At 62.4% G+C, this 115,343-nt stretch carries 80 protein-coding genes, 1 tRNA gene, 3 rRNA genes and 19 pseudogenes (2 of these 103 cut by a window edge); 71 read left to right on the plus strand and 32 right to left on the minus strand.

All coding sequences use genetic code 11. The features are described 5' to 3' along the window. Window positions 1-180, minus strand: the 5' portion of a protein-coding gene (locus H9K75_RS15660; protein ID WP_187723322.1) for a YXWGXW repeat-containing protein. The gene continues 222 nt to the left of window position 1, outside the view; only the first 180 of its 402 coding nucleotides appear in the window; it begins with the start codon at window positions 178-180; the stop codon falls past the left edge of the window. Between the two features lie 177 nt (window positions 181-357). After that, window positions 358-1,101 carry a helix-turn-helix domain-containing protein gene (locus H9K75_RS15665; protein WP_187723323.1) on the minus strand — a complete coding sequence of 248 codons (744 nt, stop codon included), beginning with the start codon at window positions 1,099-1,101 and terminating at the stop codon, window positions 358-360. A gap of 116 nt (window positions 1,102-1,217) precedes the next feature. On the opposite strand from H9K75_RS15665, the gene H9K75_RS15670 reads away from it, so the two are divergent. The 6 genes from H9K75_RS15670 (at window position 1,218) to H9K75_RS15695 (ending at window position 6,090) form a co-directional block, all read left to right on the plus strand. Next, window positions 1,218-1,703 (plus strand): hypothetical protein, encoded by a 486-nt coding sequence (locus H9K75_RS15670; protein ID WP_187723324.1) that lies wholly within the window; start codon window positions 1,218-1,220, stop codon window positions 1,701-1,703. After that, entirely contained in the window at window positions 1,673-2,047 is a 375-nt protein-coding gene (locus H9K75_RS15675) for a hypothetical protein (RefSeq protein WP_187723325.1), read from the plus strand. The genes H9K75_RS15670 and H9K75_RS15675 overlap by 31 nt, the downstream gene beginning before the upstream one ends. Before the next feature lie 28 nt (window positions 2,048-2,075). Then, window positions 2,076-4,022, plus strand: coding sequence for an MFS transporter (locus H9K75_RS15680; RefSeq protein ID WP_187723326.1), 1,947 nt, complete (start codon window positions 2,076-2,078; stop codon window positions 4,020-4,022). Window positions 4,023-4,201: 179 nt separating this feature from the next. Then, entirely contained in the window at window positions 4,202-4,708 is a 507-nt protein-coding gene (locus H9K75_RS15685; RefSeq protein WP_187723327.1) for a YiaA/YiaB family inner membrane protein, read from the plus strand. A 90-nt stretch (window positions 4,709-4,798) separates the two neighbouring features. Then, window positions 4,799-5,257: a hypothetical protein gene (locus H9K75_RS15690; RefSeq protein ID WP_187723328.1), complete on the plus strand. Its 459-nt coding sequence runs from the start codon at window positions 4,799-4,801 to the stop codon at window positions 5,255-5,257. A 17-nt stretch (window positions 5,258-5,274) separates the two neighbouring features. Continuing rightward, window positions 5,275-6,090 carry a DUF2145 domain-containing protein gene (locus H9K75_RS15695; protein ID WP_187723329.1) on the plus strand — a complete coding sequence of 272 codons (816 nt, stop codon included), beginning with the start codon at window positions 5,275-5,277 and terminating at the stop codon, window positions 6,088-6,090. A 6-nt stretch (window positions 6,091-6,096) separates the two neighbouring features. On the opposite strand, the gene H9K75_RS15700 is transcribed toward H9K75_RS15695, so the two are convergent. Together H9K75_RS15700 and tgt are read right to left on the minus strand one after the other, a co-directional pair. Then, window positions 6,097-7,542: a GGDEF domain-containing protein gene (locus H9K75_RS15700; protein WP_187723330.1), complete on the minus strand. Its 1,446-nt coding sequence runs from the start codon at window positions 7,540-7,542 to the stop codon at window positions 6,097-6,099. Between the two features lie 403 nt (window positions 7,543-7,945). Beyond that, window positions 7,946-9,118, minus strand: a complete 1,173-nt coding sequence (gene tgt / locus H9K75_RS15705; RefSeq protein WP_187723331.1) for a tRNA guanosine(34) transglycosylase Tgt — start codon at window positions 9,116-9,118, stop codon at window positions 7,946-7,948. Between the two features lie 99 nt (window positions 9,119-9,217). On the opposite strand from tgt, the gene H9K75_RS15710 reads away from it, so the two are divergent. After that, a complete protein-coding gene (locus tag H9K75_RS15710; protein WP_187723332.1) occupies window positions 9,218-9,697 on the plus strand; it encodes a universal stress protein in 480 nt (159 codons plus the stop codon). Window positions 9,698-9,706: 9 nt separating this feature from the next. On the opposite strand, the gene H9K75_RS15715 is transcribed toward H9K75_RS15710, so the two are convergent. The 4 genes from H9K75_RS15715 to H9K75_RS15730 form a co-directional block, all read right to left on the minus strand. Further along, window positions 9,707-10,102 (minus strand): hypothetical protein, encoded by a 396-nt coding sequence (locus H9K75_RS15715; RefSeq protein WP_187723333.1) that lies wholly within the window; start codon window positions 10,100-10,102, stop codon window positions 9,707-9,709. A 232-nt stretch (window positions 10,103-10,334) separates the two neighbouring features. Beyond that, on the minus strand, window positions 10,335-11,528 hold the full coding sequence (locus H9K75_RS15720; protein WP_187723334.1) for a phospholipase A: 1,194 nt from the start codon (window positions 11,526-11,528) through the stop codon (window positions 10,335-10,337). A 56-nt stretch (window positions 11,529-11,584) separates the two neighbouring features. Next, window positions 11,585-12,022, minus strand: a complete 438-nt coding sequence (locus H9K75_RS15725; protein WP_187723335.1) for a hypothetical protein — start codon at window positions 12,020-12,022, stop codon at window positions 11,585-11,587. 29 nt (window positions 12,023-12,051) lie between these two features. After that, window positions 12,052-14,124: an ATP-dependent helicase gene (locus tag H9K75_RS15730; RefSeq protein ID WP_187723336.1), complete on the minus strand. Its 2,073-nt coding sequence runs from the start codon at window positions 14,122-14,124 to the stop codon at window positions 12,052-12,054. 669 nt (window positions 14,125-14,793) lie between these two features. Here H9K75_RS15730 and H9K75_RS15735 point away from each other — a divergent pair. The 5 genes and pseudogenes from H9K75_RS15735 (at window position 14,794) to H9K75_RS15755 (ending at window position 18,003) form a co-directional block, all read left to right on the plus strand. After that, on the plus strand, window positions 14,794-15,375 hold the full coding sequence (locus H9K75_RS15735; protein WP_187723337.1) for a hypothetical protein: 582 nt from the start codon (window positions 14,794-14,796) through the stop codon (window positions 15,373-15,375). Window positions 15,376-15,381: 6 nt separating this feature from the next. Further along, the gene (locus tag H9K75_RS15740) at window positions 15,382-15,918 is read left to right on the plus strand and encodes a GTPase (RefSeq protein WP_187723338.1); all 537 of its coding nucleotides are present in this window, start codon (window positions 15,382-15,384) and stop codon (window positions 15,916-15,918) included. Beyond that, complete coding sequence (locus H9K75_RS15745; protein ID WP_187723339.1) at window positions 15,918-16,328, plus strand: roadblock/LC7 domain-containing protein; 411 nt, start codon at window positions 15,918-15,920, stop codon at window positions 16,326-16,328. Before H9K75_RS15740 ends, H9K75_RS15745 begins: the two co-directional genes overlap by 1 nt. A 188-nt stretch (window positions 16,329-16,516) precedes the next feature. Further along, window positions 16,517-16,876, plus strand: coding sequence for a hypothetical protein (locus tag H9K75_RS15750; protein WP_187723340.1), 360 nt, complete (start codon window positions 16,517-16,519; stop codon window positions 16,874-16,876). A 171-nt stretch (window positions 16,877-17,047) separates the two neighbouring features. After that, window positions 17,048-18,003, plus strand: a pseudogene (locus H9K75_RS15755) (AEC family transporter). A 502-nt stretch (window positions 18,004-18,505) separates the two neighbouring features. Here H9K75_RS15755 and H9K75_RS15760 read toward each other — a convergent pair. After that, the gene (locus tag H9K75_RS15760) at window positions 18,506-19,648 is read right to left on the minus strand and encodes an asparaginase (protein ID WP_187723341.1); all 1,143 of its coding nucleotides are present in this window, start codon (window positions 19,646-19,648) and stop codon (window positions 18,506-18,508) included. Window positions 19,649-20,057: 409 nt separating this feature from the next. On the opposite strand from H9K75_RS15760, the gene H9K75_RS15765 reads away from it, so the two are divergent. Next, window positions 20,058-21,263, plus strand: a complete 1,206-nt coding sequence (locus H9K75_RS15765) for a M48 family metalloprotease (RefSeq protein ID WP_187723342.1) — start codon at window positions 20,058-20,060, stop codon at window positions 21,261-21,263. A 68-nt stretch (window positions 21,264-21,331) separates the two neighbouring features. Here H9K75_RS15765 and priA read toward each other — a convergent pair whose 3' ends face one another. Next, the gene (gene priA / locus H9K75_RS15770) at window positions 21,332-23,524 is read right to left on the minus strand and encodes a replication restart helicase PriA (protein WP_187723343.1); all 2,193 of its coding nucleotides are present in this window, start codon (window positions 23,522-23,524) and stop codon (window positions 21,332-21,334) included. Window positions 23,525-24,231: 707 nt separating this feature from the next. Next, entirely contained in the window at window positions 24,232-25,362 is a 1,131-nt protein-coding gene (hemE, locus tag H9K75_RS15775) for a uroporphyrinogen decarboxylase (RefSeq protein ID WP_187723344.1), read from the minus strand. A 277-nt stretch (window positions 25,363-25,639) separates the two neighbouring features. Between hemE and H9K75_RS15780 the strand changes: the two genes are divergently transcribed. After that, entirely contained in the window at window positions 25,640-25,822 is a 183-nt protein-coding gene (locus tag H9K75_RS15780; protein WP_187723345.1) for a CsbD family protein, read from the plus strand. 107 nt (window positions 25,823-25,929) lie between these two features. Here the strand turns inward: H9K75_RS15780 and H9K75_RS15785 are convergent, their stop codons facing one another. From H9K75_RS15785 to H9K75_RS15800, 4 genes are all read right to left on the minus strand, one after another. Further along, a complete protein-coding gene (locus H9K75_RS15785; protein ID WP_187723346.1) occupies window positions 25,930-27,105 on the minus strand; it encodes a GGDEF domain-containing protein in 1,176 nt (391 codons plus the stop codon). 114 nt (window positions 27,106-27,219) lie between these two features. Then, on the minus strand, window positions 27,220-28,455 hold the full coding sequence (gene nhaA, locus H9K75_RS15790; protein WP_187723347.1) for a Na+/H+ antiporter NhaA: 1,236 nt from the start codon (window positions 28,453-28,455) through the stop codon (window positions 27,220-27,222). A 223-nt stretch (window positions 28,456-28,678) separates the two neighbouring features. Next, window positions 28,679-29,215, minus strand: coding sequence for a hypothetical protein (locus tag H9K75_RS15795; protein ID WP_187723348.1), 537 nt, complete (start codon window positions 29,213-29,215; stop codon window positions 28,679-28,681). A gap of 203 nt (window positions 29,216-29,418) precedes the next feature. Further along, on the minus strand, window positions 29,419-31,665 hold the full coding sequence (locus tag H9K75_RS15800; protein ID WP_187723349.1) for a protein-disulfide reductase DsbD family protein: 2,247 nt from the start codon (window positions 31,663-31,665) through the stop codon (window positions 29,419-29,421). 326 nt (window positions 31,666-31,991) lie between these two features. Here H9K75_RS15800 and H9K75_RS15805 point away from each other — a divergent pair. Further along, window positions 31,992-32,971, plus strand: a pseudogene (locus tag H9K75_RS15805) (Bug family tripartite tricarboxylate transporter substrate binding protein). Here the strand turns inward: H9K75_RS15805 and H9K75_RS15810 are convergent. Then, window positions 32,958-34,405: pseudogene (locus H9K75_RS15810) on the minus strand (MATE family efflux transporter). The pseudogenes H9K75_RS15805 and H9K75_RS15810 sit on opposite strands and share 14 nt — an antisense overlap. A gap of 141 nt (window positions 34,406-34,546) precedes the next feature. Here H9K75_RS15810 and H9K75_RS15815 point away from each other — a divergent pair. Continuing rightward, window positions 34,547-35,409 (plus strand): annotated as a pseudogene (locus H9K75_RS15815) (creatininase family protein). A 42-nt stretch (window positions 35,410-35,451) separates the two neighbouring features. Continuing rightward, window positions 35,452-35,889: a PaaI family thioesterase gene (locus H9K75_RS15820; RefSeq protein WP_226858261.1), complete on the plus strand. Its 438-nt coding sequence runs from the start codon at window positions 35,452-35,454 to the stop codon at window positions 35,887-35,889. 7 nt (window positions 35,890-35,896) lie between these two features. Here the strand turns inward: H9K75_RS15820 and H9K75_RS15825 are convergent, their stop codons facing one another. The 9 genes and pseudogenes from H9K75_RS15825 to H9K75_RS15860 all read right to left on the minus strand — a co-directional run bounded on the left by H9K75_RS15825 (window position 35,897) and on the right by H9K75_RS15860 (window position 42,038). Then, a complete protein-coding gene (locus tag H9K75_RS15825) occupies window positions 35,897-36,571 on the minus strand; it encodes a histidine phosphatase family protein (protein WP_187723350.1) in 675 nt (224 codons plus the stop codon). Window positions 36,572-36,713: 142 nt separating this feature from the next. After that, complete coding sequence (locus H9K75_RS15830) at window positions 36,714-37,700, minus strand: threonine dehydratase (protein WP_187723351.1); 987 nt, start codon at window positions 37,698-37,700, stop codon at window positions 36,714-36,716. Beyond that, a complete protein-coding gene (locus tag H9K75_RS15835; RefSeq protein ID WP_187723352.1) occupies window positions 37,697-38,410 on the minus strand; it encodes a VOC family protein in 714 nt (237 codons plus the stop codon). Before H9K75_RS15835 ends, H9K75_RS15830 begins: the two co-directional genes overlap by 4 nt. 8 nt (window positions 38,411-38,418) lie before the next feature. Further along, the gene (locus H9K75_RS25585; RefSeq protein ID WP_404826352.1) at window positions 38,419-38,727 is read right to left on the minus strand and encodes a hypothetical protein; all 309 of its coding nucleotides are present in this window, start codon (window positions 38,725-38,727) and stop codon (window positions 38,419-38,421) included. Then, window positions 38,724-39,344 (minus strand): PhzF family phenazine biosynthesis protein, encoded by a 621-nt coding sequence (locus H9K75_RS15840; protein WP_404826353.1) that lies wholly within the window; start codon window positions 39,342-39,344, stop codon window positions 38,724-38,726. Before H9K75_RS15840 ends, H9K75_RS25585 begins: the two co-directional genes overlap by 4 nt. Before the next feature lie 8 nt (window positions 39,345-39,352). Beyond that, window positions 39,353-39,976, minus strand: a complete 624-nt coding sequence (locus tag H9K75_RS15845) for a glutathione S-transferase N-terminal domain-containing protein (RefSeq protein WP_187723353.1) — start codon at window positions 39,974-39,976, stop codon at window positions 39,353-39,355. 121 nt (window positions 39,977-40,097) lie between these two features. After that, window positions 40,098-41,284 (minus strand): annotated as a pseudogene (locus H9K75_RS15850) (aminotransferase-like domain-containing protein). After that, window positions 41,281-41,442: a hypothetical protein gene (locus H9K75_RS15855; protein WP_187723354.1), complete on the minus strand. Its 162-nt coding sequence runs from the start codon at window positions 41,440-41,442 to the stop codon at window positions 41,281-41,283. The pseudogene H9K75_RS15850 and the gene H9K75_RS15855 overlap by 4 nt, the downstream one beginning before the upstream one ends. Continuing rightward, window positions 41,439-42,038, minus strand: a complete 600-nt coding sequence (locus H9K75_RS15860) for a LysE family translocator (protein WP_187723355.1) — start codon at window positions 42,036-42,038, stop codon at window positions 41,439-41,441. Before H9K75_RS15860 ends, H9K75_RS15855 begins: the two co-directional genes overlap by 4 nt. A gap of 149 nt (window positions 42,039-42,187) precedes the next feature. Between H9K75_RS15860 and H9K75_RS15865 the strand changes: the two are divergent. The 8 genes and pseudogenes from H9K75_RS15865 (at window position 42,188) to H9K75_RS15905 (ending at window position 50,346) form a co-directional block, all read left to right on the plus strand. Continuing rightward, window positions 42,188-43,669, plus strand: a pseudogene (locus H9K75_RS15865) (aminotransferase-like domain-containing protein). Between the two features lie 300 nt (window positions 43,670-43,969). Further along, a pseudogene (locus H9K75_RS15870) lies at window positions 43,970-44,409 on the plus strand (hypothetical protein). A gap of 75 nt (window positions 44,410-44,484) precedes the next feature. Continuing rightward, window positions 44,485-44,847, plus strand: coding sequence for a response regulator (locus tag H9K75_RS15875; protein WP_187723356.1), 363 nt, complete (start codon window positions 44,485-44,487; stop codon window positions 44,845-44,847). 42 nt (window positions 44,848-44,889) lie between these two features. Beyond that, a pseudogene (locus H9K75_RS15880) lies at window positions 44,890-47,042 on the plus strand (chemotaxis protein CheA). A gap of 5 nt (window positions 47,043-47,047) precedes the next feature. Next, on the plus strand, window positions 47,048-47,533 hold the full coding sequence (locus H9K75_RS15885; RefSeq protein ID WP_187726067.1) for a chemotaxis protein CheW: 486 nt from the start codon (window positions 47,048-47,050) through the stop codon (window positions 47,531-47,533). A gap of 131 nt (window positions 47,534-47,664) precedes the next feature. After that, window positions 47,665-48,478, plus strand: a pseudogene (locus H9K75_RS24085) (CheR family methyltransferase). Window positions 48,479-48,527: 49 nt separating this feature from the next. After that, window positions 48,528-49,190: pseudogene (gene cheD / locus H9K75_RS15900) on the plus strand (chemoreceptor glutamine deamidase CheD); the annotation flags it as partial. Window positions 49,191-49,214: 24 nt separating this feature from the next. After that, a pseudogene (locus H9K75_RS15905) lies at window positions 49,215-50,346 on the plus strand (protein-glutamate methylesterase/protein-glutamine glutaminase). Window positions 50,347-50,357: 11 nt separating this feature from the next. On the opposite strand, the gene H9K75_RS15910 reads toward H9K75_RS15905, so the two are convergent. Then, a complete protein-coding gene (locus tag H9K75_RS15910) occupies window positions 50,358-52,271 on the minus strand; it encodes an ATP-binding cassette domain-containing protein (protein ID WP_187723357.1) in 1,914 nt (637 codons plus the stop codon). A 715-nt stretch (window positions 52,272-52,986) separates the two neighbouring features. Between H9K75_RS15910 and H9K75_RS15915 the strand changes: the two genes are divergently transcribed. The 13 genes and pseudogenes from H9K75_RS15915 (at window position 52,987) to H9K75_RS15975 (ending at window position 67,939) form a co-directional block, all read left to right on the plus strand. Further along, window positions 52,987-54,516, plus strand: a 16S ribosomal RNA gene (locus H9K75_RS15915). A 96-nt stretch (window positions 54,517-54,612) separates the two neighbouring features. After that, window positions 54,613-54,689 (plus strand) — tRNA-Ile (locus tag H9K75_RS15920). 600 nt (window positions 54,690-55,289) lie between these two features. Beyond that, a 23S ribosomal RNA gene (locus tag H9K75_RS15925) occupies window positions 55,290-58,164 on the plus strand. A 128-nt stretch (window positions 58,165-58,292) separates the two neighbouring features. Continuing rightward, window positions 58,293-58,405, plus strand: a 5S ribosomal RNA gene (gene rrf, locus H9K75_RS15930). The 16S, 23S and 5S rRNA genes sit together here with 1 tRNA gene alongside, the layout of an rRNA operon. A gap of 257 nt (window positions 58,406-58,662) precedes the next feature. Next, entirely contained in the window at window positions 58,663-59,067 is a 405-nt protein-coding gene (locus H9K75_RS15935; protein WP_187723358.1) for a MerR family transcriptional regulator, read from the plus strand. Between the two features lie 162 nt (window positions 59,068-59,229). After that, on the plus strand, window positions 59,230-60,417 hold the full coding sequence (locus H9K75_RS15940; protein WP_187723359.1) for an isovaleryl-CoA dehydrogenase: 1,188 nt from the start codon (window positions 59,230-59,232) through the stop codon (window positions 60,415-60,417). 77 nt (window positions 60,418-60,494) lie between these two features. Next, the gene (gene can / locus H9K75_RS15945; protein ID WP_187723360.1) at window positions 60,495-61,157 is read left to right on the plus strand and encodes a carbonate dehydratase; all 663 of its coding nucleotides are present in this window, start codon (window positions 60,495-60,497) and stop codon (window positions 61,155-61,157) included. Between the two features lie 56 nt (window positions 61,158-61,213). Further along, window positions 61,214-63,015: pseudogene (aceK, locus tag H9K75_RS15950) on the plus strand (bifunctional isocitrate dehydrogenase kinase/phosphatase). Between the two features lie 61 nt (window positions 63,016-63,076). Continuing rightward, complete coding sequence (locus tag H9K75_RS15955; RefSeq protein ID WP_187723361.1) at window positions 63,077-64,270, plus strand: acetyl-CoA C-acyltransferase; 1,194 nt, start codon at window positions 63,077-63,079, stop codon at window positions 64,268-64,270. A gap of 81 nt (window positions 64,271-64,351) precedes the next feature. Continuing rightward, window positions 64,352-65,464, plus strand: a complete 1,113-nt coding sequence (locus tag H9K75_RS15960) for a hypothetical protein (RefSeq protein ID WP_187723362.1) — start codon at window positions 64,352-64,354, stop codon at window positions 65,462-65,464. Continuing rightward, window positions 65,461-66,087 carry a pyridoxamine 5'-phosphate oxidase family protein gene (locus tag H9K75_RS15965; protein ID WP_187723363.1) on the plus strand — a complete coding sequence of 209 codons (627 nt, stop codon included), beginning with the start codon at window positions 65,461-65,463 and terminating at the stop codon, window positions 66,085-66,087. The genes H9K75_RS15960 and H9K75_RS15965 overlap by 4 nt, the downstream gene beginning before the upstream one ends. Before the next feature lie 2 nt (window positions 66,088-66,089). Next, on the plus strand, window positions 66,090-66,761 hold the full coding sequence (locus tag H9K75_RS15970) for an SDR family oxidoreductase (protein ID WP_187723364.1): 672 nt from the start codon (window positions 66,090-66,092) through the stop codon (window positions 66,759-66,761). Window positions 66,762-66,809: 48 nt separating this feature from the next. After that, window positions 66,810-67,939 (plus strand): annotated as a pseudogene (locus tag H9K75_RS15975) (acyl-CoA dehydrogenase family protein). On the opposite strand, the gene H9K75_RS15980 reads toward H9K75_RS15975, so the two are convergent. Continuing rightward, window positions 67,921-68,451 carry a DUF421 domain-containing protein gene (locus tag H9K75_RS15980; RefSeq protein ID WP_187723365.1) on the minus strand — a complete coding sequence of 177 codons (531 nt, stop codon included), beginning with the start codon at window positions 68,449-68,451 and terminating at the stop codon, window positions 67,921-67,923. The pseudogene H9K75_RS15975 and the gene H9K75_RS15980 sit on opposite strands and share 19 nt — an antisense overlap. 186 nt (window positions 68,452-68,637) lie before the next feature. On the opposite strand from H9K75_RS15980, the gene H9K75_RS15985 reads away from it, so the two are divergent. From H9K75_RS15985 to H9K75_RS15995, 3 genes are all read left to right on the plus strand, one after another. Next, window positions 68,638-69,075 (plus strand): YchJ family protein, encoded by a 438-nt coding sequence (locus tag H9K75_RS15985; protein ID WP_226858263.1) that lies wholly within the window; start codon window positions 68,638-68,640, stop codon window positions 69,073-69,075. Window positions 69,076-69,236: 161 nt separating this feature from the next. Further along, window positions 69,237-70,328 (plus strand): hypothetical protein, encoded by a 1,092-nt coding sequence (locus H9K75_RS15990; protein ID WP_187723366.1) that lies wholly within the window; start codon window positions 69,237-69,239, stop codon window positions 70,326-70,328. A gap of 120 nt (window positions 70,329-70,448) precedes the next feature. Further along, the gene (locus tag H9K75_RS15995; RefSeq protein ID WP_187723367.1) at window positions 70,449-71,150 is read left to right on the plus strand and encodes an HAD family hydrolase; all 702 of its coding nucleotides are present in this window, start codon (window positions 70,449-70,451) and stop codon (window positions 71,148-71,150) included. Window positions 71,151-71,157: 7 nt separating this feature from the next. On the opposite strand, the pseudogene H9K75_RS16000 reads toward H9K75_RS15995, so the two are convergent. Further along, window positions 71,158-72,209: pseudogene (locus tag H9K75_RS16000) on the minus strand (AraC family transcriptional regulator). Window positions 72,210-72,349: 140 nt separating this feature from the next. Here H9K75_RS16000 and H9K75_RS16005 point away from each other — a divergent pair. The 15 genes and pseudogenes from H9K75_RS16005 (at window position 72,350) to H9K75_RS16075 (ending at window position 89,601) form a co-directional block, all read left to right on the plus strand. Continuing rightward, window positions 72,350-74,076: pseudogene (locus H9K75_RS16005) on the plus strand (AMP-binding protein). Between the two features lie 19 nt (window positions 74,077-74,095). Then, complete coding sequence (locus H9K75_RS16010; protein WP_187723368.1) at window positions 74,096-75,190, plus strand: dienelactone hydrolase family protein; 1,095 nt, start codon at window positions 74,096-74,098, stop codon at window positions 75,188-75,190. A gap of 54 nt (window positions 75,191-75,244) precedes the next feature. Then, window positions 75,245-76,848 (plus strand): annotated as a pseudogene (locus tag H9K75_RS16015) (carboxyl transferase domain-containing protein). Window positions 76,849-76,893: 45 nt separating this feature from the next. Next, window positions 76,894-77,678, plus strand: a pseudogene (locus tag H9K75_RS16020) (enoyl-CoA hydratase/isomerase family protein). A gap of 29 nt (window positions 77,679-77,707) precedes the next feature. Then, entirely contained in the window at window positions 77,708-78,430 is a 723-nt protein-coding gene (locus tag H9K75_RS16025) for a DUF4126 domain-containing protein (protein ID WP_187723369.1), read from the plus strand. A 2-nt stretch (window positions 78,431-78,432) separates the two neighbouring features. After that, complete coding sequence (locus H9K75_RS16030) at window positions 78,433-80,448, plus strand: acetyl/propionyl/methylcrotonyl-CoA carboxylase subunit alpha (RefSeq protein WP_187723370.1); 2,016 nt, start codon at window positions 78,433-78,435, stop codon at window positions 80,446-80,448. A gap of 127 nt (window positions 80,449-80,575) precedes the next feature. After that, window positions 80,576-81,496 (plus strand): hydroxymethylglutaryl-CoA lyase, encoded by a 921-nt coding sequence (locus H9K75_RS16035; protein ID WP_187723371.1) that lies wholly within the window; start codon window positions 80,576-80,578, stop codon window positions 81,494-81,496. Window positions 81,497-81,503: 7 nt separating this feature from the next. Beyond that, window positions 81,504-82,007 carry a YbaK/EbsC family protein gene (locus tag H9K75_RS16040; protein ID WP_187726069.1) on the plus strand — a complete coding sequence of 168 codons (504 nt, stop codon included), beginning with the start codon at window positions 81,504-81,506 and terminating at the stop codon, window positions 82,005-82,007. Next, complete coding sequence (locus H9K75_RS16045; RefSeq protein ID WP_187723372.1) at window positions 82,004-82,270, plus strand: DUF1289 domain-containing protein; 267 nt, start codon at window positions 82,004-82,006, stop codon at window positions 82,268-82,270. The genes H9K75_RS16040 and H9K75_RS16045 overlap by 4 nt, the downstream gene beginning before the upstream one ends. Further along, entirely contained in the window at window positions 82,267-82,902 is a 636-nt protein-coding gene (locus H9K75_RS16050; protein WP_187723373.1) for a 2-hydroxychromene-2-carboxylate isomerase, read from the plus strand. The genes H9K75_RS16045 and H9K75_RS16050 overlap by 4 nt, the downstream gene beginning before the upstream one ends. Before the next feature lie 67 nt (window positions 82,903-82,969). After that, window positions 82,970-84,391, plus strand: coding sequence for a hypothetical protein (locus tag H9K75_RS16055; RefSeq protein WP_187723374.1), 1,422 nt, complete (start codon window positions 82,970-82,972; stop codon window positions 84,389-84,391). A gap of 247 nt (window positions 84,392-84,638) precedes the next feature. Then, complete coding sequence (locus tag H9K75_RS16060) at window positions 84,639-85,985, plus strand: hypothetical protein (protein WP_187723375.1); 1,347 nt, start codon at window positions 84,639-84,641, stop codon at window positions 85,983-85,985. 362 nt (window positions 85,986-86,347) lie between these two features. Continuing rightward, window positions 86,348-88,042, plus strand: a complete 1,695-nt coding sequence (locus H9K75_RS16065; protein ID WP_187723376.1) for an MFS transporter — start codon at window positions 86,348-86,350, stop codon at window positions 88,040-88,042. Window positions 88,043-88,289: 247 nt separating this feature from the next. Further along, window positions 88,290-89,291: a porin gene (locus H9K75_RS16070; protein ID WP_187723377.1), complete on the plus strand. Its 1,002-nt coding sequence runs from the start codon at window positions 88,290-88,292 to the stop codon at window positions 89,289-89,291. A 166-nt stretch (window positions 89,292-89,457) separates the two neighbouring features. Further along, window positions 89,458-89,601: a hypothetical protein gene (locus H9K75_RS16075; RefSeq protein ID WP_187723378.1), complete on the plus strand. Its 144-nt coding sequence runs from the start codon at window positions 89,458-89,460 to the stop codon at window positions 89,599-89,601. A 206-nt stretch (window positions 89,602-89,807) separates the two neighbouring features. Here the strand turns inward: H9K75_RS16075 and H9K75_RS16080 are convergent. Further along, window positions 89,808-90,925: pseudogene (locus H9K75_RS16080) on the minus strand (ABC transporter substrate-binding protein). A gap of 310 nt (window positions 90,926-91,235) precedes the next feature. Between H9K75_RS16080 and uvrA the strand changes: the two are divergent. From uvrA to H9K75_RS16135, 11 genes and pseudogenes are all read left to right on the plus strand, one after another. After that, window positions 91,236-97,043: an excinuclease ABC subunit UvrA gene (uvrA, locus tag H9K75_RS16085; protein WP_187723379.1), complete on the plus strand. Its 5,808-nt coding sequence runs from the start codon at window positions 91,236-91,238 to the stop codon at window positions 97,041-97,043. 424 nt (window positions 97,044-97,467) lie between these two features. Beyond that, window positions 97,468-98,523, plus strand: a complete 1,056-nt coding sequence (pyrC, locus tag H9K75_RS16090) for a dihydroorotase (RefSeq protein ID WP_187723380.1) — start codon at window positions 97,468-97,470, stop codon at window positions 98,521-98,523. Window positions 98,524-98,576: 53 nt separating this feature from the next. Beyond that, the gene (locus tag H9K75_RS16095; protein ID WP_187723381.1) at window positions 98,577-99,434 is read left to right on the plus strand and encodes an NYN domain-containing protein; all 858 of its coding nucleotides are present in this window, start codon (window positions 98,577-98,579) and stop codon (window positions 99,432-99,434) included. Next, the gene (locus H9K75_RS16100; protein WP_187723382.1) at window positions 99,431-100,252 is read left to right on the plus strand and encodes a DUF3025 domain-containing protein; all 822 of its coding nucleotides are present in this window, start codon (window positions 99,431-99,433) and stop codon (window positions 100,250-100,252) included. The genes H9K75_RS16095 and H9K75_RS16100 overlap by 4 nt, the downstream gene beginning before the upstream one ends. Before the next feature lie 140 nt (window positions 100,253-100,392). Beyond that, window positions 100,393-101,264: pseudogene (gene htpX / locus H9K75_RS16105) on the plus strand (protease HtpX). Window positions 101,265-101,576: 312 nt separating this feature from the next. Continuing rightward, window positions 101,577-102,068, plus strand: a complete 492-nt coding sequence (locus H9K75_RS16110) for a fimbrial protein (RefSeq protein ID WP_226858265.1) — start codon at window positions 101,577-101,579, stop codon at window positions 102,066-102,068. A gap of 57 nt (window positions 102,069-102,125) precedes the next feature. Continuing rightward, window positions 102,126-102,563 (plus strand): fimbrial biogenesis chaperone, encoded by a 438-nt coding sequence (locus tag H9K75_RS16115; protein ID WP_187723384.1) that lies wholly within the window; start codon window positions 102,126-102,128, stop codon window positions 102,561-102,563. Beyond that, window positions 102,560-102,898, plus strand: coding sequence for a fimbrial biogenesis chaperone (locus tag H9K75_RS16120; RefSeq protein WP_187723385.1), 339 nt, complete (start codon window positions 102,560-102,562; stop codon window positions 102,896-102,898). The genes H9K75_RS16115 and H9K75_RS16120 overlap by 4 nt, the downstream gene beginning before the upstream one ends. 67 nt (window positions 102,899-102,965) lie before the next feature. Beyond that, the gene (locus H9K75_RS16125; protein ID WP_187723386.1) at window positions 102,966-105,479 is read left to right on the plus strand and encodes a fimbria/pilus outer membrane usher protein; all 2,514 of its coding nucleotides are present in this window, start codon (window positions 102,966-102,968) and stop codon (window positions 105,477-105,479) included. Window positions 105,480-105,719: 240 nt separating this feature from the next. After that, window positions 105,720-106,547: a fimbrial protein gene (locus H9K75_RS16130; protein ID WP_187723387.1), complete on the plus strand. Its 828-nt coding sequence runs from the start codon at window positions 105,720-105,722 to the stop codon at window positions 106,545-106,547. Between the two features lie 15 nt (window positions 106,548-106,562). After that, the gene (locus H9K75_RS16135; RefSeq protein WP_187723388.1) at window positions 106,563-107,282 is read left to right on the plus strand and encodes a fimbrial biogenesis chaperone; all 720 of its coding nucleotides are present in this window, start codon (window positions 106,563-106,565) and stop codon (window positions 107,280-107,282) included. A gap of 74 nt (window positions 107,283-107,356) precedes the next feature. Here the strand turns inward: H9K75_RS16135 and H9K75_RS16140 are convergent, their stop codons facing one another. Then, complete coding sequence (locus H9K75_RS16140; RefSeq protein WP_187726070.1) at window positions 107,357-107,854, minus strand: queuosine precursor transporter; 498 nt, start codon at window positions 107,852-107,854, stop codon at window positions 107,357-107,359. 315 nt (window positions 107,855-108,169) lie between these two features. On the opposite strand from H9K75_RS16140, the gene H9K75_RS16145 reads away from it, so the two are divergent. From H9K75_RS16145 to H9K75_RS16160, 4 genes are all read left to right on the plus strand, one after another. Then, window positions 108,170-109,402, plus strand: coding sequence for a CaiB/BaiF CoA transferase family protein (locus tag H9K75_RS16145; protein ID WP_187723389.1), 1,233 nt, complete (start codon window positions 108,170-108,172; stop codon window positions 109,400-109,402). A 74-nt stretch (window positions 109,403-109,476) separates the two neighbouring features. After that, entirely contained in the window at window positions 109,477-110,490 is a 1,014-nt protein-coding gene (locus H9K75_RS16150; RefSeq protein WP_187723390.1) for a Bug family tripartite tricarboxylate transporter substrate binding protein, read from the plus strand. An 18-nt stretch (window positions 110,491-110,508) separates the two neighbouring features. After that, window positions 110,509-111,489 (plus strand): NAD(P)H-dependent flavin oxidoreductase, encoded by a 981-nt coding sequence (locus tag H9K75_RS16155; protein ID WP_187723391.1) that lies wholly within the window; start codon window positions 110,509-110,511, stop codon window positions 111,487-111,489. Window positions 111,490-111,512: 23 nt separating this feature from the next. Continuing rightward, window positions 111,513-113,090 carry a class I adenylate-forming enzyme family protein gene (locus H9K75_RS16160; RefSeq protein WP_187723392.1) on the plus strand — a complete coding sequence of 526 codons (1,578 nt, stop codon included), beginning with the start codon at window positions 111,513-111,515 and terminating at the stop codon, window positions 113,088-113,090. Here H9K75_RS16160 and H9K75_RS16165 read toward each other — a convergent pair. After that, complete coding sequence (locus H9K75_RS16165; protein WP_187723393.1) at window positions 113,036-114,811, minus strand: NAD(P)/FAD-dependent oxidoreductase; 1,776 nt, start codon at window positions 114,809-114,811, stop codon at window positions 113,036-113,038. The two genes, H9K75_RS16160 and H9K75_RS16165, sit on opposite strands and share 55 nt — an antisense overlap. A gap of 85 nt (window positions 114,812-114,896) precedes the next feature. Then, window positions 114,897-115,343, minus strand: partial view of a cardiolipin synthase gene (gene cls, locus H9K75_RS16170; protein ID WP_226858267.1) — the end only. It continues 1,038 nt past the right edge of the window; the window shows 447 of its 1,485 coding nt (coding positions 1,039-1,485); its start codon lies beyond the right edge, outside the window — the gene reads right to left on this strand; the stop codon is at window positions 114,897-114,899.

The raw sequence follows: 115,343 nt of genomic DNA on the forward strand, positions 1-115,343 counted from the left end.
ACGCGGCGCAGGCACGCGTTCATAGCGCGGAGGCGGAGGGGCACCGTACTGCACCGGCATGAGGGCAGGATACGGGGTGCCGATCTGCACGTTGATCTGCGGGCCTGCATGCGCTGCATTGGCTGCAAATCCGAATGCTGCAGCGGCGATGCTGGCGGCGATGAGCGGTGTGCGAATCATGTGATGCTCCTTCCAAAAAAGTGGCTTGGTTTGTTTGCCACGATGGAGTGAATCATCTAACGCGCTTGTGAAGTTGGGCGCGCTGTAATTTGAGCGTTTGGCAAAGTATTGTGTTCAAGTGTTTCGCTGCGTGGGCCGGGTCTCCTGGATCGTCAACCGGGTGGCATTTATCTGCGATCACATCGCATTGGTGCGCCGCATCTGTCCGAAGACGGCGAACTCCCAACTGCGCATGCCCAGCACCAGCGTGTAGCCTTCCAGTTCACGCGCGGGCAGCTTCTGATCGGCCAGGTGCTGCTGCGAAAAGTCCTGCGCGAGCCGCTGCATGCGCTCGGTGAACGCCGGTGCGACCGCGCGGCTGATCGAGCCATGCACCAGCAGCATGCCTTCGCCGGGACCGTCGAAGCTCCCGGAAAAATAGTCGAGCACCGCATGCTCGCGAAAGAAATCCATCACCGCGCCGTGCGGACGCCAGCGGAAGGTCTTGGCGAGCTTGAGGCGGTAGCGGTTCAGTGGCCGAAGCTCGATGATGCCGATCCGGTCGAGCTGCGCGAGGTATTTGACGCCCTCGGCCTCGGTCAGGCGGTAGGTGCCCACGATCTGCTCCAGCGTCCACTGGCTGAGCACGCAGATCGCCATGAGCAGCAGTTTCTTGTCGGCAACCACGGCACGTTCCTGCTCGGGCGTGAGTTCCTTGAGAAGCGGCTGGTTGTCGGCAACGCGCCGCGCCAGATCGGCAAAATCGATACGCAGCGCACGGCAGATCGCGTCGATGCGCGTCAGCGGCATGTCGCCCCGGGCCAGCATGCGCTTGACGCTGGACTCGGCCATGTCGAGTTCCTTCGCCAGATCGGCATAGGTCATCTGCGCGGATTTGAGCTCTTTCTTCAGAGCGGTGATGAGGTCGGCGGTGGTGCTCATGGGTATCGATTATCTATACCAGCGGTTTCGCGCCTTCGGGCCGGTGCGAAAAAACGCTGCCCTGGCGTGGCTGAGTTTGCAGACTGCGGGCATCGACATTTTTTGGGAGTCTTCTCATGCTGCACGCCACCCGCACTCCGCCGGCCTCAAGGGCGCCCTGGTATTTCGTCATCGGCGGCATCGCCCTCTGGCTGCTTTTGACGCTGTTCGGGCCGATGCTCGCGCAGTCGCCGAGTTATCACGCGTTTGCCGATCAACGCGCCTGGGGCGGATTGCCGCACGCGATGGATGTACTCAGCAATCTGGGCTTTCTCGCGGGCGGTCTCGCAGGCCTTTGGGCGCTGTATCGAACACGCGACGTGCCGGTGGCCCCGACCGCGCGAGCGATGGCGGCGGTATTTTTCGTGGGGCTGATCGGCTGCTTTGCCGGATCGGCCTATTACCACCTGGCCCCGACGACGCGGCGCTGGTCTGGGACCGCCTCGCCATGTGCGTGCCGTTCGCGGGCATTCTGGGGCTGGCGATCCAGCAGACCTGCGACGACCGGGCCGCGTGGCTGGCCGCCGCGGCAATGCTGGTCGGCGGGGTGGTCTCCACGCTGATCTGGCAGCACGGCGGCAACATGTTGCCATGGGCCGTCGCGCAGGGCAGCGGAATGCTGGCGTTGATCGCGCTGGCATGCCTGCCGGGACGCAGCGGCAGCCTGCACGTCTCGCTGGGCATGGTGATTGGCTTCTATGCGTTGGCGAAGGTCTGCGAACTGGCCGATGCGCAGGTGCTCGCATTGAGTTCGGGCCTGATCTCGGGTCACAGCGCCAAGCACCTGCTTGCAGCCGCCGCCGCGTGGCCCCTGCTGCTCGCGCTGGGAAAACTGCGTGTGAACTCCGCCACAGCCATTGCGCGGAACAAGGGCACAATGCCGGCACGCGACACGCTGCGCTGCTGAACAAAAACACTTGGGAAATAACGAGACCATGGACCAATCGCCCGTTGACGACCGCACTGCCAAGGCCCCGGCGCATGAGCAGCATCCCAATCAGTTCGCGCTGCTCAGGCAACGTCGGTTCGCCCCGTTTTTCTGGACGCAGTTCGCGGGTGCGGCCAACGACAATCTCTTCAAGTTCGCATTCACCGTGATGGTGACCTACCAGCTCAGCGTAAGCTGGATGCCGCCGTCTCTGGCCGGACTGCTGATCGGCGCGTTGTTCATCCTGCCGTTTTTGCTGTTCTCGGCGACCGCCGGGCAGATCACCGACAAGCTCGAGAAGACCCGCATCATTCGCTTCGTGAAGGATTTCGAGATCGTCGTGATGCTGATTGCCGCGGCGGGTTTCATCATGGGCAATGCCGCCATTTTGCTGGCCTGTGTGTTCCTCATGGGGCTGCATTCCACGCTGTTTGGCCCGGTCAAGTTTGCCTACCTGCCGCAGGCGCTCAACGAGCGCGAACTCACCGGCGGCAACGGCATGGTCGAGATGGGAACGTTCGTCGCGATTCTGCTGGGCAATGTGGCGGGTGGCCTGCTCGTGGCCATGCCGCAGATCGGACACACCGCCGTCGCGGTGGCCTGCGTGGGCCTGGCGCTGATCGGACGCCTCGTCGCGCAGTGGATTCCCAAGGCTCCGGCGACCGATCCGGGCCTGGTGGTGAACTGGAATCCCATCACCGAAACCTGGCGCAATCTCAAGCTCGCACACGGCAACATCGTGGTGTTCCGTTCGCTGCTCGGCATCAGCTGGATGTGGTTCTTCGGCGCGGTGTTCCTGAGCCAGTTTCCGAGCTTCGCCAAGGAGGTGCTGCACGGCAACGAGCAGGTCGCGTCTCTGCTGCTGGTCGTGTTCTCGATCGGGATCGGCGTCGGTTCGCTGCTGTGTGAAGTGCTGTCGCGCCGTCAGGTGGAAATCGGTCTGGTGCCGCTGGGCGCCATCGGCATGAGCGTGTTTGCCATCGACCTGTACTTTGCGTCGCGCGGATTGCCGGGTCAGGCATCGCCGCTCAGCGCGGCCGAATTCCTCAACGTGCCCGCGCACTGGCGCGTGATGGGCGACCTGCTGCTGCTGAGCCTGTTCGCGGGCCTGTACAGCGTGCCGATGTATGCGCTGATTCAATTGCGCAGCCAGCCCACGCACCGCGCGCGCATCATCGCGGCCAACAATATTCTCAACGCGCTGTTCATGATCGCCAGCTCGGTGATCGCTGGCGCGCTGCTCGCCGCCAAGTTCACCGTGCCGCAGATCTTTCTGTTCACCGGCATTGCCAACGCCATCGTGGCGTTCTACATCTTCATGCTGGTGCCCGAATACCTGCTGCGCTTTTTCGCCTGGGTGCTCTCGCGCATCGTCTATCGCTTCAAGGTGCGCGGCGACGACAATATCCCGACACAAGGGGCTGCGATTCTGGCCTGCAATCACGTGAGCTTTGTGGACGCCGTGCTGCTCATGGCCGCGAGCCCGAGGCCGATCTATTTCATCATGGATCACCGCATCTTCCGCGTACCCGTGCTCGGGTGGATCTTCAAGCTGGCCAAGGCCATTCCCGTGGCTTCCGCAAAGGACGATCCCGCCACCTACGAGGCGGCCTTCGAACATGCCGCGAAGGTGCTGCGCGAGGGCGATCTGCTCGCGATCTTTCCCGAGGGCGGCATCACGCGCGATGGCGAGTTGCAGGAGTTCAGGGGCGGCATCATGAAGATCATCGAGCGCGCGCGGGCGGAAGGCGTGGATGCGCCCGTCGTACCGATGGCGCTGACCAATCTGTGGGGCTCGTTCTTCAGCCGCATCGAGCAAGGCGGCGCGATGGTGCGTCCGTTCCGCCGTGGCGTGCTCAATCGCGTGGGCCTGAACGTCGGCACGCCGATACCCGCATCGCAGGTGCAACCCGCGATGTTGCGCGAACGCGTGGCGGCCCTGCTCAAGGAGTGAGCGCGCGGGAGCGGCGCGCGGCTGGCTTATCGAGGGCGGACTTCGCGGCTTGGTATCGAATGGCGGTACTAATAGTGGACATCGAAACAACTCGGCATCCATTCGACTACTTTTCGGGGCCGAGGCGGCAACATTCGTTCCGTGTTCAACAACGAGCTTGTTTTTCAGCTCCGACTCACATGTCCTCCTCGTCCAACTTCGTCGTCGTTCAACGTGACACGCGCGCCTGGCAACTTCAGGTGTGGGTCTCCTTCGGCATCGCGGTGTTTCTCTGCGCCACGGGCCTCGCCTGGCTGCCAGGCGAGCGGCTGGAGCAGGTCTTCATGGTGATGGGCTACGTGTTCTGTCTGTCCACCACGTTCGTGCTGGCCAAGTTCACACGGGACAGCCAGAACACGCGTACTGCCGGGGCCGACACGCCGATGTGGCGCATGGTGGTCTGGGGCGGCTTCGCAATCGCCATGGGACTGACGAGCTGGGGTCTGCTTGGCATGAACATCAACCCGACCTACAAGGCGTTCATGGCGGTGAGCTGGCTCTACCTGATCACCACCGCCTTCACGCTCGCCAAGATGCTGCGCGACCGCTACGAAGCCGATCTGTCGGAAGCCCGCCTGCAAGGCCGCCGCGAAGCGCAAATGCACGGCCAGAGCGCAGCGGTCACGGATGACGCCGCGGCCAGGTAAGCGCGGCCTTCCGGATATCCACCCCGTTTTTTGAGATGGCGCGAGGCAGTGCATCGCTCGCTGCCAACGCGAAATAAAAGGAAAAAAATCATGCGTTCGATGATTCGCAAGACCTTGGTTCATTCGGCCCTGGTTGCATGCCTGTTGAGCGGCCTGTCCGCTCAGGCCGATGCACAGAGCGACGCGTCCGTAGCCCTGTCGATGCTGCCCATCGCCTCCGTGGTGGTCGGTGCAGGCGCCAGTGGCGCGGCGGCCGGTGCGGCAGTGGCGATTCCCGCTGCGTTGTCGGTCGGCGGCGCGGTGCTGGTGGTGAAGGCCGTGGAGGCCTCGGCCATCGGCACGGTGTATCTGCTGGAACGTGCATCCGACGGTGCGCAGGCCAGCGTCGAGGTGGTTGGCAAGGGCTCGCGTGCCGTGGTGCACGGCGTGGGAACGGCCGTGGAATGCAGCCTCATTACCGGCGGCGTGGTGCTGTCGGTGGCGGGCGCGGTGATCGCCTTTGTGCCCGACGCGATTGGCACGGCGCTGCTGCACAACGAACGCCTCTAGTCGAAAGGCGGCCCCGCATGCGAAGAAATCCACTACCGCCGTTTCGCCACGCCGCCGTGCTGGCGCTCGCGGCCACCGCGCTGACCATGGCCGCTGGCCCGGCCCACGCAGGCCGCTCGTGCGAGCAAAAGCCGCCTACGGTGCAGACCATCCGAAAGGGCATGGAACTGGCCGGGCAAACCGCCAGGGCGCTCGACGCGACCGGCGCGAAGCTCGTCATGCTGGGGCGGGCCGGGCAGGATCTGAGCAAGTACCAGCTGCGCTATTCGCACCTCGGCTGGGCCTACAAGACGCCCGAAGGCCGCTGGCGCGTAGTGCACAAGCTCAACGAATGCGGCACGGCCGTGGCGCACATCTACAGACAGGGCCTGGGTGAATTCTTTCTGGATGATCTGTGGCGCTATGAGGCGGTCTGGGTCGTCCCGAACCCCGAGGTGCAGGAGCGCATGCTGAGCGTGCTGCAGGATCGCCGCAAGATATTGGCGCTGCACCAGCCCCGATACAACATGGTGAGCTATCCGTGGGCCACCAAATACCAGCAGTCCAACCAGTGGGCGCTTGAAGCGCTGGCGATGGCAATGGAGCCCACGGTCACGACGCGCGAGCAGGCGCAGGCCTGGCTCAGGTTCAAGGGCTACGAACCGAGCGCAATGAAGATTGGCGCCATGACCCGCCTGGGAGGCCGGATGACGTCGGCGAACGTGGCCTTCGATGATCATCCGAACGAAAAGCGCTTTGCCGACCGCATTGAAACGGTGACGGTGGATTCGGTGATGCAGTTCGCGCAACGCGCGCAACTCTCGGGCGCGCAGCAGACCTTGCGGATCGACTAAGGCCGCTCAATACACCGCGTGCGCGCTCATCACCACGCGGTTGCGGCCCGTGCCCTTGGCCTGGTAGAGCGCGTGATCGGCTTCGCGCAGCAGTTGCTCGATCATTGCGTGCCTCGGGGGCGCGTCCTGGTGCACGACGCCGATGCTCACGGTGACGTGCAGCGGCACCTCGTCGTTGAACGTGAAGACGTGCCGGCGCGTGGCGTCGCAGAGCCGCTCGGCGACCTCGCGTGCCTCTTCGCGGCTGACGTTGGGCAGCATCAGCGCGAACTCTTCGCCGCCCATGCGACCGAGCAAGTCGGAAGGTCGCAGGTGCAGCATCACGAGGCGGGTGAATTCGCGCAGCAGTTCGTCTCCTGCAGCATGACCGTGGGTGTCGTTCACGCCCTTGAAATTGTCCAGATCGATCATCAGAACGGCGGCTGAATGCTGTTCAAGGCCGAGCGTCTGGAGCCAGTGCGCACATTGTTCGATGAAGGTGTTGCGGCCCAAAACGCCCGTCAGTGCGTCGTGGCGCGCGGCATGGTGCAGCTTGTGCAGGAGTTCGTTGCGTACCGATTGAAAGCTCGCGACCGCCAGCGGGCCGAGCGACAGCAGCGTGATGCCGACACGCAGCGAAATGGCGTCCACCAGATGGTCGGGCGTGTAGGTGATGAGTCCGAGTGTCGCGGTGTAGGACTTGAGCACGCCGACCGCCAGGCACAGCAGCGATACGGAAAACAGCGAGTAGCGCAGGGCGCACCAGATCAGCGCGGGTACTCCGAACACCAGCGAGCCGGGGCCACCGAGTAGCATGGCCACGGTCTCGCAGGCGATGAGCGCGAGCAACGGAGCGAGGTGCACGAGCTTGAAACGCGCGACGCATTCCTGCAGGCTGAACTGGCGGACCTGCCCGAGCGTGGGTGCGCTCAGCACGATGGGCAGAATCAGCATGCTGCACATGAGGGCGCTGCTGAACCACATGAAGAATGCGCTGAACGAAGTGCCGCCGAACAGGAACGAGGTCGCAGGAAATCCCACGATGGATTCGCCCGCCGCCTGCACGATGCAGCCACACAGCAGGAACAGCGCTGAGCGCGTGCCGCGCAGCAGGACGGTGTTGCGGTCAATGCCGTGAAAGAATTGCCATCCTGCAACCACGCCAGCGAGATTGGCGAAGGAAAGCCAGATCGCGGCGGCTGCGCTGTCGCCCATCAGCAGTGAAGAAAACACGAACGCGCAGGCGCTGGCCACCCATGCCTTGGGATCGCGGGCCAGCCCTGGGCGGCGCATGAACAGGCCGAGCATCAACGCATTGGCGGGCCAGAAGGACGCCAGAAACTCCACGGGGCGGCTGAGCGTTCCGGCAATGCAGGCCAGAAAGATCGTCATGCCCAGCGCCGCTGCGGCGAACGAGTCCGACAGCGCCGAAGGCGCTGGTGCGGGCTCGAGAGGGGCACGTTGGAAATCCATGGCAGATGGAAAAGGCGTTTGGTTAAAAAAAGCGGTGCGTCTGGGTGGACGAGATAGGCGGGAAAAATGCCCGACGTTTCGTAAAAATGAAAAACGTTGACGAACGTAGACGTCGCTATCGTTTGAGATTCTGGATAGCTTACAACAGGTTACGTGAATAGAGCATGTCGCAGTTTGGCGACAGTTGAGCCCCCAAAGCGTGAAAAACGCGTTGGAAATACGCAAATGAGCGGCAATGTGTTTTGCGATGACCGCGGGCCGCGAGGGTGAAAATGACCAAGCCACGCGGCGTCTCGATGCGCGCGTGGCCGGTCTCCCAACGGGCTGCAAGTGCCCGGAGCGTCAACGCCCGCGAGCGCTTGCGCGAAAGCGCGCACCCACGGGCGCTCTGGTTTTCAACGCATCAGACGCCGCGTGCGCGGTCTGACTTGAACCTTGCGCGGAACTGCGTGAACGTGCCGGCATCGAGCGCATCGCGCATTTCCTGCATCAGGTTCAGGTAGTAATGCAAATTGTGAATCGTTGTCAACATCGGGCCGAGCATCTCGCCGCAGCGGTCAAGATGATGCAAATACGCACGGGAGAAGCCGTCGCGACCGCCTTCGTCCCAGCTCACGCCGCTGGTGCCCGCGCACGCATGGCAGGTGCAGGTGGTGTCGATGGGCTGATGGTCGACCTTGTGGCGCGCATTGCGCAGCTTGAGATCGCCGTAGCGCGTGAAGATCGTGCCGTTGCGCGCATTGCGCGTGGGCATCACGCAGTCGAACATGTCGACGCCGTCCGCCACGCCCTGCACCAGATCTTCCGGCGTGCCCACGCCCATCAGGTAGCGCGGCTTGTGCGCGGGCAGCAGGTGGGGCGTGTGGGCCATGATGTCCAGCATCTCGTCCTTGGGTTCGCCCACCGAGACACCGCCTACCGCGTAACCCGGGAAGTCCATCTCGACCAGGCCCTCGAGCGATTCCTGGCGCAGATGCTTGAACATGCCGCCCTGCACGATGCCAAACAACGCGTTGGGATTTTCGAGGCACTCGAATTCGTCTTTGGAGCGCCTCGCCCAGCGGCGGCTCATTTCCATGGACTTGCGCGCCTCGGCCTCGGTGGTCTTGTGGCCATTGGTTTCGTAGGGCGTGCATTCGTCGAGCTGCATGACGATGTCGGAATTCAGGATCGTCTGGATCTGCATGCTCACCTCGGGCGACATGAACAGCTTGTCGCCATTCACGGGGCTTTGAAAGTGCACGCCTTGTTCGGTGATCTTGCGCATCGCCCCGAGGCTCCAGACCTGGAAGCCGCCCGAATCGGTGAGGATGGGCTTGTTCCATTTCTCGAAGTCGTGCAGGCCGCCGAAGCTCTTCATGACGTCCAGGCTCGGGCGCATCCAGAGGTGGAAGGTGTTGCCGAGAATGATCTGCGCGCCCATTTCTTCGAGGCTGCGAGGCATCACGCCCTTGACGGTGCCATATGTGCCGACCGGCATGAAGATGGGGGTTTGCACGACGCCATGGTTGAGCGTGAGTGTGGCTCGGCGGGCGTGGCTTTCGGGATCGGTTTTGAGTAGTTCGAACTGCAGCATGATGGCGCGATTGTCCCAGACTGCGGGGCGGAATCTTTCACGGGTGCATTCGGCGCTCTACACTGTTGATAGCAGGGGTAGACAACGAAAGGAACTCACATGGTAAGAATTCTTGTTGCGGTCGATGGATCCGAACTGGCGCTGGATGCCGTGCGCCACTCGCTGATGCTGATCGGCGAAGGCTTGAACGCGGTCGTCGTGCTCGGCCATGTGCAGGAGGAGGCTTCGTTCCTCGAACTGGCCACGCAGGGCGGTGACGCGATTGCAGAGGCGGCCGTGGAGGCGGGCAAGCATCTGACGCGGCCGGCCGAGAAGCTGGTGCGCGCGGCGAACGTTCCGTATGAAACGGAAATCGTGCTCGGCTCGCCCGCCGCGGCGCTGTGCGATCTGGCCGAGGCTCAGGGTTGTGATTTCATCGTGATGGGCGCACGCGGCCTGGGCGCGATGCGCGCTGCGGTGATCGGCTCGGTCTCGCAGGCGGTGGTGCACCAGAGCAATCTGCCGGTGCTGGTCGTCAAGCACATCGAGCCGCTGGAAGATGAAGACCTGGGTGGAGATCAGGACGCCGAAGCGGCCTGAACAGTCTGTTCAGGCTGCCTTGCGCATGCGCTCTTCGTGAAACTCGCGCCTTTGCAACTTGCCATGCGGCAGGCTGCCGATGCGCTGGAAAACGCGACGGCAGTGGATGCGGTTCCACAGGCATTTGTTGAGTTCGTCAACCGGCCAGGGGCCGCTCACCACCACCAGATTGTTGGCCTCGTCCCAATCACCGGCGGCGCGCAGACGGCGGCGGGTGTGAGCCGCCCATGACTGGATGCGCGTGGGAGCGCCATGTTCGTGGATTTCGCCGGTCTGCCGGTTGAACGCCACTGCGACCGTGTCGGTCCGCAGCTTGTAGCGGCGCTCACCGGTGATCTGGCTCGGTGTTTCGCTCAGGTCGTACAGGAAATAGCTGCCCGCTTTGAGCTGGTACTGCAGGTCCATGGCGGATTCCTCGGTCGTTGAAGAAGAAATGGCGACAGGGGCGCGCTGGTTTGGCGCAACGCTGCGGAGACCACCACGGTCTCCCATCTTTCAACAACGCCAAGGCCAGCGCGAGGGTGCTACGTATTGTGTAGCGCCATGGCCCTGCGCGCAAGGCGCTAAGCGGCGATTTTTGTGACGATATGAATATTCCATGGCGCGCCGCCGGATCGGCGCCGCGCCACGGATTGCGTCAGAAATCGAGCAGGCTGAAACCCACCGAGAACACGGTGCGCTTGAAGTTGTAGTCGATCAGGCTGTCGCCATAGCCGCTGAACAGCGTGGCGTGCATGCGCAGATTGCTCTTGCCGCCGAGCCAGCCCTGGCCGAGCGTGTGCATCCATTCGACCTTGCCCGAGCCCTTGCCATGGCCGTTGAGGGAGCCGCGCGCGGTGACGCCCAGCCAGTTCTTCTGGGTGACGTTCCAGCCCAGGCGCAGTTCCCCGCGGCCGATGTAGTTCTGGATGTTCGGATTGTTGTCGTCTTCGGCGCTCTCTTTGATGCGCTTCCAGAGCCGCGCATCGACGGTGAAGCGATTGGGGAGTTCGAAGCCGGTCATCAGGTAGTAACGGTTCCAGCTGCGCGAGAGCGGGTCGCTCTGGCCGTTGGATTGGTGCGCGAGACCGATGCCGGAATAGCGCCAGCGCCAGCCCATGGGCAGTTCCGCCGTGGTTGGATAGACGTACATGATTTCCGGTTCGTGGTCCGTGTTGCGGAACGGGCGCGAGATGCCGGAGTTGAAGAGCTGCCACGACGACTGTTGCGTGTACCCGACCCACAACGAGTCGCGGTATTTGGAATCGCTGCCGGTGAGCAGTCCCGATGCGAGCTTGGTGCGCACCGAGAGTTGCAGGCGCATTTCCTGCTTGTCGTAGATGTGTTCCGTGGTGGCGTTGTTCACCGGATTGCCGGACTGGGGCAGGTTGTTCATGCTGCTGCCGGTCGAGGCCTGAACGGAGACCGGACGGTAGCCGCGAAAGCTGAACGTGCCGCAGTCCGTGCCTTCTTCAAGCTCCCAGAAGCGCGAGACTTCCGAGAACGAATCATCGCGGCAGCCGCCATTGGGCTGGGGTGCATCGGCAACCAGTTCGGCCGGTGGGCGCAGATTGGCCTGCGCACCCGGATTCGTCGCGCCTGCGGGCGATGTCGTCGCTGCCACGGGCACGCTGGAAACATTCGGTCCGATGGACGGTTCGGCAGGCTGCGACCGCGACCATTGATCAAAACAGGCCAGGCGCGCGGCGTCTTCCGTCTGCGCGGTGCACTGGCGCCAAGCCGATTCCGGTTGAACTGGCGAGGGCGACTGCGCTGCTGCCATTGCAGGGAGCGACGCGCACAGCAGCGCGAAGACGGCAGAGCCGATGGGGTTGTAGGAGAGGGTAGTCATGAATGGTGTGTGGTCGCAGGAGCGCGAGCGCATTGTGCCGCAACCGCATGGAGTAGTCAGCGTTTGCCTGCAATCTTGCGCATGGTGAACCTGGCCGTGCTGTCGTCGCTTCCCGCCCATTCGCCGCGCACCTCTCGGGCACAACTGCCTTCGACCACGGTGCCCGCCCAGTTTCCACTGACGCTCTTGCCGTCGCGCGATTCCTCCATGGTGAGTTCGCCCTTGTTCACATCGCCCACGACGATGGAGCGGTAGGCGGCGCGCGTGATGGTTCCCTTGACCGTGCCGGTCCACTCGGGATGCGGGCCTAGCTCGATGATGACCGGCGCGGGCTCGCCATCGAGCTGGACGGTCCAGCGCCCGAGCAACTCGGGTTGCTCCATCTGGGCGGCGGTGGGGCAGGCCGGGCGCGGGCCGAAGTCGCCGGAGGCGCAGGCCGTCAGCAGCATGGTGAGTCCCGCGAGGGCAATTGTCTTGAGAAAGGCTCGTTGCATATCCGGTTCGGTCTTCGTCCTGTGGGGTGTCAGGGTTTGGAGGATGACGATTCGCTCAGCGCCTTGCGGGCGAATTCGTCGCGCAGTGCGCGCAATTTGGCGCGCGGGTCTTCGCGCGCAGTGGCGGAATCCAGGCCCATCTCGGCGATGAAGCGGCTCGGTTGGGTGACCACCATGTCGCGGCCCTTCTTGCGGCGCTTGGTCCAGCTCACCGCGAGCGTGCGCTGAGCGCGCGTGATGCCCACATACATGAGCCGACGCTCTTCCTGCAGGCGCTCGGCGGTCGCCTCGCTGAGCTTGTGCTGCTTGCCGTCATCGTCGTCGAGCTTGAAGGGCAGCATGCCTTCGGTGACGCCTGCGAGAACGACATGTGGCCATTCGAGCCCCTTGGAGGCGTGCAGCGTGGACAGCACGACCATGTCCTGCTCCTGTTCCCGCTCGCTGATGGTGGACAGCAGCGCGATGTTTCTGGCCACTTCGAGCAGGCTTTTGGTTTCGGTCTGCATCGTGGTGCCGGCGGCGTCGTCAATCGTGCCGCCCGCGCGCTGCACCATCCAGTCGCAGAATTCGAGCACGTTGGTCCAGCGCGCAGCCGCGACGCTTTCGCTGTCTTCGCTGTCGTAGAGATGCTGCTCGTAGCCGATTTCCTTGAGCCATTCCATCATGAAGGCGCGCGATGCCTCCGCGCCCAGCGTCTGGCGCGCGCGGTATTCGAGGTCGTTGATGTAGCGGCCAAATTCGAGCACGCTCTCGTGCGCCTTGCGTGGCAGCACGGCCTCGAGCATGTGGTTGAACAGCGCCGCGAACATGCTGAGCTTGTGCTGCGCCGAAAACTCGCCGAGCCTGCCGAGCGTGGTGTGCCCGATGCCGCGCTTGGGCGTGGTGATGGCGCGCAGAAACGCGGGATCGTCGTCGTTGTTGATCCACAAGCGGAACCACGCACACAGGTCCTTGATTTCCGCGCGATCAAAGAAGCTCGTGCCGCCCGAGACCTTGTAGGGAATATTGGCCTTGCGCAGCGCCTTTTCAATCGGCTTGGCCTGATGGTTCGCGCGGTAGAGCACCGCAAAGTCTTTCCACGCGGGCTGCGGGTTGTGCGACGCGCGCAGGCTCTGGATGCGCGCGACCGTGCGTTCGGCCTCGTGCTCCTCGGTGTCGCAGTCGACGATGCGCACCGGCTCGCCCTCGCCGAGTTCCGAGAACAGCGTCTTCGGAAACAGCTTGGGATTGGGCTGAATCACGTTGTTGGCCGCGCGCAGGATCGCCGAGGTCGAGCGGTAGTTCTGCTCGAGCTTGATGAGCCTGAGTTGCGGATAGTCGATCGGCAGCTTCTTGAGGTTGTCGAGCGTCGCGCCGCGCCAGCCATAGATCGACTGGTCGTCGTCGCCCACGGCGGTGAAGTGCGCGCGCTCGCCCACCAGCATCTTCAACAGTTCGTATTGCGTCGCGTTGGTGTCCTGATACTCATCGACCAGCACATGGCCGAGCAGGCGCTGCCACTTTTCACGCACTTCGGGATGCTGTTTCAAAAGGCGCATCGGCATGCCGATCAGGTCGTCGAAATCCACGCTCTGGTAGGCCGCCAGGCGCTCTTCGTAGCGCTGCATGATGAGCGCGATGCTGCGGTCGTTGTCGTCCTTGGCCATGGCCAGCGCCTTGCGCGCATCCCAGCCGTTGTTCTTCCAGCCGCTGATGGTCCATTGCCATTGGCGGGCGGTCGCCGCATCGGTGGTGCCGCCCGCGCAGTCCTTGAGAATGCCCGTGACGTCGTCCTGGTCGAGGATGCTGAACTGCGGCTTGAGCCCGAGCGCGTGGCCGTCCTCGCGCACCATGCGCACGCCCAGCGCGTGGAACGTGCAAACCAGCACCTCTCTGGCCTGTCTGCCGATCAGACCGGACGCACGCTCGCGCATTTCCGCCGCCGCCTTGTTGGTGAAGGTGATGGCCGCAATGCGCTTGGGCGCCAGACCGTTTTCAATCAACTTCGCGATCTTGTGCGTGATCACGCGCGTCTTTCCCGAACCCGCACCGGCGAGCACGAGGCAGGGGCCTTCCGTGTAATGGACGGCTTGGAGCTGAGCCAGATTGAGTCCAGCGGACATGGTGACGAGCGGTGGTGGGGCTTGGGAGGGAATCCGGCAACGGTTCTGCTGCTGGAACCTGTGAAGGGGCGGCAGGCGGAGCGGTGAATCATAGCGACCAGCGCATGTCCTTGTTGACCAGGCTCCGCGCGCCTTGTCAGAACCGGATCACGGGGCCGTGAGGCGGGCAACGCTACGTAATATTTGCAACGCCTGGAGATCCTCTGAGCGGATGGCCGGTCCCCGACACCGCGCGCAGGCTTGCCGGGACGGGCGCCCCGGGCCTCTGGATTGTTTCGGGAACCCTGCAAATTGTCACCGACTCGCCTTTCGTTGCGATATTTTTTGCAACCAGCGGCGAACAATGCACGTGCGTTCATTTGATCCAGATCAAAGTCAAACAGTCAACAAATGTCATTTTTTGCATGAAAAATGCCGAGATGACATTAGTTGAGATTTATTGGAAGCTCTGTATCAATATAATTTTTAGATAACCACGCGATTCCGAGGTGGAAATAACATGAAACATAGTATTGCAGGGTGGCGCCGGATCTTCTGGCGCCGGTGTATCTGGATCGATTCCTCGCGCTTTTCGGGGTGGCTGCTCGCAAGTCACTGATCGAATGGAAGAGGGCATCCACTGGTGAGGCGCAACTGGCGCTTTTGGATGCCTCTTCGGCAGGAGAAGCCGTGCCCGCGACCACGCCGTGCGTGATCTACGTGGGTCAGACGGCGAGCGTTGCTGAAAAGTCGCGCGCCGGTCGCTGGGTGTCGCATCTACCGGCCGAATTCACAGTTTCCGATCTGATCGATGCGCTGGACCGCGCGGCGGTTTTCCTGATGGACTGGACCGCGCGCCAGAAAATGGCGGCGGCCAAGGTGTCTGCCGTCGTTGACTCGGCCGTGCAGGCGGTGTCCAAAACGGGCGAGCAACTCAATGCGGACGATCAATTCCAGCTCACGAGCTGGGTGTCTCTGGACGCGCCTTACAACACCGGGGCCTGCGTTCGCGCCATGGCGCTGTTGACGCGCGCGCCCATCAACATGAACCAGTTGTGCGGACACAGCGGGCTCGATCCCGAGACGGCGCGTGCGCTCATTACCAGCCTCAATCGCCGCGGCGTGCTGCGGCAGACGGTACATGGCAACAACAAGGCCGCGGTGGTCATGTCCAGCAATCCGGTTCAGGAACAGGTCAATCGCGGTCGTCCTGTCCGCGTGGGTTTGATTCAGCGCCTCACGCGCTGGGTCCGTGTGGGAGGTAAGTCTTAAGTGGCGATGGATTCTCTACCCCGGATCGCTCTCGTCGGAGCGATGGGTATCGGCAAGACGACGGCGCTGCGCTCCCTGTGCGGCGACAAGATGATTTCCTCCGACGTGGTGAACCTGGATCGCGCAAGCAACGCCAAGGAGTTCACGACCGTCGGCACCGAGTTCGGTGAGATCGACCTTGGAGACGGCGAGCGCGTGCAGGTGTGCGGTTGCCCCGGCCAGGAGCGGTTTTCCTTTGTGCGTCAGTGGATTCTGTCGGTTTCCATGGGCATATTCGTGATGGTGGACGTCAACCAGCCTGGCGCGGTGCAGGAAGCCTCGCGCCTCCTGCAGGACGTCGCCGCGCTGGAGCAACCGCCCGTGGTGCTGATTCTCAGCGCCCGTCACGCGGCCGCCTCTGCGGTCGATGCGTTTGCCGCGTCGCTCACGCGCGCCGGGCATGGCGTGGTGCCTGTGCTCCAGGCCGATCCGCGCGAACGTAGTCAAATGCTCGATGCCGTCGGTGTGCTGGCCTCGATGCTGTCTTTGCAGGGCGAGGAATGATGAATAGCAAGGTGTCTTCAGTAGTTCCGCCGCTTGTATCGGCCACCGGACGACAGATTCTCGAGCAGGTTTTCACCCCGTTCCCCGAAATTCAGACCGCGTTGCTCTCGACCCCCGATGGTTTCGTGGTTGCATCGCATGGCGTGCTGCCCAACACGGATGGCTCGCAGATGGCTGCCATGGCAGGTTCCATGATGGCCATGGCGCGTGCCGTGGGCGCGGAAATCGGTCACAGCGGAAGCCGTCGACTGACGTTTGAAACAGACGATGGCACAGCCATCTTCCAACACGTCAACGGCGACTTTCCCTGCATTCTGTGCGTGGTTGTCAGGAAGGAAGCCGTTCTCGGACGTGCGCTCTGGGCTGTGGCCGAAGCCAATTCACAGATGTCCGCGCGTTTACGTGTTTGACATGAATCAAAAAGTATGCAAACGTACGTCACTCGAATCATTTGTGAGCATTTCGTTTGAATTTGTGACTGATTGAATGAGTTTGAGCGTCCCGCGCGGGGAATGAGGGCTGGGCTCACCGCGCATGATTCTTTCATTTCCTGCGATATCCACGCATCCAACACCTGAATACCAAAGAGGTAAAACACATGGCAAGCATTCAAGAATCCCTTTCCCAACTGATGGCCATCGACGGCGCAATGTGCGCTGCTGTCGTGGACAGCGGCAGCGGCATGTTGCTGGGCAGCATCGGCTCCGGCGTTGACCTGGAACTGGCGGCTGCGGGCAACACCGAAGTGGTCCGTGCCAAGCTCAAGACGATGAAGTCGCTGAACCTGAATGATCGTATCGACGACATTTTGATCACGCTCGGCAAGGCCTATCACATCATTCGTCCTCTGCAAAAGCACGACGGCCTGTTCGTCTATCTGGTACTGGACAAGGCCAAGGCCAATCTGGCGCTGGCACGCCGCAAGACCCAGGACGTGGAGCAGAACCTGGCCGTCTGATCTGGCGCGATGTCGCCGCCGCCGATGACGATCTCGAATAGGTGATCGATCATGTGCGCCGAGCGCACGAGTCGGCATTTTGTGAACCCGCGCAATGCGGGTTTTCTTTTTTCGTTCGTTCGTTCGCTCCTTCTTGCCTGGAGATTGATTGCGAAGACAATCCACCGCATCGTGCTCTCGGTCTTCTCCATTACCTTTCCGTTCTTCGCCCTGGTGCTGTGCGGCTTTCTGGCCACGCGGACCCAGGTGCTTGCGCTGTCCGCCATCAGCGGACTGAACACCTTCGTGTTGTACTTTGCGCTGCCGTGCATGCTGTACCGCTTTGGCGCGCAGACGCCGATTTCGCAACTGCTCGACCCTGCCGTGGCCGGTGTCTATCTGCTGTGCGCGCTCATCATGGTGGCCGTGACCGTGGCGTTGACGCGGCGCGGCGGACGCATCGGCTGGAATGACGCCGCCTTCGGCGCGCTGGTGACCGCCTTTCCCAATACCGGTTTCATGGGCGTTCCGCTGCTCGTGGCCTTGCTGGGAGAGCAAAGCGCCGGCCCGGTGATCCTGACGATGGCGATCGACATGATCATCACCACGTCGCTGTGCATCGCGATCTCGCGCCTGGACGTGGCGGGCGTGCACGGCGTGTCGACCGCGCTGCGCAACTCGATGCGCGGCATGCTCACCAATCCCATGCCATGGTCGATCGTGCTCGGCGGTGTGGCGTCCGCCTCGGGTTGGACGCTTCCTGCGCCCGTCGACAAGACTTTGGCGATGCTGGCCGCAGCCGCTTCCCCGGTGGCGCTGTTCACCATCGGCGCCGTGCTTGCCCGGTCGCAAATGAACGAGCACGAATATGTGCCGCCCGGCCAGTACGTGCCTCTGGCGCTCGCCAAGCTGCTGATCCATCCACTGCTCGTGTGGTGCGTGGCGAAAGCGGCCATCGCCATGGGAGCCCAGATCTCGCCGTTCACGCTTACCGTACTGGTGCTGTTGGCGGCGCTGCCGAGCGCCAGCAATGTCGCGTTGCTGGTGGAGCGGTTTGGGGCGCATGGGGGAGGATTGCGCGGATTATTCTGGTTTCGACGGGGTTGGCGTTTGTGACGTTTTCTGTTGCGGTGGGGGTGATGGTTTGAGAGAGGGGCTCTTTCTTTTTTTTGGTTGTTTGCTGTGGCGTGTTTTCCCGAGGCCGGGACTGCCCCCGGCGGGGCAATCACTTTTTGGTGCGCCCAAAAAGTAATCAAAAATGCGCTTGGAAGTCACGCGGTGAAACTCATTTCGCGCTGGCGCGCTGCATTCGGACATCACCGCGAGTCAGTGGAATACGGGGAGGTGCGCTCGGCACATCGCTATGCTCGTGCCTACTGCATCTCGCGAAGTCGCGAGATGCTCACGAGCGCAGCGACGTGCCGAATGCTCCTCTTCAAACTGACTTGCGGCGGTTGTCCGAGCGAAGCGCGCAAGCGCGTAGCGAGTTCTGCCGCAGGTATTAAAAGCGCTTTTTGGTGCCTTTTGCGCGCCAGCAAAAGGTACTGCCCCGCCGGGGCAGTACCGGCCCCGGGAAAAACCACCCCAGCAATCGCATAAACAGCCCAACTTCACCCCAGGGAAACGAGGCGGATGAAGGGGGCCAACGCTTCAATACTCCCAGAACATCCGCTGAAGCTGCTTCGTATCCGTCCCTTTGGTCAAAGCCAGCATCGTCAGGATTCGAGCCTTCTCAGGCCGCATGTCATGCGCCACCACCCAGTCGTACTTGTCGTCAGGCTGCTCCGCGTTGCGCAGCACGAAGCCATACGGCACGCGCGAAGAGCGCACGATCAGCACGCCCTTGCCGCGCGCGTCCTGCAGCGGCTTGACCATGCGGTCTGCGACCGAGCCGTTGCCCGTGCCGGCGTGCACGATGGCCTTAGCGCCGGCATCGACCAGCGCGTTGACCGCCGTGGGTTGCACGTTGCCGTAGGCATAGACGATGTCCACCTGCGGCAGCTTGTCGATGCCGTCGATGTCGAATTCGGACTGCGTGGTATGGCGCTTGGCGGGTGCGCGGAACCAGTAGTTCTTGCCTTCAACGACCATGCCGAGCGGGCCCCATTGGCTGGTGAAAGCGCCGGTCTTGATGTTGATGTCCTTGTTCACGTCGCGCGCGGTCTGGATTTCATCATTCATCGTGACGAACACGCCCTTGCCCCGGGAGTCCTTGGCCCCGGCGACGCTCACGGCGTTGATCAGATTCAGCGCACCATCGGCGGACAATGCGGTGCCTGGGCGCATGGAGCCGACGACGACGATGGGCTTGTCGGTCTTGACGGTCAGGCTCAGGAAATAGGCGGTTTCGGCAAGCGTGTCCGTGCCGTGCGTGATGACGATGCCATCCACGTCCGATTGCTTGGCGAGTGCCGACACGCGCTTGGCGAGCGTGAGCAGGTTGTCGTTGGTGAAGCTCTCGGAGGCGATCTGGAAGACCTGTTCGCCCTTGACGTTGGCGACGTTGGCAAGCTCGGGCAATCCGGCCAGCAGTTTGTCGACCGGCACCTTGGCGGCGGTATAGGTAGCGCTGTTCGTGGCCGAGGCACCGGCTCCGGCGATGGTACCGCCGGTTGCCAGCACGACCACATTGGGCTTGGCCGCGGCAGAGGCCTTTGCTGCGGCGGCAGCAGCGGCGGACGATGACGCGTCCTGCGCGAAGCTGATCGTGGGCAGGGCGGTGAAGCCGCTCAGAACGGTGACGGCCAGCGCGGTGGCGGCGACGGATTTGCGAAACGCTTGGATAACAACCATGTTTGCTCCAGATAAAGAAAGAACGGTCGAGGCGCTGATCGATGGAGCGATTGATTGATTGGTCCATTCATTCGTTCATCGAGCGAGCCTTGTGGGCTGCGCGCCGCGAGCATCGCACGATGCGCTACGCGGTGATGTCAACGCATCAGGGCATACCCTGACTGAAGTGGCGTTCGTTGAACGGGCATGCACGAGTTGCCGGGGTGAAGACCCCGTGCGGCGTAGGTGGTGTGGTGGCAAAACGTCATTGCGGCATCTGTGAAATCTATGAAATACATCATTTCATTAGGAGCGCATGGAGGCCGAGTGGGTGATTGTTATTTGCTATCAAATCCATATTGAGTTGTCACACAGCCCTGAGCAGAATGGTGGACATCTTGGTGAAAACGACGAAACGAGAGGGAGCGTCATGGACAAGCTGGTTTATCCACGCGAGAAAACTTTGGGAACGATCACGCTGGTGCTGGGCATCATCGTCTGGATTCTGTTGATTTTGGGCACGCTCGGCGTGGCGTTGATCTACGTGCTGTTTGCCTTCATCGGCTATCTGTTCGCGCAGTCCGCGTTGATCGCCTGGCTGCGCGGCACCGGCGTGCGGCTGTCGGACCAGCAATTGCCGGAGTTGTACAGCCAGTACCTGGGCTGCTGCGAAAAGCTCGGTATCAAGGAGCCGCCCGAGGCTTATCTGCTGCAGGGCGACGGCATGATGAACGCCTTTGCGACCCGCTTTCTCGGCCGCGAATTCGTGATCGTGCTCTCGGATACCGTGGATGCGATGAACGATCTGCCCGACGGCGTGAATTTCTACTTTGGTCATGAACTGGGCCACATCAAGCAGGGGCATCTGACCGGCCACATCTGGCGCGCGCCGGTGCTGTGGCTGCCACTGCTCGGCGCCGCCTATTCGCGCGCCAAGGAGTACACCTGCGACATGCATGGCCGCGCCTGTTGCGCCACTTCCGACGTGGCCGCGCGGGCGTTGATCGTGCTGGCTGCGGGCTCGGACAAGTGGCGTCTGGTGAACCTTGCGGACTATGCACGCCAGACCATGACGAACCGTGGTTTCTTCCCGGACCTGCATGAGCTGATCAGCGGCTATCCATGGCTCACCAAGCGCGTGGCGCGCGTGCTCAACCCGGACATCAAGATGCCGGGTCGCAACCCGTTCTCGTATCTGTTCGCGCTCTTCATTCCCTACGCCGGACGCTTCGGCGGCGGCGCAGGTGGGCTCGTCCTTTTGATGATGATCATCGCGATCATCGGCATGCTTGCGGCGGCTGCACTGCCCGCGTATCAGGAATACCAGGGCCGTGCCGAACTGACCAGCGAATGGGCCAACTCGACCGCCGCCCGCACGGCGCTGGGCGAGTATTACGTCAGCAAGGAAGAAGTCCCTGATTCGCTGGAGGACGCAGGCATCTCCGCCGCGCAGGCAGCGGGCTTTGAATACGACGCAACGCGCATGAGCCTGACCAAGCAGACCAAGCTCGGCAACTTCGTGCTCGTGCCATCCGAACTCGAAGGCAAGGTTCAGTGGCATTGCTACGGCGAGGGCAAAAGAATCCAGAAGGCCCTGCCCGCAGGCTGCAAGGCGGATGAGGAAGAGGCTGATTAGGGCCTGTTCACACAACGCACGGGGATCGCGTTGTGCAGTCTTGCGCAGCGAGTGCGGAGGATTGCTTGCTAAATGGCCTGCGGGTCCACGTCCACGAGCCAGCGAATCACGGCCTTGTGATTCGCGCGCTCGGCATGCAGCACCGATTGCCACGCCGCGAGAAAGTGCTGAAGCGCGCCACGGTGTGCGCTTTCGATGAGCATCTGCGCGCGCTCCACGTTGGCTACGCGCTGCACGGCCATGGGTACGGGCGGGAACAGGAAGACGTGATCGAGACCGGGCAACTGCGCCTCGCGGGCCCGCTCGCTCACGGCGGTCAGAAAGGCCTGCGCGGCTTCCTGCGTCCGGGCGTCGGCGCGCACCAGGGCTTGGTAGGCAAACGGCGGCATGCCGGCGTCGGCGCGTTCCTGTAGTTGCTCGGCTGCGAAACGCGGGTAGTCGTGCCGGCGCAGCGAGGTGTACAGACTGTGCTCGGGATGCCAGGTCTGGATCCACATTTCCGGCGGATTGCCGCCTTGCTCGGCGATGTAGTCGGCATCGCGACCGGCGCGGCCCGCGGCCTGCATGAGCAGCGCGAAGAGGCGTTCGGGTGCACGGAAATCGCTGCTGAACAGGGCTCCGTCGGGCTGCACCGCCGCCACCAGCGTGATGCGCCGAAAATCATGTCCCTTGGCTACCATCTGCGTGCCCACCAGCACATCGATTTCGCCGCTGTGCACGGCGGCGAGCTGTTCCTCGAGCGCGCCCTTGGCTTTGGTGGTGTCGGCATCGATGCGCGCCACGCGTGCGGCTCGCCGCTGCGGTGTGATCACATTGCGCAGCAGCTCGGCCAGTTGCTCTTCGAGTTGCTCGGTGCCGCGTCCCAAGGGCGAGATGTCCACGTTGCCGCAACTCGGGCAGGCATGCGGCACGCGCTGCGTGAAGCCACAGTGGTGGCAGCGCAGCGTGCGGTCGATCTTGTGGAACACCTGGTGCGCGCTGCAATGCGGGCAATCGCTTTTCCAGCCGCAGTCCTTGCAATGCAGTACCGGCGCGAAGCCGCGTCGGTTGAGCAGCACAAGGCATTGTTCGCCGCGCTCGACACGTTCCGTGATCGCCTGCAAAAGTGGCGGCGAAAACACTGCGCCGCGTGGCTGCTGGCCCATGTCGACCAGACGCACGCGGGGCAGCTCCGCAGCGCCGATGCGGCTCGGCATATGCAGGCGCAGATAGCGCCCGCCGTGCGGATCATCGGTGCTTGGCGAACGGCTGGCGTGCCAGCTTTCAAGCGACGGGGTTGCGCTGCCAAGAATCACCTTGGCCTGTTGCTCGCGCCCACGCCACACGGCCAGATCGCGCGCGGAGTAGCGTGCGCCTTCCTGTTGCTTGTAACTTGCGTCATGCTCCTCGTCGACAACGATCAGCGCGAGCTGCGGCATGCTCGCGAACACCGCCATGCGCGTGCCGAGCACGATGCGCGCCTCGCCCGTGTGAGCGGCCAGCCAGCTCTTGAGCCGCTGCGCGGAGGTCATGCCACTGTGCATGGAGACCACGGCCTCGTCACCGTAGACGGGTGCGAAGCGCTCCAGAAAGCGCGCCTCGAGTTGCGGCGTGAGATTGATTTCCGGCACCATGACCAGCACCTGCGCGCGCGGGTCGGCTTCCAGCGCGCGCTGCACGCTGTGCAGATAGACCTCGGTCTTGCCACTGCCGGTTGCGCCGAAGAGCAGAAACGGGCCGTCCTCGGCCTCGATTTGCAGCGTCGCCCGACGTTGCTCGTCAGACAGCGCAACGGGCGCTGGAGTCGGGTGTATCGCGGCGGACGCAACCCCTGCCATGTCCTTCTTTTTCCTGGTCTTGCGCTGGATACGCCGGGCCATTTGTTCGGGCGTCAGATCCCGCAGTTGCGGCGGCAGCGCGGCCAGCGCCACCTCGCCCAACGCGCGCTGGTAATAGCGTGCGGTGAATGCCGTGAGCCGGCGCCAACTGGCGTCGAGTGGTGCCACGCCCTGTAGTACGCCCGCAATGGAGCGCGGCGTCACCCCTTCGGGCAGATCAGGCACGGCGCCGTCGGGCGGGGCGTCCCAAACCACGCCGAGAACCTCGCGCCGACCCAGCGGCACGCGCACCAGGGTTCCAGGTGCAATGGGCGCATCGCTCAGGTACGACAGCGGCTCCGACACGCTGCTGTGCGCAGGAGTGGACACGGCGACCCAGAGCCAGTGGCTGGCGGGCTTCGTGACGGGAGGGAGCGAGGAATCGTTGACTGACGCGGTGCTCATGGGGCCGTGAAGGCAAAACGGGTTGGGAAGTAGGCGTCGGGTGAGCCGCAAATGTGGCGACCGATCATGCGCTTTTTTCAAGCGCCATTCGCAGAAACCACCGAATTTTCCGCATTGAAAGTCAACTCTGTGGATAACTTTGTTAACTTCTGATCAGCGTTTTTCCGTCGAGTGTGTCAAGGCTCCAATCAACAAAACGCAAAATTTCATGGGTCTGTTGGAAATATTCAAAAAAATCAATGATTTATGCCGCGCTACCGTGATCCTGCCGGTGTGAGCCGCAAGCCGCTTCATCCTGCTTCCCGCTCCTTCCAGCATGTGTACAACTGCGTTGTCAAGAGCAATCGACGCGTGAAAATTGTGGTAGATGGGGCAGATGAATCGGGATTTTGCTTGCGGTTTGAGCGCTAAGTGATTGATTTTCAGCGGGAAACGGCCTGAACTTCAAATGTCTGTGGATAACTTTGTTGATATCGTCCCCCAAGCCCTTGCGGCATATGGCGAACATGGCCGATATCCACTTTTCTGAACTACGCATTCACGGCGGTGGAAATCCGTTTTAAATCAATTACTTAAGAAAAATCTGTTATTTTGAACTTGACCCAAGGCAAGTTTGATGTAACAAAACGTCCGAATGATTTCGCTCTACGCAATTTGTGCATAAGTGGCTGACCGGGAGCACCCAAGCCCCCGTCCACCCACGCACATCAGGCTGCCTTTGACTTTGGCACTTGGCGCATGGCGCGAGAGTGGCCATGCACGGTCTCGACCAGGGCGGCCACATGCTCCGGTGGCGTGAACTGGCTGATGCCGTGGCCCAGATTGAAGATGTGCGTAGGGCCGGTCGTGCTCGCGTCGGTGTGCGGAGCACCAAAACTCTCCAGCACGTGTTTCACCTGCACCGCGATTTTCTCGGGCGGCGCAAACAGCACGTTCGGATCGATATTGCCCTGCAGTGCCTTGCCCGGTCCGCCCACCTCGCCGCCGACGATGGCGCGCGCCTTGCCGAGGTTGGTCGTCCAGTCGAGCCCCAGCACTTCGCAGTCCAGCGGCTTCATGTCTTCGATCCAGATGCCGCCGCCCTTGGTGAACACGATGCGCGGGACGTCGGCGCTATCGGCACCTGTGCGCTTTAGCTGCGCCAGCACGCGCCTGGTGTAGGCCAGGCTGAATTCCTGAAACGCGCCATCGGCCAGCACGCCACCCCAACTGTCGAAAATCATCACGGCCTGCGCACCGGCGTCGATCTGGGCGTTCAGATACGCGGCCACGCTGTCGGCATTGACTTCGAGAATGCGGTGCATCAGGTCCGGGCGCGAGTACATCAGGGACTTGACGAGCCGATAGTCGTCGCTGCCCTTGCCCTCGACCATGTAGCAGGCGAGCGTCCAGGGGCTGCCCGAGAAGCCAATCAGCGGCACTCGGCCGTTGAGCGCATGGCGAATGCTCGTGACGGCATCGAACACGTAGCGCAGCTTGTCCATGTCCGGCACGGCGAGCTGGGCCACGGCGGCTTCGTCGCGCACCACCTTGGCAAAGCGCGGGCCTTCGCCCTCGGCAAACGACAGCCCCAGACCCATGGCGTCGGGTACCGTGAGGATGTCGGAAAACAAAATCGCCGCGTCAAGCGCAAACCGCTCCAGAGGCTGGAGAGTGACTTCGGTCGCGTAGTCCACGTTCGTGGCCAGGACCATGAAGCTGCCCGCCTTGGCGCGCGTCGCCTTGTATTCCGGCAGATAGCGGCCAGCCTGACGCATCAGCCACAAGGGTGTGTATTCGGTGGCCTGACGACGGCAGGCACGCAGAAACTGGTCGTTGGAGAGGGTTGGAAAGCTCATCCCGCGATTGTCGCAGGCTGCGACGGCGTCATAGCCGGAATCTCCCGGCGAGATATGGCTTCACGCAATCCCCGTGCGATGCTTGAACAGGCCCCGGTTGATGACAGTCATGTCGGCGGCGCGCTGACAAGCGGCTTATCTCTTTTCCGATGGATGTTGGGTACTCAATTGGGCAAAGTAATCACAACAACTCGTCGAGTTGCCGGGGCGTTGCGGAGTGTCTTCCGCAAATGCGCACCCAAGCTGTGTTTGTCCAACCATTGCGAGGAGATTGACCATGAAGAAAGAACAAGTGACCGGCCGTCTGGAAGAAGCCAAGGGCGCAGTGAAGGAAGTTGTCGGCAAGGCTGTTGGCAACACCAAGATGCAGGTCGAAGGCAATGTCGAGAAGAACGCAGGCAAGGCCGAAGCGGCCGCCGGCGACCTCGCCAACAAGGTCGAGAAGGTCGTGAAGAAGTAACACCAGAGAGATCAACCTCTCTCAGGCTTCAAGCAAAAGGCCAGCGATTGTTCGCTGGCCTTTTGCTTTTCAATGCACGCGCAGGTCGCAAAGGAATGAGTCGAGCCTTAGGCTGCGACCATTCCTCGGCGATTTCCAGGCGGCGAAGTCGAAATCACCACGCGGTCGCGTCCGCTGTGCTTGGCGTCGTACATGGCCGCGTCGGCGGCTGCGACGAAGGACTCCCAGCTCGCGCCCGTGTGTGGCACGCCGACGTGCACCCCCGCGCTCACGGTGATTTTCAATTTGGCACCCGACGCGAGCGTGAGCTGCGTGGTGCGGATCGCGCGGCACACCCGTTGCGCCATGGCGAGCGCTTTCTGTGCATTGGTGTCGGGCAGCACGATGATGAATTCTTCGCCGCCGTAGCGCGCCACAAAGTCGTTGCCACGTGTCTGCCGTTGCAGGATCTGCGCCACCAGTCGGAGCACCTGGTCGCCCGCGAGGTGGCCGTGCTGGTCGTTGAAGCCCTTGAAATGGTCAATGTCCAGCATCATGACGGATAGCGGTTTTCCTGCGCTGGCGGCGGCATCGAGTGCCCGGGTCAGATCGCTCACCAAGGCGGCGCGATTCGGCAGTTGGGTGAGCGGGTCAATTTGAGCTCTATGCCGTTCAAGTGCAACCTGTCGGTCGCGCAGCATGATCAAAAAACCGGTGGAGGTCACCATCAGCTTGAGAAACAACATGAGGCAGACACTCCACATCGCGAGTAGCGCGCCAACCGGGGCTTCGCTCCCGAAGCCCGGTGACGGCCGATGACTGGAGAACGCGAGTGGCAGTATCGAGACGATCTGCACGCAGGCCGCGCCGGTAACCAATGTCCAACCCACGCCAGGCGTATGGAAACGCATGTGTAGCAGGACGATCAAGGTATAGGCGGTCTGCAACACCGTGATGAGGGTCTGCAGGCGGTTGAACGTGCCGAGGTCTTGCGGCACATACATCACGGCGAGTGCGAGCGACCCCAGCAACGGGGCGAAGACGGTGATGCTATCGCGCGTGACGTCCGTGCTTTGCCGAAAGCGTTGCAGGGCCACGGTGAAGGCGGCCATGGCAGCGCTGATGAAGGTCTTGGACGCAACCTGCAGTTCGACCGTGGCGAGCATGCTCTGCAACGCGAAGAAAAGATAGGCAACGCCGAACAGTGCTGCACTTAAAACCGCTTGCGATATGCCCTGACGCCAGTGCTGTCGACCCAGCATCCACATCACCCAGGACACGGTGAACGCTGCAAGCGCGGTCATGCCGAAGGCGGTGAGAAAGTCTGGCTGAAGTGGCTGCATCGAAACAAAATGTTTTTTGAAGTCTACTGTTTATTTTCAGTTGCTGCCTGGGCCCCGACTGGACGGTCTACCGATTCAGCATCGACGCGCGCCCTTGATGCGCAGACCCCAGATCAATCCGGCGATTGCGGCGCTGGCCGAAGCTGCCAGCACACCGAGCTTGGCGGCGTTCAGCAGCGCTGCGTCGGCAAAGGCCAGCGTGCCGATGAAGATCGACATGGTGAAGCCAATGCCCGACAGCAAACCTGCGAGCAGCATGTGCGACCAGCGCATGTGTGGGGGCAATGCGCAGAGCCTGGATTGCACCGCGAGCCAGCTCATCAGCATCACGCCAGCGGGCTTGCCCAGCAGCAGCGCAGCGGCTATGGCAGCAGTCACGACGGCGCTGCTCGCATCGAGAGCGTTTGACGGAGCGGACTGCAAGGTGACGCCGGCGTTGGCCAGTGCGAACAGCGGCATGATGCCGAACGTCACCCAGGGATGCAGCGAGCAGGCCACGCGATCAACCGGCGCTGCGCTTTCACGACCCTGAAGCATTTGCACGGGAGTGACGAGGCCCAGCACCACGCCTGCCAGCGTGGGGTGCGCGCCGGTCTGCCAGATGCCCCACCACAGCACGGCTCCGGGCAGCACATAGAACCACGCGCGGCGTATGCCGAGCGCCTGCATGCAGAACACCCCGAGCAGGCCGAGTGCGGCGATCAGCAGCATGCTCCACTGCAGTCCACCCGAATAGAACAGCGCGATGATCAGCACGGCAATCAGGTCGTCGATGATCGCGAGCGTGAGCAGGAAGACGCGCAGTGCGGGTGGCATGCCGCGACCGAGCAGTGCGAGCACGCCCACCGCGAACGCGATGTCGGTGGCCGTGGGGATGGCCCAGCCGCGCAGCAGTTCGCCCGCAGGAACGAGCGCGACATAGACCAGCGCGGGTACGGCCACGCCGCCCAATGCCGCCATCATCGGAAGCAGCGCCTGTCGGGGCTCGGCGAGCGCGCCGCTGTGCAGTTCGCGCCGGATCTCCATGCCGACGACGAGAAAGAACACGGTCATGAGTACGTCGTTGACCCAGAAGTGCGCGCTCTGCACAAACTCCCACGCGCCCAGCGAAACGCCGAGCGTGGCGTGCCAGAGTGCATGGTAGGAGTCCTGCGCGGGTGAGTTCGCCCACGCCAGCGCAGCGGCAGCCGCGAGCAACAGCATCACGCCGCCAGCGGCGTCTGAATGGATGAGGCGCGCTATGCGTGCGGTGCAGCGATGGGCAAAGGAAAGCGGCGCGGCAGGCCCGCAGTGAGAAGAGGTCTGTGTCATGTGTCGAGCAGGTTTTTTTGAATGCGCGCACGCGAAGCAATCCGCGCATTCTTCGGTTGCGCTGGCGGCCCGACCAGCACTGCAAAAACCTGCTCCGGCGCGCCTATGCGCCACGAGCACCCGGATGATATTTTAAGTGAAACAGGGCCTTGCCTGTCGCAAAGCCCCTGTTCTCGCTGCCAGGAATCGACGCGAGAATTCGTCGCAGCCGTGATCTTTCAACTCAGGCGCGATTCGCTTCCGAGGGCTTGTCGGAGAGGCTCTGCGCAAGAAAGCCGACGGAAGAAAACGCCACCACGAACACCGCGAACACATAGGCCGCCGTTGCGAGACCAAGGCTGGTGCTGAAGCCCCATTTGAGCGCGCTGCATGCCAGTTCTGCCTGTGGATAGAGCACATCGCAGCGGTACGCTGGCGGCATGTGCACATACCAGGTGACGGCAATGAACATCAGCACCAGCACCACAAAGCCGTTGCGGATGCGATGCGCCGGGGCCTGATGAAGCATGAACAGCAGCATCAGCGGAATGCTCGCGCCCCAGACAAACATCATGAACCAGCTGAGCACCGGCGAGGCCGACAGCAATGGCTGCAGCCATTGCATCTTCGGCATGTTGTCGATGGCGGCAAGCACGTCCCACACGAAGGGCAGTACGAAACCGGCGATCGCCAGGCTTGCCAGAGCAAAGGCCAGCAGCAGATTCCGGCCACGATGCGATGGTTGGCGAATCGGGTTGTGCGATGAAGTCGTTGCAAGCATGGCCCACCTCCTGTGCGCTACAGGGCGGGCAGTGGCCACTCGATTCAGTGAGGCACATCTTGGTGACTCATCCGGAGCTTGACGCGGCCGCTGCGACGCCGAGTGTGGATTGGATGCAGTATCCCCGGACGCCCTCAGTCTAGAGCTTTCATGCGAGCGGCGCTTGTAGGCCAAGCGCCATCCACGGTGGGACTAACCCGCGGTCAGAGCGCCGCCAGCGCCGACTGCACCTCGCTCTTGCTGATCAATTCGGTCAGCACCACGGGCGGTTTGCCGGGCGCGTACAACACATAGACCGGCACGCCGCTGCGGCCCAGTTCGCGCAAGGCGGCGGTGATCTGCGGATCGCGGCGTGTCCAGTCGGCGCGCAGCAGCGCAACGTTTCTGCTTGCGAAATCCTGCATCACGGCGGCATCGGCGAGCGTCGTGGTCTTGTTGTACTGGCAGGTCACGCACCAGGCGGCGGTGAAATCGACGAACACCGGCTGGCCTTGCGCCACGAGCTGCTCGGGCAGGCCGCTCTGCCACGCGCGCCAGGCGTTCGTGCCGACGTTTCCGGATGCGACCACCGAAGACTCGGGCAGCAACTGCGTGACGCGCGGCATCCACATCCAGCCCAGCACCGCCAGCACGATCATCGAGATCGGCGCTACAACCATGCGGCTCTTGCCGTGCAGGGAGAACAGCGCCCAGATCGCCATCGCCAACGCGACGAGCAGCGCGAGCAGGGCGGCCGCACCGTTGATGCCGCTTTGCTGACCGAGCACCCACACCAGCCACACGACCGTCGCGAACATCGGAAAGGCCATGAAGCGGCGCAGCGTGTCCATCCAAGCGCCGGGGCGCGGCATGGCGCGCGCGACGGCGGGAATCCAGCTCGCGAGCAGATAGGGCAGGGCCAGACCCAGGCCCAGTGCCGCAAAGATGGACAGCGCCTGGAACGCGGGCAGCGTCGCCGTCAGACCGAGCGATGCACCCATGAATGGAGCGGTGCAGGGCGAGGCCACGGCCACCGCAAGCACGCCCGTCAGGAACGAATCCGCGACCGGATGCCTGGCCTGCATGCTGGCCACCGAGGAAGGCAGCAGGCTGCGCATTTCAAACACACCCGCAAGATTCAATCCGATGATGGTGAACAGCGCGGCAAGCGCCGCCACCACCGCCGGTGACTGCAACTGAAACCCCCAGCCCACGGCCTCGCCCGCAGCACGCAGGCCGAGCATCAGTGCGCCGAGCGCGAGAAACGACAGCACCACGCCAGCGGTGTAGGCCACGCCGCTCACGCGATGCGCGCGGCGATCCTGCGAATGCTGCGCGAAGCCGACCACCTTGATCGCAAGTACCGGAAACACGCACGGCATGAGGTTCAGGATCAGGCCGCCAACGAGGGCACCGAACAGCGCCGTGAGCCAGATACCAACCGGCGCGGCAGAGATCGAAGACGGCGTTGTCCCGGCATTGGGGTTGCCGACAGTCGCCTGCCCGCCGCCCAATTGCGCATTGGCCTTGAGCGCGGCCTCCAGCGCGGGCGACACGGTGGCGGGTGCCGCCGTTGCGGGCCAGCCGCCATCGACCGGCAATTCGGCACGCCAGCCCTGGCCGTCGCTCGCGACGACGATGGGCATGGGCGAGGGGCTTTCGCTGCGCTGCCTGGACAGCGGCACGCGCGCGGTCCAGACATCGCCATCCCACTGTTGCTGGATGTCGGCGGCGGTCTCGATCACGGCTTCGGTTTCGGGGAAGAACGCGAGCGTCTTGCCCTTGATGCTGGCGGGCAGTCCGGCCACGCGTACCGACAGCGCGTCACCGTCGACCTTTACCGAACCCCTGGCGCTCGCGTCCGCAGGCAGGTTGGCCGGATGGGCTTTGGCCGCTGCTTCGAACGCCGCCGAATGCAGGGCGGTCGTGCCCTGTATCGGTACCTGTAGCGTGAACTGTCCTTCTTCGGGAATGCATTCCTTGCGGCACACCAGCCAGGTGGCGTTCACCTGAAAGGTCGCATTCTTGGCGAGCGGGCCGGGGTTGTAGGTGCTGGCCACGGTCATCGGCACCGGCAAAAGCACCGTGCCCTCGTAGCCAAAATTGGCGAGCGTTCCCAGCGGAATCTTTTGCGGTACGGGCCAGGCGATCTCGCCCGCTTCGATGCCCTCGGGCAGCTTCCATTCGAGCTGCGTGGGAAGGCCCGAGTCGCCGGGATTCTTCCAGTAGGTGTGCCATTCGGGCTGGTGCGTGATCGACAGGCCCAGCCACAGAGGCTTGCCCGGGCCTACGCCCTCGGGCGCCTGGGCAATCAGCTCGGCCTGAACGTGCGGCGTGGTCACCGTGCTGCTGCCCAGTGCCGCGCCGCTGCTGGGCTTGAGCTGGATTTGCGCACCCGCGCCAAACGACAGCGCGCTTGCCGCTACGAAAAAAAGAGTGGGCAGCCAGCGCTGCGATCGTGTGGAAGACATGACCATGGATGTGAGCCTGAGGACCGGCTTAGGTTCCCTATTGTGTCAGCCATGCGGGTTTGCCTTGTGTATGGCGGGATTGTCCCTGCGCCCCGTGCAGCGCGATATCGGCGTTCAGGCCGGTCACCGGCCACTATGGTTTGTACCGAGTGCCGTCGCGGCACCGCGGTCTGCCGCGCCTGCCCCTTCGAGTGAGGCGCGCCTTTTTTCCTGACCGTGATTCGCCGCGCGAATGCTTGTATTGGCTTTTGCAATTGGACTTTGCGCGCTGGCCCTTGCAATGATCTTTTTTCTCAAGCCTTCGAACCTATAAGGAGACAAGCCTCATGCACGGGATTTCGCGTCGGGGAGTTTTGACGGCAACGGCGGCGAGTGTCGCCGCGCTGGGTTTGCCGCAATGGTCATTGGCATCGGGAAAATATCCGGACAAGCCGGTGCGCGTCGTCGTTCCGTTTCCGGCGGGGGCACCACCGACGTGGTGGCGCGCCTCGTTTTGCAGAAGATGGGCGAGGCGCTGGGGCAATCGTTCATCGTCGAGAACAAGGGCGGTGCCAACGGCGCCATCGGCACGGAATACGTCGCGCGGGCCACGCCAGACGGCTACACGCTGCTCTTCAATACCGCCGGTGCGCAGACCCTCACGCCGGTGATCAGCAAGACCAACTACGAGGCGCTCGCGAGCTTCGAGCCCATTGGTCTGGTCTGCGATGTCGGCTTCGTGGTGATTGCGCGCAAGGATCTGCCGGCCAACAACATCCAGGAACTGATCGCGCTGGCGAAGAAGACCGACAAGCCGCTGTCCGCGTCGTCGGGCAGCAGCATGATCTCGCTGGTGACCGAACAGTTCAAGAAGTCCATCAACGCGCCAGCCGTGATCAACGCGCAATACAAGGGCACCAGCCCGCAGATGCAGGCCGTCGTGGCCGGTGAGGTGGATTTCTCCTTCGATTCGTTTGTCTCGGTCGAAATGATCAAGGCCGGCAAGGTGAAGGCGCTCGGCGTGGTTCTGCCCCAGCGGGCCGATTCGTTTCCGCAGGTGCCCACGCTCAAGGAGTCGGGCATCCAGGGCATGGAGTTCGGCTCGTGGGCGGGCATGCTTGCGCCCAAGGGCACACCGAAACCCATCGTCGACGAACTCTCCATGCAACTGGCAAAGATCGTCAAGCTCCCCGACGTGGTGGCCAAACTCAAGGCCTATGACTACGTGCCGCGCTTTGAAAACCCCGAGGAATTCGGCAAGCACATCCAGGCCGATACCGATCGCTGGAAACGCGTGGTCAAGGAGACCGGGTTCAAGATCGAGTAGGACTTGATCGCTGGCCGCTGGCTGCCGGGGCCAGCATTCGCGCCTTGCGCCAGTTGCCCCAGCGGTAATACGCCATGGTCATCAGCATGGAGCAGAACGCGCTGATGGGAAAGCTCCACCAGATCGCGTCTGCGCCCCACATCGGTTGCAGAAAGCGTGCCACGGGCACGCGAATGCCCCACATCGCGATGCCGAGAATGATGAGCGGCGGGACGACGGAGCCCGTCGAGCGGACGACACCCGACAGCACGAACGTCACACCGAAGAACAGAAACGATCCGATCGCGATGTGGTTGAGGTGGCGCGCGGTTTCGATGGCCTCGCTCCCCGGCGGCAGAAACCAGCCCATCATGAAACGGTCGGCCAGCACGATGATCGCGATCAGCGTGCCGGTCATGGCGATGTTGCAGATCACGCCCGCGCGCGCCGTGCCTTCCACGCGATCCCACAACTGCGCGCCCACGTTCTGCGCAGCCATCGACGAACACGCCGCGCCAATGGCCATGGCGGGCATCTGCACGTAGGTCCATAGCTGGAGCGCGGCGCCATAGGCCGACGCGGTGTGCACGCCGTAGGCATTCACCATCGAGATCATGGCGATCATGGCAAGCGAGATCATCACCATCTGCGCGCCCATGGGCAGCCCCTTGGTGATCAGCGCCTTGAGGATGGTCCAGTCCGGCTTGAACAGCCCCAGCTCCTGGCTGCCGATCCACAGCGGATGGGCCCGCATGCGCAGCCAAAGCAGCATCAGGGCGAAACCGATGGCATTGGCGATGAAGGTGGCAAGCGCCGACCCCGTCATACCCAGCCTGGGCACGGACCCCAGCCGAAGATCAGCAGCGGGTTGAGCGCGGTATCGAGAACCACCACGAGTAGCAGAAACCAGAACGGCGTTTTGGTATCGCCCGCACCGCGCAGCACCGCCGAGACGAAGGCGAACAGATACAGCAGCGGAATCGCGAGGAAGATGACTTCAAGATAGGCCTGCGCCAGCGGCAGTGCGTCGGCGGGCGTGCCCATCCACACCATCAGTTTGCGCGACAGCGGCCAGCCAATGGCGGCGATCACCACCGATGCCGCGCCGAAGAACGTCGCGCTCGAACCCAGCACACGCTTGGCCTGCGCGACGTTGTGCGCGCCCATGGCTTGCGCCACCAGAATGGACGCCGCCATGCCGACGCCGAAAATCAGGCCGATCAGGGCGAACATCACATTGTTGGCATTGGCCGTCGCGGTGAGCGCGGCTTCGCCCAGAAAGCGTCCGATCCACATCGCATTGATCGAGCCGTTGAGCGACTGCAGCACGTTGCCCGCCAGAATCGGCAGTGAAAACACGAACAGCGTCATGCCGATCGGGCCGACGGTGAGGTCGCGTGTCGGTGTGCGTCGCGGCAGATTCTCCGGCTTTGTTTTGGTGGACTGATCGGGCATAACTGCGCAGTGTGATCGCTGGCCCCGCTGAAATCTGCCAGACAATGGCGCGAAAGCGGCGTGGCTGCGCAGCGGCGGGCACATGCTGCCACAATGCTTCAGGCCGATGCCCATCGTTCGTTCGCCGATTCCGTTTACGCCATGACAGCTCCCACATTCTCGACAACCGCGCCATCTGCCCACTCGCACAATGCCTGGCCCTCGCGCCAGTGGGCGCAGGTGAGCGCGCACGATTTTGCCGCTGCACGCACCAGCGGACTTGCCGAAGCCACCATCGCCGTACTGCCCGTCGCCGCCGTCGAGCAGCACGGCCCGCATTTGCCGCTTGGTGTGGACGCGGCCTTGTTGCAGGGCGTGATCGATGCGGCCCTGCCAAAGATTCCGGTGGAGCTTCCGGCGCTTTTCCTGCCGCCGCAGAATGTCGGGCTGAGCACCGAACACCTGAGCTATCCGGGCACGCTGACGCTCTCGCCAGCGACCGTCATCGCGCTGTGGACCGAGCTTGGCGCATGCGTGGCGCGGGCCGGCATTGGCAAGCTCCTGCTACTCAATGGCCACGGCGGGCAGGTCAGCGTGATGGACATCGTCGCGCGCGAGTTGCGCATGCACCATGGTCTGATGGTCTACAGCGCGAGCTGGTTCAGCCTGCCGTTGCCCGGCGAGGTGAGCGAGCAATTCAGCGCCGAGGAACATCGCTTCGGCATCCACGCGGGCAGATCGAGACCTCGATGATGCTGCATCTCCTGCCCGAAGCCGTGCACATGGAACGTGCGAAGCACTGGCGCTCGACGTCGCAGGATCGTGCCGAGACATTCGAGATTCTGGGCAATGGCCGCAGCGCAAAAATGGGCTGGGCCATCGAGGACTACAACGAAAGCGGCGCCGTCGGCGACGCGGCATCGGCAAGTGCGCAAAAGGGCCAGCGCGTCGTGCAGGCCGCAGGCACATCGCTTGCGAAGCTGCTCACCGAACTGCATGCGCTGACGTTGCCGAGAGCACTGTGATCGATTGAACACCAGGATTTTTCATTCATCTCAACGACCAGCATGAGCCAAGCAGCAGACATTCCCGCCTACCCCGCAGAACCGGATCACATGGTCTTCGCACTGCCTATGCCCATGGCGCAGGCCTTCGGGCTCAAGGGAGAGGCCATCGGCAATGACCGTGCACGCATCCGCATGCCTTACCAGCAGCAATTCACCAACAGCCGTGGCGACATGCACGGCGGCGCGATTGCCACGCTGCTCGACGTGGGACTGTCGGCCGCCGCGCGGGCCCACGATCCCGCACGCTATGGCGTGATCACCGTGGACCTGACCATTCACTACATCGCGCCTGCTTCGGGCGACGTGATCTGCACGGCGGTCTGCGAGAAACGCGGCCTCAGCCTGAGCTTCGTGCGCGGCGAGTTGCGCAACGACGCAGGTGACCTGCTGGGCATGGCGAGTGGCACCTTCAAGCTCGTGGATCGCACCAAGAGCTGACGCGCGATCACGCGTAGGTGATCCAGTCGTGGTGCGTGTCGGAATCCAGATGCGCGAGCGTGTTGAAGGTTTGCAGCATCAGGCGCTTGGGGCTGATGCTGAATTCCGTCACCGCGCTGTTGCGGATGCGCATGTTCAGCGCAATCATCATTTCGGCGGGCGTGGACAGCACCTCGCTGATCGCCGTGGCAATCGGGCCGCCACTGGACACCAGCAACACGTTATGCCCGGCGTGGCGATCCCGTACCTGATCCAGCACGCCGCGCACGCCGCCCGAGAAATCTTCCCAGCTCGGCATGCCCTGGGGTGTGACGGTGCCGCTCATCCATTGCGCAAGCGCATCGCAGAGCAGGCGGAAATGCTGCTTGTACAGCTCGGGCGTGTTGACTGCCAGGCGCGGTCCGGGACGGATGGCTTCGATCAGCGCGTGGCTGTCGTATTCATTGAGTGCGGGCGTGACGACGAGCGGATCGCATGGCATCCGCAGGCCCTCGCAGATGCCCGCCAGCGTCTGCTCATGGCGCAGCATCGATCCGCGCATGACCGCGTCAAAACGCATCCCGCGCTCGCGCCAATACTCCCCCAGCCGCACGGCCTGCGCATGGCCGCGCGGACTCAGTTGATCGTAGTTGTCCGCGCCAAACGAAGCCTGACCGTGGCGCACAAGGTAGAGCGTTCCCATGGGCGGATTGTGGTCTGGCGGGGTACTGAAACCTGTCTCTGCGGAGACTCCCGCTTCAGCGCCGACTTGCGCCGCGCGCCATCTCGGCAGTCGGCAGCAAGCCACGTACCGAACCCATGATCACGGGCGGCAGCGGGCGTGTTCAGGCAAGTACCCTGGAGAACACCGCGGCGTCCACATTGCCACCGGAGAGCGCGGCGCCGACGACCAATCCCTTGAGCTGCCGGGCTTCCTGCATGGCTGCGGCGAATGCGGCTGCGCCAGCGCCCTCGGCGACGTTGTGCGTGTCTTCAAAGATGGCTTTCATCGCGGCGGCCACCTCGTCGTCGCTGACCTGCACCACATGGTCGAGGTGCTGCATCAGGATGGCCAGCGCAGTCTCATCGGCCACGCGCACGGCAAGGCCGTCAGCGATTTGCGTGGAGACCGGCGCCTCGATCACGCGACCCGCCGCGATGGAGTCGGCATAGGTCGTTGCGTGCCGGCTCACCACGCCGACGATGCGCACCGGATGATTGAGCGTGAGCTTGGCGGCGATGGCCGAACACACGCCCGAGCCAAGACCGATGGGCACGTAGGCCACGTCCATGTCGGGAACGGCCTTGAAGAATTCCCACCACAGCGTGGCCACGCCGCCGAGCAGGTCTGCATGAAAGCTGGGCACCATGAGCGCACCGCTTTGAGCGGCCAGCGCGATGGCGTGCTCGCGCGCGGCCTGGAAGTCGTCGCCGTGCTCGATCAGTTCTGCGCCGAGCGCGCGCATCGCGGCGTTTTTCTCCACCGAGTTGCCATATGGCACGACGATGGTGCAGCGCACGTCGTTCTTGCGCGCGGCCCAGGCAATGCTTTGGCCGTGGTTGCCGCGCGTGGCGCTGATCACCTGCGCAGGCAATTCGCCGCGCTGCGCGAGCCGGTCAAAAAACGTGAGTCCACCGCGAATCTTGAAGGCACCGACGGGGTTGTGGTTCTCATGCTTGAGCCAGCAATCCGTGCCGAGCCGCTGTGACAGCAGCGCCCAGCGGTATTGCGGCGTGGCCTGGAATTCGCCGTAGACGGTGCGCGCGGCGGCTTCGATTTGCGCCAGCGTTGGCAATGTGTCGATGGCAGAGGGTGAAAGATTGGCGTTCATGCAGCGTGGCTCGTGGTGAGTGTGACGAGGCCGCGCGGTGTGGACAGCGTTGCGCGGATGGCGGGTGTGCTTGCGTGCTCGATGGTGATGTGCGCGCGCGGCAGCCCCGCGGCATCGAGCGCGTCGCGCAGCAACTGCGCGTCGGGGTGTTCGAGTTGCAGCGCGTCGAGCCGAACACCGCTTGGCGGCAGGCTGTCGCATGGGTGCACGTCACCCCATTGAATCAACGTGGGCAGGCAGCCGCTCATCAGCCGCTGGCCGTCGTCGCGCACGGTGATCTGCCATTCGAGCAGGCCCGTGGCCGTGGGGCGGCTGGCGTGAATCAGGGTGCCGCGATCAACGCCGAGCTGTGTTCTCCATGCCGCGTGAGCCCGTGCAAGATCGGGCACGGCGGCGACCCAGTGAATGAGTTGCGGACCGTGCTGCGCGACTTGCGCAAGCAGCACGGGATCGTCCATGTCGAACCAGCGCTGCTGGCCCGCCGAGCGCGTCGGCACCGCTTTTGCATCGAGCGCGATGATCTCCAGATAGGCACGCGGAAATGCAGCGCACGCCACGTTGATCAGCCGGTTGTGGGTGCCCATGAGCGGGTGTTCGCCGCCCGCATCGGGTATCACGCCCAAGGTCTTTTCGCACCAGCGAACGCCCTCGTTCAAGGTGTCGGCGAGGACGACGAGGTGGTCAAGACGTGATGCGTTTGCAGCATTCATCATCATCATCACAGATTGACCGTTCCCTGAATGCAGGTGTTGCAGGCGCCGCCCACCCAGGCCTGGCCCTGGGCATCGCGCGAGATGTGTACGCGGCCCTCGCGGTCGATGCAGGTGCCCTGGCTTGCGACGTAGGGCGCTTCGATGTGGCCTTCATCGATCAGCCATTGCGCGAAACTTGCATTGAAGCTGCCGGTGGTCGGGTCCTCGACCGAGGCCGTTGCGGAGTTGAAGAATACGCGCACCTCGATATCGGGAGAGTGCTCGGTGGGGCTGCGTCCGAAGGCGCGCGCCTCGCGGCTCGAGCGGCCAATCAATGCAGTGTTGTGCGATGCGTAGCGGGCCCGATGCCGACCTCCAGATTCATCGCATAGAGCGCCGCACCGTCCGGTTGCAGCTCGAGCAGACGGTCAGCATCGCGCACCAGCAGCGCCAGGAACAGCGGGCCGTTGTCGAGCAGTTGGTAGTCCACGATCTCATCGCGCCGCAGTCCCAGAGCGGCGAGCGCAGACCTGAGTTGTTCATCGCTGGCGGCTCGGCGAGTGGACTGCGGTGCGGCGAACGCAAGCGGTGCGCTCGCCTGGCCGTCGTCCACGCGTATCGGTATGAGTCCCTTTGCGCACTCCTGAATCACTTGGCCTTCCTGCTTTGGCTTGCCACCCGCCTGCAGCCACGCGTGGCAGGTGCCCAGCGTGGGATGGCCCGCGAACGGAAGCTCGGTGCCCGGCGTGAAAATGCGCACGCGGTAGTCGGCACCGGGCTGCGTGGGCGGCAGCACGAAGGTGGTTTCCGACAGGTTGGTCCAGCGTGCGAAGGACTGCATCTGCGCATCGCTCAATCCCTCACCATCAAGGACGACGGCAAGCGGGTTGCCTTTGTAGGCGGACGATGAAAATACATCGATCTGCATGAAGCGGCGTGCTTTGGGGTTCATGGAACGCCTCAACTGATCTGCATGTCGAGCACGCCGCGCGCGCCACTGCGCTCCACCAGCGACTGGAACCAGCGGTCGATGTTCGGCATGGCGGGCCGCTGTAGCGGCAACCCAAACCAGCGATGGATTTCGCAGCCGACGGGAATGTCGGCCATGGTGAAGGCGTCGCCCGTCATGTAGGCATGTGTGGCGAGATGCGCTTCGAGCATCGCAAGCAGCGGCACCGTGGCGTTCACCGAATGCACGATGCGTGCGTCGTCGCGCTGGTCGGCGGGTGTTCTGATGAGCTGGATGAAGGCGTCGCGTCCAGCGGGGTTAAATGCGGTCTGCTGCCAGTCCATCCACTGCTCGGCGACGAACCGCGCCTGGATGTTGTCGGGATAGAGACCGCCATGCGCATAGCGCGCACAGAGATAACGCACGATGACGTTGGATTCCCAGAGGCGGTAGCCGTCCTCATCCTCGATGAGCGGAACGAGGCCGTTGGGATTGTGGCCCAGATATTCGGCCTCACGCACCAGACCGAACTGGCCACCGGCATCGGTGCGCTGCAGGGTCAGGTCGAGTTCCTGGGCTGTCCAGATCACCTTGCGGACGTTGATCGAAGAAGTTCTACCCCAAAGTCTCAACATGGCTTTTTGCTTTCTCTGTTACTTCATGGCGAAGCCTTGCGGCTTCGATGGATGATTCGTTTCGAGACGCCAACAAGGCGCTTCAAGCGTCGTCTTTCGGAACGTGCACATCCATGGATGTTCATTGGGCTGCCAGCTCGTCCTTGATCGTTGCGGCCAGCGCGGCGATGGCGGTATTGATCTGCTCGACACTGGCGGTCACGAAGGACAGGCGCAGGGTGCGCACGTCGGCGTTGTCCGCGTAGAAGGCGGCGCCGGGCACGAAGGCGACATTGCGGTCCACGGCCTTGGGCAGGAGCCTGGCGGTGTCGATGCCTTCGGGCAGTCGAAGCCACAGGAACATGCCGCCCTTGGGACGATTCCACTGCACGTCGAGGCCCTTCATTTCGCGGTCGAGCGCGGCGACCATGGCATCGCATTGTTCCTTGTAAAGCGTGCGGATCTGCGGCACGTGGCGATCAAGAAAGCCACCCTTCATCACTTCGGAGATCAGGCGCTGGTTGAAGCTCGGCGTGTGCAGATCGGCCGCCTGCTTGGCTTGCAGCAGCTTCGGGTAGATGTTCTTTGGCGCGACGATGTAGCCCAGGCGCAGGCCGGGAGCGAGCACCTTGGAGAACGAGCCCATGTAGATCGAGCCCTCGGGGTTGCGCGCGGTGAGCGGCAGCGGCGGCTGTTCGTCGAACCACAGATCGCCATAGGGTTGTCCTCGACCAGCGGAATGCCGAGTTCGCGGGCCTTGGCAACCAGCGCGGCGCGGCGCGCTTCGGTCATGGTGCGGCCGGTGGGATTCTGGAAGTTCGGCAGCAGATACATGAAGCGGGCCTTGTCGGCGCCCGTGCCCGCCTTGGCGACGAAGTCCTCGACCAGCGGGCCTTCCTCGTCGCTTGCGACCGACACCACGTTCGGCTCCATCGGCGAGAACGCTTGCAGCGCCCCGAGGTAAGTGGGCGTCTCCACCAGAATGCGGCTGCCCGCGTCGATCAGCACCTTGCCGATCAGGTCAAGCGCCTGCTGCGAGCCGGTGGTGATCAGGATCTGGTCGGGGCTGATGTCCCAGGGCAGGAATTGCGCAATCGCCTCGCGCAGCGGAATGTAGCCTTCGCTCGCGGCGTATTGCAGCGCCGAGGGGCCGTCGTTGTCGAGGATCGAGGCAGCGGCGGCCGCGAACTCGGTGATCGGAAAGGTCTTGGGCGAAGGCAGACCGCCCGCAAGGCTGATGATGCCGGGCTTCTCGGTCACCTTGAGGATCTCGCGGATCACCGAGGGGTTCATTTTTTCGGCACGTGCGGCCAGAGTCCATTGCGTCATGTTGCTTGCTTCTTGTGTAGGCAGCCCATGCGCGCGGCGCGCGGGCTTGCGGTGAGTGATTGCAGGGTGAGTGTCATGCCGTCGCGAGGGGGCGTGAGCAGCATTTTCGCTGCGGATTGCCTGCGCGCGGCGAACATCAGGGTTTTGCCGACGTTCATGTCCGCATCATCCAATAGGAGGTAGCCACCAGGATCAAAGCCATGAAACGGTTGAACCACAGGAGCCGCTGCCCGCTTGCCAGCCAGTTGCGCAGCAGCGCACCGATGCAGGCATAGAGCAGGTTGCTCGACAGGGCGAAGACCGCCATCACGGGAAGGACGATGACCAGGCGTTGCAGGCCGTCGTCGCGACCGATGATCCAGCTGCCAACGATGGTGAGCGCCAGCATCCAGGCCTTGATGTTCACGAATTGCAGCGCCGCGCCTTGCCAGAAGCCGATGTTCATGCGCGAAGCGTCGGCCTGCGAGAGTTTGCCGCTGCCGCTGAGTTTGAAGGCCAGCCAGAGCAGATAGCCGATACCGACGATCTTCACGCCCCAGCGCAGCGCCGGCACGGCGAGCAACACGGCTCCGAGACCTGCGGAACACAGCACCAGCAGAGCACACCAGCCCACTGGCACGGCGAACACGAAACGCATCGCCGGACGAATGCCGCGATTAGCCGCAAGCGCTGCCGAGAGCGTGGTATTCGGGCCGGGCGTGAAGCTCATGGCCGTGGCGAGAACCAGCAAGGCGGTGAATTCGGCGAGGGGCATCGATGAAAGGTTGGATGGATTGCTTTGTATTCACTGTAGGATAAATAGCCATTACAGTACCTATACAGTTCGCTCTACAAAATCACGATCTGTATCGGCCTGTTTGCCAATACAGATCGGCGTGTGGAACTTTTCAGCATTACACCGCCATGGCCCTTACCCGCACACCCGATCAGACCCTTACCGAGCAATTGGCCGAGCGCTTTGCCGAGCGCATCCGCACGCGGCTTTTACCTGCCGGTGCCAAGCTGCCTTCGGTGCGCGCCTGCGCGCATCAGCAGGGCGTGAGCGCATACACGGTGGTCGCCGCATACGACAAGCTGCTGGCGCAGGGCCTGATCGACGCGCGCAGCCAGCGCGGCTTCTTCGTGCGTGACGTGCTTCAGAAAAACGCCTCCGCTCAGGCATCCGATGCGTCTCGCCCGGGGCGAAGGGCCAGCGGCGGAAGTCCATCCGCTGTCGCCTCTGGGCGTGATGCCGCCGCGCTCGTCGGGCTCGCTGATCAACGCCACCTCGCTGATGCGCGGCATGTTCTACCAGGCGTCGAACAAGCCTCAGCCGGGTTCGGGCGTGCTGCCGGTGAGCTGGCTTGAGGAGGCGCGCTTCATGCCCGCAGCGGTGCGCAAGATCACCACCATCGAAACGCTGCGGGCCGGCTCGCTGAGCTACGGGGAGCCGCTCGGCGATACCGGGCTGCGCTCGGTGCTCGCGCAGCGGCTTGCGGACGTCAACATCTCGGCCCTGCCGAGCCAGATCATGACCACGGTCGGGGCCACACATGCGCTGGACATCGTGAGCCGCACCGTCCTCAAGGCGGGCGATCCGGTGATGGTCGAGGAACCGGGCTGGTCGCTCGAATACGCGCGGCTCGATGCGCTCGGCATGCGCGTGCTGCCGGTGCCGCGTGGCCCGGACGGACCCGATCTGGCGGTGATGGCGCATTATTGCGAGACCTATGCCCCAAACTCTACGTGAGCGTGAGCGTGCTGCACAACCCCACGGGCTACAGCCTGTCGCCGGGCAGCGCGCACCAGATCCTGCAACTGGCCGAGCGCTTCAATTTCCATGTCGTCGAAGACGACACCTATGGTCACATCGCGCCCGAGCACGCGACACGGCTGTCGAGTCTGGACGGGCTCAAGCGCACGATCTATGTGAACGGTTTTGCCAAGATTCTCGCGCCCAACTGGCGCATCGGCTACATCGCCACGCCGCCCGAACTGGTCGACCGGCTGCTCGACACCAAGCTGTTGTCCACGCTGACGACGCCGAGCATTCTGGAGAAGGCGCTGGCGCTGTGCATCGAGCAAGGCCAGTTGCGCCGCCACGCGGAGCGCATGCGCCAGCGCATCGCCACGGCACGTTCGCGCAGCGTGCAACTGGCGCTGGAGGCCGGTTGCACCTTCGCGGCGGAGCCTTCGGGCATGTTCGGCTGGGTGGACACCGGCGTGGACACCGACATGCTCGCGCAGCGCATGCTCGACGAGGGCTACCTGATTGCACCCGGCGCGCTGTTCCATGCCACCCGCAGGCCCTGCACCCTCATGCGCATCAACTTCGCGAACACGCTCGACCCACAGTTCTGGCGCGTCTGGAAGCGTGTCGTGGCCGAAAGCCAGGCGCGCGGTTGATCGCATCCGTCAGCCCAAAGAATCGTGAATTTGTTAACGGAGACACAAAAAACTAACAAATGGATTCATTCAACCCTTCGCGCGAATGGTCTTCGCCGACGGGGAAAAATGGGCGCCATGAGGGGATTTTGAGAGGGAACCACGCGCATTCAGATCATTTTGTATGCCCTGTTGCTTTTCCCGTTACTTGCGATATATAGCTAGTGATAGTGAGAACTCGGTATCATTCAATTTACATTCTGAAATGCAGGCAAGCTGGTGCGAGCGAAGTGAGAGGTGGCCTGCGCACATGGAGAACCAATGCAATCTACGCTGACAAGTACTGGCGATCCCGCGATTCCGGTGTCGGTGCTGACGGTTGCCGAATTGCAGGATTCGCTGTTGATGGTGATGCACGATCTCCACCGTCTGGAAGGCCTGCTGGGTGATGCCACCGACAATCTGCTGCAGCGCTTCGGCGAGGCCGACGGTTTGCTGAGCGACGACGTGGTGGCGCAGTCGGTACGCCTTGGGCAGGCGCGCGCAGCCCTGCGCAGCGCGGTCACCGAACTGCAGTTTCACGACATGGCGACCCAGTTGATTTCGCATACCACCCGGGTCGTGCGCTCCTGTGCATTCCAGTTGGGCGCCGAGGCCATGGATCAGGCCGATGAAGCCGCAGCGCCGCCCGATGCCGCGCCGTCTCGCCCAATCCGGTCACGCAAAGCGAGATGGCGGCGGGCTCCATCGAGCTGTTCTGAAGCTCAGTCTATTGCCCGTTCCCGCGCCAAACGACTCACACCGTATTAATAAAAGTAGATAAAGGTTCCCTTCAAATGCCGTCCATTCTCGCTGTTGATGATTCGCCCTCCATGCGCAAGATGGTGTCGTTCACGCTGACCGGAGCGGGCTACCACGTCGTGGAGGCGGTGGATGGGCAGGATGCACTCGAAAAGGCGGAATTGCACGACATCGATCTGGTGCTGGCCGACCAGAACATGCCTTTTCTCGACGGAATCGGCCTCACGCGCAAGCTGCGCGAACACCCGAAGTTCAAGACCACGCCGATCCTGATCCTGACCACCGAATCGAGCGAGCAGATGAAGCAGGCGGGACGCGCTGCGGGCGCCACAGGCTGGCTGGTCAAGCCGTTCGATCCGAACCGCCTGATCGAAGTGATCCAGAAGGTTCTGCGCTGAGGCGCAGGCCTCAGCCTTACCGCGATCCATTTGGAGCACAGCATGGCCGACACCCACCCACACGGAGCGGGCGCGGGCGCACCAGCACCCTTCGACCTCAGTCAGTTCTACCAGATCTTCTTCGACGAGGCGGCGGAGAACCTCGAGCAGATGGAGCAGATGTTGCTGCACGTCGATCTCGCCCATGCCAACGACGAACAGCTCAACGCAATCTTCCGTTGCGCCCATTCCATCAAGGGCGGCGCGGCGACGTTCGGCTTCACCGACATTGCCGAACTCACGCACCACATGGAATCGCTGCTTGATCGCGTGCGGCGGCGCGAGCTGTTCCTGGGCGCCGAACTGGTGGACGTGCTGCTGGACGCGGCCGACCTGTCACGCGCGTTGCTGAGTCGCCATCAGCACGGCGAGACCAGTGAGCCGCCATCCGCCACCGCGCTGGTGCGCCGCATCAGCGATCTGGTCTCGGGCAGCCTGCGCAGCGCCCCGGGCATCGCCAGCGTATCCGAACGCGCGCACTCCGGTGCGCGAGACGATGCCGGCGCGCTGCGGCGACTGGCGCTGCGCATCGGCCCGATGCACAGCGCCGAAGCGGCCGACGAAGTTGCCGACCTGCTGATGAGCCTGCCCGACATGGTGCAACGCAACGAGCTTGCCGCGCCCGAGGGGAATGCGCGTGCCATGGTGATCGAGACCCGCCTGTCGGATGATGATCTGCGCGACCTGCTGGCCTTTCATCTCTCGCAAGACCAGTTGGGGATCGACGAGATGACCAGCGCCGTGGTGCAGGCGGCTGCTGCAAGGCAGCCCGCCTCTGACGATGCGCCTGCATTGGAGGTCATGGAGGACGAGTTTTTCGGGCTGTTCAGCGGCGCACCGGGGCTTCCTGCCGAGCTGGGCAGCGAGGCGGCAATCGCCACGGCCCGCGCCGCGCAGACGAGCAAACTCCATGGCGGTTTCGAGCACCGGGCCAGCAGCACGGCAGCGCATGTGGAAGCCGCCACCATCCGCGTGGCGGTCACCAAGGTGGATCAGCTCATCAACCTGGTCGGCGAATTGGTGATCACCCAGGCCATGCTGGCCCAGAACAGTCGCGATCTGGATTCGCGCCTGAATCAGCAACTGCTCGCGGGCCTTGCCGATTTGGAGCGCAACACCCGCGAGTTGCAGGAATCGGTGATGTCGATCCGCATGATCCCCATGTCGGCGGTGTTCAACCGCTTTCCGCGCATGTTGCGCGATCTCGCGCTCAGGTGCGGCAAGAGCGTCGAACTGATCACGCTGGGCGAGGCCACGGAGCTTGACAAGAGCATGGTCGAGAAGATCACCGATCCGCTCATGCATCTGGTGCGCAACAGCTGTGATCACGGCATCGAGACACCGGCAGAGCGGGTCGCGGCGGGCAAGCCCGAGCATGGGACGATCACGCTCGCCGCCGCGCATCAGGGCGGTCAGATCATGATCGAGGTGCACGATGACGGGCGAGGTCTTTCGCGCGAAAAGATCCTGCGCAAGGCACGCGAACGCGGCATGCCGGTGTCCGATGAGATGAGCGATCCGGATGTGTGGTCGCTGGTGTTCGAGCCGGGGTTCTCGACCGCTGACATGGTCACCGATCTGTCGGGGCGCGGCGTGGGAATGGACGTCGTCAAGCGCAGCATTCTGGCGCTCGGCGGCAGCGTGGAAATCGATTCCGCGAAGGCTATGGCACGCGCATTTCGGTGCGGCTGCCGCTCACGCTGGCGATCATGGACGGCATGTCGGTTGCGGTTGGCGACGAGGTCTACATCCTGCCCTTGGCCGCCGTGGTCGAGTCCTTTCAGGTGAGCGAGGGCAGCGTGAACACGGTGGCGCAGGGCGCGCCGCTCGTGAAGGTGCGTGACGAATTCATGCCGGTGGTGGAACTGCAAAGCCTGTTCGAGGTGCCGCGCAGCACGTCGAAGGCGCGTCATGCAGACATCATGGTCGTGGTGGAAGTCGAGGACAGCCGCGTGGCGCTGCGGGTCGATGAATTGCTCGGCCAGCACCAGGTCGTGGTGAAGAACCTCGAGAGCAACTATCGCAAGATTCCGAACGTGTCCGGCGCGACCATCATGGGAGACGGTTCCGTGGCGCTGATTCTGGATGCGACAGCCATCGTGCGGCGCGCGCGCAGTGCGCGTTCGCCCGCACGCGATCTGGGAGAGCTGGTATGAACGACATGAGCGTGCAGCAGATGCCGGAAGCCACGGTGCCGGGCAAGGAGTACCTGACGTTTCGCATCGCCGACGAGGAGTACGGCATCGACATCCTCAAGGTCCGCGAGATCCGGCGCTATGAAACGCCCACACGCATCGCCCGCACACCCGTCTTCATCAAGGGCGTGGTGAACCTGCGCGGCACCATCGTGCCCATCGTCGATCTGCGCATGAAGCTGCACCTGCACGATGATCCGCACTACGGCGAGTTCACGGTGGTGATCATCCTGAACCTGCTGGATCGCGTGGTCGGCGTGGTCGTGGACTCCGTGAGCGATGTGCTCAAGCTGCAGCAAGACGAGATCAGCAGCGTGCCCGAGCTCGAATGCGCCATCGACCACGAATCCATCGAAGGACTTGGCAGCGTGGCTGGACGCATGCTGATCCTGCTCGACATCGAAAAGCTGATGTCCTCCGTGGACATGGGCCTGGTCCCTGCCGACGCCTGAGTGCAGCGGTGGTCACGGCACTCCTGAACCCGGCCCATGCATCCGCGAACGCGGATGGTCGCGGGGCCGCGCGTCGACGCCGCGAGAGAGCACCGGAGCAAGGAAACGCCGCCGACGCGCCGGATGGACCCATTGGCGAGCGCGAATTTCTCTGGACCACGCAGGACTTCGAGCGCATCCGCGCGCTGATCCACGCGCGCGCAGGGATTCATCTGCACGCGGGCAAACAGGCCATGGCCTACAGCCGCGTCGCGCGGCGCCTGCGCGAGACCGGGCACAAGAGTTTTCATGACTACCTGAACTGGCTCGAGCAGCAGGAAGATGACCTGGAGTGGCAGGAATTCGTGAACGTGCTGACCACGAACCTCACGGCCTTCTTTCGCGAGCCGCATCACTTCGAACTGCTGGCGGCGTGGCTGGCGCAGCAGCCGGGCGGCCCATGGCATGTATGGAGCTGCGCCGCATCGACCGGCGAAGAGCCCTATTCGATCATGATGACCGCGATGGAAGCGCTGGGCGCGCGGGCTTCGCAGTTCCGGCTCACGGCAAGCGACGTTGATTCGCGGGTCCTGGTTCGCGCGGCCGAAGGCGTCTTTCGCGCCGACCATCTCAAGGGGTTGAGCGAGGAGCGGCTGCACCGTTTCTTTCTTCGGGAAGAGGCATGAACGCGGGGCTGGTGCGGGTGCGCCCGAGCTTCAGCAGGCAGTGGAATTCGAGCAGATCAATCTGATCGGCGAAGAATGGCCATTCCGCCGACCGCTCGATGCGGTGTTCTGCCGCAACGTCATGATCTATTTTGATGCGCCCACGCAGCGGCGGGTGCTGGAGCGGCTGCATCGGGTGATGCGCCCCGGCGGCCTGCTGTTCGTCGGCCATGCCGAGCATTTCAGCGACGCGAGAGACCTGTTCGTTCTGCGCGGAAAGACGGTGTACGAGCGCCTATGAAACGCATTTTCCGCGCAGCCGCGATGCAAGAGCAAACGGGGAGCCGCCGATGAATGCAGACGCGCCTCGGCAGACTGCGCGTGCCCGCGGCTCGCCGGATGTGACGCTGGAGCAGCTCAAGGCACGACCGGTCGCGCCGGGGCAGGCCGGGTTCTTTTTCTTCGACAACCATTTCCAGCACAACGCCGTCAAGGTGCTTCCGGGCGAGTACTTCGTGACCAACGAGAACCTGATGCTGATCACCGTGCTGGGGTCGTGCATCTCCGCTTGCCTGTGGGACAGCCGCGCAGGCGTCGGCGGGATGAACCATTTCATGCTGCCGGTGGGTGATGCTGCCGATCTGTCCGGGCGTTACGGCTCGTATGCGATGGAGTTGCTGATCAACGAGATGATGAAGCTGGGCGCGCGCCGCGATGGCATGCAGGCCAAGATCTTTGGTGGTGCACAGGTGATCCACGGCTTCACCAACATGAATGTCGGCGAGCGCAATACGGACTTCGTGCGCGACTATCTGCGTACCGAGCGCATCCCCATCGTGTCCGAAGATGTGCTTGACATTCATCCCCGCAAAGTGGTGTTCTTCGGCACCTCGGGCAGGGCCATGGTCAAGCGACTCGCGCACACGCACAAGGAGTCGGTTGCGGCGCAGGAGGCACGCGGCAACGCGGCGTCCGTGGTGTGCGCAACGCATGGCGGGTCGGTAGACATCTTCGGGCAGCGAAAGGGGGCTGAGCCGATGTCGGGCAAGACACGTGTTCTGGTGGTCGATGATTCTGCGCTGGTGAGGAATCTGCTCAAGGAAATCATCAACCGTCAGCCGGACATGGAGTGCATCGGCACGGCCAACGATGCCCTGATCGCGCGCGAGATGATCCGCGACCTCAATCCCGACGTGCTCACGCTCGACGTGGAAATGCCGCACATGGACGGCATCGATTTTCTGGGGCGACTCATGCGTCTGCGGCCCATGCCGGTGCTGATGATTTCATCGCTCACCGAACACGGCGCGGAAGTCACGCTCAAGGCGCTCGAGCTGGGCGCGGTGGATTTCGTGGCCAAGCCGCGCCTGGGCATCGAGAACGGCTTGCTTGAACTCGCGCAGCAGATCGTCGAGAAGATCCGCATTGCCACGCAGGCGCAGGTCAGGCGTCTGCCGCCGCTGTCGCTGGACTCGGTCAAACGCCTGCGCGCGCTCACGGGCGCGCAGGCTGCACCGCAGTTGCAGACGACCCAGCCGCTGCGTCTGCCATCACCGCTGCTCGGCGACAAGCTGATCGGCATCGGCGCATCCACGGCGGAACCGAAGCGGTGCGCGAAGTGCTGGCCCACATGCCCGCCGACGCGCCGCCCATCGTTATCGTCCAGCACATGCCCGCAGGCTTCACGACCAGTTTCGCCGCGCGCCTCAACGAGTTGTGTAGCGTGATCGTGACCGAAGCCCTGCATGGCGAGCCGTTGCTGCCCGGCCATGCCTACATCGCCCGGGCGGAAAGCACTTCGCGGTGGTGCGACGCATGGGGCGTTATCTGGCATCGATCTTCGACGGCGATCCCGTCAATCGGCACAAGCCGTCGGTGGACGTGCTGTTTCGTTCCATCGCCAGCGCATCGGGCCCGAATGCGATCGGCATCATGCTCACCGGCATGGGCAGCGACGGTGCCTCCGCGATGCGTGAAATGAAGGTCTCCGGCAGCTACAACTTCGCGCAGGATCAGTCCACTTGCGTCGTGTTCGGCATGCCGCGCGAGGCCATAGCGCGCGGCGCGGTGGACATGGTCTTGCCGTTGCCCCAGATTGCACCCGCCGTGCTGGCGCGGCTGCACCGGTGCATGGCACCCGGCAGCGCGCCGGACGAGCCGCCATACTGACTGGCCTGGGCTCAGGACGAGAGTTCCGACCAGCGTTCCAGTGCCTGCATCAACAGCTCTTCGATCTCGCCTTCGCGTGCATGCAGGGCCGCAGCGCGCGCTCCGTCGCGTGCATAGATGGCGCCGTCCGCGAGTTCGGACTGGATCGCCTTCTGCTCGTTTTCGAGCGTTTCGATCTGCGCGGGCAGTTGTTCCAGCTCGCGCTGTTCCTTGTAGCTGAGCTTGCGTTTGTTGAGAGCGGCGGGCGGATTGCCACCGGCACCTGCGAGCTTATCGCTGTCCGCCGCGCTGGCTTCTTCCTTGCGCGCGTCCTTCTTGGGAGCGGCCGATGCGGCCGCCAGATCACGGCGACGACGCGACTGCGTCAGCCAGTCTTCGACGCTGCCCTCGTATTCGCGCCACACACCCGCGTCCTCATAGGCAATCGTGCTGGTCACCACGTTGTCGAGAAACTGCCGGTCGTGGCTCACGAGGAACACCGTGCCGTCGTAGGTCTGCAGCAGCTCTTCGAGCAACTCGAGCGTGTCGATATCGAGGTCGTTCGTCGGTTCGTCAAGCACCAGCACATTGGCCGGGCGGGCGAACAGCCGTGCGAGCAGCAGCCGGTTGCGCTCGCCGCCGGACAGCGAACGCACGGGCGAATTCGCGCGTGCCGGCGAAAACAGAAAATCGCCCAGATAGCTCTTCACATGCTTGCGCTGGTTGCCAATCTCGATCCATTCGCTGCCGGGACTGATGAAGTCCTCCAGCGTCGCGTCCATGTCGATCGCCTGGCGCATCTGGTCGAAATAGGCGATCTGCAGATTGTTGCCCCGGCGCACGTTGCCGGTGTCGGGCTCGAGTTCACCCAGGATCATGCGCAAAAGCGTGGTCTTGCCAGCACCGTTCGGGCCGATCAGGCCCACCTTGTCGCCGCGCAGAATCGTGGCGGTGAAGTTCTTCACGATCAGCTTGTCGCCAAACGATTTGCTCACGTCGGTCAACTCGGCAATGATCTTGCCCTGGTAGCTGGTCTGTGTGCCCGAAGCGATATCCATCCGCACGCTGCCCAGCGCTTCCCGGCGCGCCTCGCGCCTGGCGCGCATGTTCTCCAGCCGCGTGATGCGGCCCTGCGCACGCGTGCGCCGCGCTTCGACGCCCTTGCGAATCCAGACTTCTTCCTGCGCGAGCAACTTGTCGGCCTTGGCGTTGATGACGGCCTCCTGCGCAAGCTGATCTTCCTTTTGCGTCACATAGGCCGCGAAGTTGCCGGGGTAGGAGCGCAGTTGTCCACGATCCAGCTCCACGATGCGCGTGGCAACGCGGTCGAGAAACGCGCGATCATGGGTGATGGTGATGAGGCTGCCCTTGAAATCGATCAGCAGGTCTTCCAGCCAGGCGATGGAGTCGAGATCCAGGTGGTTGGTGGGCTCGTCCAGCAAGAGCACGTCGGGCTTGGCAACCAACGCCTGCGCCAGTGCCACGCGCTTCTTGGTGCCGCCAGACAGCGTGGCAATGCGCGCCTGCGGATCCAGATGCAAACGATGCAGCGTTTCGTCCACGCGCTGCTCCCAGTTCCAGCCATCGTGCGCCTCGATCTTCGACTGAAGCGCATCCAGATCCACGCCCGGAGCGACCGACAGGTATTGCTCTCGCCAGACGACGACGTTCCCCAGTCCCTGCGAGGCCACCTCGAAGATGGTGGCTTCGGGATCGAGCACGGGCTCCTGAGCCACATAGGTCGTGCGCAGACCCTGCTGGATGTGCAGCGCCCCGTCATCGGCCTTCGCAAGGCCGGCCAGAATCTTGAGCAGCGAAGACTTCCCCGCGCCATTGCGGCCAATCAGGCCGACGCGCTCCGAAGACTCCAGTGTGAAGTCCGCATGATCGAGCAGGGCAACGTGGCCGAACGCCAGTTGCGCATCCAAAAGTGTGATGAGTGCCATGGGCGCGAATTATGCGCAGCTTGGCAGCGGCCCTTTGACTACGAAGCCTATGCCGGTGTGGTGATCCGAGCGGATGCTCGTCCGTGAGCGCAGAGGAAAATCCCCAAGAATCATCAAGTTTTTCGAAAATTCAGGGATAACCCGGACTACAATCAACCCGTCGCGTCAACAAACCGTCATGAAGCGGGTTTGCAAAAACTCTTTTTGACGGCTTGCACCAAGCGGTTGAAGATTTCCTCGAAACTTCTTCTTTGGGTTGAAAAGCTCGGTTTAGAATCGAGGGCTTCGCTGCCAAGAAGTGGTCGGTTTAGCCGATTGGGCCTGGGCGGTGGCGGTCTCTCCGGGGATCGTGAAGTTGTCGGTGGGCTATAAAAAGCGTGCTACACTTCAAGACTTCGCTGGTTGCTGCGGTAGTGGTGGTTGGCGGGGGTGGTTGAGCTGACGGCAAGACCCCAAAGATTGACAGGTCTTTTTAAAACGTGTCATAATTCAAGGCTTCGCTGATCACGGCGAGTCAGGCGGTCCGGGGGTAACCCGGGCGGTCAGGATCCTTAAAAACATACAGCCGATAAGCGTGGGCGTTTGATGGCGAGTGCCAGGTTCTTCGGAACTAGTGCTTAGCACTACAAACGCTCATGAAAACAGTATTGTTGAAGTCTTTTCTTCATCAATTCCAATTTTTGAGCAAGTCGAGAGACTCTAAATTTTCAAGATCGAACTGTAGAGTTTGATCCTGGCTCAGATTGAACGCTGGCGGCATGCCTTACACATGCAAGTCGAACGGTAACAGGTCTTCGGATGCTGACGAGTGGCGAACGGGTGAGTAATACATCGGAACGTGCCCGATCGTGGGGATAACGAGGCGAAAGCTTTGCTAATACCGCATACGATCTACGGATGAAAGCGGGGATCTTCGGACCTCGCGCGGACGGAGCGGCCGATGGCAGATTAGGTAGTTGGTGGGATAAAAGCTCACCAAGCCGACGATCTGTAGCTGGTCTGAGAGGATGATCAGCCACACTGGGACTGAGACACGGCCCAGACTCCTACGGGAGGCAGCAGTGGGGAATTTTGGACAATGGGGGAAACCCTGATCCAGCCATGCCGCGTGCAGGATGAAGGCCTTCGGGTTGTAAACTGCTTTTGTACGGAACGAAAAGGTTCATTTTAATAAAGTGGGCCCATGACGGTACCGTAAGAATAAGCACCGGCTAACTACGTGCCAGCAGCCGCGGTAATACGTAGGGTGCAAGCGTTAATCGGAATTACTGGGCGTAAAGCGTGCGCAGGCGGTTATGTAAGACAGATGTGAAATCCCCGGGCTCAACCTGGGAACTGCATTTGTGACTGCATGGCTTGAGTGCGGCAGAGGGGGATGGAATTCCGCGTGTAGCAGTGAAATGCGTAGATATGCGGAGGAACACCGATGGCGAAGGCAATCCCCTGGGCCTGCACTGACGCTCATGCACGAAAGCGTGGGAGCAAACAGGATTAGATACCCTGGTAGTCCACGCCCTAAACGATGTCAACTGGTTGTTGGGAATTTGTTTTCTCAGTAACGAAGCTAACGCGTGAAGTTGACCGCCTGGGGAGTACGGCCGCAAGGTTGAAACTCAAAGGAATTGACGGGGACCCGCACAAGCGGTGGATGATGTGGTTTAATTCGATGCAACGCGAAAAACCTTACCCACCTTTGACATGGCAGGAACTTACCAGAGATGGTTTGGTGCTCGAAAGAGAACCTGCACACAGGTGCTGCATGGCTGTCGTCAGCTCGTGTCGTGAGATGTTGGGTTAAGTCCCGCAACGAGCGCAACCCTTGTCATTAGTTGCTACATTTGGTTGGGCACTCTAATGAGACTGCCGGTGACAAACCGGAGGAAGGTGGGGATGACGTCAAGTCCTCATGGCCCTTATAGGTGGGGCTACACACGTCATACAATGGCTGGTACAAAGGGTTGCCAACCCGCGAGGGGGAGCTAATCCCATAAAGCCAGTCGTAGTCCGGATCGCAGTCTGCAACTCGACTGCGTGAAGTCGGAATCGCTAGTAATCGTGGATCAGAATGTCACGGTGAATACGTTCCCGGGTCTTGTACACACCGCCCGTCACACCATGGGAGCGGGTCTCGCCAGAAGTAGGTAGCCTAACCGCAAGGAGGGCGCTTACCACGGCGGGGTTCGTGACTGGGGTGAAGTCGTAACAAGGTAGCCGTATCGGAAGGTGCGGCTGGATCACCTCCTTTCTGGAAAACAGCATTCAAGATTGAACGCCCACACTTATCGGTTGTTGGAACAAAGCCAGGTGGCCTGCCCAAGCAATGCGGCGGGCTGCGTGGAATGGGTCTGTAGCTCAGCTGGTTAGAGCACTGTGTTGATAACGCAGGGGTCGTTGGTTCGAGCCCAACTAGACCCACCAAACACTCCAACGCCTGGTCGGGGAAAGATTGATTGGTCAGAACCAAGCAGTGCGAGGCGCGGATGACGAAGCACACTTCAGGGTGTGTGAGGAAGAAGCAACGACGCAATGCGCCGGTGATGAACGATCAGCGGGGATTAGCTCAGCTGGGAGAGCACCTGCTTTGCAAGCAGGGGTCGTCGGTTCGATCCCGTCATCCTCCACCACCACACTCCAAGTGCTTATCAAGTAATCAACATCAAAGCGGTTTCGCCAGGAGACTGCTTTGATGTTGAATCCGGATTACCGGATCAACGCGGCTGTTCTTTAAAAATTCATAGAGTCGAAAATCAGTGTTGCTGGCGGAAAGCAGGAAACCGGATGGGTTGCTGCACCGTGCCGCCAGTGACAAATTTGATTGCGTCAAAACGAATAGACAAAAACTTTGTTTGTTCAAGTAATGACGAATTGTTCTCAAAGTTGGGGTGCGCGATAAAAAGCGGACTCCAGCCAAGAAGATCATTCACATTACGGCATAACGCGTGAGGTGAGAGACCTCACAAGACAAGTCTGAGATCTGTTGACTGTGTAGTCTCCTTGAGGGAGATGTCAAAGTTATAGGGTCAAGTGACTAAGAGCATATGGTGGATGCCTTGGCGATGATAGGCGAAGAAAGACGTGATAGCCTGCGATAAGCTTCGGGGAGCTGGCAAACAAGCTTTGATCCGGAGATTTCTGAATGGGGAAACCCACCCGCAAGGGTATCGGCAACTGAATACATAGGTTGCCGAGGCGAACCGAGTGAACTGAAACATCTAAGTAGCTCGAGGAAAAGACATCAACCGAGATTCCGATAGTAGTGGCGAGCGAATTCGGAAGAGCCTTGCAGTGATAGTCATCGGGTTAACAAAACGGCATGGAAAGGCCGGCCATAGTGGGTGATAGCCCCGTATGTGAAAACCCGGTGGTGGTACTAGGCTGCAGACAAGTAGGGCGGGGCACGAGAAACCCTGTCTGAATATGGGGGGACCATCCTCCAAGGCTAAATACTCATCATCGACCGATAGTGAACAAGTACCGTGAGGGAAAGGCGAAAAGAACCCCGGGAGGGAGTGAAATAGATCCTGAAACCGTATGCTTACAAAAAGTCGGAGCCTCGCAAGGGGTGACGGCGTACCTTTTGTATAATGGGTCAGCGACTTACATTCAGTGGCAAGCTTAACCGAATAGGGGAGGCGCAGGGAAACCGAGTCCGAACAGGGCGATTTAGTCGCTGGGTGTAGACCCGAAACCAAGTGATCTATCCATGGCCAGGATGAAGGTGCCGTAACAGGTACTGGAGGTCCGAACCGACTAGTGTTGCAAAACTAGCGGATGAGCTGTGGATAGGGGTGAAAGGCTAAACAAACTTGGAAATAGCTGGTTCTCTCCGAAAACTATTTAGGTAGTGCCTCAAGTATTACCTGCGGGGGTAGAGCACTGTTTTGGCTAGGGGTCATGGCGACTTACCAAACCAAGGCAAACTCCGAATACCGCAGAGTACAGCTTGGGAGACAGAGCACCGGGTGCTAACGTCCGGACTCAAGAGGGAAACAACCCAGACCGCCAGCTAAGGTCCCTAAAATTGGCTAAGTGGGAAACGAAGTGGGAAGGCTAAAACAGTCAGGATGTTGGCTTAGAAGCAGCCATCATTTAAAGAAAGCGTAATAGCTCACTGATCGAGTCGTCCTGCGCGGAAGATGTAACGGGGCTCAAGCCAGTTACCGAAGCTGCGGATGTGCAATTTATTGCACGTGGTAGGAGAGCGTTCTGTAAGCCTGTGAAGGTGTCTGGAGACGGATGCTGGAGGTATCAGAAGTGCGAATGCTGACATGAGTAGCGTTAAAGCGGGTGAAAAGCCCGCTCGCCGTAAGCGCAAGGTTTCCTACGCAACGTTCATCGGCGTAGGGTGAGTCGGCCCCTAAGGCGAGGCAGAGATGCGTAGCTGATGGGAAACAGGTCAATATTCCTGTACCGATCAATAGTGCGATGTGGGGACGGAGAAGGTTAGCTCAGCCAACTGTTGGACATGTTGGTTCAAGCCTGTAGTCGTGCCTGGTAGGCAAATCCGCCGGGCTAAGATGAGGGGTGATAACGAGTGTGCTTGCACACGAAGTGAGTGATACCCTGCTTCCAGGAAAAGCCACTAAGCTTCAGCTATTGACGACCGTACCGCAAACCGACACTGGTGCGCGAGATGAGTATTCTAAGGCGCTTGAGAGAACTCAGGAGAAGGAACTCGGCAAATTGATACCGTAACTTCGGGAGAAGGTATGCCCCGGTATGTGAAGTTGAACAAACGGAGCAGAAAGGGGTTGCAAAAAATCGGTGGCTGCGACTGTTTATTAAAAACACAGCACTCTGCAAACACGAAAGTGGACGTATAGGGTGTGACGCCTGCCCGGTGCTGGAAGATTAAATGATGGGGTGCAAGCTCTTGATTGAAGTCCCAGTAAACGGCGGCCGTAACTATAACGGTCCTAAGGTAGCGAAATTCCTTGTCGGGTAAGTTCCGACCTGCACGAATGGCGTAACGATGGCCACACTGTCTCCTCCTGAGACTCAGCGAAGTTGAAATGTTTGTGATGATGCAATCTCCCCGCGGAAAGACGGAAAGACCCCATGAACCTTTACTGTAGCTTTGTATTGGACTTTGAACAGATCTGTGTAGGATAGGTGGGAGGCTTTGAAGTGTGGTCGCTAGATCACATGGAGCCAACGTTGAAATACCACCCTGGTGTGTTTGAGGTTCTAACCTGGATCCATTATCTGGATCGGGGACAGTGCATGGTAGGCAGTTTGACTGGGGCGGTCTCCTCCCAAAGTGTAACGGAGGAGTTCGAAGGTACGCTAGTTACGGTCGGACATCGTGACGATAGTGCAATGGCATAAGCGTGCTTAACTGCGAGACTGACAAGTCGAGCAGATGCGAAAGCAGGACATAGTGATCCGGTGGTTCTGTATGGAAGGGCCATCGCTCAACGGATAAAAGGTACTCTGGGGATAACAGGCTGATACCGCCCAAGAGTTCATATCGACGGCGGTGTTTGGCACCTCGATGTCGGCTCATCTCATCCTGGGGCTGTAGTCGGTCCCAAGGGTATGGCTGTTCGCCATTTAAAGAGGTACGTGAGCTGGGTTTAAAACGTCGTGAGACAGTTTGGTCCCTATCTTCCGTGGGCGCTGCAGATTTGAGGAAGCCTGCTCCTAGTACGAGAGGACCGGAGTGGACACACCTCTGGTGTACCTGTTGTCACGCCAGTGGCATCGCAGGGTAGCTATGTGTGGAAGAGATAACCGCTGAAAGCATCTAAGCGGGAAACTCGTTTCAAGATGAGATCTGCCGGGCCTCGAGCCCCTGAAGGGTCGTTGTAGACCACGACGTTGATAGGCTGGGTGTGGAAGAGCAGCAATGCTTTAAGCTAACCAGTACTAATTGCCCGTGCGGCTTGACCCTATAACTTTGATAATGACTTTGAATAGCTCAAGACTTGTAAGTTATGCCAAGACGCAATCAAAACTGATCCCAGACTCTATGAATTCGCAACGCAGTTCTCCCACAGAACTGCCAAGCACCCCGTTATGCCTGATGACCATAGCAAGTTGGCACCACTCCTTCCCATCCCGAACAGGACAGTGAAACGACTTCGCGCCGATGATAGTGCGGGTTCCCGTGTGAAAGTAGGTCATCGTCAGGCTCTTACAGCCCAAGACGCCCTCCACTCCTCATGAGTCGGAGGGCGTCTTGCTTTGCGGCAGCCGAAATGACGTGCCCCTTTTAAGCCTCGTTGTTCCCCATGTTCGCTCTTGCCACGTCATGCGCTCACGGTCAGCCGACATCAAGAGGGGACAAATTTCTGCCTGACTTCCGCTATCTTGTCTGCTCTGGGATATATTGACCTGCACGTCAACTGAGCGCGCAGGTACCTTGCGCGCTCAACGAAAATTCCAATTCATGGGCACGACTTACACCATCAGCGATCTGGCCAAAGAGTTCGATCTCACCACGCGCGCAATGCGCTTTTACGAGGACATGGGCTTGCTGAGTCCCGACCGTGCGGGCCCCGGCGGGCGCAGCCGGGTCTACAGCGCGCGTGATCGCACGCGCCTGAAGCTCACGTTGCGGGCCAAGCGGCTTGGACTGTCGCTCACGGAGGCCAAGGAGATCATCGACCTCTATGACAGCCCGCGCGACACCGGGAATCAGTTGCGCAAGTTTCTCGAAGTGCTCGGACAGCATCGCAAGCAGCTCGAGGCGCAGATGACCGACCTGGAGGCCAATCTCGAGGAGATTCGCGAGCATGAAAAAGAGGCACATGCGCACCTGCAGCGCCTCGACCCTGAGGCCAAAAATAGGTGATAATTGACGTTTACGTAAACGTCAATCTCTTTCTTGTTCCACATCCCGCCAGGCGCGAGGTGAAGCAGTGAAACGGGCTCGCAATGCCCGCCTTGCATAATCTGTCGAATGCCGGTTTTGTAGTTTCAGCTTTATTCATTCCCATACTCTCGGAGACAAACCATGAGCCTTTCCAATCTGCCCGGCCTGAATTTCCAACTGGGTGAAGACATCGATGCACTGCGCGATGCGGTACGCGAATTCGCCCAAGCGGAGATTGCTCCACGCGCGGCGGAAGTTGATCGCACGGACCAGTTCCCGATGGATCTGTGGCGCAAGTTTGGCGATCTGGGCGTGTTGGGCATTACCGTGTCGGAGGAGTACGGCGGCGCGAACATGGGCTATCTGGCGCACATGATTGCGATGGAGGAAATTTCGCGTGCGAGCGCATCCATTGGGCTGTCGTATGGCGCGCATTCCAATCTGTGCGTGAACCAGATCAATCGCAATGGCAACGAGGCACAAAAGGCCAAGTACTTGCCCAAGCTGATCAGTGGCGAACATGTCGGCGCGTTGGCGATGAGCGAGCCCGGTGCGGGCTCCGATGTGATCAGCATGAAGCTCAAGGCCGAGGACAAGGGCGGTTACTACCTGCTGAACGGCACCAAGATGTGGATCACCAATGGTCCGGACGCCGACACGCTGGTGGTGTATGCCAAGAGCGAACCGGAGCTCGGCGCGCGCGGCGTGACGGCGTTCCTGATCGAAAAGGGCATGAAGGGTTTCTCGATTGCGCAGAAGCTCGACAAGCTCGGGATGCGCGGCAGCCATACCGGCGAACTGGTGTTCGAGAATGTCGAAGTGCCGGCGGAAAATGTGCTCGGACAGCTCAACGGCGGCGCGAAGGTGCTGATGAGCGGACTCGACTACGAACGTGCCGTGTTGACCGGCGGCCCTCTGGGCATCATGCAATCCGTCATGGACAACGTGATTCCGTACATTCATGATCGCAAGCAGTTCGGTCAGAGCATCGGCGAGTTCCAGCTCATTCAGGGCAAGGTAGCCGACATGTACACCGTGCTGCAAGCCGGTCGTTCCTTTGCCTACACCGTCGCCAAGAATCTCGACCTGCTCGGCTCCGAGCATGTCCGCCAGGTGCGCAAGGATTGCGCCAGCGTGATTCTGTGGACTGCCGAAAAGGCGACCTGGATGGCCGGCGAAGGCGTGCAAATCTATGGCGGCAATGGGTATATCAACGAGTACCCGCTTGGCCGTCTCTGGCGTGATGCGAAACTCTACGAAATCGGTGCAGGCACGAGCGAGATTCGCCGCATGCTGATTGGCCGCGAACTGTTCGCCGAGACTTGCTGAAATCTCCCTGGAACGGTGCCTTCACCGCGCCTTCCTTTTCTCTCCGTCACCAGCCAAGCCACAACAAGGACCGCCTCATGAGCACAACCTCCATCGAAGACCTGTTCGTTCACAATCGCGAGTGGGCTGCGCAGGTGGAGCGCGAGCGGCCCGGTTTCTTCACCGGGCTGATGGCGCAGCAAAAACCCAAGTACATGTGGATTGGCTGCTCCGACAGCCGCGTTCCCGCCAATCAGATCTCCGGTCTTGAGCCCGGTGAAGTGTTCGTGCACCGCAATGTGGCGAACGTGGTCGTTCCCAGCGATCTGAACTGCCTCTCGACGATCCAGTATTCGGTGGACCATCTGAAGGTCGAGCATCTCATGGTCGTGGGCCACTATGGCTGCGGCGGCGTGCTCGCCGCGCTCGAAGGATTGCGCCTGGGTCTGGTGGACAACTGGACGCGCCACGTGCGCGACGTGCGCGACAAGCACATCAAGCTGCTGGAGTCGCTCTCGCCGCAGTGGCGCCATGATGCGCTGTGTGAACTCAACGCGATCGAGCAGGTCGTCAACGTGGCGCAATCGACGGTGTTGCAGGACGCGTGGGCGCGCGGTCAGAAGATCACGCTGCATGGCTGGTGCTACAGCATCAAGAATGGTCTGATCACCAATCTGGAGATGACCATTCCCGGTATCGGCGGCCTGGGCGAGGTACATGCGGCCGCCGTGGACAAGGTCGCGCAGCGCAAGCGCGACTGATCGCGAAAACCTCCGCGACGCCCGCACAACGGCATCAAGGCACAAAGGCCCGATCCATGTTTCCGCAACGTCTGGATGCCCCTCAGGCCTACGACATCGCGAAGGCGATGATGGATGGCTTCAACCGGCACTACAAGCTGTTTCGGGCCGAGTCCGCGCGCGCCAAGCACCGTTTCGAAACGCAGGACTGGCATGGCCAGCAGCGCGCACAGCGCGAGCGCATCGAGTTCTATGATCTGCGTGTGAAGGAGTGCGTGCTGCGACTCGACAAGGAGTTCGCCGCCGGAGCGCTGCCGATGAGCGTGTGGCAACAGGTCAAGCTGCACTACATCGGGCTGATGGTGGAACACCTGCAGCCCGAATTGGCCGAGACCTTCTTCAATTCGGTCACCACCAAGATACTGCATCGCACGCACTTTCAGAACGATTTCATCTTCGTGCGGCCCGCTGTGAGCACGGAGTATCTGGAAAGCAATGCGACCGGCGCACTGCCCACCTACCGCGCGTACTATCCCGAGACGCTGGAACGCCTGCCGCAGGTACTCATGCAGTTGTGCGAGCAGCTCGGTTTGCAATGCGCATTCGACGACCTTGCGCGCGATACGAACCTGCTCGCAGAGCGCATCCAGGAGCGGCTCAAGGGATTGACGCTGCGTGCAAATTTCCAGATACAGGTGCTCTCCAACCTGTTCTACCGGAACAAGGGCGCCTATCTGGTCGGCAAGATCATCACGGGCTATACCGAGCTGGCCCTTGCGGTGCCGATTCTGCATGACGCGAGTGGCAAGCTCGTGCTGCATGCCGCGCTGTTCGGCGAGGATGACATGCACAGCCTGTTCAGTTTTGCGCGGGCCTATTTCATGGTCGACATGGAGGTGCCGAGCGCTTATGTGCAGTTTCTGCGAACGCTGATGCCACGCAAGCCGCGCGCCGATCTCTACACCGCCATCGGTCTCGCCAAGCAGGGGAAGACGCTGTTTTACCGCGAATTCCTGCACCATCTGCGTTATTCCACCGACAAATTCCGCATTGCGCCCGGCATCAAGGGCATGGTGATGCTGGTGTTCGATCTGCCGAGTTTTCCTTATGTCTTCAAACTGATCAAGGACTATTTCCCGCGCCCAAAGAGACCACGCGCGAGCAGGTCAAGGATAAGTATTTGCTCGTGAAGCAGCACGACCGCGTGGGCCGCATGGCAGACACGCTGGAATACAGTCTGGTAGCGTTTCCGCGCGAGCGGTTCTCGGATGAGTTGATCGCGGAGATACAGAAATTCGCGCCGAGCCAGTTGGAAATCAGCGACCGCGATGGAGACGGGCAGCAAGAGGTCATCATCAGCCATCTCTATATCGAACGCCGTCTCGTGCCGCTCAACATCCATCTGCAGGAGTGCTTTGATGCAGGCCTGGCCCAGCCCGAGGCCAGGCAGCATCTGGAGCATGCGGTGGTCGAATACGGTAACGCGATCAAGGATCTGGTGGCCGCGAACATTTTCCCCGGCGACATGCTCTGGAAGAACTTCGGCATCACACGCGGCGGCAAGGTCGTGTTCTACGACTATGACGAGATCGAATATCTCACCGACTGCAATTTCCGGCGCGTGCCTGCGCCGCGCAACGAAGAAGACGAGATGTCGGGTGAGGTCTGGTACGCGGTGCATCCGCGCGACGTCTTTCCGGAAACCTTCGGCCCGTTTCTGCTCGGCAATGACGCCGTGCGCGAGGTCTTCATGCGCCATCACGCCGATCTGCTCGATGCGCAGTTCTGGCAGTCGCACAAGGAACGCATTCAGGCGGGTCACATGCTCGACGTCTTCCCCTACGAAGCAGAGCGCCGCCTGCGCGCGCACATCGAATAGCCATCGCTTTCAAAACAATCCCCCATTCAACCCGTCGTCGATCTATCCCAAGGAGATACCAATGAGCCAGCAACATAACGATCCCGTCGTCATCGTGAGCGCCGCGCGCACACCCATGGGCGGCTTCCAGAGCGACTTTGCCGATCTGTCGGCCAATGACCTGGGTGGCGCGGCCATCAAGGCTGCCGTGGAGCGCGCGGGCATCAAGCCGGAGCAGGTAGAGGAAGTGCTGTTCGGCAACTGCCTGATGGCGGGCCAGGGTCAGGCACCTGCGCGCCAGGCCGGATTCAAGGGCGGTCTGCCGCAATCGACCGGCGCGGTGACGCTGTCCAAGATGTGCGGTGCCGGCATGGAAGCCACCATCCTCGCGCACGACCAACTGATTGCGGGCAGCCGCGACGTGATGATTGCGGGCGGCATGGAGAGCATGACCAACGCGCCGTATCTGCTCAAGAAAGGCCGCGGCGGCTACCGCATGGGGCACGACAAGATCTACGACCACATGATGCTTGACGGTCTCGAAGATGCCTACGAAGCCGGTCGCTCGATGGGCACGTTCGGCGAAGACTGCGCGGCCAAATACCACTTCACGCGCGAGCAGCAGGATGAGTTTGCCATCGCGAGCGTCCAGCGCGCGCAGGCGGCCACCGAGAGCGGCGCGTTCAAGGACGAAATCACGCCTGTCACCTTCAAGACCCGCAAGGGCGACGTCACCGTGAGCGTGGACGAAGGTCCGGCCAAGGCCAAGATCGACAAGATCAGCAGCCTCAAGCCCGCGTTCAAGAAGGACGGAACCATCACCGCAGCGTCCAGCTCCAGCATCAACGACGGCGCGGCCGCCATGGTGCTGATGCGTGAATCCACCGCAAAGCAACTGGGCTGCAAGCCGCTCGCGCGCATCGTCGCTCACGGCACGCATGCACAGGCACCCGAGTGGTTCACCACGGCCCCGGTCGGTGCCACCGAAAAGGCGCTCAAGAAGGCCGGATGGAAGGTCGAAGACGTCGATCTGTGGGAGGTGAACGAGGCCTTTGCCGTGGTGCCGATGGCGCTGATGAAGGAACTCAACATTCCTCACGACAAGGTCAACGTCAACGGTGGTGCTTGCGCACTGGGTCATCCGATTGGCGCGAGCGGCGCGCGCATTCTGGTCACGCTGATCCACGCGCTCAAGGCACGCGGGAAGAAGAAGGGCCTGGCCACGCTGTGCATTGGCGGTGGCGAAGGCACGGCGATGGCAATCGAGCTGGTTTGATCCTGCATCGTGTGAACGGGCCCTGGTGGCCTTTGCCTTAAAGTGAGCCCATGTGCAACGCGCCCAACGTAGGAGACCAGCATGAGCGAAGACCTTGAGCACGAAGACGAGCAACCGGCAGCGCAGCCGCTGACGGCGCAGCAGATCGCGTCCTTCTGGCGGGATTTTTCTGGGCAGTTGGCTGCCTTGAACGCGCTGGAGCCCCGCGAATTCGTCGAGCGCGCGGGCGAGATTCTTGAGCCTTATGCTCCCGATCTGGCGCTGGAGCTTGAAGGCAATCCCAACGAGGCGGGCGCGCGGCTGGTCGTGACGGCTCACGGCAATATCGCGCAGTTCGAGAACGTGCAGGCGCTGGTGCGCGGCGCGCCGCGACTCGACGGCTATGCCGTGCAGGCGTTTCGCAGCCGCTCGCTGGGGCAGGATTTTTCGATGAACATGAACGACTTCGAACTGTCCTGTTCCGACGTGCTTGTCGCGCACTACGACGCAGGCGGCATCGTTGGACTGGAGCTGTCGTTCGAGAAGATCGTGCCGCAAGACATGATCGACCATGCGCGCCACATGGCGTTCATCATGCTTGACCACGTGCTTGGTGAATGGGATTTTTCCGTGCGCGTGGGGCCGGTGGAATTCGTCGATGCGTTCTCGGACAGTGTTGCAGGCGCGGAGCCGCTGTCGGTTTTTCCCGCGATCTTCGATGCCTTTCAGCGCGACGAGCTGGGTCGAAGCTACGAATTCCCGCGCGAGGGCGACGAGCGCTGGATATCTCTCGAAGTGCGTCCGCGCGATGCGCAGGACGACGCGCCGCCCGACATCCTGACGTTTCATGATTCGGCCAATGCCTTGGCCACGCGTGCGGACCTCTCGCATTTCCTGAGCTGGCGACTGCCGTTCGCGAGCCAGCAGGAACTCGATGCGGTTCGAGATGCGCAGGACGCGCTCGAGGCCGCGCTCAGGCAGCAGCAACGCGGCGTTCTCGCGTTCTCCCGTGTCGAGGACATGAGCACGCGCCTCGCGGCCTTTTATGTGGACGACGTGGAGCACGCAAGCGCACTCGCCGGCCGCCTCGGCGCGGAGCATGCATCAGGCTTGGAGTCTGAGCTGCACGCGACCTATGACCCTTCATGGCGCGAATTTCTCGGACTCTATGGCGCGATCCACGCGAGTCAAGCGGGTGAGGGTGGCGACGCATGATCACCACGCTCGAACAACTGCGCACGCTCTACGCCCCACCGGCCGAGCGTGCGGTCAAGAAGCAACTCAATCATCTCGATGCGTATTGCCAGCGCATCATCGCGCTCTCGCCGTTCTGCGTGATCGCGACCGCGGGCGAGGACGGCGCATTGCTTGATGCCTCTCCGCGCGGCGGCCCCAAGGGTTTTGTCAAATGCGCCGATGCCCACCATCTGCTGGTGCCCGATGCGGGCGGCAACAACCGTCTTGATTCGCTGACCAACCTGCTTCGCGATCCACGCGTTGCCATGCTCTTTTTCGTGCCCGGTGTTGATGAAACCCTGCGCGTGAACGGCACGGCGCGATTGCGTGACGAGCCGGAGTTTCTGCACCGCTTTGACGGCGAGCGCCAGTTGCCCAGGCTGGTGATCGAGGTGCAGGTCCAGGAAGCCTATCTGCATTGCGCGAAGGCACTCATGCGGTCCAGGCTGTGGGATGCGGGCACGCAGATCGAGCGCAGCGAATTGCCGACACTCAACGAAATCATCGTCGCGCAGATGGGTTCGAGCGCAGCGCCCGAGACGCAGGCCGACATGCTGCAGCGCTATCGCCAACAGATTGCAGACGAACAGGGAGCGGGCTGATCATGTCTTCCACCGTTCTGGTGATTGGCGCGTCGCGCGGTATCGGTCTGGAGTTCGTTCGTCAGTACCGCGATGCGGGTTGGCGCGTGATCGCGACGGTACGCGATGAGGGGGCGCGCGAACGCGTTCAGGCGCTGGGTGCCGAGGTGCATTTGATCGATGTGGCGCAACCGGCCAGCGTCAGCGGGCTTGGCGGGCGGCTCGATGGCGAGCGCATCGATGTCGCGCTGTACGTGGCCGGCGTCATTCGTCGGCCCGGTGCGCTCGTCGCGCCCACGCAGGAGGACTTTGACGCCGTCATGCACACCAACGTGCTGGGCGCGATGCAGGTGCTCACGCAGGTCGCACCGATGGTCGAGCAGGCGGGTGGAGTGTTCGCGTTTCTGTCGAGCTCGATGTCGCAGATCGGCAGCGTGCAGAGCAGCGGCTCGTGGATCTACCGGGCGAGCAAGTCCGCGCTCAACATGGTGGTGGCTGCGGCGCAGAATGACTATCCGCGTGCGACGCTCGTCACCATTGATCCCGGCTGGGTGCAAACCGACATGGGCGGCGCAAGCGCGCCCGTGAAGATCGAGGAAAGCGTGAGCGGCATGCGCAGCGTGCTGGCCTCGCTCACGCCCGGGGACAAGGGCCAGTTGCTGCATTACGACGGGCGTCGTGCGGCGCACTGGTGATTCGGGCCGTACACACATATCCATTTCATTTTTGAGAGAGACAGGCAGATGCTGCTGACAGAAGACCAGGAAATGATTCGCGACGCCGTGCGTCAGTTTGCGCAGGAACAACTCTGGCCGAACGCCGAGCGCTGGGACAAGGAGCACTTCTTTCCGCGCGACGTTCACAAGGGCCTTGCCGAACTGGGTGCGTATGGCATCTGCGTGCCCGAGGAGCATGGCGGCGCGGGCCTGAACTATCTTTCGCTCGCGCTGGTGCTCGAGGAGATTGCGGCGGGCGATGGTGGCACGAGCACGGTGATCAGCGTGACCAACTGCCCGTCAATGCGATTCTCATGAAGTATGGCAACGCGGCGCAAAAGAAAAAATGGCTAGAGCCACTTGCGCGCGGCGAGATGCTGGGCGCGTTCTGCCTGACCGAGCCGCATGTCGGATCGGATGCCTCATCGCTGCGCACGACCGCGGTGAAGCAGGGCGACGAATACGTGATCAACGGCGTCAAGCAGTTCATCACCAGCGGCAAGAACGGACATGTGGCCATCGTCATCGCGGTCACCGACAAGGGTGCGGGCAAGAAGGGCATGAGCGCGTTTCTCGTGCCTACCGATGCGCCCGGCTACGTCGTCGCACGGCTCGAAGACAAGCTGGGCCAGCACTCGAGCGACACCGCACAGATCAATTTCGACAACTGCCGCGTTCCAGCCGAGAACCTGATCGGCACGGAAGGCGAAGGCTACAAGATTGCGCTCGGCGGACTCGAGGGCGGTCGCATCGGCATCGCGGCGCAAAGCGTGGGCATGGCGCGCAGCGCATTCGAATTCGCGCTGCAATACAGCAAGGAACGCGAGAGCTTCGGCACCGCGATCTTCAACCACCAGGCCGTGGGCTTCCGGCTGGCCGATTGCGCGGTGCAGATCGAGGCGGCACGGCAGTTGATCTGGCATGCGGCGTCGCTGCGCGACGCGGGGCGTCCGTGTTTGAAGGAGGCCGCAATGGCCAAGCTGTTCGCCAGCGAGATGGCTGAGCGGGTTTGCAGCGCTGCCATCCAGACGCTCGGTGGATATGGCGTGGTGAGCGATTTTCCGGTCGAGCGGATCTACCGTGACGTGCGTGTATGCCAGATCTATGAAGGCACGAGCGACGTGCAGAAAATCATCATTCAACGCGCACTGGCCTGACCGAGACGGGCGCATGCGTCAGACATCCCGTCCTTGCTCGCGCTGTCGCGGTTGCGCATCACGATGGTGATCTCGCCGTTGGTCTCGATGGTCGCCAGCTCGACCTCGTAGGTGTGCAGGCAGCCACCGGCGTGCAGCGCGGCCTTGAGATCGTCGGCCGTCAGAAGTTCTGCGGCCATGGTGGCCTGGTTGACCTTGCCGTTGGTGATCAGATTGAGCGGCTTGCCGTCGATGAGGCGCGACAGCAACCGGCTGCGGTAGGTGAGGTGCGCCATCAGGGTGTGGGCGGCGATCAGCGTGGTGGCCGAGATGAGCCCGCCGGTCAGTGAGTTGTCGCCCGCGTTCATCGAGTTCTGCACGGCGTTCGAAAGAATCAGCAGCAGGATCAGATCGAAGGGGTCGTACTGCCCGACGTTGCGTTTGCCGGTGAGGCGCAGGAACACCAGCAGGAAGGCATAGACGATCAAACCCCGAACAACGAATTCCCACCATGGCACGGCCATTGCAAACATGAGTTGCCTCCTTTGATCATCGACGCACGCGATGCATGCCTGGCATTTTCTGCGCGCCACCGGGCGCAGGCCAAGGCGGCGATGTAGGACGGCGGCGTGTTCGTGCGCTGGGCAGATGCGCTACGCTTGAATATCGTGTCCGGCACCGGGCCGGATCGTCTTGGGCATTGATGAATGGGTCAATAGATGATGGGATCGAACCACGCTGCCTCCGCATCTGCATCGGATGCGCCATGTCCCTGTGGCCGCACGAACGCGAAGGGCAAGGCCCTGTCCCTGCGTGAATGCTGCGGGCGCTATCTTGATCGCTTCGAGACGCTTCCCGCACCCGATGCCGAGTCTCTGATGCGCTCGCGCTACACAGCGTTTGTGCGGGCAGACGCGAACTATCTCAAGGCCACCTGGCATGTCTCGCAGCGGCCTGCGGAGCTTGGTTTCGACCCGGCCACCCGGTGGCTTGGACTGGCCGTCAAGGATGCCAGACGCATCGATGACGAACACGCCGAGGTGGAGTTCGTCGCGCGCTACCGCATAGGCGGGCGAGCCGTGAGATTGCATGAACGCAGCCGCTTCGTGCGCGAAGATGACGGGCGCTGGTATTACGTCGATGGCGAACAGTACTGAAGCGTCATCAGCGGCTTCTGGTTGATCCAGATCGGACGGCGCGGTGTATCTGGTAACAAATACCCCTCGTCGGGGGGTATGGCTGTCGGCCACATTTACATACGATCGACACTCTGGATCATCAATTTGATTTACTGATTCTTTAAAACCGCCAACAACCTATGAACTCCACTCAACTCACCCGACGTTCCGCAGCGCTGCTGCTCCTGGCATCTCTTGCAGCCTGCGGTGGCAGCGACGATTCCGATGAGGGCAGTGGGAACGGTAACGGTAACGGTAACGGAAATGGAAACGGAAACGGAAACGGTAACGGGAATGGAAACGGTAACGGGAACGGCAACGGAAATGGAAATGGCAACGGGAATGGCAACACCACCACGCCGATCACCGGGCAATACCGCCTGGAGTCGCCCAGTGCCTCGTTCACCGCAGCGCTCGCTACCGCGAACCAGTTGGGAGCCATGGGCTATGCCTTCATCAGCACGCTGGGCGCAGGCACGGCCACCGGCGTCAGCATGGGTGATTTCTACGTAACCGACACGACGCATGCGAAATCGCGCCTTGACTACGTGGCGGATGCGGAAACGTCGAATCTCGCGGGCTTTCTCGCGCAACTGAATCAGCGCGGCGCACAAGGCTATCTGTACAAGTCCACTGCGGCCTTCATGGCCAGCCAGAAGGATGTGCGCAATATCTACGTGCGCGATTCGACACTGGGCCGCACCTACACCTATGAGGCGGTGGAATCGGACATGAATGCAGCGACCGCCAAGTTGATTGGCGATCAACTCGCCAGCCAGGGCGCGCGCGGCTTTCGCTGGTTGGGCCCGATGATCCTCGGCTCGCAGAGCTTCAATCTGTACTGCAAGGACAGCGTGTCCACGACCTACGAGTACACGCTGAGCACGCCAAGCGGCGGCTACTCCGAATCGAATGCCGCCGAACTCAAGAAGAGTCTCGATGCCATGGGCGCGCAGGGTCGCATGACGCGCGGCGCGCTGGCGTTGTCGACCGGCACCGCCGTGGCCGTGTGGGAGAAGTCGTCGGCGCAGCAAGGCGCGATCCAGTATCTGGTCGAATCGGGTATCGGCAACGACACGCTCGCGCAGATGAAGTCGCGCATGGATGCCAACGCGGCTAAAAGCTTTTTCTACTTCAGCGGCATGGTCACCGCCGACGGTGCAATGCACAACATCTCGGTGGCAAACGCGAACCGGCTGCTGCATCCACTGGCTGGCGCGGCGTTTCCATAAGCACGCCGCACGGGCATCCTGGAGGGAGAGGCTGCCGCATAATCGCGGCATCCTTTGCCTGTCAACACGCAATGGCGCTGAAGGTTTTCAGCGCCTTGTTTTTTGGTGCGAGCCCGACCGATGACCGTTTTGTTTGATGCCGTTCTGTTCGATTGCGATGGTGTGCTCGTGGACAGCGAGTCGATCACCAACCGCGTGCTGCGCGACATGCTCAACGAGGCGGGCTGGCCGATCACCACGCAGGAATGTTTGCAGCAGTTCATCGGCAAGACCGTGCGCAGCCAGTCCGCGCGCATCGAACAGCACACCGGAAAGCCGTTCACCGAGGGATGGCTGCAGCAGTTCTATGCGCGGCGCAACGTCGCACTGACAGCGGAACTGGTGGCGATTGACGGTGCGCTTGCAGCGGTGAAAAGCGTGCATGACACGCTCGGAGGCCGCATTGCCTGCGCTTCGGGCGCGGATCGCGCAAAGGTGGAGATGCAGCTCGCGAAGGTGGGCCTCGCGCCGTATTTCGAAGGCCGGGTCTTCAGCGGCCACGAAACGCCGTGCAGCAAGCCGTTCCCGGATGTCTATCTGGTGGCCGCCGCTGCCGTGCATGTCGATCCCGCGCGATGTCTGGTGATCGAAGACACGCTCACCGGCGTTCAGGCAGGTGTTGCGGCCGGGGCCACGGTCTGGGCCTATTTTCCCGCGCACCAGGGGCATGCCGACGCCAGCGATTTGCTCGACGCCGGAGCGAGCCGGGTGTTCGATGCGATGGGCGATCTGCCGAAGTTGATGCTGGCGGCAACGACGTCTGGCCAGGGCCTGTCCAGATGAACAGTCCCTATTCCCCGGCCGCCTTGCGCGAGTGCTTGCGGTATTCGGCCGGCGAGTGTCCAGTCCATACGCGGAACGCGCGAATGAAACTTTTCTCGCCCGCGAAACCGGCCGCCTGGGCCACCTGCTTGATGGGTCGGTCGGTGCGGTTGAGCAGCTCGATGGCCTTGCCGCGGCGCATCTCGTCCTTGAGGGTTTGCAGCGATGCGCCCTCCTCCTTTAACTGCCGGTGCAGCGTGCGCGTGGAGACGTGCAGCTCATCGGCCAGCGTGCGCGCGCTGTGCATCACGTCGGGCGTGCTCGCGAGAATCTGGCGCACACGTTGCACCAGTAGCCGGTCGCGCCGGTACTTGCGCACCATCAGCGGCAGTGCGCGCTGCAGCATCTGCTGCATGGCGGCTTCGTCACGCTTGAGCGGCAGGGCGAGATAGCGCGTGTCCAGCTCGACCGCCGCCTGCGGCGCATCGAAGGTGAGCTTGCCACTGAACAGCACGCGGTAGGCGTCGGCATGTGGCGGCGCGGGGAAGGGGAACTGCGCAGAAATCACCGGCAGGCGCGAGTCTATGAACCAGCTGGCGAGCCCGAGCGCATTGCGCAGTACCGATACCAGGCAGAACTCGCGCAGTTCGCCCAGCTCGCGGTGCTCGGTGATGGTGAGCAGGCTGCGTTCGCCTTCGGCGTGCAGGTGCAGGCGGATGTCGTCGACGATCAAATGGTGGTGGCGACACCAGCGTGCCAGCGCCAGCCCAAGGGTGGGTGCGCTCAACGATGCGCGCGCAAGCATGCCGTAGCTGCCCAGGGCAGTCTGCGGCTGAACCAGCCCAGGCCCTCGTCGTCAAGCTCGCGCATTGCAAAGCCGGACAGGACTTCCATCTGCATCGCCGTGATTCGTGCGGAGTGATCTTGAATCTCCGCTGGCGCAATTTGCGCCGTCTCCAGCGCATCTTCCGCAGGCATTCCCCGGCGCTCGTAGGCAAGCAGGATTGCCCGCACAAAAGCCATCGGCGTGACGGCCGGATGAGCGTTGTCCAAGGGGCGGGGTGAAACCGATTCTGGCATGATCAGATTTTGCGGTGTGCTGGCACAAATTGCAACCATTACGGCCCGATAGCGGCTCCCCATTGTCACGCGTCCGGCGTATGCTGTGTGATAAACCAAGTGCGGCAAAGCCATGCCGACCCTGCAGGAGACAACAGCCCATGAATTCGCAGTCCTCGTCCACTGAACGTTTTGTGTTGAGCCAGGCTTCCGGCAAGACGGACAAGCCGCTCATCGAACAGACGCTGGGCGATTTCTTTCGCGACATGGCCGCGCATCATCCTGATCGCGATGCGCTGATCAGCGCGCATCAGGCGCGGCGCTACACCTACGCGCAGTTGCATGCCGAAGCGCGCAAGCTGGCGAGCGCGCTGCTGGGTCTCGGGCTCGACAAGGGTGATCGTGTCGGCATCTGGTCGCACAACAACGCCGAATGGGTGCTGATGCAGTTCGCCACCGCGCAGATCGGCCTGGTGCTGGTGAACATCAACCCGGCCTACCGCACGGCCGAGGTCGAGTACGCGATCAACAAGGTGGGCTGCAAGGCGATCATCACGATGCCGAGCTTCAAGACCAGCGACTATCTCGGCATGCTGCGCGAACTCGCGCCCGAACTGGAGACGGCCACGCCCGGCGAGCTGCGCGCCGCGCGTCTGCCCACGCTGGTCAACGTGGTGTGGATCGACGAGGCCGGTCAGGGCGACGAGCAAGCCGGCATGCTGCGGTTTTCCGAACTGCTGGCGCGCGGCGATGCGGCGGATGCACGCATCGACGCCTTGGCCTCCGGACTTCGCAATACCGACGCGATCAACATTCAGTTCACGAGCGGCACGACGGGTTTCCCCAAGGGTGCGACGCTCACCCACCGCAACATCCTGAACAACGGCTTCTTCATCGGCGAGTGCATGCGCCTCACCCCGAAGATCGTTTGTGCATTCCCGTGCCGCTGTATCACTGCTTTGGCATGGTGCTCGGCAATCTGGCCTGCATCACACATGGCGCGGCCATCGTCTACCCGAGCGACGGCTTCGATCCGCTCAAGGTACTGGAGACCGTGCAGGCCGAAAAATGCACGGGCCTGCATGGCGTGCCGACCATGTTCATTGCCGAGCTTGATCACCCGCGTTTCGCCGAGTTCGATCTTTCCAGGCTGCGCACCGGCATCATGGCGGGCTCGCCGTGCCCGATCGAGGTGATGAAGCGCGTGGTCAAGGACATGCATCTGTCGGAGATCACCATCGCCTACGGCATGACCGAAACCAGTCCCGTGAGCTGCCAGAGCGACAACGACACGCCGCTCGAAAAGCGCGTGTCCACGGTCGGCAAGGTGCAGCCGCACCTCGACGTGAAGATCGTCAACCCGGAAACCGGCGAAGTGCTGCCCGTGGGCCAGAGCGGCGAACTGTGCACGCGTGGCTATTCGGTCATGCTCGGCTACTGGGGCGACGAGGCCAGGACGCAGGAGGCCATCGACGCCGAAGGCTTCATGCACACCGGTGACCTGGCGACGATGGACGACGAGGGTTATGTGAACATCGTGGGCCGTATCAAGGACATGGTGATTCGCGGCGGCGAAAACATCTACCCGCGCGAAGTGGAGGAGTTTCTCTATCGCCACCCGAAGGTGCAGGATGTGCAGGTCGTCGGTGTGCCCGATCAGCGCTACGGCGAGGAGCTGTGCGCCTGGGTCATCACCAAGCCCGGCGAAAGCCTGGTCGAGGACGAAATCCGCGAGTTCTGCAAGGGCCAGATCGCGCATTACAAGGTGCCACGGTACATCCGTTTCGTGACCTCGTTTCCGATGACCGTGACCGGCAAGATCCAGAAGTTCCGCATCCGCGACGAGATGAAGAGCCAGCTCGGGCTCGAAGAAAGCAAGTCCGCCTGAGGGCTCACGGCGAACCACGATGCCCGTTACCTTCCGCCATCCACACCGCCCTCTGCTGGCGCTCGTCGCCGGGATGCTGTGCTGCGCGCCCGCCGCGTCCGTGTGGGCTGGCATGCAGGAGCGCGTGCTGCAGGTACCGGTCTCGGTCACCAGCCCGCAGGGCACGAAGGTGAATTCAAGCATTGCGGTGACCGTGTATTCCGATGCGGCCAATCCCGTGCCCGCGCCGGTGCTGGTGCTCAATCATGGACGTTCACCGCAGGCCGAGGGCCGCAAGGAACTGCACCGTGCACGCTTTGCAAAACAGGCGCGCTACTTCGTGAGTCGCGGTTTTCTCGTCGCGGTGCCGACGCGGCTTGGTTATGGCCCGACGTTTGAGGACGATGCCGAGGACAGCGGCGCTTGCAAGTCCAAGCGCTTCGCGCCCGCGCTGAACTCCGCCGCCACGCAGATCAACGCCGTGCTCGACGCCGTGCGCCACCTGCGGGCCGATGCCTCGCCCGACCGGGCGGTGATTGCGGGTCAGTCGTTTGGCGGCGCGGCGGCCGTCGCAGCGGCTGCGCAGGAGCCGCACGGGGTGCAGGCAGTGATCAACTTTGCCGGTGGCGCGGGCGGCAACCCCGCACGCACACCGGCAAGCCTTGCGATCCGGTGCAGCTTGCGAGCGTGTTTCGCGGCTACGGTGCCAGGACGCAGTTGCCCATGCTGTGGATCTACGCGAACAACGACCAGTATTTCGGTGCGGAGTGGCCCGCCAAATGGCACGCCGCCTTCGAGCAGGGCGGAGGTCACGCGCAGTTCCAGCAGCTTCCCGCATTCGGCAAGGATGGGCATGAGCTGTTCCGTGCGGGACCCAGGCAATGGGAGCCGCTGGTGTCGAAATTTCTCGACGAAAGCGGTTTTGCATCGCCCGGGAGCGCTGCGACCCATTCGCCGCCGGTGGATGAAGCGGTCGGGTCGGCCTCACGTGAGGAGCCTGCGCGATGAGGGTCTTGGCGATCATTCAGGCGTCAACAACAATGCCCGCAATCGGTGCGACGAGCATCAGGACAAGCAGGGCGGATTCGGCGGTGCGCATGGGGCCTTATCGGCTCAGTCTGCACCGCAGCTTTAATCAGTCATCGAGAAAAAACGAGTGTCCCGACAGGGGAAAGTGGAGAAACGAACAATGAGCATTCTTGGAACGCAACTCAATGCCCGGTCGGCCGACTTCCAGGCCAACGCGCAGGCCATGCAGGCCGTGGTCGATGATCTGCGTGCACAGACCGAACGTGTGGCGCAGGGCGGTGGCGAGGCGGCGCGCGCCAAGCACGTGGCGCGGGGCAAGCTGCTGCCGCGTGAGCGCGTGCAGCGCCTGCTCGATCCCGGCACACCGTTTCTGGAGCTCTCGCCGCTCGCCGCGCTCAACATGTACAACAACGACGCGCCCGGTGCGGGCGTGATCACCGGCATTGGCCGCGTCAACGGCGTGGACTGCATGATCGTGTGCAATGACGCCACCGTGAAGGGCGGCACCTACTACCCGATGACGGTGAAGAAGCATCTGCGCGCCCAGGAAATTGCGCAGCAGAACCAGCTTCCCTGCATCTATCTGGTGGACTCGGGCGGTGCCAATCTGCCGAATCAGGACGACGTGTTCCCCGACCGCGAGCACTTTGGCCGCATCTTCTTCAATCAGGCCAACATGAGTGCACAAGGCATCTCGCAGGTGGCCGTGGTGATGGGCTCGTGCACGGCGGGCGGCGCCTATGTGCCTGCGATGAGCGATGAATCCATCATCGTGAAGAACCAGGGCACGATTTTCCTCGGTGGCCCGCCGCTCGTGAAGGCGGCTACCGGCGAGGTGGTGAGCGCCGAAGACCTTGGCGGCGGGGATGTGCACACGCGCCTCTCGGCGTGGCCGATCATCTGGCCGAGAACGATCTGCATGCGCTGGCGCTGGCTCGGCAGATCACCGGCAACCTCAATCACAGCAAGCAGGTCTGCGTGAACGATGAACCTGCGCGCGCGCCGCTGTTTGAATCCCGCGAACTGTACGGTGTGATTCCGGTGGACACGCGCAAGCCTTTCGACGTGCGCGAAATCATTGCACGCGTGGTGGACGGCAGCGAGTTCGACGAGTTCAAGGCGCGCTTTGGCAGCACCCTGGTCTGCGGCTTTGCGCGCATCGAAGGCATGCAGGTGGGCATCATCGCCAACAACGGCATTCTGTTCAGCGAATCGGCGGTCAAGGGCGCGCACTTCATCGAACTGTGCTGTCAGCGCAAGATTCCGCTGGTGTTTTTGCAGAACATCACCGGCTTCATGGTCGGTCGCAAATACGAGAACGAAGGCATCGCGCGCCACGGCGCCAAGCTGGTGACGGCGGTGGCAACGGCGAGCGTGCCCAAGTTCACCATCATCATCGGCGGCAGCTTCGGCGCGGGCAACTACGGCATGTGCGGGCGGGCGTATTCGCCGCGTTTCCTGTGGATGTGGCCGAACGCGCGCATCAGCGTGATGGGCGGCGAGCAGGCGTCAAGCGTGCTCGCCACCGTCAAGCGCGACGGCATCGAATCCAGGGCGGTCAATGGAGCGCCGACGAAGAAGAAGCCTTCAAGGCCCTATCCGCAAGCAATATGAGGAACAGGGCCATCCCTACTACGCCACCGCGCGTCTGTGGGATGACGGCGTGATCGATCCCGCCGACACGCGCCGCGTGCTGGCGCTGGGCTCGCGGCAACGCGCAACGCGCCCATCGAAGACACGCGCTTCGGCGTGTTCCGCATGTGATGCGGTGAGCAAACAAAAAAAGAGCAATCAAGGAGATCAAACCCCATGGCCCAAGCCCTGACTCTGCAAGTGAATGGCGCGGTCGCGACCATCACGCTGTCGCAGCCGGAAATCCGCAATGCGTTCAGCGACGAAGTGATTCTGGAAATCACCGAAGCCTTTCGTGCGGCCGGTGACCGTCCCGACGTGCGTGCCATCGTGCTGGCTGCCGAGGGCCGGCCTACTGCGCCGGTGCCAACCTCAACTGGATGCGCCGCATGGCGGACTACACGCGCGAGGAAAACATCCAGGACGCGGGCGCGCTCGCCGAGATGCTGCGCGTGATCTACGAATGTCCCAAACCCACCATCGCGCGCGTGCAGGGCGACGTGTATGCGGGCGGCGTGGGGCTGGTGGCGTGCTGCGACATCGCGGTGTCCGCCGATCAGGTGCACTACTGCCTGAGCGAAACCAAGATCGGGCTGATTCCCGCAACCATCAGCCCCTACGTGATTCGCGCCATGGGCGCACGCGCCGCGCATCGCTACTTTCTGACGGCCGAGCGCTTCACGGCTGCCGAGGCGCTGCGCATCGGTTTCGTGCACGAGGTGGTGAGCGCCGACGAGCTCGATGCCAAGGTCGACGCGATCCTCAAGAATCTGCTGTCTGCGAGCCCGAACGCCGTGCGTGCGGCCAAGAAGCTGGTGCAGGACGTGGCCGAGCGCGAGATCAACGCCGCGCTGGTCCGGCAGACGGTCGAGGGTATTGCCGACATCCGCGCGAGCGAAGAGGGCCGCGAGGGCGTGCAGGCTTTTCTGGCCAAGCGCAAGCCTTCGTGGCTGCCGGGCTGATCCATTCGCTGAACCATCGGGCACAGCATATGGAAGCTCTCTGGCTGCAATTCGTTCAATGGCTGCATACGGTCGGCATGCACGTGGACGGCAATACGGTGCGCGACATGGCGGAAGGCGCCAAACATGTGACCGAGAAGCTCGACATGCCCGCCATGATGGCGCTCGCTGCGGCGCTTGGCTGGGCGAGCGGTTTTCGGCTTTATGCGGTGGTGTTCCTGGTGGGCGCGATGGGCGCGGCGGGCTGGTTTCCGCTGCCGGCGGGGCTGGCGATTCTGCAGACCCCGCTGGTGCTCGCAGTGAGCGGATTCATGCTGCTGGTCGAGTTCTTCGCCGACAAGCTGCCGTGGTTCGACAGCTTATGGGATTCGATCAACGCCTTCATCCGCGTGCCCGCCGGCGCGATGCTCGCAGCCGGTGTCTTCGGTGCCGACAACGCATCGATGGCCGTGGCTGCGGGACTGCTTGGAGGCACGCTGTCGGCCACTTCGCTGGCCACCAAGATGACCACGCGCGCTGCGGCCAACACATCGCCCGAGCCGTTTTCCAACTGGGGCCTGTCATTTCTTGAAGATGGTCTGGTCGTCGGCACCGTGTGGCTCGCGACGCAGCATCCCGTGGCCTTCGGCGTCGCACTGGTGTTTGCCATCATCCTGTCGGTGATCGTGCTCATCGTGCTTTTCAAATTCCTGCGCGCCGTATGGCGTCGCATATCCGCATTGTTTTCCAGTTCCGAGAGGAAGGTGGTTTGAGTATGTTCAACAAGATTTTGATCGCGAATCGGGGCGAGATCGCCTGCCGCGTAGCCGCCACCGCACGCCGCATGGGCGTCAAGACCGTGGCGGTGTATTCCGACGCAGACGCGCACTCCAAGCACGTGGCATCGTGCGATGAGGCGGTGTACATCGGCGGCAGCGCACCCAAGGACAGCTATCTGCGCTGGGAGCGCATCATCGACGCCGCGAAGGCCACGGGCGCGCAGGCCGTGCATCCCGGCTACGGTTTTCTCTCGGAGAACGAGGAGTTCGCGCAGGCCTGCGCCAGTGCGGGGCTGGTGTTCATCGGCCCGCCTGCGTCCGCCATCCAGGCCATGGGTTTGAAGGCCGAGTCCAAGCAGCTCATGGAAAAGGCGGGCGTGCCGCTGGTGCCCGGTTATCACGGCCCCGATCAGGACCCCGAGATGCTCAAGCGCGAGGCGGATCGCATCGGTTATCCGGTGCTCATCAAGGCAAGCGCGGGCGGCGGCGGCAAGGGCATGCGTGCCGTGGAGTCCGCGGCCGGTTTTGCTGACGCGCTGGCATCGTGCAAGCGCGAAGCCATCAACAGCTTTGGCGACGATGCGGTGCTGATCGAAAAGTATGTACAGCGCCCGCGTCACATCGAGATTCAGGTGTTCGGCGACACGCACGGCAACTATGTCTATCTGTTCGAGCGCGATTGCTCGGTGCAGCGTCGCCACCAGAAGGTGCTTGAGGAAGCACCGGCACCCGGCATGACCGAGGCCATGCGCCAGCAGATGGGCGACGCGGCGGTCTCGGCCGCGCGTGCCGTGAACTATGTGGGCGCGGGCACGGTGGAGTTCATCGTCGAGCAGCGCGATGGCGGCGAGATGAATTTCTTCTTCATGGAGATGAATACGCGCCTGCAGGTCGAGCACCCGGTGACCGAAGCCATCACCGGCGAAGACCTCGTCGAATGGCAATTGCGTGTGGCCAGCGGCGAGAAGCTGCCCAAGCAGCAGGGCGAACTGAAGATCATCGGTCACGCCATCGAGGCGCGCATCTGCGCGGAAAACCCCGACAACAATTTCCTGCCCGCGACCGGCACGCTCAATGTCTACCGCAAGCCAGCCGGTGTGAGCTTCGAGCGCGGTGACGTGCGCATCGACGACGGCGTGCGCGAGGGCGATGCCATCAGCCCGTTCTACGACTCGATGATCGCCAAGCTCATCGTGCACGGCGACAACCGCGAACAGGCGCTCGCGCGGCTCGACGAGGCGCTCGCGCAGACACGGATCGTGGGTCTCAACACCAACGTGCAGTTCCTGCGTCTGGTGGTGCGCAGCGATTCGTTTGCGAAGGCCAACCTCGACACCGCGCTGATCCAGCGCGAAGCGGCCGTGCTGTTCAAGCAGGAAACGGTGGGCATTCCGCTCGCCGTCGCCAGCGTCGTCGCCAACGTGCTCGACGCAGAAGCACAGGCGCAGGGCAGTGACCCGTTCAGCCACCGCGACGGCTGGCGCTCGCTCGGCGTGTTGCAGCGCCCATTCGATTTCGACTACGCGGGCCGCCCGGTGAGCGCATCGCTGTCGTATCTGCCACAAGGCCAGTACGTGTTGAACGTGCAGGACGCGGAGCAGTCACTCGCGACAGGCCCGCTGCGCTTTGCGCGCGGTCCCGATGGTGCTTTCGATCTGCAGCTTGGCGACCAGCGCGCCCGCGCGAGCGTCTACATGCAGGGCGATGCCGCCCACGTCTTCACCCCCGCAGGAGCAACGCGACTCGACCTGCTCGACCCGCTGGCCCATGCCGGCGACGCGCATTCCGAAGGCGGTCGCCTGACCGCCCCCATGCCCGGCAAGGTCGTCTCGTTCGCGGTGAAGGCTGGCGACAAGGTCAGCAAGGGCCAGCCTCTGGCTGTCATGGAAGCCATGAAGATGGAACACACCATCGCCGCCCCTGCCGATGGCGTGGTCGCCGAACTGCTCTACACCCCGGGCGATCAGGTCACAGAAGGAGCAGAACTGCTCAAACTTGAAGCCGCAACCTGAAGAAATGAGTGCGGCAAAATAGGCATCTCCCGAAGCCGGGTTCCGCCGCAGATATTCAGCAGTGCAGAAGTGATTGCCCCGCCCGGGGCAATCCCGGCCTCTGCAAGCAATCCAGGAGAATCCCATCATGGCCCTGTCCTCTCTCATCCCCAGCCGCGTGAAACTCATCGACGTGGGCCCGCGCGACGGCCTGCAGAACGAGAAGGCTCCCGTGCCCGCCGAGGTCAAGATCGAACTGGTGCAGCGCCTGCAGGACGCAGGCCTCAAGGAGATCGAGGTCACCAGTTTCGTGAGCCCCAAATGGGTGCCGCAGATGGGTGACAACGCCGAGGTGATGGCGGGCGTCCGGCGTGCTCCGGGCGTGCTGTATTCGGTGCTCACGCCCAACATGAAGGGCTTTGAAGCCGCGGTGGCTTCGAGGCCCGATGAAATCGTGGTGTTCGGCGCGGCCAGTGAGGCATTCAGCCAGAAGAACATCAACTGCTCGATTGCCGAGAGCATCGAGCGCTTTGCGCCCGTGGTCGAAGCGGCACTCGCTGCAGGCATCAAGGTGCGCGGCGCCATGAGCTGCACCGTGGGCTGTCCCTACGAGGGCGATATCGCCCCTGAGAAAGTGGGCGAACTCGCACGGCTGATGAAGAACATCGGCGTGCAGCGCGTGGACGTCGCCGACACCATCGGCGTGGGCACGCCGCGCAAGGTGCAGGCCGCCATCGAAGCGACGCTCAGGCACTACGACATCGACCATGTGTCGGGCCATTTTCATGACACCTATGGTCAGGCAGTGTCCAACACGCTGGCCGCGCTGGAGATGGGCGTGTGGAACTACCAGTCGTCCGTCGCCGGGCTCGGTGGCTGCCCGTATGCCAAGGGTGCCACCGGTAACGTGTCCACCGAAGACGTGGTGTTCCTGCTGCAGGGCATGGGCATCGACACCGGAATCGATCTCGACAAGCTCGTGGATGCCGGCAAGTACATCAGCGACTTCCTTGGCCGCAAGCCCAATTCGCGCGTGGCAACCGCCATCCTGAACAAACGTGCGGGCTGATCGCGTGATGTGCGGATCGGAACTCCAGCCGCTGCCCGAGGGCGTGCGCCGCGTGGCCCGGGCGCTTCTGGACAAGGGCCATGCCCATGCGCCCGTCATGCTCGACAACTCCGCGCGCACCGCGCAGGAAGCGGCGGACGCGCTCGGCATCACCGTCGGGCAGATCGCCAAAAGCATCATCTTTCGTCGCAAGGGCGATGACGTGGCCGTGCTGGTGATCACGTCGGGTGACAAACGCGTGGATGAGAAAAAGGTGGATGCCCTCGTCGGCAAGACCGGCCGCGCCGACGCGGACTTCGTGAAGGCCAGAACCGGCTTCTCCATAGGCGGCGTATCGCCCATCGCGCATGAGACTGATCCGGTCACGTTGATCGACCGTGAGCTGTTTCGCTTCGACGTGATCTGGGCGGCAGCGGGACACCCTAATGGCGTGTTTCAGCTCGCACCGGAGGATCTTGAAAAACTCACGGGCGCTCCGGTGGTCGACGTAGTGAAGGTCGATGCAGCATGACGGGCTTCGACAATCTCCTGCTGGAAGCCCGCGCGCTCGACGTGGCCGACATCGGTCATTTTGATGCGGCATATGACGGCGTGGTCGATTCGCCGTGCGTGAACGTCTGCCGCATGACGGCTGATCGCAGCCACTGCGAAGGCTGCTTTCGCACCATTGACGAGATTCGCCGCTGGTCCAAGGCCGACGCGGCAGATCGCCGCACCATCTGGATTGCAGCGCTCAGGCGCGCGGAAATAGAACTACCGAAAGCTCTGGCATGAAGCAAATCACCTGCTATATCGATTTTGTCTCGCCCTACGCCTGGCTCGCATTCGATCAGGCCCCGCGCACGCTCGAAGGCGTGAGCTACGAGTTGCGCTACAAACCCGTGCTGCTGGGCGCGCTCTTCAAGCAGTACGACAACCCGGGTCCGGCGGGCATTCCTCCGAAACGCGAATGGACCTACCGCCATGCGACCTGGCTCGGCCATGCACAGGGCTGCGGATTGCAGATGCCTATGCAGCACCCGTTCAATCCGCTGCCGCTCGCGCGCCTTGCGCTTCAATGCAGCGATGACGGTTTCATCAACCGCTTCACGGCGGACACGATCTTTCGCCACGTCTGGCTCGGCGGACTGGACGCCAACGATCCGGCGCGCATGGAGCAACTCAGACAGGTGCTGAGCGAGCAGATACGCCCGGATTCCGAGAACGAGGCCAAGGCACTGCTGCGAGCCAACACCGAAGAGGCGTCCGCGCGCGGCGCCTTCGGCGTGCCTTCGTTCGACGTCGATGGCAAGCTCTTCTGGGGGCTCGACGGTCTGCCGATGTTGCGCGCGTATCTGGGTGGCGACGCGTGGTTTGACAACGGACAGTGGGATGCTGCCACGCAGCGCCCGTCGGGTCTTGGCTGAGGCTCTGAACCATCACGCGCGGCGATAGCTGGTGCGGCAATATCATTCCATTCGGAGGCGGGGTTCCATGCGGAAAAAAATTCTTGCGGCGATGGCCGCGCTCGGCGTGCTGTGCCTTCATCCGGACATGCAGCGCAGCGCGCAGGCCATCCAGATTCCGGGCGGTGCGGACGCCGACCGGCTGGTGATCAGCGAGTCTGGCGCGGGCCATATGTTGATCATTCCGTATTTCAGCACCCAGGCGGGCAACGCCACGCTGATCACGCTGGTCAACACCGACGAGGTCAACGGCAAGGCGGTCAAGCTACGGTTTCGCGGAGCGAGGAATGCCGACAGCCTGTTCGATTTTCAGGTTTTTCTCGCCGCCGGAGATGCCTGGACGGCCAACGTCAGCCAGTTGCAGAGCGGTTATTCCTCCCTGACCAGCGAAGATGCATCCTGCACCAGACCACCCAGGGCCGACATCAACGGAAAGCCATTCTCCGTCGCGCGCCTCAATCCGCAGGTCAGCGAAGCCGAGCGCGCCAACGGCACGCGTGAGGGTTATATCGAGATCGTCAACATGGCCGACATCCCCCAGGCCAGGACGGGGCTGTATCCGCTGATCGAACTGACGAACTCGCGTGCCATTTGCGCCGATGGAGTGGCCAACAATGCGCTGACCGCACTGGACACAGACCTGAAGGATGTCGCGGCCTATGGGGCCATCGGCATGACCGCGCCCACCACGGGGCTGATCGCGAACTGGACTCTGACGAACGTGCCCGCGGCACTTTCGTGGAGCGGCGTGGCCATGCCGATCGAGGCGCGCAAGGGCGATGTGCCGGCCAAGGGAAACATCAGCTATTTCCCGCAAAGCTCCAAGCCAGCGAACAACCCCGGAACCGCGTCGGCTGATCCGCTGTTTGCCGGGGCCTCGCCCGTCGTGACGGCGAGTTGGTCGGATTTGCCTGATATCTCGACGCCCTACGTGGCGGGTGTGGGCGGTCCGAATGCGCAGCTCAGTGCGATAGCGGATTTGCTGGCCGTCCGATGGGTGGTGAACGAGTACTGGACGGAGCCGACGATTCATGCAGCAACGGACTGGCTGTTCACCATGCCGACGCGCAGGTTTGCGGTGGGGATTGATTATCGGCACACAGCTCGTCCTCGTCCCGTGTTCAACGACGCGGTAGCAGCCCATTTCGCGCCCATAAACGTTGTCATGAACGGTGATGCCGCTTGCCTTCGTAATCTGACCTTCGAATCCCGGGACCGCGAAGGAGCCAATGCTATTGACATCGACGACCACTGGATTTTTCCGACGCCTTACGCGCCCACATTCAGTTGCGGCAGCACTTCGACTACGTCGTTCAACCCGTCTGATGCTGGGAGTTCCAAAGTGGTGTCTTCGAGTGTCAGCCTGAAGGTAATGGATACCGGGCACACCAATGGATGGTTCAGCTTCGACAGCGGCTACGGGCTTCACAGCCACGCCTTCTTCCGGTGATCGGCCAGGCCTTCGTGCGCGCATTCAACCCTGCGGTCGCTCCCGGCACGGCTGGCAATTTCGGCGTGACCTGGCCGCATCGTTTGATCAAGGACTGACGGAGACTGGCCATGAAGAAGACACTCCCATTTCAACTGCTCGCCTGCGGCATTGCCATGCTCGGCTTCGGCAACGCGGCCCATGCCATCGAGACACCCGCTGGGGCGATGGCACCGCGGTACGGGTCAGTCGTTCCGGCGTCGGCCACATGCTGGTCGTGCCTTACTTCACCACGCAGAACGGCAATGCCACCTTGCTCTCCTTGATCAACACGGATCGAGTCCGGGGCAAGATCGTCAAGGCGCGCTTCCGGGGCGCACTCAATGGGGACAACATCTACGACTTTCAGATCTTCCTCGCGCCCGCTGACATGTGGACCGCCAACCTGAGCCAGAACGCCGACGGGCTGTCCTTTCTCACCACCGAGGACAAGAGTTGCACCAAGCCCCGCAAGCAGGTCATCAACGGCACGCCGTTCCAGACCGCACGCCTCAATCCCCACGTCAGCGACGCCGAGCGCGCCAATGGCACGCGTGAAGGCTACCTGGAGATCATTACGCTTGCAGATGTGCCCGCCAGTGAATCGGGAGTGTTTCCACTGATGGCCGTGAAGAAAGGCGAGGCTCCTTGCGCCGACACGGCCACCAATGGGTCGTGGTCGGCGCTGAATGTTGATCTTGCCAACGTAGCGGCCTATGCGGCCCTCGGCCTGCAACCGCCCACCACCGGCATCACCGCCAACTGGACGGTGATGAATGTGCCCAAGGCGCTGTCGTGGAGTGGCGCGGCAACTGCGCTCGAAGTACACCGGGACGGCGTGCCGGCCAAGGGCCATGTCGTCTATTTCCCGCAAGTGGGCGGCAGCCGCGCGGGACTGCAGCAACTGTCTGCCGACACTGTGTTTGCGAACGGGATACCTGCCGGCATACCGGCGTTCTTTGACCTGCCGGACCTGTCCACACCTTATTTCGCCGGAGCAGACACTGCCGCCGTGCAGGCGAATGCAGTCGGTGATGCGCTCGCGGTAAAAAAGGTGGTGAACGAGTTCTGGTCGGATCCCGCGATTCTTGCGGCAACGGACTGGCAGTTGACGATGCCCACGCGCAGGTTTGCGCTGGGGGTGGATTACGGAGCAGAAGGCGGACCGGCACTTGTTCGCAATGGCGACGTGCAAAAGCACTTCGCTACCGCGCAGGTAAGTCTTTCGAATGGCGCGCTTTGTTTGCTCAGCCCGGAGCATCGTTCCGGGGATCGGGAGTCCAACAAGACCGGCATGACGGCGGACAGTTGGCTCCACTGCGGAGCCGCCTCCGTCGAGAGTTTCAATCACGCTGGCGCGCGTGCTTCGGTCGTGCTGTCCGCAAGCGTCGCCTTTGACGACATCGACACGGGGTATGGCAACGGCTGGATGAGGGTGAACCTCGCCGAGCCGGGCAACGCCGTGGGCATCCCCGTGATCGGCCATGCATTCGTGCAGGCGTTCAACCCCGCTGTCGCTCCCGGCACTGCGGGAAACTTCGGCGTGACCTGGCCGCATCGCCTGTTCAAGGACTGAGGGCGGAGGCAGCGCCTTGAGCCGCCGCGACGCGCTGCGCTGCGCTGCCTGGCTCGTCCGATGTCTCCTTCACGTTGAATCACGGGTTTGTCCTAGCGAGGGATTTCCCCTGCGTCCGGCTCACCAAATCAGACGATCCAAATCATTTCAAACCGATTTTGATGTGACAAAAGCCTGCATATTTCGCATGAAGAAATGTCACCAAAGGGTTGCTACCGGGTTTGTCAGATCGCCGTAAGTACCGCGATCCTTCGAGCGGTTTCGCTGTCAGTTTTCGGAAAGATGCCGAACGGATATTGCGTTCACCTGCGACACATGCAGAGCAGTTGATTTCAATTTTCCAACGTCAGGAGACAGCAGATATGAGCAGCAAAGCCCCGACCCGGCCGGCCACCGTGGCAGCGCCACGGCCGATGAGCGGCGAAGAAAAGAAGGTCATCTTCGCTTCCTCGCTAGGTACCGTTTTCGAGTGGTACGACTTCTATCTCTATGGATCGCTGGCGGCCATCATCGCCAAGCAGTTCTTCAGTGGTCTGGACGCTGGTTCCGCGTTCATCTTCGCGTTGCTGGCCTTTGCCGCCGGCTTCCTGGTGCGCCCCTTCGGTGCCATCGTGTTCGGCCGCCTGGGCGACATGATCGGTCGCAAGTACACCTTCCTCGTGACCATTCTGATTATGGGCATCTCGACGTTCATCGTCGGTATCCTGCCCACCTATGCGAGCATCGGCGTGGCCGCGCCAATCATCCTCGTCGCACTGCGCATGCTGCAGGGCCTGGCGCTCGGTGGTGAGTACGGCGGCGCGGCGACCTATGTGGCCGAGCACGCGCCGCATGGCCGACGCGGTGCCTACACGTCGTGGATCCAGACCACCGCGACGCTGGGCCTGTTCCTGTCGCTGCTGGTGATTCTGGGCACCCGCACGGCGCTCGGCGAACCTGCCTTCAACGACTGGGGCTGGCGCATTCCGTTCATGGTCTCGATTCTGCTGCTCGGCATCTCGGTGTGGATTCGCCTGTCGCTGTCCGAGTCGCCCGCGTTCCAGCGCATGAAGGCAGAAGGCAAGACATCGAAGGCCCCGCTGGCCGAATCGTTCGGCCAATGGAAGAACCTGAAAGTGGTGATTCTGGCCCTGTTCGGCCTGACAGCCGGCCAGGCCGTCGTCTGGTACACCGGTCAGTTCTATTCGCTGTTCTTCCTCACGCAGCAACTCAAGGTCGATGCGATCACCGCCAACCTGATGATCGCTGCGGCGCTGCTGATCGGCACACCGTTCTTCGTGATCTTCGGTACGCTGTCCGACAAGGTCGGTCGCAAGCCCATCATCATGATCGGCTGCCTGCTGGCCGTGCTGACCTACTTCCCGGCGTTCAAGGCGCTGACCGCGGCCGCCAATCCTGATCTGGCCAACGCGCAGGCGACCGCCGGCGTGGTCGTGACGGCCGATCCCAAGACCTGCTCGTTCCAGGGCAATCCGGTGGCTCGCGAAATCGACTTCAAGAGTTCGTGCGACATCGCCAAGCGCTTCCTGGTGGCCAACTCGGTGAGCTATGAAAATGTCGCAGGTCCTGCGGGCTCGCCTGCCGTCGTGAAGATCGGCGAGAAGACCGTGACCGCGCCCGAGGGTGTCGTCGTCAACCACAAGTTCGACGAAGCCTCCGTCAAATCCATCGCCGCGTTCAAGAAGGAAGTGGTCGACGACCTGAAACTGGCCGGTTATCCCGCCAAAGCCGATCCCGCGAAGATGAACAAGCTGATGATGCTCGTCATCCTGACCTACCTGGTGTTGCTGGTGACCATGGTCTACGGCCCGATTGCCGCGATGCTCGTGGAAATGTTCCCGACGCGCATTCGCTACACCTCGATGTCGCTGCCGTATCACATCGGCAATGGCTGGTTCGGCGGTCTGCTGCCCACGACGGCGTTCGCCATCGTTGCCTCGACCGGCAACATGTACAACGGCCTCTGGTATCCGATCGTGATTGCAGCCATGACCTTCATCGTCGGCACGCTGTTCATCCGCGAAACCAAGGACGTGGACATCTACGCCAACGATTGATTCCGTTCTCAGGGGTAACTCTTGGTATTTGCCGCCACGCTGTCGAAGTGTGGCGGCAATACGTCACAGCAAGTCTCGATAGAGACTTTTTAATATGTTAGCCAAGTAGTTATCCATAGAATCGGGCTACACACTGACGTTTGATCACATTCGCGATACAACCCTTGGGTTATCGATTTTGTATCCGGCGTTATCAACTGATTACGATTTGGTCACCCGCGGTGATCGCCTTTTTCAAGGAATCAACATGCAAACCTCCAGCCGTCTGCTGCTCGCAACCCTGGCTCTGCTGGGCACTTCCGCCGCCTTTGCCCAAAGCAGCGTCACCATCTACGGTCGCGTGAATACCTCCATTGAGCACCAGAAGGCTGGCGACGACACCGCTACCGTGATGCAGAACAACGCATCGCGTATCGGCTTTCGCGGCGTGGAAGATCTCGGCGGCGGCCTGAAGGCTGGCTTCGTGCTCGAGTCCGGTTTCAACTCCGACACCGGCACCACCGATGGCCGTGGCTTCTTTGCCCGTCAAAGCGAAGTGAACCTGTCGGGTGGCTTCGGTGAAGTGCGTCTGGGTCGCTGGACTGCTCCTTCGTACTTTGCCACTGCTGACTACATCAGCATGCACAACCACGACACCGGTACCTCTGCCGACGCGTTCTACGCCTACGTGATGAACGACGTCGCCACGAACTCCAACGGCATCAGCTACAAGACGCCTACGTTCGGCGGTTTCAACGTGGAACTGGGCACCGGCCTGTACGAAAAGAACCCCAAGTACGGCACCAAGAACGTCTATGACGTGGCTGCCAACTACGAAGCCGGTCCTCTGGCTCTGGGTGCTGGCTATTCCAAGTTCGACAACGCCGACCAGTACGCCATCCGTGGCCTGTACAAGATCGGTTCGCAGTTCCTGGTGGGCGCCTACGTGCAGCGCAGCAAGAACTGGGGCTTTGACCAGGTCACCGCCCTGAACGGCGCCGGTTCGCGTACCGCATACCGCCTGTCGGGTGCCTACCTGCTGGGAGCAAGCGAATTCCACCTGAACGTGGGCCGCGCCGGCAAGATGAAGCACATCGACGATTCTTCCGCCATGCAGTACACGCTGGGCTACAACTACAACATGAGCAAGCGCACCAAGGTCTACGCCTTCTACACCAAGGTCAACAACAAGGACGGCGCTTCCTACATGACGGGCGTGTCCGGTGCCGACTTCAGCTCCATCGCTGTCGGCGTGCGTCACAACTTCTAATAAAAAGAACGGGCGGCGTAAGCTGCCTGCAATCCTGGCCTGATGCAATTGCACCCGGGCCCGGTTCAACAGGCCTCACTCACGTGAGGCTTTTTTATTGGCCGGTCCGGGTTCAACCATCATGGTGTTTTCGATCACGGCACTCAGACAACAGGAGATAAGGCGTATGTGGAAGCTGGTAGTGGGTTTTATCGTTTTTGCAGCGGTGGCGCTGTTCATCCTCTCCAAGGCGGGAGATCAGGTCGACATGAGTGGCGAAAAGCATGGATCGGAAGCCACGCACGCACCCGAGCCGGCGGCCAGCAGATAGATGGTGAAGACCTTGCAGGGCAAGGCGCATTGAATCGCAGCGGCAGACTTCCTTCCTGGTGGGGCTTCAAGGGAGTCGTGCTCAAGCGCATTCCGGCGTGTCCGTCACTGCGGTTGCATGCTCTGCGATAAAAAAACCCGCCAGGCAGGAGCGCCTGGCGGGTTTTTTTGCGCCGGGACTCGTGCCCGGGTCGTCAGCAGGCTGGATCAGCGGCGGAATTTACCGTCCGTTCCGATGATGGACAGATCCGCAAAATCCAGGCCCGAGTGGTCATCGGGCGAATAGCTGATCTCCAGGCCGCCAATGTCGAACTTCTGCATGGATTCCAGCGCGGGGCCGATCTTGTCGCGCGTGGGCTTGGGGCCCGCGCGGCGCAGCGCCTCGACCAGCACCTTGGCGGCAGCATATCCTTCCAGCATGGCGGGGCTCACATCCTTGCCTTTGGCTTTGGCCAGATCCAGGGCCTCGCGCACGAGGGGAGAGCTGCCAGCTCGCTCGCTCGGGTAAACCTGTGTGACGATCACGCCGCGTGCGTTGTCTCCAAGGCTTTTGACGAAGCCCGCCGAAGCATTGTTGGACAGCGTAACGAGCTGCGCCGCCGAACCGGCCTTGCGAAACGCGTTGTAGCCCTCGACCACCGTGTTGCCCGACGCTAGCATCAGCACCGCCTGGGCTTTTTCCTTCACGATTTTTGCCGCCACCGGCGCAAAGTCGGGCTTGGCGCGGTCCACCTTCTCCAGTACCACGGGCTCGAGTTTTGCCTGCTCGAAGCCCTGTTTCGCGCCCGCGAGGCCGTCGGCACCGAAACTGTCGTCGGCCAGCACCACGGCAATGCGGTTGATGCCCAGCGACGCCAGATGGGTCACGGCCCGTTCTGCCTCACGCTGATAGGTGGCGCGCACGTTGAACACGTTTTTCTGAACGGGCTTGTGCAGGACCATGGCCCCGGTGGAGGGGCAATCAGCGCCACACCGTGTTTGTTGATGTGCGGAAGAATGGCCTGGTTGTGCGGAGTCCCGCGCGTGAGGAACAGCGCCATGACGTGTTGATCTTCAATCAGCTTGCGTGCGTTTTCGCCTGCAAGCTGAGGATCAAACTTGTCGTCCAGCGAAACCAGCTCGATTTTCTGACCATGCACTCCGCCGCGTGCGTTGACGCTGTCCAGATAAAGTTTGGCTCCATCGGTCGTTTCCTGAACCCCGGCGGCGACGACGCCACTGAAACCAGCCGTTTGACCAATCACGATCTGCGCTTGCGCGATGCCCGGGCCTATGGTGCCCAGGGCGAACGCAAGCGTCGCCGCTGTTTTTCCCCAACTTCCCATGTCTCTATCTCCAAAGGTTGAAAGTTTGTTGTTTCATTGACGCGCTCAAGCGCCCTGAGTGCGCACTTTTGTTGATGCTCCGCATTGCACACATACAAATGCCGATCTCAGGGCGAAATATTAACTATTGAAAATAGTGTGACAAGTGGTTTTTTCAAAACTGACCACTTATTTTTCGTAAAGGGTCTTGAAACCACAGTGGCTGCGGTGTGCGTAGGGAATTGCCGATATTTCGGCCCAATGACCCAGCCCGACGCAGGTCAAGCGCGATCCCTAGAATGTTCCGCCTCACCTAGGAGAGATGGCGCTCATGACACAGGGATTGATCCGTATCCACGGAGCCAGGCAGCACAACCTCAAAAACCTCGACGTGGACATCCGCACGGGCGAGTTGACCGTCGTCACCGGCCCCAGCGGCTCGGGCAAGTCGAGTCTGGTGTTCGACACGCTGTACGCCGAAGGCCAGCGCCGCTATGTCGAAACCTTCAGCGCCTATGCGCGGCAGTTTCTCGACCGCATGGACAAGCCGGCGGTGGACAAGGTCGAAGGCGTTCCGCCTGCGATTGCGATTGACCAGACCAACCCGGTGCGCTCGTCGCGCTCGACCGTCGGCACGATGACGGAGATCAACGATCACCTCAAGCTGATGTTCGCGCGCGCGGGCCAACTGTTTGACAAACAGACCGCGCAGCCCGTGCGCCACGATTCGCCGGACAGCATCTATGCCGCGCTCAAGGCGCGTTGCGAGGCGGAGGGTGACCCGCGCATCGTCGTCACCTTTCCGGTCGAGCTGCCTGCCGGTACCTCGGCCGAGCAGGTGGAGCAATGGCTGTCCGCGAGCGGTTTCACCAAGGTGCAGGCCGAGCGCGAGGTCGCAACGCCGACCGGGCCGCGCAAGCTGCTCGACGTGGTGGCTGACCGTTTTCGCCTCGGCAATGCCGAGCGTGCACGCGTGGTCGAGGCCCTCGAAGTCGGCCTGAAGCGCGGCAGCGGCAAGCTCATCGTCTACAAGCTCAATGACGAGGGCGAGGAGCCCGATCTTTGGCGCTTTTCCACGGGTCTGCATTGTCCCGACAGCGACCTGCGCTACAGCGAGCCGATTCCGTCGATGTTCTCGTTCAACTCGGCCGTAGGCGCGTGCGAGACCTGTCGCGGCTTCGGACGCGTGATCGGCGTTGACTATGGGCTCGTCATTCCCAACGACAAGCTCACGCTGCGCGCGGGCGCGATCAAGACCATCCAGACGCCCGCATGGAAGGAAGCCCAGGACGACCTCATGCGCCACGCCGAGGCCGCCGGCATTCCGCGCGACACGGCCTGGTACAAGCTCACGGACGAGCAGAAGAAGTGGGTGATCGATGGCACGCCGGGCTACAAGGACGGCAACTGGAACAAACAGTGGTACGGCGTCCGCCGCTTCTTCGAGTACCTCGAGAGCAAGGCGTACAAGATGCACATCCGCGTGCTGCTGTCCAAGTACCGCAGCTACACGCCGTGTCCGGTCTGCGCGGGTGCGCGTCTGAAGACCGAAAGCCTGCTCTGGCGCATCGGCAGCAAGCAGGACGCGGATGCGGTTCTGCCTCCGGCCAGGCGCTTCATGCCGCAGGGCGTGGACTGGACGCGTGAGCAGCTCGAGGCACTGCCCGGACTGTGCCTGCATGACCTGATGCTGCTGCCCATCGACCGGCTGCGCATCTTCTTTGATCGCATCGGCGCGAGTGCCGCGCACCGCGTGGTCGGCTGGGCCAAGCCGGGCGAGGTGGCGCAGGGCGACCTGCCCGCTGAGAGCGTGATTGACGTTGACAGCGGCGAGGCGCAGGCGTTGCGCATGCTGCATGAAGAGATTTCCACGCGCCTCAAGTATCTGTGCGACGTGGGCATCGGCTACCTGACGCTGGATCGCCAGAGCCGCACGCTGTCGGGTGGCGAGGTGCAGCGCATCAATCTGACCACCGCGCTCGGCACCTCGCTCGTGAACACGCTGTTCGTGCTCGATGAACCCAGCATCGGTCTGCATCCGCGCGACATGCACCGCATCACCGAAGCCATGCTGCGCCTGCGCGACGCGGGCAACACGCTGGTCGTGGTCGAGCACGATCCCGCCGTGACGATTGCCGCCGACCGCGTGATCGACATGGGCCCCGAGCCGGGCGAGCGCGGCGGCGAGATCGTGTTCGACGGCACGGTCGCCGAACTGCGCCGCGCCGACACGCTGACCGGCGTGTATCTCGGCGGGCGCAAGAGCATCAGCTCGGGCATCAAGCGGCTGGTGACGGATGCCACGCCGCGCTTGATTCTCGAAGGCGCGCGTGAACACAACCTGCAGGACGTGACGGTCGAGTTTCCGTTGCAGCGCCTCGTCACGGTGACCGGCGTATCGGGCTCGGGCAAGTCCACGCTGATTCAGGACGTGCTCGCACCCGCGCTGCTGCGCCAGTTCGGCAAGGCCACCGAAACGCCGGGCGCGCATGATCGCCTGCTCGGTGCCGACCACCTCTCCGACGTGGTGTTCGTCGATCAATCGCCGATCGGCAAGACGGCGCGCTCCAATCCCGTGAGCTATGTGGGCGCGTGGGATTCGATCCGCGAGATCTTTGCCAGCGCGCCGCTGTCGCGCGAGCGTGGCTACACGGCGGCGAAGTTCAGCTTCAACGCGGGCGATGGGCGCTGCCCGACCTGCGGCGGATCGGGTTTCGAGCATGTGGAGATGCAGTTTCTCTCCGACGTGTACCTGCGCTGCCCCGATTGCGATGGCCGTCGTTATCGTCCCGAAATCCTTGAGGTCAGGATCGAGCGCGCGGGCCGCATGCTCAACGTGGCCGACGTGCTTGAACTCACCGTCAGCGAGGCTGCAGCGGCGTTTGCGAATGACCGCGAGGTGCTTCGCGCGCTGCAACCCATCGTCGATGTGGGGCTGGAATACGTGAAGCTCGGTCAGCCCGTGCCCACGCTTTCGGGCGGCGAGGCGCAGCGTCTGAAACTCGCGGGATTTCTGGCCGAAGCGGCAAAGAGCGGCAGTTCGAGCAAGCAGCCGGTCGCGAAGAAAGGCACGCTGTTCCTGTTTGACGAGCCGACCACGGGTTTGCACTTCGATGACATCGCCAAACTCATGCGCGCGCTGCGCAAGCTGCTCGATGCGGGGCATTCGCTGATCATCATCGAGCACAACCTCGACGTGATCCGCGCGAGCGACTGGATCGTCGATCTCGGCCCCGATGGCGGCTATGCGGGCGGCATGGTCGTCGCGCAGGGTGCGCCGGAAACGCTGCGCAACGACACGAAGTCGTACACCGCCGCAGCGCTGCGCGAATACGAAGAGTCGCTGGGCGAGAGCGGCCATTCCGTGCATGAAAAGCAGGCCGAGCTGCGTCGCGAGCAGCGCCGCATCGCTGGCGAAAGCACGCAGCAGGCCAAGAACGCCATCGAGATCGTCAACGCCAAGGAACACAACCTCAAGCAACTGAGCGTGGACATCCCGCGCGGCAAGTTCAACGTGGTGACCGGCGTGTCGGGTTCCGGCAAATCGACGCTCGCATTCGACATTCTGTTCAACGAAGGGCAGCGTCGTTATCTCGAATCGCTGAACGCCTACGCGCGCAGCATCGTGCAGCCTGCGGGCCGCCCCGAAGTCGATGCGGTCTACGGCATTCCACCGACCGTCGCGATTGAGCAGCGGCTATCGCGCGGCGGTCGCAAGTCCACCGTCGGCACGACGACCGAGGTCTGGCATTTCCTGCGCCTGCTGTATGTGAAGCTCGGCGTGCAGCATTGCACCAAGGATGGCGCGGCGGTCGAGCCGCAGACCACGGACAGCATCGCCGCGCAGCTGCTCAAGCAATTCAAGGGGCGGATGATCGGCCTCATGGCCCCGCTGGTGCTGAACCGCAAGGGCGTGTACACCGAACTCGCCGATTGGGCGCGCCCGCGTGGCTACACGCATCTGCGTGTCGATGGCAATTTCCTGCCGACGACGGGCTTTCCGCGCATTGACCGCTTCAAGGAACACACCATCGAGCTGCCGGTCGCGAGCATCACCGTATCGCCACAGAATGAGCTTGAACTTCGCGATGCGCTGCGCCGCACGCTCGAGCTGGGCAAGGGTGTGCTGCACGTGCTCAGTGATCTCGAAGGCCTTGAAAGTGCGCTCAAGCTCGGCGAGCCCACGACGCACATCGGCACGCTGCAGGTGTATTCGACCAAGCGCGCCTGCCCGGTCTGTGCGACCAGCTACGCGGAACTCGACCCGCGCCTGTTTTCGTACAACAGCAAGCATGGCTGGTGCCCCGACTGTGTCGGTACGGGCGTGAAGCTCACGCGGGAACAGCGCAAGGTGTTCGACGATTCGGTGCAGGGCGAGGACAACCGGGGCCGCGAACAGACCTTCGAGGAGCCCGATGCCGACGACGTGACCGACACCGTCTGCCCGAGCTGCCAGGGCACGCGCCTGAATCCGGTCGCGCGTGCCGTGCTGTTTGCCGAGACGCCGATCACCGACGTGGCACGCCTCTCCGTGACCGAGGTGCGCGAGTGGATTGCGCGGCTGACGCTGAGCCAGCGCGAATCCGAGATCGCGCGCGATCTGATTCCCGAAATCCAGAGCCGCCTCGAGTTCCTTGAAGAAGTGGGGCTGTCGTACCTGACGCTTGATCGCGGCGCGCCCACGCTCTCGGGCGGCGAGGCGCAGCGCATCCGGCTGGCTGCGCAACTGGGCAGCAATCTGCAAGGCGTGTGCTACGTGCTCGACGAGCCGACCATCGGCCTGCATGCGCGCGACAACCAGATCCTGCTGAACGCGCTGCACAAGCTCGGCGACAAGGGCAACACGCTGGTTGTCGTGGAGCACGATGAAGACACGATCCGCCGCGCCGATCACATCATCGATATCGGCCCCAGCGCGGGCAAGCGCGGTGGTCGCCTGGTCGCTCAGGGATCGGTGGCCGACATCGAGGCGGCGAGCGATTCGCAGACCGGCAAGTACCTGTTGCACGCGATGAAGCATCCGCTGCAGGCGCGCCGCGATGTGGTCGATTCGACCCGGAAGAATGCGCGGGTGCCAGAGAACTGGCTCACCGTGCACGACGCGCAGATGCACAACCTGCGCAACGTGACGGCCCACGTGCCGCTCAACCGGCTCGTCGCCGTGACGGGGGTGAGTGGCTCGGGCAAGTCCACGCTGGCGCGCGACGTGCTGCTCGCGAACGTGGCCGCCTGGGTCAGCCAGCGTTCGACCAAGGCGGGCCGCGATGCGATGGACGCAGGCAAGGCGCCGCTGCTCGTCGGGTGCAAGGGACTGTCGGGTTTCGAGACGGTGGACCGCGTGCTCGAAGTCGACCAGACGCCCATCGGCAAGACCCCGCGTTCCTGCCCCGCGACCTACATCGGTTTCTGGGACACGATCCGCAAGCTGTTTGCCGAAACGCTCGAAGCCAAGGCACGTGGCTACGCACCGGGCCGCTTCTCGTTCAACACCGGCGAGGGCCGCTGCCCGGCCTGCGAAGGGCAGGGCGTGCGCACCATCGAGATGAGCTTTCTGCCCGACGTGAAGGTGCCCTGCGAGGTCTGCCACGGCGCGCGTTTCAATCCCGAAACGCTGGCCGTGACATGGCGTGGCAAGAGCATCGGCGACGTGCTGCAGATGGAGGTGGACGAGGCCGTCGAGTTCTTCGCGAGCATGCCGAACATCGCGCATCCGCTGCAACTGCTCAAGGACGTGGGGCTCGGCTACCTGACGCTGGGCCAGCCCTCGCCCACGCTTTCGGGCGGAGAGGCGCAGCGCATCAAGCTCGTCACCGAACTCACCAAGGTGCGCGACGACGTGGGTCGACGCGGGCAGAAGGCGCCACACACGCTGTATGTGCTCGACGAGCCGACCGTCGGCCTGCACATGGCCGACGTGCACAAGCTGATCCGCGTGCTGCACCGGTTGGTCGATGGCGGCCACAGCGTGATCGTCATTGAGCACGATCTCGACGTGATTGCCGAGGCCGACTGGATCATCGATCTCGGGCCCGAAGGCGGCAAGGACGGCGGCCAGATCGTGGCCGCAGCGACACCCGAGGAACTGGTGCGCCTGGGCACGCACACGGGCAGGGCGCTGGCGCCGGTCCTCAAGCGCTGATCACCACCAGCGACGCACCGCCCGAGTGAACCCCGGGGGCTTCTGCCCGCCGGGGTTTTTGCCTTGCGCGAGTGGTGTGTTTGAGCAAATTTGTAAATTTTCGTCAACACTTTCCGATCAACGCCACATGTATGGAATCAGTCTCATTACTTGCCGACGAACTGATGTACATTTGCTTGCTGAAACACATTGTTAATTGATTTTGACTAATTGATGGCGATGTGAACTGAACGTGCCCGTCATTTGTGACGCGCGAAAAGTCATAGAGACCCCTCGCCCCTTAGTGGGGACTTCTACCCCGGCCGCAGCAATGTGGCTGGGGTATTTTTTTGCTGGCGGGGTCGCTGCGCGCGTGGCGCGTTGTTCTCTCACGCGAATCGCAAGAACTGCCGGCGGTTGACGCAGTCGATGCGAAAATGCGCCGATGAACGCCGCAACGACCACTCCCCTCGACACCCTCACGATCACCCGCCCGGACGACTGGCATCTGCATGTGCGCGACGGCGAGCCGCTGCGCACCGTGGTGCCGCACACGGCAGCGCAATTCGGCCGCGCGCTGATCATGCCGAATCTGCGCCCGCCGGTGACGACCGCCGAACAGGCGCTCGCCTACAAGCAGCGCATCCTGGCCGCTGTGCCGCCGGGCGTGCAGTTCGAGCCGCTGATGTCGCTGTACCTGACCGACAATCTCGCGCCAGGCGAAATCCCGCGTGCCAAGGAGGCGGGCGTGGTGGCGCTCAAGCTCTATCCCGCAGGCGCGACGACCAACAGCGACGCTGGGGTGACCGATCTGCGCAAGACCTACCGGACGCTGGAGGCCATGCAGAAGGCCGGGATTCTGTTGCTGGTGCATGGCGAGGTGACGAGCAGCGACATCGATCTGTTCGACCGTGAGGCGGTGTTCATCGATCAGCAACTGATCCCGTTGCGACGCGATTTTCCGGAACTCAAGATCGTCTTCGAGCACATCACCACCAAGGATGCCGCGGAGTACGTGAAGTCCGCCGACCGGTTCACGGCCGCGACGATCACGGCCCACCATCTGCTCTACAACCGCAACGCCATCTTCACGGGCGGCATCCGTCCGCACTACTACTGCCTGCCGGTGCTCAAACGTGAAACGCATCGGCTCGCGCTGGTCGAAGCGGCCACCAGCGGCAGCGAGAAATTCTTCCTCGGCACCGACAGCGCGCCGCATCCCGCGCACCTCAAGGAACATGCGACGGGCTGCGCGGGCTGCTACACCGCGCACGCGGCCATCGAGATGTATGCCGAGGCATTCGACAATGCCGGCGCGCTCGACCGGCTCGAAACCTTTGCGAGTTTCAACGGCCCGGCCTTCTACCAACTGCCGCGCAATCAGGGCACGATCACGCTGCGCCGCGAATCGTGGACGCCACCGGCCAGCTTTGCGTTTGGCGAGGCCGAGCTCAAGCCGTTGCGCTCGGGCGAAGCGCTGCCGTGGAAACTGGTTGATTGATGCCATCGGAATTTGAAAACAGACAGACAGACAAACCCACAAGGAATCTCCCGATGCCATCCATTGCCGAACGCCAACTGCGCATTGCCCTGCTCATCGACGCCGACAACGCGCCCGCCGAGAAGATCGACGAAATCCTGACCGAGTTGTCCACGCTCGGCGAGATCAGCGTGCGGCGCGCGTATGGCAACTGGACCAAGTCGGGGCTGCATGGATGGCAGGCCCGGTTGCTGGAGTTTGCGATTCTGCCGATGCAGCAGTTCGACTATTCGCGCCAGAAGAATGCCACCGACATGGCCATGACCGTGGACGCGATGGAACTGCTCTACAACGACAAGCCGGACGCGTTCGGCATCGTCTCGTCCGACGCGGATTTCACGCCACTGGTCATGCACTTGCGCTCCAAGGGCGCGGCGGTCTACGGCTTCGGCGCGCAGCAGACGCCCAAGCCGTTCGTGAATGCGTGCTCGCGTTTTCTGTATCTCGAATCGCTGGTGAGCGACGAGGCGGCCGTCGTCGTGGTCGATACGGAAGCGGCACAGGATGCGGGCGCGCACACTCCGGCACCGGTCATCGGCAACGGTGAGACTGCCGCAGCCACCCCGCCCGCGCCAGCCGTGCGCCTGCGTGTTCCCGGCCCGCAACTGCGGCAGGACACGCGCCTCATGACCATGCTGCGCAATGCGGTGCAGGCATCCCAGGATGAGTCGGGCTGGGCCAAGGTGGGCGCGGTCGGCCAGCAGATCGGCAACAAGACCTCGTTCGACTCGCGTAACTACGGTTATTCGACGCTCACCAAGCTGCTCACCGCGACCCAGGCCTTCGAGTTGCGTGACGAGGGAACCTCGCGGGTTTCCGTGCGCGACAAGCGTGCGGCTCACGGCAACGGGAACGTCGCAACCATGGTATGACCGGGCTGCGTCCGGCCTGCGCAGAGGTGCCCGGCACCAGCGCATCATTCGCCGCAATCGATTGGCGGCGACCCTGGCTTCGGACCCTCGCGCCCGTGGGCATGCAGGCCGCGCAGCGCGTGATCGGCGGCGACAGCGTGGCGCAGGCGCTGAATCGTGCGCCGCTCCCGTCACGGGTGGAGTTCGTATCGCAGCAGGCGCTGCCGCCCGATACGGCTTATGAGCAATTCGTCTTCGACACCCGGACGGTGCCCACGCGCGACAATCTCCACGATTTTTTCAATGGCCTGATCTGGCTGCACTACCCGCAGACCAAACGCCTGTTCAACCAATGGCAGGCCCACGAGATCGCTGCGCAAGGCATAGGCGCGGTGCGTGGATCGCTGCGCGACGCCGTCACGCTGTTTGACGAAAACGGAGCGCTGCTGTGGGCACCCGCTCCTTTGCGCGAGGCCCTCAAAAATCGGGAGTGGCGTCGCTTGGGCGAGGAACTGCGACCTCTGTGGCAGCAGTCCCGTCTTGTGCCGGTGGGCCATGCGCTGCTCGAAAAACTGGTGCAGCCGCGCAAGTCGATCACCGCGCACGTGCATTTCGTGGACGGCGACGAACCCGGCCTGGACTTCGGCGCGGACGCCACCATGGCGGCGCGCTTTGATGCTGCCGAGTTCGCGATGAAGCCTTTCAATCCCCTGCCAGTTCTAGGAGTCCCCGGCTGGTGGCGCGAGAACGAGAACGTTTGCTTCTATGATGACCCCGAAGTCTTTCGCAGCGGCCCAAGAAAAACATCCCAACAGGATTCCGCTGCCGGCACCCGTTGAAATGGGCGCAGCCAGTCCCATATACCGCGTTGCAGCCAGCAGCGTGATCGGCACGGTGCGGCTTCCTGCTACTACCAAGCTTTCACAACCACTGACTATTTGCAGTCGCCCCCGTTATCCCTTCGTGGAGAACCCTGACGATGAAACGAATTGCCCTGTTTTTATTGACCAACATTGCCGTCGTGGTGGTGTTGGGCATTGTCGCCAACCTGCTTGGCGTCAACCGCTATCTGACCGCCAATGGACTGAATCTCGGCGCGCTGCTCGGCTTCGCGTTCGTCATCGGCATGGGTGGCGCGTTCATTTCGCTGCTGATGAGCAAGCCCATGGCCAAGATGAGCATGGGCGTGAAGATCATCAACCAGCCTGCCAACGCCGATGAGGCGTGGATCGTGGACACCGTGCGCAAGTTTGCCGACAAGGCCGGCATCCAGATGCCCGAGGTCGGCATCTATCAGGGTGAGCCCAATGCGTTCGCGACCGGTGCGTTCAAGAACTCCGCGCTCGTGGCGGTCTCCAGCGGTCTGCTGCAAGGCATGACGCGCGAAGAGGTCGAGGCCGTCATCGGCCATGAGGTGGCGCACGTCGCCAACGGCGACATGGTCACGATGGCGCTGATCCAGGGCGTGATGAACACCTTCGTCGTGTTCCTCTCGCGCGTGATCGGCTACGCCATCGACAGCTTTCTGCGCCGCAACGACGACAACAACTCGGGTCCGGGCATCGGCTACATGATCAGCACGGTGGTGCTCGACATGCTCTTCGGCGTGCTCGCCTCGATCATCGTCGCGTGGTTCAGTCGCCAGCGTGAGTTCCGCGCAGACGCGGGCGCCGCGCATCTCATGGGCCGCAAGCAGCCGATGATCAGCGCGCTGTATCGTCTGGGCGGCATGCACCCCGGCGTGCTGCCGCAAACCATGCAGGCGATGGGCATCACCGGCAACATCGGCAAGCTGTTCAGCTCGCACCCCCGATCGAGGAGCGCGTCGCCGCGCTACAGAGAGCTCAATAATCGAGGGCCGGGATATTCCGGTCCTTGTAAATAAAAAAGGCCGCGATGAATATCGCGGCCTTTTTTATTTTGTTTTTTGAACTGCAATTGAGCGCCGATGAATATATCAAGTGAATATGTTCATGGTTGAATATTCTGTGCGCGTTTGGAATAACGGGGTGATTTGCTTTGGATTATTGCGAAAACCGGAAAAACAAACATAAACTCGCTATGAACGCCATTATTTTGAATGGTTCTTAAAGCTATTTAATCAAAGGGGATATTATGAAGACCAATACCGCAGGCTCCTTGCTGATCGGAGTTCTGGCGCTGGTGTGCGGCGCTGCCAACGCGTTCGATGGAACCATTACCGTCCACGGCAACATCACTGCCAACGCCTGTGCCATCAAGGTCAACAACGGAACGGCCGACGGAGTGGTCACGCTTCCGACGATCTCTTCTGCGGCCCTGTCGCAGGCCGGGAAGACGGCCGGTCAGACTCCGTTCAGCATTTCATTGAGCGGCTGCACGGGTGCAACGTTGAACAATGCGCGCACTTATTTCGAATTCGGATCGATGGTTGACGCGGCAACCGGGCGGCTGAACACTGCAGCCGGGGCGGGCACGGCAGAAAATGTGCAGATCGAGTTGTTGAATGCCGATCTGGCGCCGATCCGGGCCGGGGCCGTGATTCAAAACGATACCCCGGTCAGCATCGCTTCGGGCGCCGGAGTCATGAACTATTCGGCGCGCTATTTCGCGACGAATGCGGTGGTGCCGGGAACGGTTTCCACCTTCGTCAACTACACCGTCGTGTACGACTGAAGGCACTGCGGAATCGGGTGAGGCGAAACCCCGGCGCGGCGCGTCGGCGGACAGATCATGAAAAGCAAATCGTGGCTTGCAGCATCGTGTCTGCTGATGATGATGGCTTGCGCAGATGCTGCGCTGCTGGTTGGCGGCACGCGCGTCATCTTCGATCAGCAGCATGCGCAAGCCACCGTGCAGATCAGCAATTCGGGCCAGCGGCCACTGCTTGCGCAAATGTGGATTGATCGCGGCAACGAAGGTGCCCGGCTTGACGAAATCGACGTGCCCTTTGCCATCACGCCGACCGTCGTACGCCTGGAGCCCGGAAAAGGCCAGACCGTTCGTGTCCTGCAGATCGCAAACGGAATGCCGGCTGATCGCGAATCGCTGTTCTGGTTCAATGCGCTCGAAGTACCGCCTCGGGCGGAACAGGCCCACGGCGGACAGATCATGGAGTTCGCATTGAGAACGCGCATGAAGCTGTTCTACCGGCCGAGGGCCTGCGAATGACTCCGGCACAGGCCTACGAGCGGCTGCATTTCCGGATCGAGCCGCACGCGCTCCCGGCAGAGTTGGCTGTTCGCGTGAACAACCCTTCGCCGTATTTCGTGACCCTGAGTTCGCTCGTGCTGCGTGCTTCCGGTGCACCGCCGGTGCCTGTTGCCAGCTTGCGTCGTCAGCAGGAACGCATGATTGCGCCATGGAGCGACGCCGTTTTGATTCTGGATTTGTTGTCGGCGTCACGCCCCGACCTGCGGAGCCTGGAACTTGTCTATAGCGTGGTGAATGACCACGGCGGTGAGAGCCGTGGAGAACGCATTGATGTCAGCCTGGGTCTGCCTTGAGAGTCCTTCATACCCATCAGATCTCGACCGGGTCCGCATCGCAGAATTTTCACGACATGTCTTGTTGATGGCGGGGCTTCTGATGTGCGTGCCTGGCCATGGCGAAGAGCTTGCGGCGGCGATTGAGTTCAATCCCGCGATGTTGCGCTCGCCGGTCGACACGCGGGTGTTCGCGCGCGGCAATCCGACCCCTGAGGGCAGGTTCGAATCGGACCTGTATGTCAACAAGCTTTGGAAGGGGCGTGCCCGGATTGAACTGCAAAAGCCCGCAGGTTCCCCGAATGCGATTGCCTGCTTCGACGCGCCATTGCTCGACCTGCTCGGATTCGATTCGAACAACCATTCGCTGCGTTCCGGCGAGCTTCGCTGCGAGGCACTTTCGTCCCTCGTCGAAGGGGCGAGAGCCGACTACGATGCTTCCGCGTTTCGCCTCGACGTGACCGCCGCGCAAGCCTTGCTGCGCAGAACCCTGGATGCGCCGGTCGATCCTTCGCTCTGGGATCGCGGCGTGACGGCGGCGACGCTGCAGTATGCGTACAACGGCTTCAGCACCGGTTCCGCGTTGGCAAGCCGCACCCACAGTCAGTATCTGTCGCTGCGTGGAGGCTTCAATTGGCAGGACTGGCGCCTGCGCCTGAATGGCGCGCTGGCGTCGGATGCGCAGAACGGCTTCCAATACCGGCATTCGCAAACCTATCTGCAGCGCAGCCTGGTCGATTGGCGCAGCTCCTTGACCATTGGCGATGCGGTGACGGATGGACGGGTGTTTGAGAGCATCGGATTTCGCGGAATCCGGCTGTCGTCGGACGATCGCATGTTTGCCGATTCCCGGCGCGGATTTGCGCCGGTGATCCGAGGCATCGCCAACAGCAATGCGCGCGTGCGCGTGGTCCAGCGTGGCATTCCGATCCACGAGATCACCGTGCCTGCCGGGGCGTTCGTGATCGATGATCTGTATCCCACGGGTTCGGGTGGCGATTTGCAGGTGACGGTGACCGAGGCCGATGGCACCGAGCGCAGCTTCAGCGTGCCGTTTTCCAACGTGATCGAATTGGTGCGCCCGGGCGCAACGCGCTATGAATTGACCGTGGGGCGCTTTCGCAACCCAGCGTCGTCGAGTGAACCGTACCTGCTGCAAGGCAACTGGCGCAGAGGCTTTTCAAACTGGTTGACGGGCTACACCGGCCTTTTTCTCGCAGACGGCTATGCGGCCGCAGCCGTTGGCAGTGCGATGAACACGCCCGTCGGCGCGGTGTCGGCAGATGCGACGCTGGCGCGCAGCGAGACCGGCGGCGGTGCGCGCCATCTTGGACACAGCCTGCGCGCAAGCTACTCGCGCATGCTCTCCAGCACGAACACGCAATTGTCGCTGGCCGCATACCGTTATTCGAGTCGCGGTTTCTACAGCGCCTCGGAAGCATTTTTGATGCGCGATGCGCTCGACTCGTGTCGGTGGCTGCCGGGCGTGCCCGTCGATGCCCGCAAGCACCGCTACCAATTGAGCATTTCGCAGCCGCTGCCCGATGCTTGGGGCGTCATCAACCTGACCGCAACCGGCCAGAAATACTGGCATCGCAGCGGCTCGGAAAACGAATTTCAATTGAGCTACGCGCGGCAGTTTGGGCAGATCGGTGTGAGCTTCAATCTGGGTCGTGCCCGCAGGCTCGACACCGGCACCACGGAAAACCGGGGGATGCTGTCGGTATCGATTCCGCTCGACGGCATCGGCGCTTCACGCGCATCTGGTGGCGCGGGCCTGCCGACCTACCGCGCGGGCTTGAGTACCGCGGGCGGCTCGCCAGCACTCGATCAGTCCCTGTCGGGAACACTGGGTGAAACCCGGCAGTACAGCTACAGCGCATTCACCTCCACCGCGCCTTCCGCAGGTTCCGGAAGAACCACAACGAGCTGGGGCGGCTCCGGCGCATGGTCAACGCCGTATGCCGTGATGAACGGCAGCTTTTCACGTTCCAGCGAATACTCTCAATACAGCGCGGGCATTGCCGGGGCGCTGGTCGCCTATTCGGGCGGCGTGGTGCTTGCGCCGGCACTGGGCGACACGGCGGCCATTGTCACGGCCGAACATGCAGGCGGGGCGCGTATTTCCAACTACAGCGGGCTGCGGCTTGACGGCAATGGACAGGCCGTCGTGGCCAGCCTTTCGCCATTCAGGCGCAATGCGGTGGAGATCGACACCCAGGGGTTGTCCACCGACGTCGGGCTCAGGTCCGGCAACCAGAACGTCGTTCCCACGGCCGGTGCGGTGGTGGTGCTTAAGTTCGATACGGAGGTGGGCTACTCGGTATTGCTCAACGCCAGCCTCGAAGATGGCTCCCGCCTGCCATTTGGCGCCCAGATTCTCGATGCGACCGGTGCCAGCGTGGGCTTCATGGGACAGGCTGGAAAGGCCCTGGTACGTGTGTCCGCGTTGAGCGGCGCGTTGACGATATCCTGGGGCGAGGATGCCCACCACCAATGTGTTCTCGAATACTGGGTAGCGCAAGAAATCGAGCCCGATCCCATGGGCTACCGACGCGTCGAAGGCCGTTGCATGGGGCCAGGGAAAGCGAGGCAGTCATGAACGGGATGGCACGGTGCGTTGTGTGGGTCGGTGCCTTGTCTGCCTTGCTTGCAACGACGCAGGCGCGCGCGGATGGGACCTGGGCAGACTGCGTGCGGGTGGGGCAACGCTCTACCAATTCATCGACGCCGCCACCGTCAACCTGAGTCGTGACATCGCGGTGGGCGAGCCGCATGGCCCTGGCTGCAATCCAGCAATCCACTGGCGTGGCGATGCACGCCGCGGACCACACAGCTCAACGTGGTCTACCAAACCGGCGTCCAGGCCTATTCTCCATATACGCGGCTTTCGCAGATCGCCTACGACGGAGATACCTACGGTGTGTACGCGACCAACAATCTGAACGTCGGCTACATCGCGCGCTGGCGGTACTCGATAGCAGGTCAGCCGACCGAATGGACACCGCTGACAGATGCCGCTGGAGTCTACAAAACGCCGCTGCTTGTCTCCCTGAGCCATGGCGCTGCGACAGCTTACGACGTGGGTATCGAAACGCAGATAAAGCTGGTGCGCCGTAACGAGGACACGATTCCCTCCGGGAACTCGCTGTTTGCGTTCGACCCGCTGTATGCAAGGCCGATGCAGACCAGCGCCGGTGCGACGTTCTACAGCGCGAATTACCGCGTCACGCAGGTTCGTGCCGCAACCGTGATCGTGTTGAAGGGCGGCACCTGCACCACGCCTGACGTGACGGTGAATCTGCCCGACGTGCGCGCAAGCCAGTTTTCGGGCGTGGGCCGCACGGCAGCGCGCAAGGACTTTGAATTGAAGTTTGAAAATTGCCCGTTGGGCTTTGGCGGAATCAACTACAGCTTTTCGCCAACCACCTCGGTGCTGGACGCGGCCAACGGGGTGGTCGCGCTGAGTGGGGCGTCCACTGCATCGGGCGTGGGTGTGCAGTTCATGCACTCGCAGAACGAGCCCTTGCAGTTCGGCAAGGCTTATCAGTTGGGTGAATACAGCCCATGGTGGGCGGGAGCTACGCCATCCCGATGTCGGCGGGGCTGTACCAGACCGGCGCCAGCGTGGAGCCCGGAACGGCAAGCAGTGCGATTACCTTCCGGTTGAACTACCGCTGACATGATGCGGCAATATCTGCGGGAAGCAGCATTCTGCATGGCGGCAGGCCTCGCGTTCCAGCCGGCCGCGAACGGCGCTACCTATGTGAATATGACGCGCGTCGTCATATCGGAAAAAGCGGGAGAAGCGGTCCCGCAGTTGAATAATGCTGGAAGGCAGCCGATTCTTTTTCAGCTCTGGATCGACAAGGGCGATGCCAGCGTCGCGCCTGAAACGCTCGATGTGCCGTTCGTTGTGGACCATCCGGTGTTCAGGCTCGACGCGGGCAAATCCAAAGGCGTGCGGATCATTGTCGATCCTGCGCAGTCCCGCCTGCCGCATGATCGCGAATCGCTTTTCTGGCTGAACGTATTGGAAGTCCCCGCGCGTTCCGCTGCGAACGAGAACAACAGGGTCCAGTGGGCGTTCCATTCACGCATGAAGCTGATTTACCGACCTCGTATCCTGGAAAACGGCTTGGGCGAAGCGCTGGAGCGTTTGAAGTTCCAAGTGCAATGCGCCGCCAGCGAGGCGACGTTGCGGGTCGTGAATCCCAGCGCATACCATCACACGCTGCTGAACGTTCGTTTGCAGGGCGAGGCGGGAGATCTCGTGAGTGCGGACGTGCCTCACGATGTATTGCGTCCAGACGAAGCCATCTCCCTGGCACTGCCGGAGTGGAAGCAGGCGCCCCCACCAGGGGCACGGTGCAATTTGCGTACATCAACGACTTTGGCGCGGTGATGCAGGCGCGAGGAAGTTTTGAGGCGTCGGATTGCCGTTGAGGATTCTCTCCCCTCTCTGCGGGAAACGCGTTGTCAATGCACGCTGCGCCAGGTCAGCAGCCGGAATGGCAGCAGCAGGCACAGCCCGACCGCGAGCTTGACGCCGAGGTCTCCGAGTGCCCACGTGACCCATGGATCGCTTCCGCCCGCGAACGCGATGCTCCAAAACACAAAGGTGTCGAGAATCGCCGCGAGCACGGTGGCGATCAGCGGTGCCTTCCACCAGTGGCCGCGGCGCAGCCGATGAAACACGCTGATGTCGAAGAGCTGCGAAAGAATGAAGGCCGTGCCCGAGGCCAGCGCAATGCGCGGCGGCGCCAGCAGCAGTGACGCCACCACGGCCACGGCAAACCCCGCCCAGGCCACACGTCGCGCGGGTTCGGGGCCATATCCGCGATTGATCAGGTCACTCACCAGATACGCCACGGGATAGGACAGCGCGCCCCAGGTCAACCAGTCGTTGATCGGGTATTGCACCAGAATGTTGGAAGCCAGCACCACCACCGCCATGGCGGCAATGCCCGCAAACATGCGGCCCGCGCCTGGTCGGGCGAAGGCGGGTGCCTGCCCTGGTTCGGTTGCGGGCGTGGTGCGCAGGGTGGAGGAGTCCGGAAGCATGCGCATATTGTCCGTTGCTTTGGGGGCCCGCACGGGCTGGAGCCCTGCGCGCGGCAGGGGTGCCGATCTGGCACCTCGGCACATTCAATGCCCCGGGCTTGTGTGAGCAGGCTCTAAACGCAATTGTGGAATTTCCTGCTGGGGAAAACCAGAGGTTCAGCATTTTGCAATAGCCCGTTCCGCGCCGCGAGAAACACAATGGGCATATTCGACAAGGAGGCTGCTTCCATGGCTGCGAACGTTCCCGATCAAGAAACCGATTTACCGCTTTCGGGCGTCCGCGTGCTGGATCTCTCGCGTGTCTTTGCCGGACCGCTGTGTGGCCAGGTGCTGGCCGACTACGGGGCCGAGGTCATCAAGGTCGAGCATCCCGCGCGCGGCGACGACACGCGCGACTGGGGTCGGCGCATCGGCAAGACCGAGACCACCTACTACAACAGCATGAACCGCAACAAGCGCTCGATCACGCTGGATCTGCAGACGCCCGAGGCGATCCGCATCGTGCACGATCTGCTGCCCAAGTGCGACGTCGTGATCCACAACTTCAAGTCGGGCGGAGCCGAAAAGCTCGGGCTCGGCTATGAGCAGCTCAAGGCCATCCGGCCAGATCTGATCTACGTGGCGGTCGCGGGATATGACAGCAGCGGGCCCGAGGCGAGGCGCCCCGGATACGACCTCGTCATTCAGGGCGAGGCGGGACTCATGGCGCTCAATGGCGAGAAGGAGCAACCGCCGCTCAAGTTCGGTGTCGCCGTGGTCGATCTGATGACCGGCATGACGGCGGCGCAGGCCGTGCTGGCCGCGCTGTTCAGCCGCGAGCGCACGGGCCGGGGGCGGCTCATCGAGATGGCGCTGTATGACTGCGGCGTGATGATCACGGGCTACTACGGACTGGACGCGCTGGATTTGGGGCATGACCCGGAGCGCTACGGCAACGCGCATCCGTCCATCGTGCCGTATGGCATGTACGAATCGGCCGACGGACCGCTCATCATCACGGTGGGCAACAACGCGCAGTTCGACAAGTTCTGCCGCGTGGTGCTGGAGCGCCCCGACATCGTCGAGGACGAGCGCTTTTCCAACAATGTGAATCGCGCGAAGAATCGCCTCGCGCTCACGCCCATGCTCAGGGAGCTGATCCGCTCGCACAAGCGCGACGTGCTGCTTGACCGGCTGGCGCGCGCGGGCATTCCGTGCGGCAAGGTGCTTGGCTTGCACGAGGCGCTTGCCAGCGAACGCACGCGGCGCAGCGGGCTGGTGCGCGACATGCCGCATCCGCTGGCCGGAACCACGCCGGTGTTCGCGCCGCCGGTGCGCATGGACGGCCAGCGCCTGCCGATCCGCCATGCGCCGCCGACGCTCGGCGAGGGCACGCGCGAGTTGCTGCACGACCTGCTGGCGCTGAGCGACGAACAGCTTGCGGCCTTGCGTGACAAAGGCGTGCTGACGCTGCCCGAGTGATCTGCTGCGAGTGTTCCCGTGTTCCGGTTTGATGTCGCTGCCGCCTTGAGCAGCATTCTGAAGGAGACGAGCGTATGACCCAATCCCTGCAGATGATCCATCGCCGCACCTTGCTTCAAGGCGCGGCGGCCCTCGCCGGTTCCCAACTGTTGGCGGGCGCGCACGCGCAGGCCGCCAAAGATCACTGGCCGAGCAAGCCGATCAAGCTCATCGTGCCCTACAACGCGGGCGGTGCCACGGACATCCTGGCGCGTGCGTTCGGCGAAGGACTTTCCAAGCGGGTCGGGCAACCGGTGATCGTTGACAACCGGCCCGGTGCCTCGGGCATCGTCGGCACGGATGCCGTGGCGAAGGCCGCGCCCGACGGGCATACCCTGCTGATGTCGCTCAGCTCGTCGATGCTGGTCAACCAGTTTCTGTTCAGCAAGCTGCCGTACAACCCGCTCAAGGACATCACGCTGATCACGCAGGTCAGCACCGCGCCGGTCGTGCTCGCGGTTCATCCGTCGCTGCCGGTGAAGAACATGAAGGAACTGCTCGCGTATGCAAAGGCGCATCCGTCCAAGCTGAGCTACGGCTCCTACGGCGTCGGGTCGTATGCGCATCTGGCGGGCGCCTACATCAGCAAGATCACGAACTCGGACATGAATCACGCGGCCTACAAGGGCGAGAGTCAGGCGATTCAGGAACTGATCAGCGGACAGTACCAGTTCGGTTTCCTGAGCGCGCAGAACGTCAAGCCGCACACCGACACCGGACGCATCAAGGCCATCGGCGTGACGGGTCGCCAACGCATGGTGGTGATGCCGGACGTGCCGACGATCTACGAGCAGGGCGTGCAGGACGATGCATTCTCGCTGGTCGGCTGGATCGCGATGGGCGGACCCGCAGGGCTGCCCAAGGAGATCATCACGCAGCTTTATGCGCACCTGCTCGAGGTGTCCAAGGATCCCAAGGTGCAGGAGCGCATCACGGGTGCGGGCTTTGCGCCGATGATGAGCACGCCGGAACAATTCCGCGAAGGCTATCTGCGCGACGTGCCGGTGTGGAAGGCGCTGGTGGAGACCGCGGGCGCGAAGCTCGATTGAAGCGGAAAGGCAGGAATGATGAAGACGCGCATCACCGAACTCTTTGGCATCGAGCATCCGGTCATTCAGGGCGGCATGCACTACGTGGGACTGGCCGAGCTGGCCTCGGCCGTGTCCAATGCGGGCGCGCTTGGCATCATCACCGGCCTCACGCAGCGCACGCCCGAACGGCTGGCCAACGAGATCGCGCGTTGCAGGGACATGACGGACAAGCCCTTCGGCGTGAACCTGAGCTTTCTGCCTGCGGTGAACCCACCGGACTATGCGGGCTACATCCGCGCGATCATCGACGGCGGCGTGAAGATCGTCGAGACCGCTGGCAACAACCCGCAGAAATGGTTGCCGATGATGAAGGATGCGGGGATCAAGGTGATCCACAAATGCACCTCGGTACGCCACGCGCTCAAGGCCGAGTCCATCGGCTGCGATGCCATCAGCGTCGATGGTTTCGAGTGTGGCGGCCATCCCGGCGAGGATGACGTGCCCAACTTCATCCTGCTGCCACGCGCCGCAGAGGAACTGACGATTCCCTTCGTCGCATCGGGCGGCATGGCGGACGGGCGCTCGCTTGTGGCGGCGCTCGCGCTCGGCGCGGACGGCATGAACATGGGCACGCGCTTCATGGCGACGAAGGAGGCCCCGATCCACGACAACGTGAAGCAGGCCATCGTCGGAGCCAGCGAACTCGACACGCGCATCATCATGCGGCCGCTGCGCAATACCGAGCGCGTGTTCGCGAACGCCGCCACCGACGAGGTCCTGCGCAAGGAGCGCGAACTCGGGGCGGGCATCCGCTTCGAGGACATCGCTGCGGAGCTTGCGGGTGCCTATCCGCGCATCATGCAGCAGGGCGACATGCAAAGCGGCGTCTGGTCGTGCGGCATGGTGGTCGGGCTGATCCACGACGTGCCCACAGTGAAGCAGCTCATCGACAGCATCATGGGCGAGGCCCATGCCATCATCGAAAAGCGGTTGGCCGGACTGGCCGCCGCGCCCTGAATAGCGAGGCGTTTTCCAGAGTCATGACATCTCCCAACCCGATTGCCGCAGCGCGTTTTCGCACCGTATCTGATCTCGTGCGCGAGCACGCACGGGCGCAGCCCGACAACCCGGCCTTGCAGGACGAGACGCAGTCACTGAGCTACGCGCAGCTCGATGCGCTGGTGGACCGCATTGCCGCATCGCTACAGCGCGACGGCATACGCCACGGCGACGTGGTGGCCATCTGCGGATTGAACTCCGCGCGCCATGCGGCGGTGTTTCTCGGCGTGCTGCGCGCGGGCGCGGCCGTCGCACCGCTGGCACCCTCGTCGACGAGCGAGACGCTGGCATCGATGCTGCGTGACTGCGGGGCGAGCCTGTGGTTTGCCGATGCGGCCGCCGACGTGTCTGCGCTCGATTCGAGCCTGCCCTGCGTGTCGCTCGACGGCGTTGCTCCGGGCAAGACGTTCGAGCCCTGGCTCGCCGAGCCGGGCAGCGTGCCGCAGCCGGTGGACGTGACGCCGGACGATGCATTCAACATCATCTATTCGTCGGGCACCACCGGCACGCCCAAGGGCATCGTGCAATCGCATGCCATGCGCTGGGCGCACATCCAGCGCGGGGCGGCCAATGATTACGGGCCGCAGTCGGTCACCTTGCTGGCAACCCCGCTGTATTCCAACACCACACTGGTGATCTTCGTGCCCTCGCTCGCCTATGGCGGTTCGGTGCTGCTCATGCGGAAGTTCGATGCGGCGCGCTATCTGAAACTCGCCGAGCAGCATCGCGTCACGCATGCGATCCTCGTGCCGGTGCAGTACCAGCGCATCATGGCGCTCGCGGATTTCGACGCGCACGATCTCTCGTCGTTTCAATACAAGTTCAGCACCAGCGCGCCGTTTCGCGCCGAACTCAAGGCCGACGTGCTCGCGCGCTGGCCCGGCAGGCTCATCGAGTACTACGGCATGACCGAGGGCGGCGGCACCTGCATTCTCGATGCGCACCTGCACTCCGACAAGCTGCACACGGTGGGCCGACCCGCAGCCAACAGCGATGTCCGGCTGATCGACGAATCGGGCAACGAGGTCGCGGCCGGCGAGATCGGCGAAGTCGTGGGCCACTCCACGGGCATGATGAAGGGCTATCACGGCCATCCCGAAAAGACGCGCGAGGCCGAATGGTTTGATCGCGAGGGCAAGCGCTTCATCCGCACGGGCGACGTCGGGCGTTTCGATGAGGACGGTTTTCTCACGCTGCTTGACCGCCGCAAGGACATGATCATCAGCGGCGGCTTCAACATCTATCCGAGCGACCTCGAAGCGCAACTGCGCGCGCACCCCGCCGTCGAGGACGTCGCCGTGGTGGGAGTCGCTTCCGAGCAATGGGGCGAGACACCTGTCGCATTCGTCGTGCAGCGGCGCGGCACGCCGGAAACCGCGAATGAACTCAAGGACTGGTTCAATCAGCGCGCCGGAAAAACCCAGCGCCTCGCCGATCTGATTCTGGTGAACGAACTGCCACGCAGCGCCATCGGCAAGGTGCTCAAGCGCGAGCTGCGCGATGGCTATGCGTCGTTGCCGCCAGCGTCGTCATCGTCATCGCCCAGGCCCAGGATCTGACGCGCCACGCCCTCACCGACCTTGATGCCGTCCACTCCCGCCGACAGAATGCCGCCTGCGTAGCCCGCACCTTCGCCTGCCGGATAGAGGCCGCGCGTGTTCAGGCTCTGGAAGTTTTTCTTGCGTCCCATGCGCAGCGGCGCCGAGGTGCGCGTTTCCACACCCGTCATCAGCGCGTCAGCCATGTCGTAGCCACGGATCTTTCGGCCAAATGCGGGCAGCGCCTCGCGCATCGCTTCGGTGGCGAACGCGGGCAGGATCCTGTCGATGCTGCTCAGGTGCACACCCGGCTTGTACGAGGGCTGAACCGAGCCGAACGTCGCCGAATCGCGCCGCGCGAGAAAGTCGCCGACGAGCTGACCCGGCGCGCTGTAGTCGCTGCCGCCGACCACGTAGGCAGTCGATTCCAGTTGGCGCTGCAGCACGATGCCCGCGAGCGGGTGGGTCTGGCCTGTGGGCAGGTTTTCAACGCCGTAGGTCTTGCCCAGATAGCGGATGAATTCGGCGGGATCGCGCGAGAAATCCTGCTCGTTCACGGCCACCACCATGCCGGCATTGGCATTGCGTTCGGCACGCGAGTATTGGCTCATGCCATTGGTCACCACGCGCCCGGGCTCGCTCGTCGCGGCCACCACGGTTCCGCCCGGGCACATGCAGAACGAATACACCGCGCGGCCATTGCTCGCGTGGTGCACCAGCTTGTAGTCGGCAGCGCCGAGCAGCGGATGGCCGGCATGCTTGCCCCAGCGCGCGCGGTCGATCACGCTTTGCGGATGCTCGATGCGCACGCCAATCGAGAACGGCTTGGCCTCCATCGCCACGCCGCGTTCGTAGAGCATGGCAAACGTGTCGCGCGAGCTGTGACCAAGCGCCATGACGATCTGCGTGGCGGCCAGGAAATGTTCCGCACCGGACGCGAGATCGACCACCGTCAGGCCGGTGACATTGCGCTCGCCCGCGGCGTTCGTCTGCACCTGCACATCGCTCACGCGTTGTTCGAACCGCACCTCGCCACCGAGCGCGATGATCTGCTCACGCAGCGTCTCGACCACCTTCACGAGCTTGAAGGTGCCGATGTGCGGATGCGCGGTGTACAGGATTTCGGCAGGCGCGCCGGCCCGCACGAATTCCTCCATCACCTTACGGCCCAGATGGCGCGGGTCCTTGATCTGGCTGTAGAGCTTGCCGTCCGAGAACGTGCCTGCGCCGCCTTCGCCGAACTGCACGTTCGATTCCGGAGTCAGCACGCGCTTGCGCCACAGTCCCCAGGTGTCCCTGGTGCGCTCGCGCACCTCGCGGCCACGTTCGAGCACGATGGGCCTGAAACCCATCTGCGCGAGCACCAGCGCCGCGAAGATGCCGCACGGCCCGAAACCGATCACGACCGGTCGCTCCCGCAGATCGGCGGGCGCGCGCCCGACCGGCTTCCACGACATGTCGGGCGTGGCGTTGAGGTGGGGATTGTTCTCGTTCTTCGCGAGCAGCGCGGTTTCGATTGCTTCGTCCGCGAGCGTCACGTCGACGATGTAGACCGCCATCAGATCGACCTTGCGCGCATCGAAGCTGCGCTTGTGCACGTGCAGTGCGGTGATGGCGTGGTCATCGATGCCCAGCGTTTGCGCGATCTGCGCGCGCAACGCGGCGTCGGGGTGGGAGTCGGCGTCGAATTCGCCGGCGGGAAGCGCCGACAGCGGCAGCTTGATTTCCGAGATGCGGATCATCGTGTGGACTGGCCCGTGGTGATCGGGCGGAGCTTGTGGATGGGGGACGTGATGATAGCCGAGCGCGCGGCGCATCCCTGCCCGGTCAGAGCACGGGCGACATCATGCCGACGATGTTCTGGCCAAGGCGCCGATGAAACGGCCATGCCTTGGCGGCGTCGAGCGCCACGGGTTGGCACACGGCGAGATAGTCCGCCTGTCTTTGCCGGATCGCGGCCACCGTCTGGCGGTCGGCGATCAGCAGGTTGTTTTCGTAGTTCAGCTCCAGGCTGCGGCGGTCGATGTTGGCGGAACCCACGAGCGCAATCTCGCCGTCTATCGTCATCGACTTGGTGTGCAGCAGGCCGAGCGGAAATTCCTGCACGCTCACGCCACTTTGCAGCAGATCCAGATAGGTGCTGTGGCACGCGGCGTCGACCAGCCACGAATCATTGCGCGCCGGAAAGATGATCGTGGTCTTGACGCCGCGCCGCGGTGCGGCGCAGAGCGCGCGCAGAATCGATTCGTCGGGCACGAAGTAGGGCGTGGTGAT

Origin of the sequence: Diaphorobacter aerolatus (assembly GCF_014489535.1) — a bacterium.
Classification (GTDB): domain Bacteria; phylum Pseudomonadota; class Gammaproteobacteria; order Burkholderiales; family Burkholderiaceae_C; genus Diaphorobacter_A; species Diaphorobacter_A aerolatus.

Bases quoted from the DNA above. Each gene is read 5' to 3' on its own strand.
- H9K75_RS15665 (WP_187723323.1), bottom strand. From the start codon at position 1,101: ATGAGCACCACCGCCGACCTCATCACCGCTCTGAAGAAAGAGCTCAAA.
- H9K75_RS15670 (WP_187723324.1), top strand. From the start codon at position 1,218: ATGCTGCACGCCACCCGCACTCCGCCGGCCTCAAGGGCGCCCTGGTAT.
- H9K75_RS15675 (WP_187723325.1), top strand. From the start codon at position 1,673: ATGCTGGTCGGCGGGGTGGTCTCCACGCTGATCTGGCAGCACGGCGGC.
- H9K75_RS15680 (WP_187723326.1), top strand. From the start codon at position 2,076: ATGGACCAATCGCCCGTTGACGACCGCACTGCCAAGGCCCCGGCGCAT.
- H9K75_RS15685 (WP_187723327.1), top strand. From the start codon at position 4,202: ATGTCCTCCTCGTCCAACTTCGTCGTCGTTCAACGTGACACGCGCGCC.
- H9K75_RS15690 (WP_187723328.1), top strand. From the start codon at position 4,799: ATGCGTTCGATGATTCGCAAGACCTTGGTTCATTCGGCCCTGGTTGCA.
- H9K75_RS15695 (WP_187723329.1), top strand. From the start codon at position 5,275: ATGCGAAGAAATCCACTACCGCCGTTTCGCCACGCCGCCGTGCTGGCG.
- H9K75_RS15700 (WP_187723330.1), bottom strand. From the start codon at position 7,542: ATGGATTTCCAACGTGCCCCTCTCGAGCCCGCACCAGCGCCTTCGGCG.
- tgt (WP_187723331.1), bottom strand. From the start codon at position 9,118: ATGCTGCAGTTCGAACTACTCAAAACCGATCCCGAAAGCCACGCCCGC.
- H9K75_RS15710 (WP_187723332.1), top strand. From the start codon at position 9,218: ATGGTAAGAATTCTTGTTGCGGTCGATGGATCCGAACTGGCGCTGGAT.
- H9K75_RS15715 (WP_187723333.1), bottom strand. From the start codon at position 10,102: ATGGACCTGCAGTACCAGCTCAAAGCGGGCAGCTATTTCCTGTACGAC.
- H9K75_RS15720 (WP_187723334.1), bottom strand. From the start codon at position 11,528: ATGACTACCCTCTCCTACAACCCCATCGGCTCTGCCGTCTTCGCGCTG.
- H9K75_RS15725 (WP_187723335.1), bottom strand. From the start codon at position 12,022: ATGCAACGAGCCTTTCTCAAGACAATTGCCCTCGCGGGACTCACCATG.
- H9K75_RS15730 (WP_187723336.1), bottom strand. From the start codon at position 14,124: ATGTCCGCTGGACTCAATCTGGCTCAGCTCCAAGCCGTCCATTACACG.
- H9K75_RS15740 (WP_187723338.1), top strand. From the start codon at position 15,382: ATGGATTCTCTACCCCGGATCGCTCTCGTCGGAGCGATGGGTATCGGC.
- H9K75_RS15745 (WP_187723339.1), top strand. From the start codon at position 15,918: ATGAATAGCAAGGTGTCTTCAGTAGTTCCGCCGCTTGTATCGGCCACC.
- H9K75_RS15750 (WP_187723340.1), top strand. From the start codon at position 16,517: ATGGCAAGCATTCAAGAATCCCTTTCCCAACTGATGGCCATCGACGGC.
- H9K75_RS15760 (WP_187723341.1), bottom strand. From the start codon at position 19,648: ATGGTTGTTATCCAAGCGTTTCGCAAATCCGTCGCCGCCACCGCGCTG.
- H9K75_RS15765 (WP_187723342.1), top strand. From the start codon at position 20,058: ATGGACAAGCTGGTTTATCCACGCGAGAAAACTTTGGGAACGATCACG.
- priA (WP_187723343.1), bottom strand. From the start codon at position 23,524: ATGAGCACCGCGTCAGTCAACGATTCCTCGCTCCCTCCCGTCACGAAG.
- hemE (WP_187723344.1), bottom strand. From the start codon at position 25,362: ATGAGCTTTCCAACCCTCTCCAACGACCAGTTTCTGCGTGCCTGCCGT.
- H9K75_RS15780 (WP_187723345.1), top strand. From the start codon at position 25,640: ATGAAGAAAGAACAAGTGACCGGCCGTCTGGAAGAAGCCAAGGGCGCA.
- H9K75_RS15785 (WP_187723346.1), bottom strand. From the start codon at position 27,105: ATGACCGCGCTTGCAGCGTTCACCGTGTCCTGGGTGATGTGGATGCTG.
- nhaA (WP_187723347.1), bottom strand. From the start codon at position 28,455: ATGACACAGACCTCTTCTCACTGCGGGCCTGCCGCGCCGCTTTCCTTT.
- H9K75_RS15795 (WP_187723348.1), bottom strand. From the start codon at position 29,215: ATGCTTGCAACGACTTCATCGCACAACCCGATTCGCCAACCATCGCAT.
- H9K75_RS15800 (WP_187723349.1), bottom strand. From the start codon at position 31,665: ATGTCTTCCACACGATCGCAGCGCTGGCTGCCCACTCTTTTTTTCGTA.
- H9K75_RS15820 (WP_226858261.1), top strand. From the start codon at position 35,452: ATGAGCCAAGCAGCAGACATTCCCGCCTACCCCGCAGAACCGGATCAC.
- H9K75_RS15825 (WP_187723350.1), bottom strand. From the start codon at position 36,571: ATGGGAACGCTCTACCTTGTGCGCCACGGTCAGGCTTCGTTTGGCGCG.
- H9K75_RS15830 (WP_187723351.1), bottom strand. From the start codon at position 37,700: ATGAACGCCAATCTTTCACCCTCTGCCATCGACACATTGCCAACGCTG.
- H9K75_RS15835 (WP_187723352.1), bottom strand. From the start codon at position 38,410: ATGAATGCTGCAAACGCATCACGTCTTGACCACCTCGTCGTCCTCGCC.
- H9K75_RS15840 (WP_404826353.1), bottom strand. From the start codon at position 39,344: ATGAACCCCAAAGCACGCCGCTTCATGCAGATCGATGTATTTTCATCG.
- H9K75_RS15845 (WP_187723353.1), bottom strand. From the start codon at position 39,976: ATGTTGAGACTTTGGGGTAGAACTTCTTCGATCAACGTCCGCAAGGTG.
- H9K75_RS15855 (WP_187723354.1), bottom strand. From the start codon at position 41,442: ATGAACGTCGGCAAAACCCTGATGTTCGCCGCGCGCAGGCAATCCGCA.
- H9K75_RS15860 (WP_187723355.1), bottom strand. From the start codon at position 42,038: ATGCCCCTCGCCGAATTCACCGCCTTGCTGGTTCTCGCCACGGCCATG.
- H9K75_RS15875 (WP_187723356.1), top strand. From the start codon at position 44,485: ATGCCGTCCATTCTCGCTGTTGATGATTCGCCCTCCATGCGCAAGATG.
- H9K75_RS15885 (WP_187726067.1), top strand. From the start codon at position 47,048: ATGAGCGTGCAGCAGATGCCGGAAGCCACGGTGCCGGGCAAGGAGTAC.
- H9K75_RS15910 (WP_187723357.1), bottom strand. From the start codon at position 52,271: ATGGCACTCATCACACTTTTGGATGCGCAACTGGCGTTCGGCCACGTT.
- H9K75_RS15935 (WP_187723358.1), top strand. From the start codon at position 58,663: ATGGGCACGACTTACACCATCAGCGATCTGGCCAAAGAGTTCGATCTC.
- H9K75_RS15940 (WP_187723359.1), top strand. From the start codon at position 59,230: ATGAGCCTTTCCAATCTGCCCGGCCTGAATTTCCAACTGGGTGAAGAC.
- can (WP_187723360.1), top strand. From the start codon at position 60,495: ATGAGCACAACCTCCATCGAAGACCTGTTCGTTCACAATCGCGAGTGG.
- H9K75_RS15955 (WP_187723361.1), top strand. From the start codon at position 63,077: ATGAGCCAGCAACATAACGATCCCGTCGTCATCGTGAGCGCCGCGCGC.
- H9K75_RS15960 (WP_187723362.1), top strand. From the start codon at position 64,352: ATGAGCGAAGACCTTGAGCACGAAGACGAGCAACCGGCAGCGCAGCCG.
- H9K75_RS15965 (WP_187723363.1), top strand. From the start codon at position 65,461: ATGATCACCACGCTCGAACAACTGCGCACGCTCTACGCCCCACCGGCC.
- H9K75_RS15970 (WP_187723364.1), top strand. From the start codon at position 66,090: ATGTCTTCCACCGTTCTGGTGATTGGCGCGTCGCGCGGTATCGGTCTG.
- H9K75_RS15980 (WP_187723365.1), bottom strand. From the start codon at position 68,451: ATGTTTGCAATGGCCGTGCCATGGTGGGAATTCGTTGTTCGGGGTTTG.
- H9K75_RS15985 (WP_226858263.1), top strand. From the start codon at position 68,638: ATGATGGGATCGAACCACGCTGCCTCCGCATCTGCATCGGATGCGCCA.
- H9K75_RS15990 (WP_187723366.1), top strand. From the start codon at position 69,237: ATGAACTCCACTCAACTCACCCGACGTTCCGCAGCGCTGCTGCTCCTG.
- H9K75_RS15995 (WP_187723367.1), top strand. From the start codon at position 70,449: ATGACCGTTTTGTTTGATGCCGTTCTGTTCGATTGCGATGGTGTGCTC.
- H9K75_RS16010 (WP_187723368.1), top strand. From the start codon at position 74,096: ATGCCCGTTACCTTCCGCCATCCACACCGCCCTCTGCTGGCGCTCGTC.
- H9K75_RS16025 (WP_187723369.1), top strand. From the start codon at position 77,708: ATGGAAGCTCTCTGGCTGCAATTCGTTCAATGGCTGCATACGGTCGGC.
- H9K75_RS16030 (WP_187723370.1), top strand. From the start codon at position 78,433: ATGTTCAACAAGATTTTGATCGCGAATCGGGGCGAGATCGCCTGCCGC.
- H9K75_RS16035 (WP_187723371.1), top strand. From the start codon at position 80,576: ATGGCCCTGTCCTCTCTCATCCCCAGCCGCGTGAAACTCATCGACGTG.
- H9K75_RS16040 (WP_187726069.1), top strand. From the start codon at position 81,504: ATGTGCGGATCGGAACTCCAGCCGCTGCCCGAGGGCGTGCGCCGCGTG.
- H9K75_RS16045 (WP_187723372.1), top strand. From the start codon at position 82,004: ATGACGGGCTTCGACAATCTCCTGCTGGAAGCCCGCGCGCTCGACGTG.
- H9K75_RS16050 (WP_187723373.1), top strand. From the start codon at position 82,267: ATGAAGCAAATCACCTGCTATATCGATTTTGTCTCGCCCTACGCCTGG.
- H9K75_RS16055 (WP_187723374.1), top strand. From the start codon at position 82,970: ATGCGGAAAAAAATTCTTGCGGCGATGGCCGCGCTCGGCGTGCTGTGC.
- H9K75_RS16060 (WP_187723375.1), top strand. From the start codon at position 84,639: ATGCTGGTCGTGCCTTACTTCACCACGCAGAACGGCAATGCCACCTTG.
- H9K75_RS16065 (WP_187723376.1), top strand. From the start codon at position 86,348: ATGAGCAGCAAAGCCCCGACCCGGCCGGCCACCGTGGCAGCGCCACGG.
- H9K75_RS16070 (WP_187723377.1), top strand. From the start codon at position 88,290: ATGCAAACCTCCAGCCGTCTGCTGCTCGCAACCCTGGCTCTGCTGGGC.
- H9K75_RS16075 (WP_187723378.1), top strand. From the start codon at position 89,458: ATGTGGAAGCTGGTAGTGGGTTTTATCGTTTTTGCAGCGGTGGCGCTG.
- uvrA (WP_187723379.1), top strand. From the start codon at position 91,236: ATGACACAGGGATTGATCCGTATCCACGGAGCCAGGCAGCACAACCTC.
- pyrC (WP_187723380.1), top strand. From the start codon at position 97,468: ATGAACGCCGCAACGACCACTCCCCTCGACACCCTCACGATCACCCGC.
- H9K75_RS16095 (WP_187723381.1), top strand. From the start codon at position 98,577: ATGCCATCCATTGCCGAACGCCAACTGCGCATTGCCCTGCTCATCGAC.
- H9K75_RS16100 (WP_187723382.1), top strand. From the start codon at position 99,431: ATGACCGGGCTGCGTCCGGCCTGCGCAGAGGTGCCCGGCACCAGCGCA.
- H9K75_RS16115 (WP_187723384.1), top strand. From the start codon at position 102,126: ATGAAAAGCAAATCGTGGCTTGCAGCATCGTGTCTGCTGATGATGATG.
- H9K75_RS16120 (WP_187723385.1), top strand. From the start codon at position 102,560: ATGACTCCGGCACAGGCCTACGAGCGGCTGCATTTCCGGATCGAGCCG.
- H9K75_RS16125 (WP_187723386.1), top strand. From the start codon at position 102,966: ATGGCGGGGCTTCTGATGTGCGTGCCTGGCCATGGCGAAGAGCTTGCG.
- H9K75_RS16135 (WP_187723388.1), top strand. From the start codon at position 106,563: ATGCGGCAATATCTGCGGGAAGCAGCATTCTGCATGGCGGCAGGCCTC.
- H9K75_RS16140 (WP_187726070.1), bottom strand. From the start codon at position 107,854: ATGTTTGCGGGCATTGCCGCCATGGCGGTGGTGGTGCTGGCTTCCAAC.
- H9K75_RS16145 (WP_187723389.1), top strand. From the start codon at position 108,170: ATGGCTGCGAACGTTCCCGATCAAGAAACCGATTTACCGCTTTCGGGC.
- H9K75_RS16150 (WP_187723390.1), top strand. From the start codon at position 109,477: ATGACCCAATCCCTGCAGATGATCCATCGCCGCACCTTGCTTCAAGGC.
- H9K75_RS16155 (WP_187723391.1), top strand. From the start codon at position 110,509: ATGAAGACGCGCATCACCGAACTCTTTGGCATCGAGCATCCGGTCATT.
- H9K75_RS16160 (WP_187723392.1), top strand. From the start codon at position 111,513: ATGACATCTCCCAACCCGATTGCCGCAGCGCGTTTTCGCACCGTATCT.
- H9K75_RS16165 (WP_187723393.1), bottom strand. From the start codon at position 114,811: ATGATCCGCATCTCGGAAATCAAGCTGCCGCTGTCGGCGCTTCCCGCC.